Annotated in this window: 75 protein-coding genes, 4 tRNA genes and 1 pseudogene; 41 read left to right on the top strand and 39 right to left on the bottom strand. The window is 61.2% G+C overall.

Annotated elements, in window-relative coordinates; translation table 11 throughout:
* Window positions 1-269: 269 nt before the first annotated feature.
* Both M2400_RS24225 and M2400_RS24220 read left to right on the top strand, forming a co-directional pair.
* Window positions 270-1928: an MFS transporter gene (locus M2400_RS24225; protein WP_177120272.1), complete on the top strand. Its 1659-nt coding sequence runs from the start codon at window positions 270-272 to the stop codon at window positions 1926-1928.
* Window positions 1925-3070, top strand: a complete 1146-nt coding sequence (locus M2400_RS24220) for an HlyD family secretion protein (protein WP_259198513.1) — start codon at window positions 1925-1927, stop codon at window positions 3068-3070. The genes M2400_RS24225 and M2400_RS24220 overlap by 4 nt, the downstream gene beginning before the upstream one ends.
* A gap of 135 nt (window positions 3071-3205) precedes the next feature.
* Here M2400_RS24220 and M2400_RS24215 read toward each other — a convergent pair whose 3' ends face one another.
* From M2400_RS24215 to M2400_RS24170, 10 genes are all read right to left on the bottom strand, one after another.
* Window positions 3206-4066, bottom strand: a complete 861-nt coding sequence (locus M2400_RS24215; protein ID WP_259198515.1) for an aldose 1-epimerase — start codon at window positions 4064-4066, stop codon at window positions 3206-3208.
* Window positions 4067-4282: 216 nt separating this feature from the next.
* Window positions 4283-5563, bottom strand: coding sequence for a TRAP transporter large permease (locus tag M2400_RS24210; RefSeq protein WP_010166793.1), 1281 nt, complete (start codon window positions 5561-5563; stop codon window positions 4283-4285).
* The gene (locus tag M2400_RS24205) at window positions 5564-6091 is read right to left on the bottom strand and encodes a TRAP transporter small permease (RefSeq protein ID WP_177079334.1); all 528 of its coding nucleotides are present in this window, start codon (window positions 6089-6091) and stop codon (window positions 5564-5566) included.
* A gap of 67 nt (window positions 6092-6158) precedes the next feature.
* Window positions 6159-7130 (bottom strand): TRAP transporter substrate-binding protein, encoded by a 972-nt coding sequence (locus M2400_RS24200; RefSeq protein WP_177048247.1) that lies wholly within the window; start codon window positions 7128-7130, stop codon window positions 6159-6161.
* 51 nt (window positions 7131-7181) lie between these two features.
* On the bottom strand, window positions 7182-8057 hold the full coding sequence (locus M2400_RS24195; protein ID WP_177048249.1) for an SMP-30/gluconolactonase/LRE family protein: 876 nt from the start codon (window positions 8055-8057) through the stop codon (window positions 7182-7184).
* 30 nt (window positions 8058-8087) lie between these two features.
* A complete protein-coding gene (locus M2400_RS24190) occupies window positions 8088-8909 on the bottom strand; it encodes an NAD(P)-dependent oxidoreductase (RefSeq protein WP_259198521.1) in 822 nt (273 codons plus the stop codon).
* 344 nt (window positions 8910-9253) lie between these two features.
* On the bottom strand, window positions 9254-10522 hold the full coding sequence (locus M2400_RS24185; RefSeq protein WP_177079336.1) for an OprD family porin: 1269 nt from the start codon (window positions 10520-10522) through the stop codon (window positions 9254-9256).
* A gap of 250 nt (window positions 10523-10772) precedes the next feature.
* On the bottom strand, window positions 10773-11630 hold the full coding sequence (copD, locus tag M2400_RS24180) for a copper homeostasis membrane protein CopD (RefSeq protein ID WP_259198523.1): 858 nt from the start codon (window positions 11628-11630) through the stop codon (window positions 10773-10775).
* A gap of 3 nt (window positions 11631-11633) precedes the next feature.
* Complete coding sequence (gene copC / locus M2400_RS24175) at window positions 11634-11999, bottom strand: copper homeostasis periplasmic binding protein CopC (RefSeq protein WP_177048256.1); 366 nt, start codon at window positions 11997-11999, stop codon at window positions 11634-11636.
* Between the two features lie 23 nt (window positions 12000-12022).
* Window positions 12023-12466: a GNAT family N-acetyltransferase gene (locus M2400_RS24170; RefSeq protein WP_177048258.1), complete on the bottom strand. Its 444-nt coding sequence runs from the start codon at window positions 12464-12466 to the stop codon at window positions 12023-12025.
* A 143-nt stretch (window positions 12467-12609) separates the two neighbouring features.
* Between M2400_RS24170 and M2400_RS24165 the strand changes: the two genes are divergently transcribed.
* A complete protein-coding gene (locus M2400_RS24165; RefSeq protein ID WP_177048260.1) occupies window positions 12610-13230 on the top strand; it encodes a TetR/AcrR family transcriptional regulator in 621 nt (206 codons plus the stop codon).
* A 153-nt stretch (window positions 13231-13383) separates the two neighbouring features.
* On the opposite strand, the gene preA is transcribed toward M2400_RS24165, so the two are convergent.
* The 3 genes from preA to hydA form a co-directional block, all read right to left on the bottom strand.
* The gene (gene preA / locus M2400_RS24160) at window positions 13384-14658 is read right to left on the bottom strand and encodes an NAD-dependent dihydropyrimidine dehydrogenase subunit PreA (RefSeq protein WP_010166807.1); all 1275 of its coding nucleotides are present in this window, start codon (window positions 14656-14658) and stop codon (window positions 13384-13386) included.
* Window positions 14658-16025, bottom strand: a complete 1368-nt coding sequence (locus M2400_RS24155; RefSeq protein WP_259198529.1) for an NAD(P)-dependent oxidoreductase — start codon at window positions 16023-16025, stop codon at window positions 14658-14660. The genes preA and M2400_RS24155 overlap by 1 nt, the downstream gene beginning before the upstream one ends.
* A 162-nt stretch (window positions 16026-16187) precedes the next feature.
* Entirely contained in the window at window positions 16188-17627 is a 1440-nt protein-coding gene (hydA, locus tag M2400_RS24150; RefSeq protein ID WP_259198532.1) for a dihydropyrimidinase, read from the bottom strand.
* Window positions 17628-18228: 601 nt separating this feature from the next.
* On the opposite strand from hydA, the gene M2400_RS24145 reads away from it, so the two are divergent.
* The 3 genes from M2400_RS24145 to M2400_RS24135 all read left to right on the top strand — a co-directional run bounded on the left by M2400_RS24145 (window position 18229) and on the right by M2400_RS24135 (window position 22205).
* Entirely contained in the window at window positions 18229-19716 is a 1488-nt protein-coding gene (locus M2400_RS24145; protein ID WP_177048267.1) for an NCS1 family nucleobase:cation symporter-1, read from the top strand.
* Between the two features lie 143 nt (window positions 19717-19859).
* The gene (locus tag M2400_RS24140; RefSeq protein ID WP_259198536.1) at window positions 19860-21143 is read left to right on the top strand and encodes a Zn-dependent hydrolase; all 1284 of its coding nucleotides are present in this window, start codon (window positions 19860-19862) and stop codon (window positions 21141-21143) included.
* 609 nt (window positions 21144-21752) lie between these two features.
* Entirely contained in the window at window positions 21753-22205 is a 453-nt protein-coding gene (locus tag M2400_RS24135; RefSeq protein ID WP_259198538.1) for a hypothetical protein, read from the top strand.
* A 98-nt stretch (window positions 22206-22303) separates the two neighbouring features.
* Here the strand turns inward: M2400_RS24135 and M2400_RS24130 are convergent, their stop codons facing one another.
* The 3 genes from M2400_RS24130 to M2400_RS24120 are packed head-to-tail and all read right to left on the bottom strand — an operon-like array spanning window position 22304 to window position 28083.
* Window positions 22304-23722 (bottom strand): efflux transporter outer membrane subunit, encoded by a 1419-nt coding sequence (locus M2400_RS24130; RefSeq protein WP_177120279.1) that lies wholly within the window; start codon window positions 23720-23722, stop codon window positions 22304-22306.
* Window positions 23706-24872: an efflux RND transporter periplasmic adaptor subunit gene (locus M2400_RS24125; protein ID WP_177112804.1), complete on the bottom strand. Its 1167-nt coding sequence runs from the start codon at window positions 24870-24872 to the stop codon at window positions 23706-23708. The genes M2400_RS24130 and M2400_RS24125 overlap by 17 nt, the downstream gene beginning before the upstream one ends.
* Window positions 24862-28083 (bottom strand): efflux RND transporter permease subunit, encoded by a 3222-nt coding sequence (locus M2400_RS24120; RefSeq protein ID WP_177131568.1) that lies wholly within the window; start codon window positions 28081-28083, stop codon window positions 24862-24864. Before M2400_RS24120 ends, M2400_RS24125 begins: the two co-directional genes overlap by 11 nt.
* A gap of 216 nt (window positions 28084-28299) precedes the next feature.
* Here M2400_RS24120 and M2400_RS24115 point away from each other — a divergent pair, with 216 nt between their 5' ends.
* A complete protein-coding gene (locus M2400_RS24115) occupies window positions 28300-28710 on the top strand; it encodes a hypothetical protein (RefSeq protein ID WP_010166823.1) in 411 nt (136 codons plus the stop codon).
* Window positions 28711-28714: 4 nt separating this feature from the next.
* Here M2400_RS24115 and M2400_RS24110 read toward each other — a convergent pair whose 3' ends face one another.
* Window positions 28715-28876, bottom strand: a complete 162-nt coding sequence (locus tag M2400_RS24110) for a hypothetical protein (RefSeq protein ID WP_010166825.1) — start codon at window positions 28874-28876, stop codon at window positions 28715-28717.
* Window positions 28877-29139: 263 nt separating this feature from the next.
* On the opposite strand from M2400_RS24110, the gene M2400_RS24105 reads away from it, so the two are divergent.
* Window positions 29140-29769, top strand: a complete 630-nt coding sequence (locus M2400_RS24105) for a peptidase C39 family protein (RefSeq protein ID WP_177048278.1) — start codon at window positions 29140-29142, stop codon at window positions 29767-29769.
* Between the two features lie 40 nt (window positions 29770-29809).
* Here the strand turns inward: M2400_RS24105 and pbpG are convergent, their stop codons facing one another.
* Both pbpG and folD read right to left on the bottom strand, forming a co-directional pair.
* Complete coding sequence (gene pbpG / locus M2400_RS24100) at window positions 29810-30742, bottom strand: D-alanyl-D-alanine endopeptidase (RefSeq protein ID WP_177048280.1); 933 nt, start codon at window positions 30740-30742, stop codon at window positions 29810-29812.
* 208 nt (window positions 30743-30950) lie between these two features.
* Window positions 30951-31805, bottom strand: coding sequence for a bifunctional methylenetetrahydrofolate dehydrogenase/methenyltetrahydrofolate cyclohydrolase FolD (gene folD / locus M2400_RS24095; RefSeq protein WP_177048282.1), 855 nt, complete (start codon window positions 31803-31805; stop codon window positions 30951-30953).
* A gap of 230 nt (window positions 31806-32035) precedes the next feature.
* Between folD and M2400_RS24090 the strand changes: the two genes are divergently transcribed.
* The 11 genes from M2400_RS24090 (at window position 32036) to M2400_RS24040 (ending at window position 42088) form a co-directional block, all read left to right on the top strand.
* Window positions 32036-32112, top strand: a tRNA-Arg gene (locus M2400_RS24090).
* Between the two features lie 32 nt (window positions 32113-32144).
* A tRNA-His gene (locus tag M2400_RS24085) sits at window positions 32145-32220 on the top strand.
* A gap of 53 nt (window positions 32221-32273) precedes the next feature.
* A tRNA-Leu gene (locus tag M2400_RS24080) sits at window positions 32274-32358 on the top strand.
* A gap of 82 nt (window positions 32359-32440) precedes the next feature.
* Window positions 32441-32516, top strand: a tRNA-His gene (locus M2400_RS24075).
* 403 nt (window positions 32517-32919) lie between these two features.
* The gene (tig, locus tag M2400_RS24070; protein WP_177079344.1) at window positions 32920-34230 is read left to right on the top strand and encodes a trigger factor; all 1311 of its coding nucleotides are present in this window, start codon (window positions 32920-32922) and stop codon (window positions 34228-34230) included.
* A 92-nt stretch (window positions 34231-34322) separates the two neighbouring features.
* Window positions 34323-34958, top strand: a complete 636-nt coding sequence (gene clpP, locus M2400_RS24065; protein ID WP_003174822.1) for an ATP-dependent Clp endopeptidase proteolytic subunit ClpP — start codon at window positions 34323-34325, stop codon at window positions 34956-34958.
* 112 nt (window positions 34959-35070) lie between these two features.
* The gene (gene clpX, locus M2400_RS24060; RefSeq protein WP_003207856.1) at window positions 35071-36354 is read left to right on the top strand and encodes an ATP-dependent Clp protease ATP-binding subunit ClpX; all 1284 of its coding nucleotides are present in this window, start codon (window positions 35071-35073) and stop codon (window positions 36352-36354) included.
* A gap of 151 nt (window positions 36355-36505) precedes the next feature.
* Complete coding sequence (gene lon, locus M2400_RS24055; RefSeq protein ID WP_003207858.1) at window positions 36506-38902, top strand: endopeptidase La; 2397 nt, start codon at window positions 36506-36508, stop codon at window positions 38900-38902.
* A gap of 146 nt (window positions 38903-39048) precedes the next feature.
* A complete protein-coding gene (locus tag M2400_RS24050; RefSeq protein WP_003174819.1) occupies window positions 39049-39321 on the top strand; it encodes an HU family DNA-binding protein in 273 nt (90 codons plus the stop codon).
* A gap of 230 nt (window positions 39322-39551) precedes the next feature.
* A complete protein-coding gene (locus tag M2400_RS24045; protein WP_177048286.1) occupies window positions 39552-41426 on the top strand; it encodes a SurA N-terminal domain-containing protein in 1875 nt (624 codons plus the stop codon).
* A 95-nt stretch (window positions 41427-41521) separates the two neighbouring features.
* Window positions 41522-42088, top strand: a complete 567-nt coding sequence (locus M2400_RS24040; RefSeq protein ID WP_259198552.1) for an AAA family ATPase — start codon at window positions 41522-41524, stop codon at window positions 42086-42088.
* 1 nt (window position 42089) lies between these two features.
* On the opposite strand, the gene nhaA is transcribed toward M2400_RS24040, so the two are convergent.
* On the bottom strand, window positions 42090-43424 hold the full coding sequence (gene nhaA, locus M2400_RS24035) for a Na+/H+ antiporter NhaA (protein WP_259198555.1): 1335 nt from the start codon (window positions 43422-43424) through the stop codon (window positions 42090-42092).
* Window positions 43425-43540: 116 nt separating this feature from the next.
* Complete coding sequence (locus tag M2400_RS24030; protein WP_259198559.1) at window positions 43541-44719, bottom strand: MFS transporter; 1179 nt, start codon at window positions 44717-44719, stop codon at window positions 43541-43543.
* A 127-nt stretch (window positions 44720-44846) separates the two neighbouring features.
* On the opposite strand from M2400_RS24030, the gene M2400_RS24025 reads away from it, so the two are divergent.
* Both M2400_RS24025 and M2400_RS24020 read left to right on the top strand, forming a co-directional pair.
* Window positions 44847-45746: a LysR family transcriptional regulator gene (locus M2400_RS24025; protein WP_259198560.1), complete on the top strand. Its 900-nt coding sequence runs from the start codon at window positions 44847-44849 to the stop codon at window positions 45744-45746.
* 89 nt (window positions 45747-45835) lie between these two features.
* Window positions 45836-46666 (top strand): DUF2242 domain-containing protein, encoded by an 831-nt coding sequence (locus M2400_RS24020; RefSeq protein ID WP_177120283.1) that lies wholly within the window; start codon window positions 45836-45838, stop codon window positions 46664-46666.
* Here M2400_RS24020 and aceE read toward each other — a convergent pair whose 3' ends face one another.
* Window positions 46667-49336: a pyruvate dehydrogenase (acetyl-transferring), homodimeric type gene (gene aceE / locus M2400_RS24015; RefSeq protein ID WP_259198563.1), complete on the bottom strand. Its 2670-nt coding sequence runs from the start codon at window positions 49334-49336 to the stop codon at window positions 46667-46669.
* A 145-nt stretch (window positions 49337-49481) separates the two neighbouring features.
* Between aceE and M2400_RS24010 the strand changes: the two genes are divergently transcribed.
* Window positions 49482-49952, top strand: a complete 471-nt coding sequence (locus tag M2400_RS24010; protein ID WP_177048299.1) for a MarR family winged helix-turn-helix transcriptional regulator — start codon at window positions 49482-49484, stop codon at window positions 49950-49952.
* Window positions 49953-50087: 135 nt separating this feature from the next.
* On the opposite strand, the gene M2400_RS24005 is transcribed toward M2400_RS24010, so the two are convergent.
* The 3 genes from M2400_RS24005 to M2400_RS23995 all read right to left on the bottom strand — a co-directional run bounded on the left by M2400_RS24005 (window position 50088) and on the right by M2400_RS23995 (window position 53577).
* Window positions 50088-51107 (bottom strand): transketolase-like TK C-terminal-containing protein, encoded by a 1020-nt coding sequence (locus tag M2400_RS24005; RefSeq protein WP_259198565.1) that lies wholly within the window; start codon window positions 51105-51107, stop codon window positions 50088-50090.
* A 300-nt stretch (window positions 51108-51407) separates the two neighbouring features.
* Window positions 51408-52442 carry an AraC family transcriptional regulator gene (locus tag M2400_RS24000; RefSeq protein ID WP_259198567.1) on the bottom strand — a complete coding sequence of 345 codons (1035 nt, stop codon included), beginning with the start codon at window positions 52440-52442 and terminating at the stop codon, window positions 51408-51410.
* Window positions 52443-52446: 4 nt separating this feature from the next.
* Window positions 52447-53577 (bottom strand): carbon-nitrogen hydrolase family protein, encoded by a 1131-nt coding sequence (locus M2400_RS23995; RefSeq protein ID WP_177048304.1) that lies wholly within the window; start codon window positions 53575-53577, stop codon window positions 52447-52449.
* A gap of 211 nt (window positions 53578-53788) precedes the next feature.
* On the opposite strand from M2400_RS23995, the gene M2400_RS23990 reads away from it, so the two are divergent.
* Window positions 53789-55828, top strand: coding sequence for an NADPH-dependent 2,4-dienoyl-CoA reductase (locus tag M2400_RS23990; RefSeq protein WP_259198570.1), 2040 nt, complete (start codon window positions 53789-53791; stop codon window positions 55826-55828).
* Between the two features lie 57 nt (window positions 55829-55885).
* Window positions 55886-56785, top strand: a complete 900-nt coding sequence (locus tag M2400_RS23985) for a 1-aminocyclopropane-1-carboxylate deaminase/D-cysteine desulfhydrase (protein ID WP_259198571.1) — start codon at window positions 55886-55888, stop codon at window positions 56783-56785.
* Window positions 56786-56901: 116 nt separating this feature from the next.
* Here M2400_RS23985 and M2400_RS23980 read toward each other — a convergent pair whose 3' ends face one another.
* Entirely contained in the window at window positions 56902-57462 is a 561-nt protein-coding gene (locus M2400_RS23980; RefSeq protein ID WP_259198573.1) for a cytochrome b, read from the bottom strand.
* A 699-nt stretch (window positions 57463-58161) separates the two neighbouring features.
* Here M2400_RS23980 and M2400_RS23975 point away from each other — a divergent pair.
* Both M2400_RS23975 and M2400_RS23970 read left to right on the top strand, forming a co-directional pair.
* Entirely contained in the window at window positions 58162-59076 is a 915-nt protein-coding gene (locus M2400_RS23975; protein WP_259198574.1) for a hypothetical protein, read from the top strand.
* Between the two features lie 58 nt (window positions 59077-59134).
* The gene (locus M2400_RS23970; protein ID WP_259198576.1) at window positions 59135-60112 is read left to right on the top strand and encodes a hypothetical protein; all 978 of its coding nucleotides are present in this window, start codon (window positions 59135-59137) and stop codon (window positions 60110-60112) included.
* A gap of 135 nt (window positions 60113-60247) precedes the next feature.
* Here the strand turns inward: M2400_RS23970 and phnX are convergent, their stop codons facing one another.
* Window positions 60248-61075 carry a phosphonoacetaldehyde hydrolase gene (gene phnX / locus M2400_RS23965; protein ID WP_259198578.1) on the bottom strand — a complete coding sequence of 276 codons (828 nt, stop codon included), beginning with the start codon at window positions 61073-61075 and terminating at the stop codon, window positions 60248-60250.
* Window positions 61076-61098: 23 nt separating this feature from the next.
* Between phnX and M2400_RS33430 the strand changes: the two are divergent.
* A pseudogene (locus M2400_RS33430) lies at window positions 61099-61203 on the top strand (outer membrane lipoprotein carrier protein LolA); the annotation flags it as partial.
* A 14-nt stretch (window positions 61204-61217) separates the two neighbouring features.
* On the opposite strand, the gene M2400_RS23960 reads toward M2400_RS33430, so the two are convergent.
* A complete protein-coding gene (locus M2400_RS23960; RefSeq protein WP_259198580.1) occupies window positions 61218-62327 on the bottom strand; it encodes a 2-aminoethylphosphonate--pyruvate transaminase in 1110 nt (369 codons plus the stop codon).
* A gap of 112 nt (window positions 62328-62439) precedes the next feature.
* Between M2400_RS23960 and M2400_RS23955 the strand changes: the two genes are divergently transcribed.
* On the top strand, window positions 62440-63297 hold the full coding sequence (locus M2400_RS23955) for a LysR substrate-binding domain-containing protein (RefSeq protein WP_259198582.1): 858 nt from the start codon (window positions 62440-62442) through the stop codon (window positions 63295-63297).
* Between the two features lie 118 nt (window positions 63298-63415).
* Here the strand turns inward: M2400_RS23955 and M2400_RS23950 are convergent, their stop codons facing one another.
* Entirely contained in the window at window positions 63416-64288 is an 873-nt protein-coding gene (locus M2400_RS23950; RefSeq protein ID WP_003212428.1) for a LysR substrate-binding domain-containing protein, read from the bottom strand.
* A 267-nt stretch (window positions 64289-64555) separates the two neighbouring features.
* Here M2400_RS23950 and M2400_RS23945 point away from each other — a divergent pair, with 267 nt between their 5' ends.
* Together M2400_RS23945 and M2400_RS23940 are read left to right on the top strand one after the other, a co-directional pair.
* On the top strand, window positions 64556-65869 hold the full coding sequence (locus M2400_RS23945; protein ID WP_026077889.1) for an MFS transporter: 1314 nt from the start codon (window positions 64556-64558) through the stop codon (window positions 65867-65869).
* Between the two features lie 109 nt (window positions 65870-65978).
* Window positions 65979-66686, top strand: a complete 708-nt coding sequence (locus M2400_RS23940; protein ID WP_177048312.1) for a YebC/PmpR family DNA-binding transcriptional regulator — start codon at window positions 65979-65981, stop codon at window positions 66684-66686.
* A gap of 123 nt (window positions 66687-66809) precedes the next feature.
* On the opposite strand, the gene M2400_RS23935 is transcribed toward M2400_RS23940, so the two are convergent.
* A complete protein-coding gene (locus M2400_RS23935; RefSeq protein WP_259198588.1) occupies window positions 66810-68123 on the bottom strand; it encodes a leucine-rich repeat-containing protein kinase family protein in 1314 nt (437 codons plus the stop codon).
* Window positions 68124-68133: 10 nt separating this feature from the next.
* Complete coding sequence (zapE, locus tag M2400_RS23930; RefSeq protein ID WP_259198589.1) at window positions 68134-69249, bottom strand: cell division protein ZapE; 1116 nt, start codon at window positions 69247-69249, stop codon at window positions 68134-68136.
* Between the two features lie 229 nt (window positions 69250-69478).
* On the opposite strand from zapE, the gene M2400_RS23925 reads away from it, so the two are divergent.
* The 7 genes from M2400_RS23925 to M2400_RS23895 are packed head-to-tail and all read left to right on the top strand — an operon-like array spanning window position 69479 to window position 75822.
* Window positions 69479-69970 carry a spore coat U domain-containing protein gene (locus M2400_RS23925; RefSeq protein WP_177048348.1) on the top strand — a complete coding sequence of 164 codons (492 nt, stop codon included), beginning with the start codon at window positions 69479-69481 and terminating at the stop codon, window positions 69968-69970.
* Window positions 69964-70509, top strand: a complete 546-nt coding sequence (locus M2400_RS23920) for a spore coat protein U domain-containing protein (RefSeq protein WP_177048317.1) — start codon at window positions 69964-69966, stop codon at window positions 70507-70509. The genes M2400_RS23925 and M2400_RS23920 overlap by 7 nt, the downstream gene beginning before the upstream one ends.
* 18 nt (window positions 70510-70527) lie before the next feature.
* On the top strand, window positions 70528-71064 hold the full coding sequence (locus M2400_RS23915; RefSeq protein ID WP_259198591.1) for a spore coat U domain-containing protein: 537 nt from the start codon (window positions 70528-70530) through the stop codon (window positions 71062-71064).
* Between the two features lie 4 nt (window positions 71065-71068).
* Window positions 71069-71569: a spore coat U domain-containing protein gene (locus tag M2400_RS23910; RefSeq protein ID WP_177079362.1), complete on the top strand. Its 501-nt coding sequence runs from the start codon at window positions 71069-71071 to the stop codon at window positions 71567-71569.
* A 26-nt stretch (window positions 71570-71595) separates the two neighbouring features.
* Window positions 71596-72381 carry a molecular chaperone gene (locus M2400_RS23905; RefSeq protein WP_177048323.1) on the top strand — a complete coding sequence of 262 codons (786 nt, stop codon included), beginning with the start codon at window positions 71596-71598 and terminating at the stop codon, window positions 72379-72381.
* Window positions 72382-72422: 41 nt separating this feature from the next.
* Entirely contained in the window at window positions 72423-74816 is a 2394-nt protein-coding gene (locus tag M2400_RS23900; protein WP_259198594.1) for a fimbria/pilus outer membrane usher protein, read from the top strand.
* 52 nt (window positions 74817-74868) lie between these two features.
* Complete coding sequence (locus tag M2400_RS23895; RefSeq protein WP_259198610.1) at window positions 74869-75822, top strand: spore coat U domain-containing protein; 954 nt, start codon at window positions 74869-74871, stop codon at window positions 75820-75822.
* On the opposite strand, the gene M2400_RS23890 is transcribed toward M2400_RS23895, so the two are convergent.
* Window positions 75819-76571 (bottom strand): anti-sigma factor, encoded by a 753-nt coding sequence (locus M2400_RS23890; RefSeq protein ID WP_177048326.1) that lies wholly within the window; start codon window positions 76569-76571, stop codon window positions 75819-75821. The genes M2400_RS23895 and M2400_RS23890 overlap by 4 nt on opposite strands.
* Window positions 76568-77074 (bottom strand): RNA polymerase sigma factor, encoded by a 507-nt coding sequence (locus tag M2400_RS23885; RefSeq protein WP_177048328.1) that lies wholly within the window; start codon window positions 77072-77074, stop codon window positions 76568-76570. The genes M2400_RS23890 and M2400_RS23885 overlap by 4 nt, the downstream gene beginning before the upstream one ends.
* 170 nt (window positions 77075-77244) lie before the next feature.
* Here M2400_RS23885 and M2400_RS23880 point away from each other — a divergent pair, with 170 nt between their 5' ends.
* Window positions 77245-78327 carry a catalase family peroxidase gene (locus tag M2400_RS23880; RefSeq protein WP_177048330.1) on the top strand — a complete coding sequence of 361 codons (1083 nt, stop codon included), beginning with the start codon at window positions 77245-77247 and terminating at the stop codon, window positions 78325-78327.
* Window positions 78324-78863 carry a cytochrome b gene (locus M2400_RS23875; protein WP_177048331.1) on the top strand — a complete coding sequence of 180 codons (540 nt, stop codon included), beginning with the start codon at window positions 78324-78326 and terminating at the stop codon, window positions 78861-78863. Before M2400_RS23880 ends, M2400_RS23875 begins: the two co-directional genes overlap by 4 nt.
* Window positions 78864-78917: 54 nt before the next feature.
* Here the strand turns inward: M2400_RS23875 and M2400_RS23870 are convergent, their stop codons facing one another.
* Window positions 78918-80069 carry a M14-type cytosolic carboxypeptidase gene (locus M2400_RS23870; RefSeq protein WP_259198598.1) on the bottom strand — a complete coding sequence of 384 codons (1152 nt, stop codon included), beginning with the start codon at window positions 80067-80069 and terminating at the stop codon, window positions 78918-78920.
* A gap of 466 nt (window positions 80070-80535) precedes the next feature.
* Complete coding sequence (locus tag M2400_RS23865) at window positions 80536-80898, bottom strand: DUF6124 family protein (protein ID WP_259198599.1); 363 nt, start codon at window positions 80896-80898, stop codon at window positions 80536-80538.
* A gap of 129 nt (window positions 80899-81027) precedes the next feature.
* Here M2400_RS23865 and M2400_RS23860 point away from each other — a divergent pair, with 129 nt between their 5' ends.
* Window positions 81028-81675 carry a LexA family transcriptional regulator gene (locus M2400_RS23860; RefSeq protein WP_177112775.1) on the top strand — a complete coding sequence of 216 codons (648 nt, stop codon included), beginning with the start codon at window positions 81028-81030 and terminating at the stop codon, window positions 81673-81675.
* Here M2400_RS23860 and M2400_RS23855 read toward each other — a convergent pair.
* Genes M2400_RS23855 through M2400_RS23840 form a run of 4 tightly spaced genes read right to left on the bottom strand, consistent with a single transcriptional unit; the run spans window position 81672 to window position 87213 of the window.
* Window positions 81672-83609 (bottom strand): acetyl/propionyl/methylcrotonyl-CoA carboxylase subunit alpha, encoded by a 1938-nt coding sequence (locus M2400_RS23855; protein ID WP_259198602.1) that lies wholly within the window; start codon window positions 83607-83609, stop codon window positions 81672-81674. The two genes, M2400_RS23860 and M2400_RS23855, sit on opposite strands and share 4 nt — an antisense overlap.
* On the bottom strand, window positions 83606-84412 hold the full coding sequence (locus M2400_RS23850; protein ID WP_177048339.1) for a gamma-carboxygeranoyl-CoA hydratase: 807 nt from the start codon (window positions 84410-84412) through the stop codon (window positions 83606-83608). The genes M2400_RS23855 and M2400_RS23850 overlap by 4 nt, the downstream gene beginning before the upstream one ends.
* Window positions 84413-84427: 15 nt before the next feature.
* Window positions 84428-86035, bottom strand: coding sequence for a carboxyl transferase domain-containing protein (locus tag M2400_RS23845; RefSeq protein ID WP_259198604.1), 1608 nt, complete (start codon window positions 86033-86035; stop codon window positions 84428-84430).
* A gap of 14 nt (window positions 86036-86049) precedes the next feature.
* Window positions 86050-87213, bottom strand: a complete 1164-nt coding sequence (locus M2400_RS23840; protein WP_177134915.1) for an isovaleryl-CoA dehydrogenase — start codon at window positions 87211-87213, stop codon at window positions 86050-86052.
* 145 nt (window positions 87214-87358) lie between these two features.
* Between M2400_RS23840 and M2400_RS23835 the strand changes: the two genes are divergently transcribed.
* Entirely contained in the window at window positions 87359-88990 is a 1632-nt protein-coding gene (locus tag M2400_RS23835) for an AMP-binding protein (protein ID WP_259198608.1), read from the top strand.
* Window positions 88991-89100: the final 110 nt, after the last annotated feature.

Genomic DNA, 89100 nt, shown 5'->3' with positions numbered 1-89100 from the left:
GCGGACTATCGACGTGAATAAGCCAGATTACGGACCATAATGTGTCAACCATGTCCCCGCACATGTGTCCACCATGTGTCCGGTCCGTACACGCTGTTCAAAAGTGAGCCGCCGTAAGGGCGGAACCCATAGCGGCCCTGACCGCAGCAACGGATATACACACCAACCAATCCCCCATCCCAAGATGGCAAGATGAACCGGACTCAGGTTAACTACTCTATGAGTAATGGTTTCACCGACCTTGCACGTCGGTTCATCAAGGTCACCGAATGGACAAATACACCCCCCACACCTGGCAGCCCCACGAACGCCCGAGCCTGCCGGGCTCGCCGTCGACGCCGCTGCATTCCACCCGCAAGCGCTGGGCCTATGCCCTGGTCGGCGTGCTGGTGGCAATCACCGGCGGCCTCGGCAACTCGCTGGTGATCGCCAACCTGGTGTACCTGCAAGGCGCCTTGGGCGCCACCACCGCAGAAATGGCCTGGCTCCCCGCCGCCTACGTGATGACCAACGTCTCGATGAACCTGCTGCTGGTGAAGTTCCGCCAGCAATTCGGCCTGCGGGCCTTCACCGAAGTGTTCCTGGTGCTCTACGCCCTGGTCACCTTCGGCCACCTGTTCGTCAACGACCTCAGCTCCGCCATCGCCGTACGGGCCGCCCATGGCATGGTCGGCGCCGCCCTCAGTTCCCTGGGCCTGTACTATATGATCCAGGCCTTCCCCGCAAAATGGCGGATGAAAGCCCTGGTACTCGGCCTGGGCACCGCACAGCTCGCGTTACCCCTGGCCCGGTTATTCTCCGAAGACCTGCTGCAAATCGCCGAATGGCGCGGCCTGTATCTGTTCGAACTGGGCATGGCCCTGACCTGCCTGGGCTGTGTGTTCCTGCTCAAGCTGCCTCCGGGCGACCGCTTCAAGACCTTCGAAAAACTCGACTTTCTCACCTTCGCGATCCTCGCCACCGGCGTCGCCTTGCTCTGCGCCGTGCTGTCCCTGGGCCGAATCGACTGGTGGCTGGAGGCGCCGTGGATCGGTATCGCCTCGGCCTGCTCGCTGGTGCTGATCATGGCCGGCCTGGCGATCGAGCATAACCGCGCCAACCCGTTGCTGATGACCCGCTGGCTGGGCAGCGGGGCGATGATTCGCCTGGCGCTGGCGGTAATCCTGATTCGCATGGTGCTCTCGGAGCAGTCCACCGGCGCCGTGGGCTTCATGCAGATGCTGAACATGAGCAACGAGCAGATGCGCACGCTCTATTGGGTGATGCTGGCGGGGGCGATTGCCGGCCTGGCCGTCAGCGCGCTGACCATCAACCCCTCGCACTTGCTGATGCCGCTGATCATCTCCCTGGCCTTCATGGCCACAGGCTCGGTGATGGACAGTTTCTCCAGCAACCTCACGCGCCCGCAAAACATGTACATCAGCCAGTTCCTGCTAGGCTTTGGCGGCACGTTTTTCCTCGGGCCGACCATGGTGTTGGGCACGAAAAACGTGCTGACCAACCCCAGGAACCTGGTGAGCTTCTCGGTGCTGTTCGGGATCTGCCAGAACCTCGGCGGCCTGATCGGCGCGGCATTGCTGGGGACGTTCCAGATCGTGCGGGAGAAATTCCATTCCAGCATGATCGTCGAACACCTGACCTTGCTCGACCCGCGCGTGGCGGCGCGGGTGGCCAGCGGCGGCTCGGCCTATGGCGGGGTGATTGCCGACCCCGAGTTGCGTAACCTGATGGGCATTCGCAGCCTGGCCACGGCGGCCACCCGTGAGGCGAATGTGATGGCCTATAACGATGTGTTCATGCTGATCGCGATCATCGCCATCCTCACCATGATCTGGATTTTTATCCGCAGCCTCTGGCTGATGAGTACCACTAAAGCTGCCGCCAGCGCAGCGCCTTCCGTTCAACCCAGCGGCGCACTTTCTTCATGACCGAACCGACGACGACTACCACCAACGCCATCGCTTCCACGCCGGAAGGCACCGCGCCACCGAGCATGCCGGCCACCGAACCCCGCTCGTTGCGGGTGCGCATCATCTCTTCCATGGGCTTTGCCGCGATTGCGATTGTCGGCGTGCTGATCGTGCTCTACGCCTGGCAGTTGCCGCCCTTCAGCAGCGCCGTGGAAACCACCGAGAACGCCCTGGTGCGCGGCCAGGTGACGATCATCGGGCCGCAGCTCAGCGGCTACGTGTATGAAGTGCCGGTGACGGACTTCCAGTACGTCAAGGCCGGGGATTTGCTGGTGCGCCTCGATGACCGCATCTACAAGCAGCGCCTCGACCAGGCCCTGGCGCAACTGGCGGTGCAGCAGGCGTCGCTGGGCAATGTGGTGCAGCAACGCAACAGTGCCGAGGCGACCATCAAGCTGCGCCAGGCGGCCTTGATGGACAGCCAGGCCCAGGCCCGCAAGAGCACCGCAGATTTGCGCCGCAACGAAGAGTTGATCAGCGACGGTTCGGTGTCCAAGCGCGAGTTGGACGTGACCCGCGCCGCCAACGCGCAGACCATTGCCGCCGTGGCCCAGGCCCAGGCCAACCTGGAAATCGCCCGGCAGGATTTGCAGACGGTGATCGTCAATCGTGGTTCGCTGGAAGCGGCGGTGGCCAGTGCCGATGCGGCGGTGGAACTGGCGCGTATCGACCTGTCGAACACCCGGATCATCGCCCCGCGTGACGGGCAACTGGGGCAGATTGGCGTGCGCCTCGGGGCCTACGTCAACAGCGGTGCGCAGTTGATGGCGCTGGTGCCGAACCAGCTGTGGGTGATCGCCAACATGAAAGAAACCCAGATGGACAACGTGCAGGTAGGCCAGCCGGTGACCTTCACCGTTGATGCCCTGGACCACCGCAAGTTTCATGGCACGGTGCAGCGTGTTTCGCCAGCGACCGGTTCCGAGTTCAGCTTGTTGCAGGCGGATAACGCGACGGGCAACTTCGTGAAGATCGCCCAGCGGGTGCCGGTGCGGATCACCGTGGACCCGGGGCAGGAACAGAGTGAGCGGCTGCGGCCGGGGTTGTCGGTGGTGGTGAGTATCGACACGGCGGGGCGCCTGAAAAACACCCCGCCCTGACACACCGCAAGTCTCCATTGTGGAATGCAATCAATGTAGGAGCTGGCTTGCCTGCGATAGCATCACCTCGGTGTGCCTGAAAGACCGAGTTGCCTGCATCGCAGGCAAGCCAGCTCCCACATGGGTTTTGTGTGGTTAGAGAGGGTTGTATTGCAGGCTGAAACCCAGCTCTGCCGATTGACCTTTCTCCAGCAATTTCAACCCCGGCCTGCCCGGCAGGTGATGGGCATTCACCGGATGACTCACCGGCTCGAAGCAGAAAAAGTCCAACCCCGGCGGGCAGTACAGCAGGAAGTAGTCTCTGCCGGTGGCCTGGCATTCCAGGGTGTAACCCAGCTGCGGTTGCTGGATCAGGCAACGCCCGTCCCATTGGCAAAAACCATTGTCCACCAGCGCCTCGGGTAGCGATTTCAGCTGCTGAAAATCCCACTCGGCGGGCACGGCAGCCAGGCCCGTCGGCAGTTTCGTTGCATCACTCATCCACACCTGCGAAGCCTTGGCCTGCAACCGGGTGCCCGGCCTGCGTGGCAGATACGGATGCAACCCCAGCCCATGCCACGCCGCCTGCTCCGCCAGATGGGTGACCCGCAGGCTGATGCTCAACCTGCCGTCCTTCAACTGAAAACGCTGCTCGGCGCGATAGGCAAACGGTGTGGTGCTGTCCAGTTGCAGCAGCACCTCGTCTGCCGACTGGCTGATGACCTGCCACGCCTGTTGCCAGGCGCTGCCATGAATTGGCAATGGGTCGAGCGGGCTGTTGGCTTCAAGGGCCAGCCATCCGGAGGGATTATCGAAGCCACCCTCGGCAATCCGGTTCGACCAGGGCGCCAGCGGGAAACACCCCAGCTTGCCCGGCAGGCCGCTGGCCAAGGCTGGTTCATCAGTGTGGCGCAGCAAGGGTTGGCCGCTGCTGCGTACTGTCCAGTTGACGATACTCCCACCTAACGCTGGTGCCAGCGTCAGGTGGGTCAGGTTGTCTTCGAGTTCAAGCATCATGAGTGTCAGCAGACCTATTGGATGATGAATGCTTCTGTGGTGAGGGGAGCTTGTTGCGGTGAGGGGAGCTTGTTGTTGTGAGGGGGGCTTGCTGTGGCGAGGGAGCTTGCTCCCGCTGGAGTGCGAAGCGCTCCCAAGATTTTGGGGCCGCTGCGCAGCCCAGCGGGAGCAAGCTCCCTCGCCACAGCAGCTCCCTCGCCACACGCAGTGCGGGGGTTATAGCACCAACCCAGGCAACCACAACGATAACGCCGGAATGTAGGTCACGGCCATCAGCACCAAAAACAGCACGCCATAAAACGGCAGCAGCGCCTTCACGGTTTTCTCGATGCTGACCTTGCCCACCGCCGCCCCTACAAACAGCACCGCGCCCACCGGCGGGGTGATCAGGCCGATGCCGAGGTTCACCAGCATGATCATGCCGAAGTGCACCGGGTCGACGCCAATGCCCAGGACCACCGGCAGCAAGATCGGCGTGAGGATCAGAATCAGCGGCGCCATGTCCATCACCGTGCCCAGCAACAACAGCATGGCGTTGATGCACATCAGGATCACGTAGCGGTTGTCTGACAGGGTCAGGAACATCGTGGTGATCTTGGCCGGGATCTGCATCAGCGTCATGATGTAGCCGAAGCTGGCGGCGAACGCGATCAGGATCATCACGATGGAAATCGTGCGCACCGTGCGGTGCATCAGTTTGGGCAGTTCGCTCCACTTGTAGTCGCGGTAGATGAACATGGTCACGAAGAACGCCCACAGCACCGCAATCGCCGCCGACTCGGTGGCGGTGAAGATGCCCGACAGAATCCCGCCGAGGATGATCACCATCGCCATCAAGCCCCACAGGGCGTCGGCGCAGATTTTCAGTGCCTGTTTCAGGGGAATCACTTCGCCCTTGGGGTAGTTGCGCTTTTTCGCGAAGATCAGGCACAGCACCATCAGGCAGGCGCTCATCAGCAGGCCCGGAACCACGCCGGCCATGAACAGCGAGGCGATGGACACCGTGCCGCCGGCCGCCAGGGAGTAGAGCACCGAGTTGTGGCTGGGTGGCGTCAGCAAGGCTTGCACCGAGCCGCTCACGGTGACGGCGGTGGCGAATTCACGGGGATACCCCTGGCGTTCCATTTCCGGAATCAGCACCGAACCCACCGACGCGGTATCGGCCACCGACGAGCCGGAGATCGCCCCGAAAAACGTCGAGGCCATGATGTTCACCAGGGACAAGCCACCGCGCACAAACCCCACCAGCACCCCGGCAAACGCCACCAGCCGGCGGGACATGCCGCCCTCGGCCATGATCGCCCCGGCCAACACGAAGAACGGGATCGCCATCAGCGAAAACTTGTTCACCCCGCCGGCCACCTGAATCATCAGGGCCTGGAACGGAATGTCGATCCACCATGCGCCGATCAGCGCAGAAAGCCCCAGGGCGTAGGCCACTGGCATGCCAATCAGGATCAAGGCGATAAAGCTGCCCAACAGAATCAATGCGTCCATTCAGGCAGCCCCTTCACTTTCTTCAACCAGGTCGAAGCGCACGACCCGACGGTTGCTCTGGTCACCGAGCAGGAGTTTTTCCAGCACAAAAATCAGCGTCAGCAGGCCGCCAACCGGGATCGGCATATAGGTGATGCCCACCCGCAAGGTCGGCATGGCGCTCATGAACTGGTTCCAGGTGGACAGGCACAGCTTGGTGCCCCAGATCGCCATGAACAGGCAGATGGTGCCCATCAACAATTGCGAGACGATACCCACGACTTTGCGTTGGCCCGGCGGCAGGCGGTCGGTGACCATGGCCACCGACATGTGCGCCCCGGCACGGTAACTGGCGGCGGCGCCGACAAAGGTGAACACCAGCATCAGCAGGATGGCAGTGGGCTCGGGCCAGCTGGAGCCGGTGCCGAGGACATAGCGGGCGAAGATGCCCCAGGGGATGATCAGGGCGACACCGAGGACGGCGAGGCCGGCGACCCAGATGCAGCTCATGTAGATGCGGTCGTTGATGCGCAGCAGTAAATTCTTCATGGCGTTCACCGTGACCGGGCGCGTCGGTACTGACCGCGCCGGGCCTTGTCTATAAGGGGAGGGCGGATTACTCGACGGCTTCGATGCGCTTGATCAGGTCGGCGTAAGGTGCGCCGTACTTGTCGCGGATCGAGGCGGTGGCCTCATAGAACGGTTTTTTGTCGATGTCGATGAACTCCACGCCGGCGGCCTTGAGCTTGGCTTCACTGCTGGCGGACTTGGCGTCCCACAGTTCACGCTCCTGAATCTGCGCGGCCTTGGCGGTGTTTTTCACCAGCACCTGTTGCTCCGGGGTGAGCTTGTTCCAGGTGATTTTCGACATCACGATGGGCTCGGGCAGGATCAGGTGGCCGGTGAGGCTGTAGAACTTGGCGTTCTGGTAGTGGTTGTGTTCCAGCAGGGTGGGCGGGTTGTTTTCGGCGCCGTCGATCACCCCGGTCTGCAGGGCGCTGAAGATCTCGCCGGTGTCCATGGCAATGCCGTTGCCGCCCATGGCGTTGATGGTTTCGATGAAGATCGGGTTGCCCTGCACGCGGATCTTCATGCCTTTGAGGTCTTCGATCTTGCGCACCGGTTTCTTGGTGTAGATGTTGCGCGTGCCGCCGTCCATCCAGGCGAGGGCCACCAGGTTGAATTCCGAGTCGGTGATCTTGGCTAGGATTTCATCGCCGATTTCGCCGTCGATGACCTTGCGCATGTGCACCTGGTCACGGAACACGAACGGCATGTTGAACACGTTCACGTCCGGCACCACCGGCCCGACGATGCCGAGGCTGACCCGGGCCATCTGGATCGCGCCGACCTGGGCCTGCTCGACCACTTCCTTTTCCGAGCCCAGCACGCCGCCGGGGAACATCTTGAAGGTCAGGCCGCCCTTGCTTTCGGCGACCAGGGTTTTGCCCAGTTGCTCTTCGGCGACAACGGTGGGGTAGCCGGCGGGGTGGATGTCGGCGAATTTGATTTCCAGCGCGTGGGCGGCGCCGGCGAACACGAAGGTGAAGGGGAGTGCAGCAAGGAGCAAGGTGCGTTTGAAGTCCATGGGGTGTCTCTCCAGTCTTGTTATTGTTTTATTCAAGGCACAGCGATGCAGCTAGAGGATGAAGGTGGGCTCCGGCAATCCGGTAACCCCGGGGTTGAGGGCAAACACGCCACCGGCCAGCGACTGGACACTGTGATCGTCACGGATCGAGGTGACGAACAAAGTGTCCAGGCGGCTGCCACCGAAGGCGCACATGGTGGGCTTTTTCACCGGCACGGCCAGTGAGCGGTCGAGGCGGCCATCGGGGGTAAAACGGTGGACCAGCCCGGCATCGTTGGCGCAGATCCAGTAGCAGCCTTCGGCATCCACGGCGGCACCGTCGGGGCGGCCGAGGAACTGGTGCATGTCCACAAACAGCCGGCGATTGGACGGCGTGCCGCTGTCGATGTCGTAGTCGAAGGCCCAGACCTGCTGGATCAGCGGGTGTGAATCCGAAAGGTACATCGTGCGCCCGTCGGGGCTGAAGGCCAGGCCGTTGGGCGTGATGAAACCGTTGAGTGCGGTGTGCACGGGTTGCCCGGTTTCATAGCGATACAGCGCGCCCTCGGCAGCATTGGCGCCCATGTTCAGCACCATGCTGCCGGCCCAGAACCGGCCCTGGCGATCACAGCGACCGTCGTTCAGGCGCATGTCCGGGAGGGCGTGCTCGACGCTGGCCAAAAGCCTGGTGTCGAGCCTGCCGTCGTTATGGGGCGTGAGCTGGAAAAAACCGGTTTCCATGCCCGCGACCCAACTGCCGGCGCGGGTACGCGCAATGCAGGCCAGCATCTGCGGGGTTTTCCAGGCCTGCACCTGGCCGCTGGCAGCGCTCCAGCGCTGCAGCTCGGCGTTGGGAATATCCACCCAGTACAGGGCGTTTTCCTCGGGCACCCATACCGGGCATTCACCCACGGCATTGCGGGCGTCGACAATCAGTTCTGCTTGCATGGCCACTCATTCCCTTGGGTTGGTCTGTGGTCAGTCACCGAACGGGCCGGCGGCACAAAACGCGCCGCCCTGGTGCACCCGCGCCGGGTCGTCGGCAGCGGGCATCGGTTGGGCTTCCACCTGTTTGCGGAACACTTCGGAGGTGTCCCGCGGCGTGAAGCCCAGGTGCGCGGCGAAGCGGTTGTCCCACCACACATCGAGGTTATCCGACATGCCGTAGACCACGGTGTGGCCGACGTTTGGGGTGTACAGCGCGCGTTCGAGCAGTTGGGTCAGGTCATCGAAGCTCAGCCAGGTGTGCATCATCCGGCGGTTCTGCGGTTCCGGGAACGAAGAGCCAATGCGGATGCTGACGGTCTCGATGCCGTAGCGGTCGAAGTAGAAACTGGCCATGTCCTCGCCATAGGATTTGGACAGGCCGTAGTAGCTGTCCGGGCGACGCGGGGAGTGGGCGTCGAGGGCTTCGTCCTGTTTGTAGAAGCCGATGACGTGGTTGGAACTGGCGAAGATCACCCGCTTGACCCCATGACGGCGGGCAGCCTCATAGATGTGGAAGATCCCGCAGATATTCGCCCCCAGCACTTCCTCGAAGGAACGCTCCACCGACACGCCGCCGAAATGCAGGATTGCGTCGACGCCTTCCACCAGGTGGTGCACCGCTTGTTTGTCGGAAAGATCGCAGGGCAATACTTCTTCTCTGTCGTCAGCAGCCGGGGCCATGTCGGCAATGTCCGACAGGCGCAGCACCTTGGCGTAAGGGCGCAGGCGTTCGCGCAGGACTTTGCCCAGGCCACCGGCGGCGCCAGTGAGCAGCAGGCGGTTGAACGGGGTAGGAGCGTTTGTGGTGGTCATGGTGGTCCTGTTATTGTTGTAGGTTGTCGTATGACTAGTCCGAAGTATCGTTAGGGTTTCCTGTACTTGTCAACGCGCTATTGGTCGAAGTTGGTTGAGGTTCATCGCTTTCCTGTGGTGAGGGAGCTTGATGTGGTGGGGCAGCTTGCTTTGGTGGGGGGAGCTTGCTGTGGCGAGGGAGCTTGCTCCCGCTGGGCTGCGTAGCGGCCCCAAAATCTCGGGAGCGCTTCGCACTCCAGCGGGAGCAAGCTCCCTCGCCACAGCAAGCTCCCTTGCCACAACAAGCTGCCCCACCCACATCAAGCTCCCTCACCACAAAAGCCTTTCCTGTTGTTTGTAAACCGCTACAACAACGACAGCGGGTAACTGATGAATATCCGGTTCTCATCAAACTCGTTGGTGCTGAAATCCCGACGCATCGTCGCATTGCGCCACCGCACATTCAGGTCCTTCAGCGCGCCGCTCTGCACCGTGTAGGCCAGTTCCGACTCGCGGCCCCATTCCTTGCCATTGGTGATCGCCCCGGTGTGCACGTTATCGCCGCTGATGTAGCGGTTCATCATGGTCAGCCCGGGAATGCCCAGCACCACGAAGTTGAAGTCGTGCCGTACCTGCCAGGATTTTTCCTTGGCGTTGTCATAGCTGGCGTTGTAGCTGTCGTTGGCCAGGGTGCCGCCGCTGGTGCCGTTGACCCGCATCCAGGCGCTGTCGCCGGTGAGTTTCTGCAGGCCGATATAGAAGCTGTTGCCTTTGTATTTGGCCGACAGCAGGGCGAACGCGGTCTTGTTGTCGAGATCGCCGGCCAGGGCCTTGCCGTCTTCCTTGCCGGTGAAGAACCCGAGGTTGGCGCCCAGGGTCCAGTCGCCCACCGGCTGGCTGTGAGTCAGGTTGAAATACTGCTGTTGGTAGATGTCGCTGAGTTCGGCGTACCACACGCCCACCTGGGTGCGTTTGTCGTTGAAGGTGTATTCGCCGCCGCCGAAGTTGAAGCGGTCGGAGGTGAACGCGGCTCTGCCGTTGAGGAACATGTCATCCATGCTCGCGTCGTTGCGCGGGCTGTTGCCGCGGAACTGGCCGCCGTACAGGGTCAGGCCGGCAATCTCGCTGGAAGTGACCTGGCCGCCACGGAAGGTTTGCGGCAGTGAGCGGCCGTCATCCGAACGCAGGATCGGGAGCACTGGCATCCATTCGCCGACTTTCAGTTCGGTCTTCGACAATCGGGTTTTCAACGCCACGCCCAGGCGGCCGAAATTGTCCACGGGGCGGCCATCGCTGCCGGTCGGCAGCAACTGGGTACCGGCGGTGCCTTTGCCGCCGTCGAGTTTCTGTGAGTACAGGCCCAGCACGTCCAGGCCGAAACCGACAGTGCCTTGGGTGAAGCCGGACTTGGCATCGAGGATAAAACTTTGCGTCCACTCTTCGGCCTTGGCCTGGGGATGGGCGGAGTTGGTGAAGTTGCGGTTGAAGTAAGCGTTGCGCAGGTTCAGCGTGGCTTTGGTGTCGTCGATAAAGCCTTCCGCCGAGGCGGTGACGGGAAGGGTGAAGGCCAGGCCGCTCAAGCCGATGGCGGCGAAGCGGGTGGTGCAGGAGAAAGTGCGGACGAGTTGACTCACAGTGACGCTCCCTTGTCTTTTTTGTTGTTTTTATTTTTCTGTCATACGTTGTCGTACAACATTGGGGCGATATTTGCGGGGTTTAAGGGGGTTGTCAAGGAGAGGTTGTGCGATGACTTGGGTGGCGCCACCGATCAAATGTAGGAGCTGGCTTGCCTGCGATGGCATCACCTCGGTGTACCTGAGAGACCGAGTTGCCAGTATCGCAGGCAAGCCAGCTCCTACGTTGAGCGTGCCCGCGCTATTTTTTTCAGCCGTTCAGAACCATGGGCGGCAAGGTGCCAAGCAACGAAACCGCAGCTACCGCTGAAATACCTAGTAACAGTTCTAGCCTCACACTGGCCTTCAACGCCGGCAGTCGCTGCTCGCAGTTATGGATCCGCAGGCGGTTCAACAGCGCCAGTGCGAGCATGCCGAACACCAGCAGCACCTTGATCAGCAGGATCAGGGCGAACCCGCTGAACAAGGGCGTTGGCCAGAACTGCCCGGTGAGTACCCGCACGTTGATCAGGCCGGTCACCAGCAAACCCGTGACCAGGGCATAACCGACGCCGCTGAAGCGCTGCAGGATCGGTTCCAATGCAGGGCGGGGCGATTGCCGGAGGATCAACACCAGCATGAGCAAGCCGCCGAGCCAGGCGCCGACACACAGCAGGTGCACCACCTGGTTGAGGATCAGCAATTGCCCGGCCAGGCCATTGAGCATTGCGCCATGGCCCACCGGTGCCAGCGTCGCCAGCAGCAGTGCGCAAAGCGGCAGGCGCACGGCTTTCCACGGGGTCAGCAGGCCGAGCACCAGCAGCACATTCAACACCAGGTGCCAGGTCCAGACCTGGCCGAAGAAGGTTTTACCCAGCACCAACTGCACTGTCGACCACTCCAGCGCGCCCAGCCCGACCCCGGCCATGCTCGCGCTGATCAACAGCAACCACGTCACCCCCGACACCAGTGCCAGCCACGCCAACCCTTGGGTGATGCGCGACAGTTGACGGTCGAGCACCGGTTGCGGCCCAGCGCCCAGCAGCCAGGGCCTGAACACACAGGCCCCGAACATCAACAGCACCACGATGAAATGCAGGAAGCGGCACAGCACCAGCAGGGTGGCCATGGATTATTGGCCGACCTTGAAGCTGTATTCACCGTTGCTCTTGTGGGTATCAACCGAGACCGCGTTCCACACGACCTTGTAGTTGCCGGCGGCCAGTGGTGCGGCGGGTGTCACCACCAGGACTTTCTTGTCGGCGTCCGGGGTCTCGAGGCCCTTGATCGCCACTTCGGTGCCGTCCTTGCTCAGGGATACCTTGGTGAAGGTCGCTTCAACGCCTTCGCTGAACGTCAGGCGCAGGTCTTTGGGGGCGGCGACGCTGCTGTCGGCGGCGGGCTCCGAGCTTTTCAAATGGGCGTGGGCAAATGCGGCCGAGGCGCCCAGCAAGGAAGCCAGCAGGGCGACAGTGGTAACGGTCTTCTTGATCAACATTGTTCAATACCTTCAGGTGAGAGTCAGTCGTTCGGTAGAGCCATGTGCAACAAGGGGAAGGGTTTGCCTTCGCCATCGACGGGCGAGCGGCCGGTCTGGATAAAACCATAGTGCAGGTAGAAACCCACGGCCTGTGGATTCTGTTCGTTTACATCGACGCGCAGGGTGTCGTGGCGGGCGCGCACGAAGTCCAGCAACTGGCGGCCGATGCCCTGGCCGCGGCGGCTCGGGTCGATAAACAACATCTCGACATTATTGCCGCCGGTGCCGACAAAGCCGGCAATCCCTTCGGCGTCTTCGTACACCCACACTTCAAGGGCGGGCATCGGCAGGTAGCAGTCGCGCACCAGGGGCAGCAGGCGCTGGATATCGTCTTCGCTGAGGAAGTCATGGGTGGCGCGCACCGAGCGTTCCCACAGTGCACCCAGCACCGGGTCGTCGCACGCGTCTCGCTGTCGAATAGTCATTGGAATGATCCTTCGAGGGGATGGCGATGCTAACCAATCCGCTTTCCACGGGGAAGGTGCTTGTACGAAGTTTCACAGTGGCGTGTCGCCGCGGTCTAGAGCGGATGTTAGTCTTGAGGCAATGTTGTTGTCAGGGAGCCCGTATGGGCAATCACAAGATCGGTATTCGTCGGGTCAACGTCGAAAAGATTCTGCTGGCGGCTGAAAAAGTCTTCGCCGAGAAGGGCTATGGCAGCACCGCCATGGCCGACATCGCTGAAGAAGTGCAACTGCCGCGCTCCAACCTGCATTACTACTTCAGCACCAAGAGCGAGCTGTACAGCGCGGTGTTGTTCGACCTGCTGGAAGTGTGGAAGCAGGACGCCCTGTGCTTCGAGATGTTCGACGACCCGCGGGTGGTGCTCAGCAGCTACATCCGCGCCAAGATGCAACATTCGCGCAGCCGGCCGTATGGCTCCAAAGTCTGGGCCAATGAAATCATCCACGGCGCGCCTACCCTGGGTGAGGCGCTGGACGTCAGCCTGTACGACTGGGCCAAGATGAAAGAGGCGAAGATTCGCCAGTGGGTGGAAGACAAGCGGATTTTGCCGGTGGAGCCGTCGAGCCTGCTGTACATGATCTGGGCCTCGACCCAGCACTATGCCGACTTTGATCATCAGGTGAACATCCTGAATGACCATCAGCCGTTGTCGGACATGCAGTTTGAGCGGGCGGTGCAGACGGTGACGAGTGTGATTTTGCGGGGGATCGGGTTGGAGCCTTGAGCACACGAGGCAAAACCCTATCGTGCGTTAACCTCCCCCCGTAGCAGCTGTCGAGCCCAAGCGAGGCTGCGTAGGGCGCGACTCAGTCTCGGACCGTGGTGCGCCCTACGCAGCCTCGCTTAAGCTCGACAGCTGCTACGGTCATTGGGAGTGTTACACCGCTTCCCGGTAGGGATTGCGCGGATCCTGCGTCCAGTTCAAAAACGGCTTCCCGGTATCCACCGGCACCATCTCGATACAGTCCGCCACCGGGCAGGTGATCTGGCACAGGTTGCACCCCACGCACTCATCATCGATCACCTCGTACTTATGCGTCCCATCCGCCTGCTTCAAGCTGGCAATCGCCTGGTGCGACGTATCCTCGCAAGCAATATGGCAGCGCCCACAGCCAATGCACGCCTCCTGATCGATCTTGGCGATCACCTGATAGTTGATATCCAGGTACTTCCAATCCGTCGTATTGCCCACCGCGCGCCCGGAAAACTCCTGCAGGCTGCTGTAACCCTGGCTGTCCATCCACCGCGAGAGCCCGTCCTTCATCTCTTCGACAATCCGAAACCCGTGCAGCATCGCCGCCGTGCACACCTGCACCGCGCCGCAACCCAGGGCCACGAACTCCGCCGCATCGCGCCAGTTGCCAATCCCGCCAATCCCGCAGATCGGCAAGCCCTGTGTCTGCGGATCCCGGGCAATTTCCGCCACCATGTTCAACGCAATCGGTTTCACCGCCGAGCCGCAGTAGCCACCGTGAGTGCTTTGGGTGCCCACCATCGGCAGGGCGACCATGCGCTCCAGGTCGACACTGGTGATGGAGTTGATGGTGTTGATCAGCGACACCGCATCCGCACCGCCGCGATAAGCCGCCCGGGCCGCGACGCGAATGTCGGTGATGTTTGGTGTGAGCTTGACGATCACCGGCAGCGAGCAATAGGTCTTGCACCAACGCGTCACCTGTTCCACGTACTCGGGCACCTGGCCCACGGCCGCGCCCATGCCGCGTTCCGGCATACCGTGGGGGCAGCCGAAATTCAGCTCGATGCCGTCGCAACCGGTGGCTTCCACCAAGGGCAGGATGTGTTTCCAGGACTCTTCAACACACGGCACCATCAGCGACACGATCAGCGCGCGGTCCGGCCAGTCCTTCTTCACCTGGGTGATTTCCCGCAGGTTGATCTCCAGCGACCGGTCGGTAATCAGCTCGATATTGTTGATGCCGAGCACTTCACGGTTGGCGCCAAAGTGTGCCGAATAACGTGACGAGACGTTGACCGCGGCCGGGTCTTCGCCGAGGGTTTTCCAGACCACGCCACCCCAGCCGGCTTCAAAGGCGCGGACCACGTTGTAGGCCTTGTCGGTGGGCGGCGCGGAGGCCAGCCAGAACGGATTGGGGGCTTTGATACCGGCGAACACAATCGAGAGATCGGCCATTACGCAGCCTCCACATTCAGCATGAGTTGGGCGTGCATGGCTTCAGCGGCCAGCTTGCCGTGTTGCACGGCCTGGACGGTGAGGTCCTGGCCGAGGCTGACGCAATCGCCGCCGGCATACACACCGGGGATGCTGGTGCGCAGTTGTTCGTTGACGAAGATGCGATCGCCCTGGCGTTGCAGCTGGTGGGCCAGCGGGTCGTGCAGGGCCTCGTCATCGAAGCCCTGGCCGATGGCCTTGAAGATGGCGTCGGCGGCCAGTTCGAAGGTCTCACCGGTGGCTTGCAGGCGGCCATCCACCATGCGGGTGCGGGCGAAGCGCATGCCGCGCACATGGCCCTGGTCGTCGAGCAGCACTTCTTCGGGCTGGGCCCAGGTCAGCAGACGCACCTGGTTGGCTTTGGCGATGTCCTGTTCGTGGCCAGTGGCGCCCATTTCAGCCAGGCCACGGCGGTACACCAGATTCACATCGCGGGCCCCGAGGCGGGCCATTTGCACGGCCATGTCGATGGCGGTGTTGCCGGCGCCAAGGACGATGCAGCGGTCGGCCAGGGGCAGTTGGCTGAGGTCGTCGGCCTGGCGCAGTTCGCGGATGTAGTCGGTGGCGGCGAGCAGGCCGGGGGCGTCCTCGTGCGGCAGGCCGAGCTGTTTGCTGGCGGCCAGGCCGAGGCCGAGGAACACCGCGTCGAATTGCTGATGCAGCTCGCTCAAGGTCAGGTTGTCGCCCAGGCGCTGGCCGTGGCGGATTTCGATGCCGCCGATCTGCAGCAGGAAATCCAGTTCCTTTTGCGCGAAGTCATCCACCAGTTTGTACTTGGCGATCCCGTATTCATTCAGGCCGCCGGCTTTTTCCCGGGCTTCGAAAATCACCACGTCGTGGCCGTGCAGGGCGCTGCGATGGGCACAGGACAACCCCGCCGGCCCGGCGCCGACCACGGCGATGCGCTTGCCGGTGGGCGTGGCGCGCTGGAATGGGTGTTCGCTGAAGTGCGCGTTGTCCACCGCGTAACGCTGTAGCAAACCAATCAGCACCGGGGCGCATTCTTCGGCGTTGTTGCGCACGCAGGCTTGCTGGCAAAGGATTTCCGTCGGGCAGACCCGGGCGCAACTGCCGCCGAGGATGTTTGCCGAGAGAATCTTCTGCGCGGCGCCCTGGACGTTCTCCGTGTGGATATTGCGGATGAACGAGGGGATATCGATCTCGCTGGGGCACGCGTTGACGCAGGGTGCGTCGTAGCAGTACAGGCAGCGCGAGGCTTCCAGTTGGGCTTGCCGGGCATTGAGCGGCGGCGCCAGGTCGGTGAAATGCGCGGCGAGTGCGGCCGCATCTTCATGGGGGTGTGGAAGATGGTTCAGGGTCTGGATCACGGTATTGGCCTCACGGTTTTTGAGGTGCTGCCTCTGGTGGGCAGTGGTTTTTTTATTGCCTGTACCGGCCTCATCGCAGGCAAGCCAGCTCCCACATTTGGAAGTATTCACAGCTCAAAAATGTGGGAGCCGGGCTTGCCCGCGATAGGCCGAAGGCCGCTGTCAGCGTTTCACAGCAACCGGCCTGGAACGCTCCGCCCGCTTGCTCAACTGCTCAAACACCGCCGGATACACCGGCCGTTCGATGTACCGCCCCGCACCACGCTCGGCGCGCAAATCCCCATCGGCCCAGACCAGCTTGCCCTGGCTGATGGTGTGGCTCGGCACGCCGCGCACGGTCTTGCCTTCGAAGATGTTGAAGTCGACTTTCTGATGGTGCGTCTTCGCGGATATCGTCCGGGTGCCTTCCGGGTCCCACAGCACCAGGTCTGCATCGGCCCCCACGCGAATCGCCCCTTTGCGCGGGTACAGGTTGAAGATCTTCGCCGTGTTGGTGGACGTCAGCGCCACAAACTCCTGCATCGACAAACGCCCGGTGTTCACGCCTTCGTCCCACAGCAGCGCCATGCGGTCTTCGATACCGGCAGTGCCATTGGGGATCTTGCTGAAGTCATCACGCCCGGCGGCTTTCTGCTCGGCGCAGAAGCAGCAATGGTCGGTGGCGGTGGTGTGCAGGTTGCCCGATTGCAGGCCATGCCACAGCGCCTCCTGATGCCCGCGCGGGCGGAAGGGCGGGCTCATCACGTAGCCGGCAGCGGTCTGCCAGTCGGGGTGTTGATACACGCTGTCGTCCAGCAGCAGATGCCCGGCCAAGACTTCGCCGTACACCGGCTGGCCCTTGCTGCGGGCGTAGGTGATTTCATCCAGCGCTTCCTTGGTGGAAACGTGCACCAGGTACAACGGCGTGCCGATGGTCTCGGCAATCCGGATCGCCCGGCTGGCGGCTTCGCCTTCCACCTGCGAAGGCCGCGATAACGGATGTGCTTCAGGCCCGGTAATACCCTGGGCCATCAGCTTGCGTTGCAGGTGATACACCAGCTCGCCGTTTTCGGCATGCACTGTCGGCACCGCGCCCAGTTCCAGGCAGCGCTCGAAGCTCGCCACCAGGGTGTCGTCGGCGGCCATGATCGCGTTCTTGTACGCCATGAAGTGCTTGAAGCTGTTGATGCCGTGGTGGCTGACCAGCTCGGCCATTTCGTCGCGAACCTGCTCGCTCCACCAGGTAATGGCCACGTGAAAACCGTAGTCCGACGCCGACTTCTCGGCCCAGCCGCGCCACTGATGGAAAGCTTCCAGCAGGGATTGCTGCGGGTTGGGAATCACAAAGTCGATGATCGAGGTGGTGCCGCCCGCCAATCCCGCCGCCGTGCCGCTGAAAAAGTCTTCACTGGCCACCGTGCCCATGAAGGGCAGTTGCATATGGGTATGGGGATCGATGCCGCCGGGCATCAGGTATTGGCCGCTGCCATCGAGTATCTCGGTGCCGGCGGGAATATCCAGGTCGGTGCCAATGGCGCGGATTAGACCGCCTGCGCATAAAACATCGGCTCGATAACTTTCATCATGGGTAATAACGGTAGCGCCACGGATCAACAGCGACATGTCGAGTTCCTCACAGGCTTGACCGGCTTGTGCCAGTTCTAAGTGTTGTAATGCATCGCGCCGCCGGGAAGTTAATTCCTGTCAGCGGTGACAGGAATAGAAACTAGCCCGAGTTTTTCGAATGAGCAAGAATATTTTTTATAAGCTTATATCTGTATTAACTTGTTGAATTTAAACGATAAAAAATCAAAATCACCAAAATGTAGCGGCCTCTCACCATTTTGACGCACTTGACAGGTTCCCAATATGAGCAACATTTCTTATTGCAAATCAGACGCTTGAGACATGCCTCTTGACGGGGGCAGGAAATAAAAATAATTGTGTTGCACCAGATTGAGTCCTGATGGTTCGGACAACTTCTGCGTTATTTGGCCTGAGTAACGCTGAAAGTAACGAAGGGCTTTTCGGTCGAGACAATAAAGCTGATAAACATCAGCGAGTTATATAAGCGGTGCGGGCAGGGCGACGGTTTACGGCACGGTTATTGAGTGCGGTGGCGGTTGGCCGGGTCCTGGATGTCATGTTGTCAACGAGGTACTCCGGCCATCCTGTGCGTGTCACGGGATGAGCAAAAATAATTCGAAAAAACCGTGGAGCGGCCATGCAACAGAACAGATCGCAAGTCATTGAGCGCAACGGCCTGTACGAACTCGACGCCGGCCCCGACGTCCTCGACAGCCCCCGCTACAACCACGACATGGCACCGACCAAGGTGCGCGAACGCACCTGGAACAAGTGGCACATCACCGCGCTGTGGATCGGCATGTCGGTGTGCGTGCCGACCTACACCCTGGGTGGCGTGCTCACCGCGTACTTCGGGTTGTCGGTGGGCGAGGCGCTGATGGCGATCTTGCTGGCCAATATCGTGGTGCTGGTCCCGCTGACCCTCAACGCTTTCCCCGGCACCAAGTACGGCATCCCGTTCCCGGTGTTGCTGCGCTCGTCCTTCGGCGTGCTGGGTTCCAACGTGCCATGCCTGATCCGTGCCCTGGTGGCGTGCGGCTGGTTTGGTATCCAGACGATGTTTGGCGGCCTGGCAATTCACCTGTTCCTGGGTTCGATTTTCGAGGGCTGGAAATCCCTCGGTGGCACCGGTGAAGTGATCGGCTTCATGATCTTCTGGACGCTGAACCTGTGGGTGGTATTGCGCGGCGCCGAATCGATCAAATGGCTGGAAACCCTGTCGGCACCGTTGCTGGTGGCGGTGGGTATCGGGCTGCTGGTGTGGGCGTTGCCGAATGTCTCGCTGACCGAGCTGATGGCGATCCCGCCCAAACGCCCCGAAGGCGCGAGCCTTACCGGCTACTTCATGGCGGGCCTCACGGCGATGGTGGGTTTCTGGGCCACCTTGTCGTTGAACATTCCCGACTTCAGCCGCTACGCCAAGAGCCAGAAAGACCAGATCCTCGGGCAGATTTTCGGCCTGCCGCTGACCATGTTCCTGTTCGCCGCCCTCGGTGTGATCATGACCGCCGCCTCGGTAAAACTGGTGGGCGTCAGCGTCTCCGACCCGGTGACCCTGATCGGCCATATCCAGAGCCCGGTGTGGGTGGCCGTGGCCATGGCGCTGATCATCATCGCCACCTTGTCCACCAACACCGCGGCGAACATCGTCTCGCCCACCAACGACTTTCAGAACATCGCGCCCAAGCTGATCAACCGCACCACGGCGGTGGTGTTGACCGGTCTGGTAGGCCTTGCATTGATGGCCCATGAACTGCTGAAAAAGCTCGGGCTGATCATCTCCGACGTGAGCCTGGAGACCGTCTATTCCAACTGGCTGCTGGGTTACTCAAGCCTGCTGGGCCCGATAGCCGGGATCATGGTGGTGGACTATTTCATCATCAAGAAACAGCAACTGGACCTTGCCGGGTTGTACCGCGATGACGTGTACCCGGCGTGGAACTGGCATGGCTTCCTCGCGTTTGGGGTGCCGGTGGTGCTGACACTGTTGTCGCTGGGCAGCGATGCATTCAGCTGGTTCTACAGCTATGGCTGGTTCACCGGCTCGGCATTGGGCGGGTTGTTGTATTACGCCCTGTGCATGAAGCGCGGCGCCCGCGTAGTCGCCGTAAAGACACCTTTGTGAACACGGTCAATGTGGGAGCTGGCTTGCCTGCGATGGCATCGACCCGGTGCAACTGAAAGACCGCGTCGCCCGCATCGCAGGCAAGCCAGCTCCCACAGTTGACCGAGTCGACTCATATAAAAAAGTAGCCTGAGGAGATCCCCATGAACGCTGCCGTAGACGTTCTGCAATCCACCCATCAGCACATCAACCGCGACCGTTTGTGGCTGTCCCTGATGGAGCTCGCCAAGCTCGGCGCTACGCCCAAAGGCGGCGTGTGCCGCCTGGCCCTCACCGACCTCGACCGCCAGGCCCGCGACCTGTTTGTGAGGTGGTGCGAGGAGGCTGGCTGCACCGTGACCATCGATGGCGTGGGCAATATCTTCGCCCGCCGGCCGGGGCGCAATCCCAAGCTACCGCCGGTGATGACCGGCAGCCATATCGACACCCAGCCAACCGGCGGCAAGTTTGATGGCTGTTTTGGTGTGCTGGCAGGCGTTGAGGTGTTGCGAACCCTCAATGACCTGAAAGTGGAAACCGAAGCGCCGCTGGAAGTGGTGGTGTGGACCAACGAAGAAGGCTCGCGCTTTGCGCCCTGCATGATGGGCTCCGGCGTGTTTGCCGAGAAATTTACCCTGGCAGATACACTGGCCAAGACCGACGCCGACGGCGTGACGGTAGGCGATGCGCTGAACGCCATTGGCTACGCCGGCTCCCGCCCGGTGAGTGGGCACAAGGTGGGCGCGTATTTCGAGGCGCACATCGAGCAAGGTCCGATTCTTGAGGATGAAAAGAAAACCATCGGCGTGGTGCTGGGCGCCCTTGGGCAGAAATGGTTCGACCTGAAACTGCGCGGGGTTGAGGCACATGCGGGACCGACGCCAATGCACTTGCGCAAGGATGCCTTGGTGGGCGCTGCTGCCGTGGTGGCTGCGGTTAACGCCGCTGCGTTGGGCCATCAGCCACACGCCTGTGGCACCGTCGGTTGCCTGCAAGCGTATCCGGGGTCGCGCAACGTGATTCCCGGCGAAGTGCGCATGACCCTGGACTTCCGTCATCTGGAACCGGCGCGGCTGGACTCGATGATTGCGCAGGTAAGCAAAGTGATCGACGCGACCTGTGCCAAGCACGGCCTCACGTTCGAGATGACACCCACCGCTGACTTCCCGCCGTTGTACTTCGACAAAGGCTGCGTGGATGCCGTGCGTGATGCGGCCAATGGTCTGGGCCTGTCGAACATGGACATTGTCAGCGGGGCAGGGCATGACGCGATTTTCGTCGCGGAACTGGGGCCGGCGGGGATGATCTTTGTGCCGTGTGAGGGTGGCATCAGCCATAACGAAATCGAGAACGCCGCGCCGGATGATCTGGCGGCAGGGTGTGCGGTGTTGTTGCGCGCGATGGTGGCGGCATCACAGGCGATTGCCAGCGGCAAGCTCGCCGCCTGAGCCATCCGGCTTCACTCCTCCCAACTGTGGGAGCCGGGCTTGCCCGCGATAGCAGTGTTTCAGACACAGTAGCGGTGCCTGACACTCCGTCATCGCGGGCAAGCCCGGCTCCCACAGTTAAAGGGTCAGCTCACGGCTACCGTCACATCCACCACCCGATCTACAAGCAATTGCACGCCTTCCACATTGAAGGTGGCAGCTGTACGCGGAGTGAGAAAACCAAGACCCCAGGAGCTTGGCCACGCCGAAGCGTGCCCGCGCACAGCCGCCATAACAGCGAGCACAGAAAAAGCGCCTGCACTGTATACGGCGGGCGCTTTTGCGCCAATGGAGTCATTCGGATTTCTCACGTCCGGTCGCTGAATTGGCAGCGACCGACGAAGACTAGTGGGCCCCGTTCCGACCAGCAATCCGAAAGAAACGTAGGAAATATGTCGTTTCGAGGGTGCGTTGTAAGGTGTGTCCTGCTCTTTTGTAAGACATCTCTTTTGTTCCTTGATCTCTCATCATCCCGGCCTTTCAGTGTTAGGTTCCGCCACGCGAGTATCTAAGTGCGGGGAAATCGCTCGATGAGCGTCGACCAATATTGGATCAAGGAAGGAATCAGGTATGCCAGGTTCAGGAACTACTAGAAAGTCGGTTTACTCCGTTGTCACTACGATCTTGCTGGCGCTGTGCATGGTGTATATCGGCGGTGAATGGCTGCTTTCTCCGGGGCGCCCGCAATTGACAGAGGTTGTGCTGCGAGTGCCACTTGGCGGTGATGGGGCCGTTTATGGCGTCAAGGATGATCGTGGAGGTGCAACTGTTCCGTTCAGCTATCGATATTACGTTTACCGCAACCTGGAGGACGATAGTGAAATATTGGCTGCGTTGAGGGATGCCAGTCCATTTCTCGTTACGAGTGACGCAGCGGCAAAGATTGATGTTCAGGGCGCTGCGATTACTGTGTCCGTGGCGGGAGAGGTATCTGACTATCACAGCAGTACGCTGTATCGACATGCCAATGGCAGTGATTACACCGTGGTGAGTGTTTTTTTGAATAGTCGGCCGGAAGGCTGAAATGGGCGGTGGCTCAGTCTAGATATGTTTGACTGATCCACCGTCATCGCAGGCAAGCCAGCTCCCACATTTGATCCAGGGTGGGCTCGAGACTTGTATCAGGCGTCGGGCTTCCAGCCGCCGCCCAGCGCCGTCACCAAGCCCACACTCGCCTGCAACTGCCGCGTCTGCACCGCCTGCAAAGTCCTCTGTGCCTGCAACGCCGCTGTCTGCGCCGTCACCACATCCAGGTAACTCACGGCACCCGCCTGATAACTGTTCATCGCCAGCGCCTGCGTGTGCTCGGCGGCGTTCGCGGCGGCCTGTTCGTCCATCGCTTCCTGCTGCAAATCACGCAGTTGCCCAAGGTTGTCTTCCACCTCACGCACCGCCCGCAAAACCTGGCTGCGGTAATGCGCCGAAGCCTCTTCAAACTCGGCCTTGGCCTGGCGCTCATTGGCGCTCAACCGCCCGCCATCAAAGATCGGCAGGTTGACCAGCGGCCCCAGCGCCCAGTACCGATTGGCCGCCGAGAACAGGTTGCCGACGCCTTGGGTCTGCCCGCCAATCAACCCGGTCAAGCTGAAGTCGGGGTACCACGCGGCCTTCGCCACGCCGATGTTCGCGTTGGCTGCAAACACCCGCCGCTCCGCCGCCGCAATATCCGGGCGACGTTGCAGCAGGTGGCTGGGCAGCTGTTGCGGAATCCCTGGCAACGCGATCAATTGTTTGCTCGGCGGCAGTTGGAATTCGCTGGCGGACACGCCCACCAGTTCACCAATCGCGTGCTCGGTGAGGTTGCGCTGACCGCGTACATCATCCAGCTGTGCCTCGGCTTCAGCCAGTTGGTTCTGCGCGCGGGTCAGGTCGAGTTCCGAGGCGATCTGCCCTTCATACCGGCTACGGGTCAGTTGCAGCGCCTGGCCAAAATCGTCCAGCGAACTGCTGAGGATCCGGCTCTGGGCATCCAGCCCGTTGAGCTGTACGTACAGCGTCGCCAACTGATGCTGCAGGCTCAGGCGTGCCACCGCCAAATCGTCCCCGGAGGCTTGTGCCTGGGCGTCACCCGCTGCCACCTGGTTGCGGATTTTGCCCCACAGGTCCAGATCAAAACTCAGGGCAAAACCGGCCGTGTTGCTGTTGTACACCGAAGGCTGGGTATCACCCCGCAGCGGCCGGCTGTCCGATTGCCGCTGGCGCAACGGTTGTGCACTGGCGGTGATTTGCGGGAACAACCCGGCATGCAACTGGCTGGCATAGGCCTGGGACGCATCGAAATGCGCCAGCGCCGCTGCGAGGTCCGGGTTGGCCTTGAGCAGTTGTTCCTGCAGGTCATCCAGGCGCTGGTCCTGATACAGCTGCCACCATTTGGGCGCCAGTTGGTCGGACGGCTGTGCGCTGTGCCACGGGCCGTCGCTGGTCTGTTCGCGGTACTTGGCAGGCAGGTCGATGGTCGGCGCCTTGTAGGTGGGCGCCAGCGAGCAACCGTGCAGTGCCACCAATACCAAGGCCGCGAGGGGCTTAAGCCTTGGGCGCATGGGCACCTCCGGCGTCGGCCATTTGCACGGCGTCGCCTTCGCGCAGGGCGTCGGGCGGGTTGTCGACCACGCGGTCGGCGGGTTTCAGGCCCTGGTCGATCACCAGGCGTTCGCCGAGGTCGAGACCGATGTGGATGTCTTGCAGGTGCACGTGGTTCTGCGCATCCAGGACCGCGACCTGGGTGCCTTGGGCCCGGAAGATCAGGGCGCTGGCCGGGATGCTGACGCCGTGGGTGTCCGCCGGAATCGCCAGGGTGGCTTCGGCGTAGTCGCCGGGCAGCAACTTGCCGTCGGGATTGTCGGCCACGAACTGCGCGAGCAGGGTGCCGGAGCGGCGGTCGATGGCGGTGGAGTCGCCCATCAGTTTGGCGCTGAAGTGTTCGCCGGGATGCTCGGGCACCGTCAGTTGGGCGGCCAGCCCCGGATGAATCACCGCTGCATAGTTCTGCGGCACTGGCACGTAGAGGCGCAGTTGGTGGGTGTCGGCGATGTCGAACAGTTCCGGATCGCTGTCGCTGTCGGCCTTGATCAACTGGCCGATGTCGGTGTTGCGCGCGGTGATCACACCGGCGAACGGTGCGCGGATGGTCTTGTAGTCTTCCAGCGCCGAGAGCCGCGCATAGTCGGCCTCGGCGGCCTGGGCGTTGGCCTTGGCGGCCAGGGCGTTGGAGGTTTTTTCATCGGCCTCCTGGCGCGATACCGAATGGCTGTCCAGCAGGTTTTTCCAGCGGGTGGCGGTGGTTTCCGCCAGGCGTGCGTTGGCCTGTTCCTGCACCATGCGTGCGTGGGTTTGCGCCACTTGCTGGTCGAGGTCGGGGCTGTCGATCTCGGCCAGGATCTGCCCGGCCTTGACCTGGCTGCCGATGTCGACTTTCCAGTCTTTCAGATAACCGCTGACCCGCGCATGAATCGGTGCCTTGCTCCAGGCTTCCAGGTGCGCGGGCAGGCGCAGGGTGTCGCCGGCTGCGTTCTGTTTTGGCTGGAATACCAGCACTTGCGGCACAGCGGCGGTTTCGGTCCAGGCAGTGACGGATTTTTCATGCATCGTACGGGCGTGCAGGCCGTTGGCGACCAACAGGGCGGCCAGTGTCAGGCCGCCGACACCCATGAGCATCAGACGCTTGCGCGAGGGTTTGTGATCAGACGACATGTGGGGTTTCTCCAGCAGCAGCGCGAGTAGGGTGACGACCGTGGACCAGGCTGAAGACCACGGGTACAAACAGCAAAGTGGCAGTGGTGGCAAGGATCAGGCCGCCGATCACGGCACGTCCCAGCGGCGCGTTTTGTTCTTCGGACAAGGCCAGCGGCAACATGCCGATGATCATCGCCAGGGCGGTCATGCACACCGGGCGGAAGCGGGTGTAGCCGGCTTCCAGTGCGGCCTTGAGGGCATCGCCGTGTTCGGCCAGGCGCTCTCGGCAGAAGCTCACCACCAGGATCGAGTTGGCGGTGGCCACGCCCATACAGAGGATGGCCCCCGTGAGTGCCGGCACCGATAACGAGGTGCCGCTGAGGAACAGCATCCACACGATGCCCGCCAGGGCCGCCGGCAGTGCGGTGATGATCACGAACGGGTCGGTCCAGGACTGGAAGTTGACCACGATCAGCAGGTAGATCAGCACCACCGCGCCGAGCAGGCCGAAGCTCAAGCCGTTGAACGCTTCATGCAGCGCATCGATCTGCCCGTGCAGGCTGATGGTCGCGCCTTTGGGGCGCATCGGGGCCATGTCATTCAGCACCTTCTGCACGTCACTGGCGACGCCGCCGAGGTCACGGCCTTGCACGTTGGCGTACAGGTCCAGGGTCGGTTCGATGTTGTAGTGGGTCACCACCGCCGGGCTTTGCACGCGGGAGATGGTCGCCACGCCGCCGAGGATCTGCGACTGGCCATCGGCACCGGTCACCGGCAGCGCTTCCAGGGATGGCAGGCTGTCGAGACGGTATTGCGGCGTTGCAGCCACGATCGAATACGACACGCCGTTGGCCGGGTTGAGCCAGAAGGTCGGCGCGGTTTGCGAGCTGCCGGCCAGGGACGCGACCATGCTGTTGGTCACGTCACGCTCGGTGATGCCCAGGCCGTTGGCGCGCATCCGGTCCACGTTGACTTGCAGCGACGGGTAGCCGGTGGACTGCTGGATACGCAGGTCGGCGATGCCCGGTATGTGTTTCAGGCGACGTTCCAGTTCGATGGCGTAGGCGCGGTTTTCTTCGTCGCTGCGCCCGGAGATTTTCACGTCCAGCGGCGCCGGTGAACCGAAGTTGAGGATCTGGCTGCTGATGTCGGCCGGCAGGAACGCGAACTGGCTGCCGGGGAAACTTTCCGGCAGGGCTTCACGCAGTTTTTTCACGTAATCGGCGGTGGGCGCATGGTCTTTTTTCAGGGTGACCTGGATATCGCCGTCCTGTGGGCCGATGGTGCCGCTGCTGCTGTAGGCCATGTCGATGCCGCTCAGCGGGATGCCGATGTTGTCGACGATGGTGTCCAGCTCGTCTGCCGGCACAATCTCGCGAATCCGCGCTTCAATCCGGTCAAACGCCGCGGCGCTTTCTTCAATCCGCGTGCCCAATGGCAAGCGTACGTGCAGCGCCATGGCGCCTGCGTCGGTGGCCGGAAAGAAGTCCTGGCCCAGGCTTGGCAGCAGCAGGAATGAGGCCAGGATGCACGCCAGGAAGCCCACGATGAAGCGCTTGCGCGCACCCAGGGCCAGGGTCAGCAGGCCGTGGTAAACGTCCCGCACGTTGGAGAAGTGACGCTCGAAACCCTGCTGGAAATTCAGTACCGATTGCAGCACGGCATTGCGCTGGGGTTTGTGCTGGTCGCCCTCGTGGTGGTTGATGAATTCATCTTCCGGGTGATGACCTTCGCCTTGCTCCGGCACGTGCGGCTTGAGCAGGAACATCGCCAGGGTCGGCACCAGGGTTCGCGAAAGGATGAATGAGCTGGCCATGGCGAAAATCACCGCCAACGCCATCGGGCGGAACAGGTAGCCGGCGATACCTTGCAGCATGAACATCGGCACAAACACGATGCAGATGCACAGCAGGGACACGAACGCCGGGCCGACGATTTGCTTGGCGCCGTCGAGGATCGCGTCCTTCACCGCCTTGCCTTGTTCCAGGTGCCAGTTGATGTTCTCGATGGTCACTGTGGCGTCGTCCACCAGGATCCCCACCGCCAACGCCAGCCCGCCGAGGGTCATGACATTGAGGGTTTGCCCGGTGGCTGCCAGCAGCGCGATGGCCGACAGCACCGCCAGGGGAATCGAGGCGGCAATGATGATGGTCGAGCGCCAGCTGCCGAGGAACAGCAGGATCATCGCACTGGTCAGCAGGGCCGCAATGATGCCTTCCTGGGCCACGCTGCCCACCGACTGTTTGACGAACACCGAGGCGTCGCCCAGCAGCGAGGTCTTCAGCGAAGGCGGCAGGGTTTCATTGATGCGCGGCAGCATCTGGCGGATGCCATCGATGATCGACAGGGTGGAGATGCTGCCGTTTTTCAGGGCCGGCATCAGCACTGCACGGTGGCCGTCGACGCGCACGATGTTGGTCTGCGGCGGCGAGCCGTCACGCACGTGGGCCACCTGGCCGATGGTGATGATCGCGCCGTCGACCGTCTTGATCGGCAGGTCGTTGAGCTCATCAATCGCCTTGGGGCTGTTGTTGAGCAAAATCGTGTATTCGTTGGGGCCGAGTTTGGCGGTACCCACGGGGATGATCTGGTTCTGCAAGGCCAGGGCGTTGCCCACGTCTTGTGCCGACAGGCCTTTGGCAGCCAGCGCCTGCGGGTCAAGGTCGAGGGTGATCTGGCGTTGCTTGCCGCCCATTGGCGTGGGCATGGCCAGGCCGGGCAGGGCGCTCAAAGGCAGGCGGATATTGTTCTGCACCAGGTCGCGGATCTTCGCTTCCGACAGGCTGGGGCTGGAGAACGCCATCTGCAGGATCGGCACCGTGGAGGCGCTGTAGTTGAGGATCAGCGGTGGCGTGATGCCCGGTGGCATCTGCTTGAGCACGGTTTGTGACACCGCTGTTACCTGGGCGTTGGCGGTGCGGATATCCACGCCGGGCTGGAAGAAAATCTTCACGATGCCCATGCCGGGTAACGACTGCGATTCAATGTGTTCGATGTCGTTGACGGTGGTACTCAGGGAGCGTTCGTAGGTGTAGATCACGCGACCGGCCATGGCGTCCGGAGACAGGCCGTTGTACTGCCAAACCACCGCGACGACGGGGATGCCAATATCGGGAAATACGTCAGTGGGGGTACGCAAGGCCGCCATGGGCCCAATGATGCAGATGAAAATTGCCAGCACGATAAACGTGTAGGGCTTGAGCAGTGCGGTCTTTACCAGCCCGAGCATGCCGTAACCTCCAAAGGAGTTGGATTGCAAACGCTCGCAGTCTTGACGGACCCACCTAACACGCACCTTTCAGCCAGGTGAAGGAACATTTAGTTAACGGCTGAAGATCCTTTCATATGTATTCATTTGTTCAATAATGGTGACAGTACCAAGCTGGATACCGATCGAACGGCAGTCGTTTTGCCCGTTCACTCTTTATCCATTTGGAGTTCTGCCATGTCTCTTAAACCCTTGTTGTTGATCCCGGCCTTGAGTGCGGTCCTGCTGTTGTCGGCGTGCGCCGGCCCGATTCCGAAAGCGGACCCGAGCGAAGCCTGGATCGGCCTGCAAGAAGAGGCGCCCAACGACCTGATGGCCGAGCGGGTAGACGGGAAAAACATTGATGATGGTCGCTACTTCGAAGTGAAACCCGGCGCTCATCGCCTGGATGTCACCTTGTTTGAAGAAGAGGCGGGGGATGACAACCAGCAGGATTGTCGCGGGCATGTCACCTACGGCAACTTCAAGGCGGGCGAGCATTACACCCTGGTGGAATCCAGCCTTGGTACCACGGTACGCGCCGAGTTGAAGGACAGCCACGGCAAGGAACTGGCGCAGACCGAAGACTTCAGTTGCATGCCTGGCTAAGGCCTCAGGCGTGATGCCCGGCGGGTTTGTGCAGCTTGCCGGGTGCTGCGGGTTTTACCTGTGGGTGATGGTGCCGGCGGGTCACGCGCATCACGCCCCAGAGCATGGCGGCGGCCACTGCCAGCCAGCCACAGATCAAAAGCAGAATCGTTGTTGTCAGGCTCATAAGTGCCTCCTTTCGCCCGGTACAGGGCACACACTGTCTTCTCAATGGACAGTCTAGCTATCCGCAGGTTGCCTGCTATTGACCAATGGTCGTGTGCGTCCAACTTGTTTGCTCTATGGCGGGCCTTTTACTGCGCTGCAAGGCTATACCCGCGCCCCGGAGCATCCTATGATCAGGGCCCACGTTGGCCGTTGATCAAGTGAGTGACGAAGTTGCGGTTTCCCTCGAACATTAAAACCTCCTGGTGGGTCGCAGCCTGTTTCATGGGGCTGGCGGCCTGCTCCTCGCATCCCAAACCCACGAGCATCCCGGGCCTGCCGGAGAGCGTCGAGCTCAAGGGCGTGCCGGCTTTTCGCGGTGAGACCTACCTCGGTGGCCCGGCCGCTCTGGCCAGCATGCTGTCCCAACAAGGCATTGTGATTACACCGGGCCTGTTGGATAAGCCGCTGCATCTGCCGGGCGCCGAAGCGGACCTTGAGCGCAACATGCAGGTGTTGGCCCGTGAATACGGGATGCTGGTGTACCCGCTGGACGACCAGTTGCCGGCGATGCTGGCGCAGGTCGCCGCCGGCTACCCGGTGATGGCGCGCATCACCCAGGGTTCGACCTTCTGGGCCGGGGCGCGGTATGTCGTGGTGGTGGGCTACAACAAGCAGAAGAGCATGGTGCTGTTGCGTACGGGGTTGGCGCGACGCATGCCGATGGATTTCGGCGCCTTTGAGTCGGCTTGGAAAGACGGCGGCAAGTGGGCCGTGCTGATTCAGCGGCCTACCCAGTTACCGGTCAAGGTCGACGCCCAGCGCTGGCAGCAGGCGGCCAGTGCCACGGCCCAGGCGGGCCAGGAGCAGGCGGCGGCCCAGGCGGTCAAGGCCCTGGCCAGTCAGGCCAAATAAAAAAACGGCGCTCAAGGGCGCCGTTTTTTCATGTCGCTGTTCAGCGGGACTCGGTCACCTGAACATTCGCCCGTGGGCGGTTCTTCAGGTTCTTGTCAGCCTTGTAGCGCAATGCGACGTCTGGCACCGAACCGCTCTTGCCGGTCTCGACCCAGCTGCGGATGCGGCCCGCATCGGCAAAGTGGGTGAATTTGCCGAAGGCGTCGAGGATCACCAGCGACACCGGGCGATTGCCCATGCTGGTCACCAGCACCAGGCAGTGGCCGGCCTGGTTGGTAAAGCCGGTCTTGGTCAGCTTGATGTCCCAGTTGGCGCGGTTGATCAGGTGGTCCGTGTTGGAGAAGCCCAGGGTGTAGTTGGGTTTGCGGAACGATACGGTCTTTTCCTTGGTGGTACTCAACTGGCTGAGCATCGGGTATTTGCGCGCGGCGGCCAGCAGCTTGCTCAAGTCGCGGGCGGTGGACACGTTGTGGATCGACAGGCCGGTGGGTTCGACGTAATGGGTGCTGGTCATGCCCAGCGCCTTGGCCTTGGCGTTCATTGCCGCGATAAATGCCGGGTAGCCGCCCGGGTAGTGGTGGGCCAGGCTGGCGGCGGCGCGGTTTTCCGAGGACATGAGGGCAATCAGCAGCATCTCTTTGCGCGGCATTTCGCTGCCGATCTTGACCCGGGAGAACACGCCTTTCATCTCTGGCGTGTCCTTGATGTTGATGTCGATGTATTCATCCATGTTCTGCTTGGCCTCCAGCACGATCAGGCCGGTCATCAGTTTGCTCACTGAGGCGATCGGCACGATGACATCCGGGTTGCTGGCATAGATGATCTTGTTGGTCTGCAGGTCTACCACCATCGCACTGCCGGAGGCGATGTGCAGGGTGGACATGTCGCGGGGAGCGGTAGTGGTTTCGCTTGCGCTCGCGAAGGTGCCTGTAAATGCAAAAAATAGGCTGACAATGGAAAGATGAATTTTCACGCGGATGAACTCGCTAAAAAAGTAGGGATATACCGTTCTGCACGGACTTTCTGATAAATGCCGTTACATTTTAGGAGTATGGATCAGAAACTGTCGAATGTTCTTCTGAAAACAGATGAAACCCCTTAAAAACAAAGAAAAAAGTACTTTTTATCCGGCCAATAAAAAGCCCTGCGATAAGGCAGGGCTTTTTCAGAGCGGCTGGTTATTAGCTGTGCAGGGTTTCGGCTGCGTACAGGGTATTTTCCAGCAGGCAGGCGCGGGTCATTGGGCCGACGCCACCCGGTACCGGGGTGATCCAGCCAGCACGGGGCAGGGCGGTTTCGTACACCACGTCGCCTACCAGTTTGCCGTCGTCCTGGCGGTTGATGCCCACGTCGATCACGATGGCGCCTTCCTTGATCCACTCACCTTTGACCAGGCCCGGCTTGCCGGCGGCGACTACCACCAGGTCGGCGCGGCCGACGTGGCCAGCCAGGTCCTTGGTGAAGCGGTGGGTGACGGTCACGGTGCAGCCAGCCAGCAGCAGTTCCATGGCCATCGGGCGACCGACGATGTTCGATGCGCCGACGATGACTGCATCAAGGCCGTACAGGTCGACGCCGGTGCTTTCCAGCAGGGTCATGATGCCCTTCGGCGTGCACGGGCGTAGCAGCGGGATGCGCTGGGCCAGGCGGCCGACGTTATAAGGGTGGAAACCGTCGACGTCTTTGTCCGGGCGGATGCGTTCGAGCAATTTGGACGCGTCCAGGTGCTCGGGCAACGGCAGTTGCAGCAGGATGCCGTCGATGGCCGGATCGTCGTTGAGGCTGTCGATCAGGTCGGTGAGGGCTTGCTGGGTGGTGTCAGAAGGCAAGTCGTAGGCTTTGGAAATAAAGCCGACCTCTTCACAGTCTTTACGCTTGTGCGAGACATAAACCTGAGAGGCAGGATCGCTGCCGACCAGGATCACCGCGAGACCCGGCGTGCGCAGGCCTTGTTGGCTGCGCTCGGCGACTCGTTTGGCGATCTGCTGGCGCAGGCTGGCGGCGATTGATTTGCCGTCGATAAGTTGTGCAGTCATTACGCGTGATTAACCATCGAGAGGGGGAAGAAAAGTGCGCGCATTCTCGCATGTCGTGGCGTGAGGGCAAAGGCGCTTGGTCTGCAAATTCCCCTAACCCCTTAAATAAAATGAATTTTTTATAAAAAGGATTTGACGGGTTTCGGGTGCATCTATACTATTCGTCGCACTTGTCGGGCACAGCCTAGCACTGGTTAGTTTGTAATCCTCCAAGAGTACAGATTAATAAGGCGCCCGTAGCTCAGCTGGATAGAGCATCCGCCTTCTAAGCGGATGGTCGCAGGTTCGAGTCCTGCCGGGTGCGCCATTAGGCAGCTTTGGCACAAGTAGCGCAATATGGTGGGCGTAGCTCAGTTGGTAGAGCACGGGATTGTGACTCCCGTTGTCGAGGGTTCGATCCCCTTCGTCCACCCCATATTCAAAGGGCGCCAGATTAACAGTCTGGCGCCTTTGCTTTAAGAGCTTCATGCGGATGTGGTGGAATTGGTAGACACACTGGATTTAGGTTCCAGCGCCGCGAGGCGTAAGAGTTCGAGTCTCTTCATCCGCACCAAATAAAGTTTCGAGAAGGCCGGCTGGTCGTCACGAAGCTCAACAAATAGCCGTTTTGACAGGCTTTTTGGTCACGCAATATGGTGGGCGTAGCTCAGTTGGTAGAGCACGGGATTGTGACTCCCGTTGTCGAGGGTTCGATCCCCTTCGTCCACCCCATATTTCGAAAGGCGCCAGATTAATAGTCTGGCGCCTTTTTTGTTTCAGCGGTTTGAAGTTTCAACGCAGTCGCAGGTGCTGGGCTGCAAGGGCAGGGCGTTTCGTCGTATTTATGTTGCTCGATGATGCTGCGCTGCCCGCCGGCCTTGCTCGCAAGGTCGGTTGTCAGGGAGATGATTGGCAGCCTCTTCTATATATAGAAGGGTTGGCGCAGAGCCCTGGCGTGATGGGATGTATTTGCTAACGGGGCGAGGTGCATTCGTGCATTCGCACCTATAAATTGCCTGCTGCTTTTTTACCCGTTTTCAGTAGGGTGACTTCTTGAGTTTGACCCACTAGAATGCATGCCCTTGATTCTGGGGTCGGAAACGGCCGGCTAACGTCTGTGCAACGAGGAATATCCATGCAAGTTTCTGTTGAAAATACTTCTGCTCTTGAGCGCCGCATGAGCATCACCGTGCCGGCTGAGCGCATCGAGACTCAGGTCAACAAGCGTCTGCAGCAGACTGCCCAAAAGGCCAAGATTGCCGGCTTCCGTCCGGGCAAAGTGCCAATGAGCGTGATTCGTCAGCGTTATGAAGCTGATGCGCGCCAGGAAGCGGTAGGCGACGTTATCCAGTCTTCCTTCTACGAAGCTGTGGTTGAGCAGAAGCTGAACCCGGCCGGCGCTCCTTCGGTTGAGCCGAAAGTGCTGGAAAAAGGCAAGGACCTGGAATACGTCGCAACCTTCGAAGTGTTCCCTGAGTTCACCGTTGCCGGTTTCGAATCCATCGCTATCGAGCGCCTGAGCGCTGATGTAGCTGATTCGGACCTGGACAACATGCTGGAAATCCTGCGCAAGCAGAACACCCGTTTTGAAGTGGCCGACCGCGCTGCCCAGAACGAAGACCAGCTGAACATCGATTTTGTTGGCAAGGTTGACGGCGAAGCATTCGCTGGCGGCTCCGCCAAGGGTACTCAGCTGGTGCTGGGCTCCAACCGCATGATCCCGGGTTTCGAAGACGGCCTGGTTGGCGCTAAAGCCGGCGAAGAGCGCGTTCTGAACCTGACCTTCCCGGCTGACTATCAGAACCTGGACCTGGCTGGCAAAACCGCCGAGTTCACCGTGACCGTCAACACCGTTTCCGAGCCTAAGCTGCCAGAACTGAACGAAGAATTCTTCAACCAGTTCGGCATCAAGGAAACCGGCATCGAAGGTTTCCGCACCGAAGTTCGCAAGAACATGGAGCGTGAGCTGCGTCAGGCCATCAAATCCAAGGTCAAGAACCAGGTGATGGACGGTCTGCTGGCCGCCAACCCGATCGAAGTGCCGAAGGCCCTGCTGTCCAACGAAGTGGATCGTCTGCGCGTGCAGGCTGTTCAGCAGTTCGGTGGCAACATCAAGCCTGACCAACTGCCGGCCGAGCTGTTCGAAGAACAAGCCAAGCGCCGCGTTGTGCTGGGCCTGATCGTGGCTGAAGTGGTCAAGCAATTCGACCTCAAGCCTGACGAAACCCGCGTTCGCGAAATGATCCAGGAAATGGCTTCGGCCTACCAGGAGCCTGAGGCTGTTGTGTCCTGGTACTACAAGAACGACCAGCAGCTGAACGAAGTGCGTTCGGTTGTGCTGGAAGAGCAAGTTGTGGATACTGTTCTGCAGAAGGCTAAGGTGACCGATAAAGCGGTCTCTTACGAAGAAGCAGTCAAGCCGGCTGAAGCAGCACAAGCCGACTGATCGCTCAACTCGTTTGAAAATACACCCATAAGCCAGCCTCGCGCTGGCTTATGCGTATTCAAGACATGACTATTTGGGAGTAACTGCAGAGCATGTTCCGTAATTCGTATATTCAGCAGAACTCTGATATCCAGGCCGCTGGCGGCCTGGTCCCGATGGTTGTCGAGCAATCTGCTCGTGGCGAACGCGCCTATGACATCTACTCGCGCCTGCTCAAGGAGCGAGTGATCTTTCTGGTTGGTCCGGTAGAGGACTACATGGCCAACCTGATCTGTGCGCAGCTGCTGTTCCTTGAAGCGGAAAACCCGGACAAGGACATCCATCTCTACATCAACTCCCCGGGCGGTTCGGTAACGGCTGGCATGTCGATCTACGACACCATGCAGTTCATCAAGCCGAACGTATCGACCACCTGTATCGGTCAGGCGTGCAGCATGGGTGCTTTCCTGCTGACCGCTGGTGCTGAGGGCAAGCGTTACTGCCTGCCGAACTCGCGCGTGATGATTCACCAGCCACTGGGCGGTTTCCAGGGCCAGGCATCGGACATCGAAATCCATGCCAAGGAAATCCTCTTCATTCGTGAGCGTCTCAACACGCTGATGGCCAAACATAGCGGGCACACCCTGGAAGAGATCGAGCGCGACACCAACCGTGACAACTTCATGAGCGCCGAAGCCGCGCGTGAATACGGGTTGATCGACGCAGTGATCGAAAAGCGCCCCGCTTAATATAAGCAGCTCAAAATAGGGCAGGTCGGCACGTCCGACCACCAGTGGGCTTGAAAAAGCCCTCAATAGCCTTCATCTTGTGTTGCAAGCCTATCGGATTTGGATCGAACGAATGACTGACACCCGCAACGGCGAGGACAACGGCAAGCTGCTCTATTGCTCCTTCTGTGGCAAAAGCCAGCATGAAGTGCGCAAGTTGATTGCCGGCCCCTCGGTGTTTATCTGCGACGAGTGCGTCGACCTGTGCAATGACATCATCCGAGAGGAGGTGCAGGAAGCCCAGGCCGAAAGCAGCGCGCATAAATTGCCTTCGCCTAAAGAAATCAGCGGCATCCTTGATCAGTATGTGATTGGTCAAGAGCGTGCAAAGAAGGTTCTGGCCGTAGCGGTGTACAACCACTACAAGCGTCTGAACCAGCGTGACAAGAAAAGTGACGACGTCGAGCTCGGCAAAAGCAACATCTTGCTGATCGGTCCTACAGGCTCGGGTAAAACCCTGCTTGCAGAAACCCTGGCTCGCCTGCTGAACGTTCCCTTCACCATCGCCGACGCAACCACTCTTACCGAGGCCGGTTACGTAGGTGAAGACGTCGAGAACATCATTCAGAAGCTGCTGCAGAAATGCGATTACGATGTGGAAAAGGCCCAGATGGGCATTGTCTACATCGATGAAATCGACAAGATTTCGCGCAAATCCGACAACCCGTCGATCACCCGGGACGTTTCCGGTGAAGGCGTGCAGCAGGCGCTGTTGAAACTGATCGAAGGTACTGTTGCTTCCGTACCGCCACAAGGCGGCCGCAAGCATCCACAGCAGGAATTCCTTCAGGTTGATACGCGCAACATCCTGTTCATCTGTGGCGGTGCGTTCTCCGGTCTGGAAAAGGTTATTCAAAACCGTTCCACCCGTGGCGGCATTGGTTTCAGTGCAGAAGTACGCAGCAAGGAAGAAGGCAAGAAAGTCGGTGAATCCCTGCGTGAAGTCGAGCCTGACGATTTGGTCAAGTTCGGTCTGATCCCGGAATTCGTTGGCCGTCTGCCAGTGCTGGCGACGTTGGACGAGTTGGATGAGGCTGCGTTGATGCAGATCCTCACCGAGCCGAAAAACGCCCTGACCAAGCAATATGCCAAGCTGTTCGAGATGGAAGGTGTGGACCTCGAGTTCCGTGCTGACGCGCTCAAATCGGTGGCCAAGCGGGCACTGGAGCGCAAGACCGGCGCCCGTGGTTTGCGCTCGATCCTCGAAGGCGTACTGCTCGACACCATGTACGAAATCCCCTCGCAGTCCGAGGTGAGTAAAGTGGTGATCGACGAAAGCGTTATAGAAGGCAAGTCCAAGCCACTGTATATCTACGAAAACAGTGAGCCGGCTGCCAAGGCTGCGCCAGACGCGTAAGCGTTGCGTCGCCGAGTTGTACAAAATAAAGGGGCCTTAAGGGGCCCCTTTGTTTTTACTGCGTTTAACTGATGCCATTACGCTTGTTTTTTTTGCAGGCAGCCCCCATCTTGGTTTCAAGCTTACTTTCATCTGTCATAGAGGCGAAATCATGAAGACAACCATCGAATTGCCTCTCCTGCCGTTGCGTGATGTCGTCGTCTATCCGCACATGGTTATCCCGCTGTTCGTGGGGCGCGAGAAGTCTATCGAAGCCCTCGAGGCCGCGATGACGGGCGACAAGCAGATCCTGCTGCTGGCCCAGAGAAATCCTGCTGACGATGATCCGGGCGAAGATGCCCTGTATCGCGTTGGTACCGTTGCAACTGTCCTGCAACTGCTCAAGCTGCCTGATGGCACCGTCAAGGTGCTGGTGGAAGGTGAGCAGCGCGGTGCGGTCGAGCGCTTCATGGAAGTGGACGGCCACCTGCGCGCCGAAGTGGCGCTGATCGACGAAGTCGACGCCCCTGAGCGCGAATCCGAAGTGTTCGTGCGCAGCCTGCTGTCCCAGTTCGAGCAATACGTGCAACTGGGCAAGAAAGTCCCCGCAGAAGTCCTCTCTTCCCTCAACAGCATTGATGAGCCAAGCCGCCTGGTCGACACCATGGCCGCGCACATGGCGCTGAAGATCGAACAGAAGCAGGACATTCTCGAAATCATCGATTTGTCTGCCCGGGTCGAACACGTCCTGGCGCTGCTGGATGCCGAAATCGACCTGCTGCAGGTTGAGAAGCGCATTCGTGGCCGTGTCAAAAAGCAAATGGAGCGCAGCCAGCGCGAGTACTACCTGAATGAGCAGATGAAGGCCATTCAGAAAGAGCTGGGTGACAGCGAGGAAGGCCATAACGAAATCGAAGAGCTGAAAAAGCGCATCGATGCCGCCGGCCTGCCGAAAGACGCCTTGACCAAGGCCACTGCCGAGCTGAACAAGCTCAAGCAGATGTCGCCGATGTCGGCCGAAGCCACCGTGGTTCGTTCCTATATCGACTGGCTGGTGCAGGTGCCGTGGAAGGCCCAGACCAAAGTGCGTCTGGACCTGGCCCGCGCCGAAGACATTCTGGATGCCGATCACTACGGCCTCGAAGAAGTTAAAGAACGCATCCTCGAATACCTCGCCGTGCAAAAGCGCGTGAAGAAGATTCGCGGTCCGGTGTTGTGCCTGGTCGGTCCTCCTGGTGTGGGTAAAACCTCCCTGGCGGAGTCGATTGCCCACGCAACAAACCGTAAATTCGTACGCATGGCCTTGGGCGGTGTGCGTGATGAAGCGGAAATTCGTGGCCATCGCCGGACTTACATCGGTTCGATGCCAGGAAGATTGATTCAAAAGATGACAAAGGTGGGTGTGCGCAACCCGCTGTTCCTGCTCGATGAAATCGACAAAATGGGCAGCGACATGCGTGGCGATCCGGCCTCCGCTTTGCTGGAAGTGCTCGACCCCGAGCAGAACCACAATTTCAACGACCATTACCTGGAAGTCGACTACGACCTGTCCGACGTAATGTTCCTGTGCACCTCCAACTCGATGAATATTCCGCCAGCCTTGCTGGACCGGATGGAGGTGATTCGTCTGCCGGGTTACACCGAAGACGAGAAGATCAACATCGCCGTCAAATACCTCTCGCCCAAGCAGATTGCGGCCAACGGCCTGAAAAAAGGCGAGATCGAATTTGATGCCGACGCGATCCGCGACATCATTCGTTTCTACACCCGCGAGGCCGGTGTACGGGGCCTTGAGCGTCAACTGGCGAAGATCTGCCGCAAGGCCGTGAAGGAACATGCGCTGGAAAAACGCTTCTCGGTGAAGGTCACCGCCGACCTGCTGGAACACTTCCTGGGCGTGCGTAAATTCCGCTACGGCCTGGCTGAGCAGCAGGACCAGGTGGGCCAGGTCACAGGCCTGGCGTGGACCCAGGTGGGCGGCGAATTGCTGACCATCGAAGCCGCCGTTATCCCGGGCAAGGGGCAATTGATCAAGACCGGTTCGTTGGGTGACGTGATGGTCGAATCCATCACTGCCGCGCAGACCGTGGTGCGCAGCCGCGCCAAGAGCCTGGGGATCCCCCTGGACTTCCACGAGAAGCACGACACCCACATCCACATGCCGGAAGGGGCGACGCCGAAAGACGGCCCTAGCGCAGGCGTAGGCATGTGCACGGCACTGGTATCAGCACTGACAGGGATCCCGGTGCGTGCCGATGTGGCCATGACCGGTGAAATCACCCTGCGTGGCCAGGTACTGGCCATTGGTGGCCTCAAAGAGAAATTGCTGGCTGCACACCGCGGTGGTATCAAGACCGTGATCATTCCTGAAGAGAATGTTCGCGACTTGAAGGAGATTCCTGACAACATCAAGCAGGATCTGCAGATTAAACCGGTTAAATGGATTGACGAGGTCCTGCAAATTGCGCTGCAATACGCGCCGGAGCCCTTGCCGGATGTGGCTCCGGAGATAGTCGCGAAGGACGAAAAACGCGAGACTGACTCTAAGGAAAGAATTAGCACGCATTAATACGTTTAAGCCTGGGGGCTTCCTTGACAGCTTTTTAGAGCCCTTGTTATAAAGCGGCTCTTAAGTGTCTGTAGGCCATTCAGCACTGGTTTTTGCTTTCACCAAAAAACTTAGAATCATACTCAATAGATATAAGGGGACTTAGAGTGAACAAGTCGGAACTGATTGATGCTATCGCTGCATCTGCTGATATCCCGAAAGCCGCTGCTGGCCGTGCGCTGGACGCAGTAATCGAATCCGTCACTGGCGCTCTCAAGGCCGGCGACTCTGTGGTACTGGTTGGTTTCGGTACTTTCTCTGTGACCGATCGTCCAGCTCGCACTGGCCGTAACCCACAGACTGGCAAGGCTCTGCAAATCGCCGCTGCCAAAAAACCAGGTTTCAAAGCCGGTAAAGCCCTGAAAGAAGCCGTTAACTAAGCTTCGTTCAAGCCTTACCCATCCGGGTCGGACGCAGGTCTGACCTGGCAGCGGAGCGGCAGCTGACCCAAGTATCCATCGGGTCGCCACGCCGGGGGTGTGGGTTCAAACCCCCGTCCGCTCCGCCAGTTACGAGAAGGCGCATCCTCGGATGCGCCTTTCTTCTATCCGGACTCTACCCACGCTCCACGGTTGCCTAATTTTGAAGTTCAACCGTTTCTGGGGGACGCATGCTGCAGAATATCAGGGACAATTCACAAGGCTGGATTGCCAAGACCATTATCGGGATCATCGTCGCATTGATGGCGTTCACCGGTATCGAGGCTATTTTTCAGGCTTCGACCAACAACAAGCAGGACGTGGCCAAGGTCAACGGTGAAGAAATCACCCAAAGCGAACTGGGCCAGGCCGTCGACATGCAACGTCGTCAGCTGATGCAACAGCTGGGCAAGGACTTCGATGCTTCCTTGCTGGACGAAAAGCTGCTGCGCGACGCCGCCCTCAAAGGCCTGATCGATCGCAAGCTGTTGCTGCAAGGCGCCGCCGATTCGAAATTCGCTTTCTCCGAAGCAGCGCTGGATCAAGTGATCCTGCAGACACCGGAATTCCAGGTGGATGGCCAGTTCAACGCCGAGCGTTTTGACCAGGTGATCCGTCAGCTGGGCTACAGCCGTATGCAATTTCGTCAGATGCTGAGCCAGGAAATGCTGATCGGCCAGGTGCGTGCAGGCATTGCCGGCAGCGGTTTTGTCACCGATGCCGAAGTGCTGGCTTTTGCCCGTCTGGAAAAACAGACCCGCGATTTCGCCACCGTCAGCGTCAAGGCCAACCCTGCGGCGGTGAAACTCACCGACGACGAGGTCAAGGCTTACTACGACCAGCACGCCAAAGAGTTCATGACCCCGGACCAGGTGGTCATCGACTATCTGGAGCTGAAGAAGGCTTCCTTCTTCGACCAGGTCGCGGTCAAGGACGATGAGCTGCAAGCCCTCTATCAGAAAGAAACCGCCAACCTCGCTGAACAGCGTCGCGCGGCGCACATCCTGATCGAAGTCAACGACAAGACCACTGACGAGCAGGCCAAGGCCAAGATCGAAGAGATCCAGGCACGCCTGGCCAAGGGCGAGAAGTTCGAAGCCCTGGCCAAAGAGTTCTCCCAGGATCCGGGTTCGGCGAACAACGGCGGTGACCTCGGTTTCGCTGGCCCTGGCGTCTACGACCCAGCCTTCGAAACAGCGCTGTACGCGCTGAACAAGGATCAGGTCTCGGCACCGGTGCGTTCGAGCTTCGGCTGGCACCTGATCAAGCTGTTGGGCGTTGAAGCACCTGAAGTGCCAACGTTTGCCAGCCTGAAAGACAAGCTGACCCGCGAGCTCAAGACCCAACAGGTTGAACAGCGCTTCGTCGATGCCACCAAGCAACTGGAAGACGCTGCGTTCGAAGCTTCCGACCTGGCCCAGCCGGCGTCGGACCTGAAGCTGACCGTGCACACCTCCGCGCCGTTTGGCCGTGAGGGTGGCGAAGGCATCGCTGCCAACCGTGCCGTGGTGACCGCTGCATTCAGCCCTGAAGTCCTGGATGAAGGTGCCAACAGCACCGCCATCGAGCTGGATCCGGAAACCATCGTGGTGCTGCGTGCCAAAGAGCACCTGAAGCCTACCCAGCTGCCGCTGGAAAGCGTTGCCACTGCCATCCGTGCCCAGTTGACCAAGGAGCGCGCAAGCGCTGCGGCGAAGACTCACGCGGACGAGCTGATTGCCAGCCTGCGTGATGGCAAGACACCGCTGAACCAGCCGGTCGATGGCCAGGCCTGGAAAGTCACCGAAGGGGCTACCCGTGGCCAGGAAGGCGTCGAGCCTGCCGTGCTGCAAGCCTTGTTCCGCATGCCTAAGCCTGCGGCCAAGGACAAGCCGACCTTCACCAGCGTGACCCTGCCAGACGGTAGCCTGATGATCGTGCGCTTGAACGCGGTCAATGAAGCCGCTGCACCGACCGATGACGAGAAGGCTCAGTATCGCCGCTTCCTCGCGTCCCGTGTCGGCCAGCAAGACTTCGCCGCCTATCGCAAGCAGTTGGAAACCAAGGCTGAGATCAAGAAGTTCTGATCTCGTTACCAGCCTGAATAAAAAGACCCCGGCCTGAAGAGGCCGGGGTCTTTTTTTTACGTAATATTCAGGTAGGACGTTAAGGAGGCCAAACCATGAGTAAATGGATTTATATCAGCGGAGCTTCGGGTGCTGGCGTGAGCACGTTGGGCGCCGCCTTGGCTGACAGGCTTAACCTGCCTCATGTGGATGTCGATGATTACTATTGGTACCCCACGGACCCTCCCTTCGAGCAATCACGCCCGCCTGAAGAGCGGGTCGCGTTGTTGACCCAGGCGCTGGCTGACTCCCCTTGGGTGCTGTCCGGATCAATGGATGGCTGGGGCGCCGAGGTGATTCAAAACGCTGACCTGGTGGTGTTCATCGATACGCCAACGGCACTGCGAATCGAGCGCTTGAAATCACGGGAATCCCAACGGTTCGGTGCGCGGATCTTGCCGGGCGGGGATATGCACGAGAACCACCGGAAATTTCTCTTATGGGCAGAAAGCTATGAGGCAGGCAACCGGGCCGGACGCAGCCGGCCCAGGCATGAGCGGTGGCTCAGGCAACTGACTACACCGGCCATTCGGTTAAACGGGGAAATCGCGGTCGCCGAGATGCTGATGAAGGTCGTCGCCACAATTTCCGAGTTGTCTCAACAGCCATCACCCAACGGTTGAGTCAGCGCGCAAACTTGAGCTTGCCCCAGCTCAGGCCAATCACTGCTGCCAGGGACGAAGCGGTCAGCACACTCAGCTTGGCGGCTGACAGCAGCGTCGGATCGGAGAAGGCCAGTGACGAGATGAAAATCGACATGGTAAAACCAATCCCCGCCAGCAGGCCCACCAGGGCGACGCCGTTCCAGGTCACGCCCTCCGGCAGTTGGCAGATGTTCAGTTTGACCAGCGCAACACTCGCCAGCATCACCCCCAGCGGCTTGCCCAGCACCAACGCCAGGATCACGCCCATGAACACGCCGTGGGGCAGCGGGTCGTCCAGGTTGAACCCTTGCAGGCTCACCCCGGCGTTAGCCAGGGCAAACAGCGGCATCACGCCGAACGCTACCCACGGGTGCAAGCCCGCCTGAATACGCTGCACCGGCGGCAGCATTTCCCGCTGGGCCTCTCGCAACTGCTTCAATGGTTTGGCGACCTGATGGGCGCTTTCAGCCGGTTGCGAAAGCCGATCCATCAGCTCGTTAAAGGTGCGTCCGATGGTGTCCAGCGGACGTTCCCGAGTGGGCCTGGACGTAACCGGCGTCAGCAGCCCAAGCATCACGCCCGCGAGGGTCGGATGCACACCGGTCTTCAGCAGGCCAAACCAGACAATCGCCCCCGGCAGCACGTACACCGCGGCCTTGCCGATCCCCATCCGCTGAAAGATCAGCACCAGTGCCAGCCCGCAGGCCGCGATCACCAGGCCCATGTAATCCAGGCTGGCGGTGTAGAAAATCGCAATGATCAGGATGGCGACGATGTCATCGATGATCGCCAGCGCCAGCAGCAGGATGCGCACGCCGGCCGGAATCGATTTGCCCAACAGCGCCAGCACACCCACGGCGAACGCAATGTCCGTGGCCGTGGGCACTGCCCAGCCGCTGGCCGCTACCGTGCCATGGTTGAGCAGGGTGTAAATCAGCGCCGGCATCAGCACGCCACCCAATGCGGCGCCCAAGGGCAGGGTGGCCAGTTTCAGGTTGGCGAGTGCGCCGTCCCTGATTTCCTGGCGAATCTCGGCGCCCACCACCAGGAAGAAGACGGTCATCAGCCCGTCGTTCACCAGGAAGTGCAGCGAGCGCGAGACCGTGAAGTCTCCCAGCCCGATAGTGAGTGGGGTGTTCCAGAAGTGTTCGTAGGAATCGGCGACCGGGCTGTTGGCCCAGATCAAGGCGACGATCGCCGCCAGCAGCAGCACGATGCCGCTGACCGCTTCGATACGTGAAAATCGCTCAAGCGCCGACAGCGCGCCTTCGACCAGAACCTGGGGGCGAGGAATTGCAGGGTGTTTATCAGGCACGACAAGTCTCCATTGGCGGCCCGACCAATGCTTATCCTTTAACCTGCGCTGTGCCGTATGCAGCAGCGCACCCGGTGCGATCATAAGAGTTAAGAAACATCACGTCACGTTTCTGTTTAAACATCGGTTATACGAAACGTGGCCATCAGCGCCAGCAAGACCAAGGCGACGACGGCCCAGGGAAACGACGTCACGCCCCATCCCTGCAGCAACATGCCGCCCAGCAGCCCGCCGCCGGCAATACCCAGGTTCCACACGGTCACCAGCATCGACTGCGCGGCATCGGCTGAATCCCCGGCCGACTTGGCCAGCGCCGTTTGCAGCAAGGCCGGCAGTCCACCAAACGCCAGGCCCCACAACGCAACCGTGGTGTAGATCACGGGGGCCGAGGTGATCCAGAACGCCAGCGCCAGGGCTGACAGGGCGAACATCCCGCAGCTGATCACCAGCAAGGCGCGCAGCCGCTGATCAATCAGCACCCCGACTATCCAGATGCCCAGCAGTGCCGCCAGGCCAAACACCAGCAACACCTGATCAATGTCCGCGGCAATCCCGGCAGGTACCAGCAATGGCGCGATATAGGTGTAGAGAATGTTATGGGCCAGCACGTAGGTGAAGGTCACAAACAGCACCGGACGAATCCCCGGCAATGCCAATACCTGACGCAGCCCCAAGCGTTTTCCCGCCTGTTGTCCGGCAAAGTCCGGGACTTGCCAGCGCACCCACGCCAGCAGCAGTACCGTGAGGCCGCTCATGATCGCAAAGCTCAGGCGCCAGCCCACCGTGGTGCCCAGGAATGTCCCGGCGGGCACCCCCAACGACAGCGCCAGCGGCGCGCCAAGCATGGCCACGGCAATCGCCCTTCCTTGCAGGTGCGGCGCAACCATACGGCTGGCGTAACCGGCCAGCAGCGCCCACAGCAACCCCGCGAACACCCCGGCGAAAAACCTCGCCACCAGAGTCAGCAGGTAGTCGCTGGATAACGCCGTGACGCTGTTGACCAAGGCAAACCCGCCGATGGCAAGCATCAGCAACGGCCGCCTGCGCCAGCCACGGGTGGCGATGGTCAGGGGAATGGCGGCCAGCAGCGAGCCGAGGGCGTACAGGGTCACCAACTGGCCCACCAGGGCGTCGGACACGCCGAGGCCGGCCCCCATTTGCGGGAGCAGGCCCGCCGGCATGGCTTCGGTGAGGATGGTGATGAAGCCGGCGGTCGCCAGTGCCAGCAGGCCGCTCAAGGGCAGTCGTTCACGGCTTGCCGCAAGCGTGGTGGAAGGTAAGGCGCTGTCACTCATGTTTGTTGGCTCCGGTTTCGGACGAAAGGGCAGGGAGCCAGAGTAGGGTGCTGCGCGGTGTAGAAAAACAGGCTAAGGTTCCGAACTTATCGGACGTCAGCGTCCGCAATCCTCGGGGAGCGAGACGATGGACAGCCTGGGCAGTATTTCAGTGTTTGTGCAGGTGGCGGAAACCCGCAGCTTTACCGAGGCCGGGCGCGTGCTGGGGGTGTCGTCCTCGGCCATTGGCAAAAGCATCGCGCGCATCGAGGAGCGCCTCGGTGTGCGGCTGTTCCATCGCAGTACCCGCAGCATCACGTTGACCAGCGAGGGCGCGCTGTTCCTCGAACGCTCCCGGCGCATCCTGGCTGAAGTCGAAGCTGCGGAACAGGAACTGAGCCAGGCCTGCGCCACTCCACGGGGCAAGTTGCGCGTCAGCCTGCCGCAAGTGCGCGGCCTGCTGATGCCGGTACTGACGGATTTCATGCGGGCCTATCCCGAGATCGAGCTGGACGTGGACTTTTCCGACCGTATGGTGGACGTGATCGAGGAAGGCTTCGACGCCGTGATCCGTACCGGCAAGCCCGAGGATTCGCGCTTGATGGCTCGCCACCTCGGCTACTACCGTCTGGTACTGGTGGCATCCCCCGAATACCTGCGCCTGCATGGCACGCCACGCCAGCCCCGGGACCTGAACAGCCACGCCTGCCTGCGCCACAAGTTCTGCGCCACCGGCAAGCTGGAAGCCTGGCCACTGCGCCCGGAACCGGGCATGCCCGAGCCGATCCTGCGGGCGCCGCTGGTGTCCACCACCATCGAATCACTGATGCACGTGGCCCATGAAGGCTTGGGTATTGCCTGCCTGCCGGACTTTATGGTCCGCGAGTCGGTGGAGCAGGGCCGGCTGCAACGGGTGCTGGATTATTACCTGGAACACAGCGGCAGCTTCTGGATGCTCTGGCCATCAAGTCGCCACGCCTCGGCGAAATTGCGCGTGTTTATCGACCATATGGGCGAGCGGCTTTTTCCTGCAGACACCGTCCCGTAAGACTGTGACGTTTTACCGACAGGAATTCGCGCGCCAAGGCCACGTTCTGTTGCACAATACCGCCCTGACTGTTTTCCTCAGGATTTTCGATGTCGACATCATTTCACTTGCGTAGCCTCGGGTTGGCGCTGGTGCTGGCGGGCGCTGCGGGCTGCTCGTCACCCAAGACCGCTATTTATGAACATGAAAACTTCGACGACTCCGGTACGTTTTCCCGTGATTACCCGGTCAGCGACACTGCAGCCTGCGAAGCGGCGCGGCGTGCGCTGTTGAGCCAGGGTTACATCATCACCAGCAGCGATCCGAAGCTGGTGGTCGGTAACAAGAGTTTCCAGCAGACCGGCGAGACTCACCTGCAAATCAGTTTCAACGTGGTGTGTGCCGACGACGGCAGCGGTGATCATCACTCGACGATGTTCGCCAACGCCTTGCAGGACCGCTACGCGCTGAAGAAGGTCAACAACTCCGCCAGCCTTGGTGTGGGTGTGTTGGGCTCGGTGTCGATGCCGATTGGCTCCACCGACGACTCCATGGTCAAGGTGGCCAGCGAGACCGTGTCTGCGCCGAAGTTTTATGAGCGTTATTTCGCGCTGGTGGACGTTTTCCTGCCCCAGGAAGTGAAAAAGGCTGCGCATATTCCAGAGAAGCCCAAGGCTGACCTGGGCATCCCGGAACCCAAGGCAGCTCCGGCGGCTGACAAGGCCGAGGCGCCTAAAGAAGCGCCGAAAGAAGTGCCCGCCACACCGGCAGCCCCGGTGACGCCTGCGGTCGAGCCTGCTGCATCGGAGCCGGTTGTACCGCCTGCCGAGCCTGCGCCGATTGCGCCAAAGGAAACCCCGGCAGCTGCGCCGGAGGCTACTAACCCGGCGCTGCCGGCGCCGACCGAAGCGATTCCGCCCCTGCCGACGCCTGCGCAGTAACTACACCGCTACGGGGTTGGCCTTGTCGACGTTGATCCCGTAGCGGCTGATCGCCTCCGCCACCCTGGCACGGCTGATCAAGCCGTCATCCGCCAGGGCCTTCAGGGCCGCCAGTGCAATGAAGTGGCGGTCCACCTCAAAGAACTCACGCAAGGTTTCCCGGGTATCCGATTGCCCGAAGCCATCGGTGCCGAGTGCCACAAAGCGCCGGCCCGGCACGAACGGGCGAATCTGGTCAGCAAAGATCTTCATGTAGTCGGTGGCGACCACCACCGGGCCAGCCTGCCCCTCAAGGCACTGCTCGACATAGCTGGTGCGCGGTTCGCTCTCCGGGTGCAGCAGGTTCCAGCGCTCCACGGCATGGCCTTCACGGCGCAACTCGGTCAGGCTGGTGACGCTCCACACATCGCTGGCCACGCTGAAGTCGTCCCGTAGCAAATCAGCGGCGGCGATCACTTCCCGCAGGATCGAACCGCTGCCCATCAGTTGCACCAGTGGTTGCGCACTGTCTTCAGCGGCTTTCAACCGGTACAGGCCCTTCAGGATCCCTTCTTCCACGCCTTCGGGCATCGCCGGGTGCGGGTAGTTTTCGTTGAGCAGGGTGATGTAGTAGTAAATGTCCTCCTGCTCGACGTACATCCGGCGCATGCCCTCGCGAATGATCACCGCCAGCTCGAAGGCAAAGGTCGGGTCATAGGAAATACAGCACGGGATCACCGACGACAGCACATGGCTATGGCCATCGTCATGTTGCAAGCCTTCGCCCATCAGCGTGGTGCGCCCGGCGGTGGCACCCAGCAGAAAGCCCCGTGCCCGCGCATCGCCTGCGGCCCAGGCCAGGTCGCCGACGCGCTGAAAGCCGAACATCGAATAGAAAATGTAGAACGGCACCGTCATCAACCCGTGGTTGGCGTAGGAGGTGCTCGCCGCGATCCACGAGGAAATGGCGCCGGATTCATTCAGGCCTTCCTGCATGATCTGCCCGTCCTTGCTCTCCTTGTAGTAGGAAAGCTGGCCGGCATCCTGTGGTGTGTAGAGCTGGCCGACAGCCGAGTGGATGCCGATCTGACGGAACAGGCTTTCCATACCGAAGGTGCGGGACTCGTCCGGCACGATGGGCACGATCAGTTTGCCCAGGTTCGGGTCCTTGAGCAGCGTGCCGAGGATGCGCACAAAGGCCATGGTGGTGGAGATCGAGCGTTCGCCGGTGTCCTTGAGCTGGGTGGCGAAGGCCTCCAGTTCGGGGATCTTCAACGACTCGACCGCGCTATGACGAGCCGGTACGTAACCGCCCAATGATTGACGGCGCGCGGCGAAATAGCGGGCTTCTTCGCTGTCGGCAGCAGGCTTGAGGTAAGGAATTTCGGCGAGTTGATCGTCAGCCACTTCCAGCCCGAAACGGTCACGGAAGGCTTTGACCGCCTCTGCGCCCATCTTTTTCAACTGGTGGTTGATGTTCTGGCCTTCGCCGGCCTCGCCCATGCCGAAGCCCTTCACGGTTTTCGCCAGGATCACCGTCGGCTGGCCGCTGTGACGCACGGCGGCAGCATAGGCGTTGTAGACCTTGTCCGGGTCATGGCCGCCCCGTGAGAGTTTCCAGATATCGTCGTCGGACATATCGGCAACCAGTGCCAGCAACTCGGGGTATTTGCCGAAGAAGTGTTCCCGCACGTAGGCGCCGTTTTGCGATTTGTAGTTCTGATAGTCGCCGTCCACGCATTCCATCATGCGCTGGCGCAGCAAGCCGCTCTTGTCCTTCTCCAGCAGCGCATCCCAGCCGCTGCCCCAAATCACCTTGATCACGTTCCAGCCGGCAGCGCGGTACAGGCTTTCGAATTCCTGGATCACCTTGGCATTGCCGCGCACCGGGCCGTCCAGGCGTTGCAGGTTGCAGTTGACCACGAAGATCAGGTTGTCGAGTTTCTCGCGCCCGGCCAGGGAAATGGCCGCCAGGGATTCCGGCTGGTCCATCTCGCCATCACCGAGGAACGCCCACACCTTGCGGCCCTGATGCTGCTTGAGGTCGCGGAATTCCAGGTAGCGCATGAAACGCGCCTGATACGCGGCGGTGATCGGTCCGAGCCCCATGGACACCGTAGGAAATTGCCAGAAGTCCGGCATCAGCCGTGGGTGCGGATAGGACGATAAACCGTCGCCACCGGCTTCCCGGCGGAAGTTGTCCAGCTGCGCCTCGCTGATCCGGCCTTCGAGGTAGGCGCGCCCGTAAATGCCCGGCGCGGAATGGCCCTGGATGTACACCAGGTCGCCATCGAAACTGTCGGTGCGGCCACGGAAGAAGTGGTCGAAGCCTACGTCATACAGCACGGCGGCCGACGCGTAGGTCGCGATATGTCCACCTACGCCTGAGTGCTTGCCGGCACGCAATACCATGGCCATGGCGTTCCAGCGGATAAACGCATTCAGCCTGCGCTCGGTGGCCAGGTTGCCGGGGTAGGGCAACTGACGGTCCACCGGGAGGGTGTTGACGTAAGGCGTGGTCACCCGCCCGTAGAAGTCGCCATGCCGCGCCACGTCGAAATCCAGCAACTGATCAATCAGGTAATGCGCACGCGGGCGGCCTTCGGTGGACAGCACCGATTCGATGGACTCCAGCCATTCGCGGGTTTCCTGTGGATCGTCGTCGCGGCGTACTGCAGTGTTCGGGGTCATGTCAGGCTCCAGGGTGGACGGATTTCAACGTGTGGGCTCCTTGTGGGAGCTTTGCGAATGTAGTTGCAATTGCAACTACATGGCTGAATCTAGCGCGGGATGAGCTACTATTGCAACCTTCTTGAAATTCCCCGGATGGTGTTGCATGTCGTCGAAAGAGCCTGATGTCTGGTTCCGTTTTGTTCGGGCCCACCGGACGGTCATCCGTGAAATCGAACGGCGCCTGGCCGAGGCCGGGTTGCCGCCATACGCCTGGTACGACGCCTTGTGGGGCCTGGAAAGCGGCCCCGACGGCACCCGGCGCATGCATGAATTGGCCGATGTACTGGCCATCGAACGCTACAACCTCACGCGCCTGGTAGACCGCCTGGAAAAGGACGGCCTGGTGCTGCGTTCGCGCTGCGACGGTGATGGGCGGGCCGCCTTTGTCTCGATCACCGAAGCCGGCCGGGTGTTGCGCAAAAAGATGTGGAAAATCTACGAAAGCAGCGTGGATGAGTTGTTTTTGTCGCAGCTCGACAGCGAACAGCGCCGGGGTTTTGCCGAGGCGTTGGAGCGTACTGCCGGGCTGGCGATGGAGGCGGGCGTGCAGCCCCGAGGGCGGCGTAAGGCCTGAAGCCAGTTTTCCAGGCGACGCAGATCCAGTGTGGGAGCTGGCTTGCCTGCGATGAAGGACTGTCTGCCAGCGTATCTGCCCCTGACACACCGCTATCGCAGGCAAGCCAGCTCCCACACTTGAACGTATTCCACTTCATCTCAGGTGATATCGAAGCAGGGCGGCTTCCACCTGTGTTGTGTCGATACGGCCGTCATCCGCCAGCGCCTTCAACGCCAGCACGGCTATCCAGTAACGACTGGGTGCTGACGCCTCCACCGAACCCGCACCCAACGCTACAAACCTTGCATCCACATGCCCCGCCAACTGATCAACGATGGGCTGCGGGTAGCCGGTGACCGCGATCACCGGTGCGTCATTCCCGGGCAGGCACTCGCGCAGATGGCAGCTGCGCTTCGCTTCCAGGGGGTGCAGCCGATTCCAGCGTTGCGCCGCCTCGGCCTCACGGGCCAGGCGTGTGTAGCTGGGGCAACTCCACAATTGCGCCTCGACGTTCCAGTCGTCTTCAAGCAACTGCGCCGCGTGCACCACCTCGTCAAACGCCCGACCCGCACCCAGCAGGCTTACGCTCAACCCACTCGTATACGCCCGCGGGACCCGGTACATGCCCTTGAGCGCATCCTCGCAATCCTGCGGGCTCAGTCCCGGCCCATCGCCCTGATCATGCAGTGCCAGGTAATAAAACCCCGGCTGGCCGTCTACATACAGCGCCTGCAAACCCGCCAGCACAATGGCCTGGGTTTCCTCGCCGGAGGCCGGGTCATACGGTGTGCAATGCGGGTTGCTGGCCAGCCACAGAGGCAGTGACGGCAAGGGGCGGGTTTCGCTGTCGTTGCACAGGATGCCCCGCTGGCGGGTCTCGCTGGACAGCGCCCGCAGCTGCGCCGATGAAGCGGCGGTGTGCAGGTACAACAGGGGCTTTTCCCCGGTATTGCGCGCAAACCAGGTGGGCCAGTTCATTGCGCGGCGCGAGCGCGACTGGCCGCGAATCACCCACGCCTGTCGGCTGGACTCCAGGGTGTTGGCCATGGTCATCACGCTGTACAGCGGCGAGCAGCGAGGCTGCTGCGCGGCGTTCAAGGCGTCGATACAGAGCAGGGCGGAGCGTTCGGTGCTGGCAGTCATGGGCAGGGTCGCATGGCAACGGGTGCCCATACCCTAATGGAGTCCTGCATGTGATTGCAATTGCAATGATTGCGGTTGCATCTAAAATTCCTCCGGCTAAATCCAGCCGAGACTGCTACGTTTAATCTTGAAGTGCAGGAACGTCACGGCCCGGACATTTTTTCGTCATGACGGCACTTTAGGCTGGTTGTGCAGGTCATTAGGCAACCCCTTTTCATAAAACAAGGAGTCAACCATGGACGATTACCAGGAAGAACTGCTCGAGTACCACGCCTTTGAACTGGATCCGCTGGATCCGGCCGATGATGCCACCGAGCTGTAAGACAGACGTCAGGCGGAATGCCGCTGACTGCGGCGAAATTCCCCTGGGGTCTGGCTGTTCCAGCGCTTGAAGGCCCGTTGAAAGGCTTCGGCTGAAGCAAAACCCAGCAAATAGGCAATTTCACCGAACGCCAGTTCGGTATCGCGAATGTAGGTCATGGCCAGGTCGCGGCGAGTGTCATTGAGAATCGCCCGAAACTGTGTCCCTTCTTCCGCCAGCTTGCGCCGCAAGGTCCAGGTCGGCAGTTTCAAACGTGCCGCCACTTCTTCCAGGTCGGGTTCCCGGCCACCATTGAGCATCGGCCCGAGCAACCGGGTAATGCGCTCGCGCAGGCTGCGGGTGCGCGTCAACTGCTCCAGTTCCCGTTCACACAACTGCACCAAGAGCTGCCAGGTACTCGGGCAATGTTCCGGGTTGCGCAGGGCCAGGGTCTGCTGGCTCAGGCGCAGTTGATTGTGCTCGGCGCCAAACTGGATCGGGCAGTCCCCCAGCACGCTGTAGCGCTCGCTGTAGTCGGGGGCCTGGAACTCGATTTCGATGCGCTGCGCCTGCACCGCTTGCACGCTCAGGCTCGACAATTGATGCAGCCAGCCGGCGATGATCGAGTCCACCACAAAGCGGTTATAGGCGTTGTACGGGCTGATGGAATAGAAGCGCAGCCAGGCGCCGTCGGCATCTTCGTGAAAACTCGACTGGCCACGATAGTTGGAACCGTACAAGGCTTCGAAACGCGTCAGGGTGCGGGCCGCTTCGCGCACGGTGGGCGCCTGGGCGGCGGCAACCCCGGCCAGGCCCGCCTGGCTCAAGCGGCTGAGCTGGCCCATGCGCAGGCCCAGGCCGGGGTCGCCGGTCAGTTGGATGGCCGCAAAGCCCAGGCGCATATAGCGCGGGATCGACAAGCGTGCGCCAGCTTCGGCCAGGCGTGCCGGGTCGAGGCCGTATTGCAGCAGCAACGGTTGCGGGTCCAGGCCATGGCTCTGGATGGCATCGGCCAGGGTGTGGACAAAGCCCACCGACAAATCCCCCAGCCGCACCGGCTTCATCGTGTTACAGCCACACGTTCAGCAGGCGGGCGCCACGGGCATTGCCGTCGGCGAACACCTGGCCGTTGCTGCTGAGGAAGCTTTGCCCGGCGCTGCCCATGTCAAAGAACTGCCCGCGCAGGAACACGCTCATGCCGGCAGTCGCCTGGCTGATGGGTTGCTGGCTGATCAGGGTCAGGCGGTGCCAGGCTTCGCCTTCGCTCAGCTCTTCGGGCTTGAGGCTGATCTCCGGCGGCGTCGACACGCTTTTGAAGCCGCGCCATGGCTTGTCCCAGGTTTCGCGGCCAATCACGAACGCCGGCACGGCCACCAGCGTCGCACCTTGCTCGTTGAGCTTGCGGTAGTTGTCGGGGTACCAGCTGTCGCTGCCGATCAGGATACCCAGGCGCCCGGCTGGAGTATCGACGACGCTGACGGTGTTTTCGTCGCCGGGTTCGATAAAGCCGCGCTCGTCGAAAATCGGATACAGCTGGCGTTGCGGCTGGCCCACCGCCAAGCCATCGCGGTCGAATACCACGCTGGTGTTGTACAGCGCGCCATGGCCGATCTGCAGTTGGCCCTGGCTCACGCTCGGGTTGGGCAGGGCGATGGAGCCGGCCACCAGGGTCACGCCGAACTCCTTGGCCAGGCCGCCGAACAGCACCTGATAGTCACGGGCCATGGCCGGGGCCTTCATGCGCAGGTAAGCGTCGTCGATGCGGTCATCGCCCTTGGCGCTGATCAACGCCCGCAGGAACAGCAGCGGGTTGCTCGCCGACAGCCAGTTCATCGCGTCCTTGAGGTTGGTGGCCTGATACAGCTCGTTCTTTTCGCCGCTGACCATCAGCCAGGTGCCGATATGTTCCGGCAGCACCACGATGGTCTTGTCGTTGACCAGGCCCTGGTCCCGGGCTTTTTGCAGGTAGGCCGCGAGTTTCAGGTGCAGGCGTTCCAGGCTCTGATAGTCGGCGGGGAACAGTTCCGGCTGGATGCCCAGCAGGTTGCCGCGGTCGGCGGGCACGCCTTCGTCGACGGCGAGGTTGATCCGCAGGTCGGACAGGTAATGGCCCACAGGACGCTCCTGGGTCCAGACCAGATAGGCGGAAACGGCGGCGACCAGGGCCATGATGAGGGTGAAGGCAAGAAGTTTACGCATGGGAAAAAGACAACGGACCGGGTGCAGGGTTCGGTACCTAGGGTAGGGCCCATGTACGCAGTTGCCAAGGGGCGCTGCGCATTTGGATCAATAAGTTGTCAGTTACGGTCATTGAGCGGCAACCGGCAGCCTCTTAGTCTGTGGGACATAAACCGATGGAAGGCCATTCGAGCTTTCCACGTCCCGTGATGATCCGTTGTGGAGCTGTACCATGACCGCTGCTGCCTACCCGCACCTGCTGGCCCCGTTGGACCTGGGTTTTACCACCCTGCGTAACCGCACCCTGATGGGCTCGATGCACACCGGCCTTGAAGAGAAACCCGGCGGCTTCGAGCGCATGGCGGCGTATTTTGCCGAGCGCGCCCGTGGCGGCGTGGGCCTGATGGTGACCGGCGGCATTGGCCCGAACGATGAAGGCGGGGTGTATGGCGGTGCAGCCAAGCTGACCACCGACGAAGAAGCGCAAAAGCACAAGATCGTGACCCAGGCGGTGCACGAGGCGGGCGGCAAGATCTGCATGCAGATCCTCCACGCCGGGCGTTATGCCTACAGCCCGAAACAGGTGGCACCGAGCGCGATCCAGGCGCCGATCAACCCGTTCAAGCCTAAAGAGCTGGACGAAGAGGGCATCGAAAAGCAGATCAACGATTTCGTCACCTGCTCGTTGCTGGCCCAGGTTGCCGAGTACGACGGCGTGGAAATCATGGGGTCCGAAGGCTACTTCATTAACCAGTTCCTCGCGGCCCACACCAACCACCGCACCGACCGTTGGGGCGGCAGCTACGAAAACCGCATGCGCCTGCCGGTGGAAATCGTGCGCCGGGTGCGCGACGCGGTAGGCCCGAACTTCATCATCATTTTCCGCCTGTCGATGCTCGACCTGGTGGAAGGCGGCAGCACCTGGGAAGAGATCGTGCAGTTGGCCAAGGCCATCGAGCAGGCCGGTGCGACCCTCATCAACACCGGCATCGGCTGGCACGAAGCGCGCATCCCGACCATCGCCACCAAGGTGCCGCGTGGTGCGTTCAGCAAGGTCACCGCGAAGTTGCGTGGCGCGGTGCAGATCCCGCTGATCACCACCAACCGCATCAACACCCCGGAAATCGCCGAGCAGATCCTGGCCGAAGGCGATGCCGACATGGTCTCGATGGCTCGCCCGTTCCTGGCCGACCCGGACTTCGTCAACAAGGCCGCCGAAGGCCGCGCCGATGAAATCAACACCTGCATCGGCTGCAACCAGGCGTGCCTGGACCACACCTTCGGCGGCAAGTTGACCACTTGCCTGGTCAACCCGCGTGCGTGCTACGAGACCGAGCTCAACTACTTGCCGGTCAAGCAGATCAAGAAAATCGCCGTGGTGGGTGCCGGCCCTGCGGGTCTGGCGGCGGCCACCGTTGCCGCCGAGCGCGGGCACCAGGTGACCCTGTTCGATTCGGCCAGCGAGATCGGCGGCCAGTTCAACATCGCCAAGCGCGTGCCGGGCAAGGAAGAGTTTTTCGAAACCCTGCGCTACTTCAAACGCAAGTTGCAGACCACCCATGTCGAGCTGTGCCTGAACACCCGGGTCGACGTCGGGCAACTGGTGGCGGGCGGTTACGACGAGATCATCCTGGCTACCGGCATCGCGCCGCGTACGCCGGCGATCCCGGGCGTGGAAAACGCCAAGGTGCTGAGCTACCTGGACGTGATCCTGGAGCGCAAGCCGGTGGGCCATCGCGTGGCGGTGATCGGTGCCGGCGGTATCGGGTTTGACGTGTCGGAATTCCTCGTGCACCAGGGCGTGTCCACCAGCCTGGACCGCGAGGCGTTCTGGAAAGAGTGGGGCATCGACACCCACCTGGAAGCCCGTGGCGGTGTGGCCGGGATCAAGCCCGAGCGCCATGCGCCGGCACGTGAAGTGTTCCTGTTGCAGCGCAAGGCTTCCAAGGTCGGCGACGGCCTGGGCAAGACCACCGGCTGGATCCACCGCACGGGCTTGAAGAACAAGCAGGTGCAAATGCTCAACAGCGTCGAGTACCTGAAGATCGACGATGAAGGCCTGCACATCCGCATCGGCGCCGAGGGTGAGCCGAAGCTGCTGGCGGTGGACAACATCGTTATCTGCGCCGGCCAGGACCCGCTGCGTGAACTGCAGGACGGCCTGTTGGCTGCCGGGCAGAATGTGCACCTGATCGGCGGTGCCGATGTGGCGGCCGAACTGGATGCCAAGCGCGCCATCAACCAGGGTTCGCGCCTGGCTGCCGAGCTGTAAAATCCCCCAAGGGGCGGTGGTAGACTACCGCCCCTTTTCTTGTGCAGAACTGCCCTCATGGGTCCTTTCGACTGGCTTCCTCACGCGCCCCTTGAACCCCTGAAGCTGGACTGGATGGGGTCGGTGGAGGTGGCTGTGTTGCGCCTGGATCGTATCGACCCGCTGATCAGCGGCAACAAGTGGTTCAAGCTTACCGAGCACCTGGCTCAAGGCCGGGAAGCCGGTGCCCGCGGGATCATCAGCCTGGGCGGCGCTTACTCCAATCACCTGCATGCACTGGCGGCGGCCGGGAAACGCTTTGGTTTCCCGACCGTGGGCCTGCTGCGTGGCCACCCGCAAGACACCCCCACAGTGCTCGACCTCAAAGCCTTTGGCATGCAGTTGCATTGGCTGGGGTATGGCGGCTATCGCGCACGCAATGAGCCGGATTTCTGGCTGCCGTGGCGTGAGGAGTATCCACACCTGCATCCGGTGCCCGAAGGTGGCGGTGGCCTGGCGGGGGCGTTGGGCTGCGGGGTGTTGGTGAGTCAGGCACAGGCGCAATTAAGCGGCCTGGGCTGGGCGGACTATCACGGTTGGTGGCTGGCGGCGGGCACCGGCACCACGCTGGCGGGATTGGTGCTGGCGGAGGCGGGCGCGCATCCGGTGTATGGCGCGCTGGCGGTGCCTGACGACCACGGGGTGGCGCAGCAGGTACAGGCGCTGGTGCAGGATGGTTATGAATTGCTGGACGCCAGCCGGGGCGGCTTTGCCAAGGTTGATCCGCAGTTGCTGGAATTTATCGACGCCACCGAGCAAGCCTGTGGCCTGCCGCTGGAGCCGCTGTACACCGGCAAGGCGTTACTGGCGTTGAAGCAGCGGATTGAGGCGGGGCACTTCGCTCCCGGCACCCGCCTGATCTTCGTCCACACCGGCGGCTTGCAAGGCCGCCGGGGTTTCCCTGTTGCACCCGGTTAATGTAGGAGCTGGCTTGCCTGCGATGCAGACACCGCGGTGTATCAGTGGCACCGAGGTGATGCTATCGCAGGCAAGCCAGCTCCCACACAAGCCAGCTGCCACATTCAATCCGGGGGTTACTGAATGCTCCCTCTCTTGCCCGGCATCATCCGCAGCGCGGTGTTATCGCGCAGGATGTAATGGTGAACGATCGCGGCCAACGCATGCAGCCCGATCAGCCAGTAACCGATCTTGCCGAACAGCACGTGCCAGCTTTCAATCTCCTTGGCCAGGGCTTTGTTTTCGGCAATCAGCGGCGGCAACTCGATGCCGTAGAACATCACCGAATGCCCCTCGGCGCTGACGATCAGCCAGCCGGCGATGGGCATGCCGATCATCAAGGCGTACAGCGCCAGGTGCATCAGGGTGGCGAGGAGGGTTTGCCATTGCGGCGGCGCCGGCACGATCTTCGGTGCCACACCCAGGCTGCGGGCGAACAACCGTAGCCACACCAGCACAAACACGGTCAGGCCGAACATGAAGTGCATTTCCACGATCAACGTACGGCCGCCGCTGCCTTTGGGAAACTGCCCGCGCAACTCAATGCAGGCGTAGACCACCGCCAGCAGCACCACCATCAGCCAGTGCAATGCGATCGACATGGTGCTGTAACGCGTATCGGAATTTTTCCAGGGCATCGCTTTCTTCCTCACTCATCAGGGCAAACCTCCGTTCTTTCGCGACGGAGTCCTTTCAATGTAAGCCTGTTTTAGCTTGTTTGCTCGGGGTCGGTCAGTTTTTTGTGAATAGGCTTTGTCATGTTGGGCAATGCCGGCGTCGGAAAAGAGCCTTGAGAAATGGGCAGGTACTCATACGAACCTGTAGGATTTTTTCTATTAAACGTGAATTAAATAAACCACCTATTGGAGGAGTTAATACCTTGCCTTATTACTGTGTGGTCGTACGGGGTTTCCAGATGTTGAAAGTTGGCGAGTTTTAGTGTGATAAGTTTTTTTTGAAAGGAAATATAGTAAATGAAAGTGTCTGTATGTTCTCTTGATTTGTGCTGGGGCGGCAGATGCTGAGCATTCAGACGTTTTTTTTACGGAAATGAGGGGGCGGCGTGTACTTCTGGCAAACTGTCCATGGTTAGTTGTTGACTAAGTATTTTAATTGAAATCTCTCTGGGTGTGACGATGCTTCCCGTTTAGGCGTAGGACGGCGACATATTCTGTTGAGTAGATGAATTGGATGATAGAGCGAGTTCGTGGGATCGTGGGTGTGTCCTACTTTGGACGGTGTAAGAGCGGCAGTTGTTGCCTGCTGTGAGGTGAGTTTCATCTGGCGTTGTCGCAAGGTGATGCATAACTTAATATTGCTTATTTTCTGGAGTTTAAATGATTAATTCTTTGTCGGTGCATGCCGCTGAAAACTACAAAGTCGAATCAGCGTTGCAGGGTTGGTCTGCTTCAGCAGCAAAAAGTGCTGATCCTGTCGGGTCGCGCTTGATTAATGCCCCATTGACTGGGGAACTTGGGAGTATTAAGGCTCAGGAGCAAATCGCCTCTTTGTTGCCCCTGTTAAGTGCACTGATTGCGTCCCTTAATCAGACGTTTAACAGTAAGCCGAAGGCGGTAGATGTGCCCGTCAATAATCGCTTGCTGAAGGATAAGTTGATGGCGGAAACAATTGACAAGACAGCGCCAGTGACGCCTAAGTTTGAAAATTATCCAGGGTTTTCCAATAAAAAGGTAGGGGAGGTGCCAGACAATATTTGGAACGGTGTTATGTTTGGTTTGTTGAGCAATGAATCCACGCTTGCGGTAATCAAGGCTGCAATGATGAAGTATGGCCAAAGCCCGCTGGGGATATATAAAAGCGTGGAAATTACCAGTAAGGGTTATGACATTGTAATGAGAGACGGGTTTAAGCTCAGCCTCACATTTCAGGAGCTTGGGCATGCGCGACTGGCATCGAAGTACTCTTATTCTGATATGGGAATGGGCAGGGACGTGGCCTTCCTGTACGCGGTGAGCACCAAGCGAGCGCAAATTGAAAATAAGTACGGTGATACTGAAAAAGGCCATGATCAAGCAATCCAGTTTATGAATGCCCGGCTGGACCCGATGCTCGGTTTCAAACTTTTGGGGTTGGAAGGGGACTTGCGTCCTACTACTTATGAAAAGCTCATGAAGGGCGGTGTGGGAATCGTTGTAGATGGTAATACAAATTTTGCGTTCGAGGGAAAGAGGGATGGGTGTACAAGGCCGTCTAATTTTCTTAATAATCATAAATATTTTGAACTTGTTTGATCGGTTCTACGTCGTTTTGCAAAAAAAATAGAAGTATTATAATTAATGCGAGGTTAAAATGAGTGGTATTTCAACGTCCTGCACTGCCAGTCAGGCAGTTAATAATGAATGTTTAAGTCTTTCACGTCCTCATGGATTTTCTGTTCCTGGCAAGCCGTCGGTGAACCCTATGAGTTCTAATGTGGAGGTGTTGCGTGGACCATTGGTCAATCAGCCATCTGCGGCAACGCCGGGTATAGCAGAAACTTTGGTTAGCCTCGTCACTCTGTTGATGTCCCTTATTGAACGTTTGCAGAATTCACCCCCAGGCGACGAGAAGAGGACTGATCAGAAAACCTCGGTGAACTCAAATAATAACAGTGTGGGTATAAATCCGGTGAGCAAAGAGGTACCGGTAGTTAATGTGAAGAGCGAGCGAATCTCGGGTATTTCCGGCAAGCCGGTGGGTGAGAAACCCACTGATGTGTGGCATGGGGTGACTGAAGGGGTCAAGCGTACCAGTCATTACCTTGCAGGCATAAAGGCGGCGATGGAGAAGTATGGCCAGAGCCCACTTGGCATATATAAAAGCATAGCTGAATCTGCTGATGCTTACGTGATTGAAATGAGAGATGGTTATAAAGTTACTTTGACTAAAAAGGAGCTTGAACACGCTCGATTGACCTTGGACTTCCGAGGGACGGACCCGGGGATGATTCAGGACACGGTGTTTATGTTTGCGGTGAGCGCCAAACGAGTCCAGGACATAGAAAGCTCCAAGTACACGCGCAAAAGTTTTGAAGGGGCGTTGGATAGCATGGGAGACTCGATAGTTACACATGGGTTGGAACGTTTAGGCTTGGGTGGACAGATGCGTGAAGTGACGTGGCAAGAGCTTGAAGCCAAAGGTGGTATTGGAGTGGTAGATATAGGGCAAGATGGGGGGCTGATGAAGGGAGGCTATGTGGATATGTTCGGACCCAGCAAATTAAAGGATTTGAGCATTTACGGCTATGGCGGTCTGTCATTCACTCACCGTGCATTCGAATTGATTTAGTTGTACTGCTTACAACTCGCTGGAGACTTCTTTTATTGAGAGTCCGATGGCAAGAATGAATGATTCATTTCTCACCTTGCAGGGGCAAGGTGAGATTTTTTGCTTTGCAAGCGCTTTTCACCTGCTGGCTGGGTATCAACTGCTCTGGGGCATATCACCTTCGCTCAAGCGTTTGTTGATATCGGCGATGATTCCAGGCAGGTCGGTGATGGTGTCGATCATGTAGTGCGGGCGCGAGCCTTCGAACATCGCCTGGATGCGCGTGCGTTCGCTGGCCAGCGTACCGGCGTCCAGGGCGCGAAACTGTTCGTAGGTCAGGCCCAGGGCGTTGCCGGAACAGGTCAGCGCCACGGTCCACATCCCGGCGCGACGGCCTTCGAGGATGCCCGGCACGGTGTCGTCGATCTTCACGCAGGCCGCTACATCATCAATCCCGAGGGCAATCACGTTGGCCAAAGCCTGGGCCGGCCATGGTCGGCCGTTGGGCACTTCGTCGGTAGCCACCACGTGGTCGGCGATGTAGCCGTTGGTGGCGGCCAGTTCGACCACCTTGTCCATCACCTGCTTGGGGTAGCCGGAGCACGAGCCGATCTTGATCCGTTGCTGGCGCAGGTTGGCGATGGTCTCCAGGGCGCCAGGGATCAGTGCCGAGTGCTCGGCGATTTTCTCGATCTGCAGCGGCATGAAACGCTGATAGATGGCGGTGACGTCATCGTCGGTGGGCGTGCGGCCAAAGGCCTTGCGGTAACGCTCGGCCACCTGCGGCTGGTCGCACAGGGTGCGGATGTGGTCCCACTTGCCCATGCCCATCGGGCCTCGGGCTTCTTCGATGGAGACCTGCACATCGAACTCGGCGAAGGCTTCGACAAAAATCTGCGTTGGTGCGAACGAGCCGAAATCGACCACGGTGCCGGCCCAGTCGAGGATCGCGGCTTGAAGCTGGGTTGGGTTTGCGTAGTTCATGGTTCAGATCCTGTTTAAAGGGGATTCATGTAGGAGCGAGCTTGCTCGCGAAGGTCGTTAACGATGACGCTGGCATGCTGGATGAACGCGGCGCCCTCAGGTTTTTCGCGAGCAAGCTCGCTCCTACAGGGGGGATTCAGTCTCAGATGTCGAGCACGTTCATTTCTTGCAGCACCTCGGCGACTGCCGCCACAGCTGCTTGCATTTCGGCCTGGTTCACATGGCCGATGCAGCCCACGCGGAAGGTCTCCACCTGGGTCAATTTGCCGGGATAAAGGATGAAACCCTTGGCCTTGACCCGCTCGTAGAATTCCTTGAACTGGTAGCGCGGGTCTTTCGGCGCGTGGAAGGTGACGATGATCGGTGCCTGGATCGCGGTGGGCAGGAAGCTGCGCAGGCCCAGTTCGGCCATGCCGTCCAGCAATGCCTGGCAGTTGTCGGCGTAGCGCCGGTGCCGGGCGGGCAGGCCGCCTTCTTCGTTGTATTGCAGCAGGGCTTCGTGCAATGCGGCGACGACGTGGGTCGGCGGGGTGAAGCGCCACTGGCCGGTCTTGGCCATGTAGGTGTGCTGGTCGAACAGGTCCATCGCCAGGGAATGGCTGTTGCCTTGGGCAGCGGCCAATGCCTGCTTTTGAGCGAACACAAAACCCATGCCCGGTACGCCTTCCAGGCACTTGCCGGAGGCGGCGATCAGTGCGTCGAACGGCACTTCACGGGCGTCGATCGGCAGCGCGCCGAAGGAACTCATGGCGTCGATGATCAGGCGCTTGCCGTGACGGGCGATGACCTGGGCGATCTCGGGCAGCGGGTTCAGGATCCCGGTGCTGGTTTCGCAATGGATCAGCGCGACGTGGGTGATGCCCTTGTCGGCCTGCAACAGGCGGTCGACGTCGGCGGCGGTGGTGGGTTCGTCTTCGGCGGTTTCAAAGGTGCTGAACGGGCGGCCGAGCACTTCGCAAATCTTCGCCAGGCGCTTGCCGTAGGCGCCGTTGATCAGCACCAGCACCTTGCCGTCACGCGGGACGAGGGTGCCGATGGCCGCTTCCACGGCGAAGGTGCCGCTGCCTTGCAAGGGCACGCAATGGTGGCTGTCGGTGCCGTTGACGATCACCAGCAGTTGCTCGCACAGGCTGGCGGTCAGTTGATTGAAGCGGTCATCCCATGAACCCCAGTCGACCATCATGGCCTGGCGGGTGCGGGCCGAGGTGGTCAAGGGCCCGGGGGTCAGCAGGATCGGCGCGGCAGTGCTCATTCTTGTGTCCTCGCAAAACAATGGGATGAAGTTACGGCGCCTAAATTGCAGTTTGGCTTGTCATCAATCAAATTGTTTGTTGTTATGCGAGCTATCAGTGAGGCCGATAGCTATGAACCTGTTTCAACTGCGTGCGTTTGATGCCGTGGCCCGGGAGAGCAGTTTTACCCGGGCGGCCGAGCGGCTGTTCATCAGCCAGCCGGCGGTGACCGGGCATATCAAGGCGCTGGAGGAGCACTACCAGATTGCGCTGCTGCGGCGTACCGCGCGGCGGGTGGAGTTGACCGAGGAGGGCACCAAGCTTGCGGCCATCACCCGGGCGATCTTCGGCCTGGTGGAAGAGGCGCAGACCTTGCTGGAGGCCAACCGGCAACTGCTCACCGGGCGCCTGGAGGTGGCGGCGGACGGGCCGCACATGGTCATGCCGATGCTGGCCAGCCTGCGGGAGCGCTACCCCGGGATTACCGTGAATTTGCGCTTGGGCAACGCCCAGGAAACCCTCGCGGCGCTGTTGTCGGAACGGGCCGATGTGGCGGTGTTGACGGAGGTGGAACCGCGCAAGGGCCTGCACCTGCAGCCGTTGATCGAGTCACGGATTTGCGCGCTGGTGCCTGCCGGGCATCCTTGGCTGGCAGAGCCTGAGGGGATTCGGCTGGAGCAGCTGGATCAGGTGATCATGGTGCTGCGTGAGCCGAGCTCGATCACCCGCCGCACGTTTGACGATGCTTGCGCCATGGCCGGCGTGCAGCCCAAGGTGTTGCTGGAGCTGGACAGCCGCGAGGCGGTGACGGAAGCGGTGGCGGCTGAATTGGGTGTGGGCGTGGTGTCGTCGATGGAGGTCAGCCGGGACCCACGGGTGCATGCGATTCCGATCCAGGGCGACGGGCTGGTGAACCGGCATGTGATCGGGTGCATGGAAAGGCGTCGGGAGTTGCGGTTGATTCAGGCGTTTTTCGAGTTGGCGCCCTGAGTGGGTGTTGGCTGAAGATCGAGTAGGCACCATCGCGGGCAAGCCCGCTCGCACAGTTGAATGATGTTCACAAATCAACATGCGGGAGCCGGGCTTGCCCGCGATGAGGCCCCTGAGTTCACCGCAAACTTTCCCGCACAATCTCCAGAAAAGTCGCCACCACCCGCCGTGAACTCTGCTCCTTCAGGCACACCAACGTTTCCTTCATCCGCTGGGTACAGTCGCGGATCGGCATCGCATACACCCGCGAATCCGCACCAAATTCCGCGGCAGACACCACGCCTACGCCAATCCCCACTACCACGGCCTCCCGCGCCGCTTCCCGGCCTTCCACCTGGATCGCCGGGCGAATCCGCAACCCGGCCTGGTGCATTTCCTGCTCCAGGGTCTGGCGGGTCACCGAGCCGATTTCCCGCAACACCAGCGGCGTGTCGTCCAGGTCTGCCAGGCAGATCGACTCGCGCCCCGCCCACGGGTGGTTGCGGGCGACGAACGCGAGCAATTGGTCATCCGGCAACGGCAGTGACAGCAGCCGCTCGTCGTCCACATCGCGGCCCAGCAGCGCCAGGTCGGCCTGGTAGTTGTACAGGCGAAACAGTGATTCATCGGTGTTGCCGGTTTCGATCTTCACGCTGATGCCCGGGTATAACTGGCAGAAGCGCGCAATCTGCGGCAGCACGTGCACAGGCGCATCCACCGCCAGGGTCAGGGTGCCGGTCTGCAAGGCCCGGGAATCCTGCAGCAGCTCCTCGGCTTCGGCTGCGACCGCAAACAGGCGCTGGGTGATACTCAGCAGCCGCTCCCCGAGGTCGGTCAACCGCACCGAGCGTTTGTTGCGGTGAAACAGCAGCACGCCGAAGCGTTCTTCGAGTTTGCGCACCTGGTCGGAAATGGCCGGCTGGCTGAGGAACAAGCGTTCGGCGGCGTGGGTAAAACTGCCGTGTACGGCCACCGCATGGAAGGCTTTGAGTTGGGCGTGGGACACCGACATCGCGAATCCTCTTACAAGCTCAGCTTATATTTGAAATACGATAAATCGATTTTACCTATTAGTCAGCCATTGCTTTGATAGCCCTCAGTCGCCGTAGGTTGAGTCCTACAACTTCGGCGGCCATGGGTCTTTTGCGTGCTTACCAGCGGGACTCATCTGACCAGTACCGCGCCCTCCGAGGCGCCGGTACTGCAGTGCTCAACAATAAAAATACAGGCGTTTGCTTTCCATTCTGCCGGCACACTCACACCTGAGGTCAGAACCACCATGAATACTCCCTTGAGTAACATCAAGCGTTGGCGCGTGCAGATTTTCGCCATCACCTGGCTGGCGTACGCGGCCTTCTATTTCACCCGCAAAGCTTTTTCGGTGGCCAAACTGGGGATCGTCGACGACCCGAGTTTCCCGCTGGACAAGATGATGATGGCCAACCTGGATGGCATTTACCTGGCGGCCTACGCCGTTGGCCAGTTCACCTGGGGCATGCTTGCCGACCGCTTCGGGCCGCGCGTGGTGGTGCTCGGCGGGTTGCTGATTTCGGCCGCCGCCGCCCTGGTGATGGGCACATTTGCCACCTTGCCGATCTTTGTCACCTGCATGTTGATCCAGGGCCTGGCCCAGTCCACCGGGTGGTCGGGGCTGTGCAAGAACCTTGGCAGTTTCTTCCCGGCGCAGCAGCGTGGGCGGGTGCTGGGCTTGTGGAGTTCGTGCTACGCCTTTGGCGGCCTGGTGGCGTCGCCGTTTGCCGGATGGTGGGCGTATACGCTGATCGGCACCTGGCACGCGGCGTTTATTTCCAGTGCCGCCGTGGTCGCGGTGGTGGCAGTGCTGTTTTTCATCTTCCAGCGCAACACGCCACAAGATGTGGGGTTGCCGGCGGTGGAGCCCGAGCCGGAGCAGACCGTCGCCGAAAAGAACGCCAGTGTGCTGGAGCCGTTGCGGGCCATCTTGCGCAACCGCACGGTGTTGACCCTGGGGCTGGCGTACTTTCTGTTGAAACCGGCGCGCTACGCCATCCTGTTGTGGGGGCCGGTGATTGTGTATGAGCAGATGCCGTCGGTGGGCAAGGTCGGCGCGGCGATTGTGCCCACGGCGTTCGAGTTGGCGGGGTTGCTGGGGCCGATCATGATCGGCATGGCCTCCGACAAACTCTTCGGCGCCCGGCGCATGCCGGCCTGTGTCCTCAGCCTGCTGGCGCTGACCGTGGCCCTTGCGTTGTTCATGGGCGCCTTGCACACCGGCAGCGTGGTGCTGGTGATGGCGCTGCTGTTTGTGATGGGCCTGACCCTGTACGGGCCGGATTCGATGATCAGCAGCACTGCGGCCATCGACTTCGGCACCGCCAAGGCCGGTGCGACGGCGGCGGGGTTCGTCAATGGCTGCGGCTCGGTAGGCGCGGTGCTCGGCGGCTTGTTGCCGGGCTACTTCGACACGGTCACGGTGTTTATCGTGTTTGCCGGCGCCGCGCTGTTTTCCTCGCTGGTGTTGATGCCCTACTGGAACGCGAGGCCGGCGGTGCTGGCGCAGGTGGGCGACTTCGTGCCGGACCGCGAGCGCGCAATCAATCCCTTGCGTACCTGAGGGGCATGGCCGGTTTTTTGGTGGATTAGAGTGTTTCAGCGCTATAAACTCTGCCCCCAAAGCGCCGGCCAGTAGACGTCTCGGCGCGATGGACATAAGAGAGTGAGTCATGGGCGCACAGTGGAAAGTCAAACATAAAGAAGCGGCATCCAATGCCAAGGGCAAGATCTTTGGCAAGCTGGTGAAAGAGATCACCATTGCCGCCCGCAACGGTGCCGACACCTCCACCAACGCACATTTGCGCCTGGTGGTGGAGCAGGCCAAAAAGGCCTCGATGCCCAAGGAAACCCTGGAACGCGCGATCAAGAAGGGCGCCGGTCTGCTCGGTGAGACCGTGCAATACCACCGTGTGACCTACGAAGGTTTTGCCCCGCACCAGGTGCCGCTGATCGTTGAATGCGTGACCGATAACATCAACCGCACCGTGGCGGAAATCCGCGTGGCGTTCCGCAAGGGCCAGCTCGGCGCTTCCGGCTCCGTGGCCTGGGACTTCAACCATGTGGGCCTGATCGAAGCTTCGCCGGACAGCCCGGACGCCGATCCGGAAATGGCCGCGATTGAAGCCGGTGCACAGGATTTCGAGGAAGGCGAAGAAGAGGGCACGACCCTGTTCATCACCGAGACCACCGACCTGGACGCCGTGCAGAAAGCCTTGCCGGAGCAGGGTTTTACTGTGTTGTCGGCCAAGCTGGGTTACATCTCGAAGAACCCGGTGAGCGGTTTGAGCGATGAGCAGATGGCTGAAGTCGAAGCTTTCCTGGAAGGCCTGGACAACCATGATGATGTGCAGGACATGTTTGTCGGGTTGGCGGGCTAACGCTTCGGCTTGTGTGGGAGCCGGGCTTGCCCGCGATGGCATCACCGCGGTTGTTCAGAGAAACCGAGGTGACCGCATCGCAGGCAAGCCAGCTCCCACATGAGCCGAGTTTCAAAGCAAGGTTTACCGTGCAGCTAAAATAGCCTCTATCTTGGCAAATCCAGGCCGGGCAAGCACATCCGGCTGGCAGCAGTTATCCCGCAAGGCTTCCAGCGCCGAGCGTTTCTCCTCGCTTAACCCCGTATCAATCCGTTCCAGCAACTCCCCCAGCAACACCCCGAACGCCCGCACTTCGATGCGCTGCAACGCCCTGGTTTCCAGGCTGTCGGCAGTGGCATGAAACGAAGCGGCACCAAAGTCCCCAAGCAAACACTCACCGGCTTCATTCCATAGAATGTTATGGCCGTACAAATCGCCATGGGTGATGCCTTGCTCGTGCAGGTGCGCCGCCACCGAGGCGATGCCCCGGGCCATGCGCTGCGCCACTTCGGCGCTGAAGCGGGTCGTGGGTTCGTAGATATCCCGGGTACACGACGCCAGGCTCGGCAGCGCCGCGAGGTTGCGGTAGCTCGGGTCGATCAGTTGCATCACCAGCGCCGCCTGGCCATCGGGATGTTCGACGACCCGGCCTTCCACTCTGATCAAATTGGCATGCAACCCGGCAGCGATGCAGGCGTGCATTTCGTGCAGCGGCGAGCCGTCACTGGTAATGCTGCCTTTATACAGTTTGACCGCCACCGCTTTGGCGGGCCCGGTGGGCGGTGTCCAGGACGCCTTGCGGATGATCCCGGAAGCGCCTTCCCCCAGCACTTCGCCCAGCACCAGCTCGGACCAGGGAATGTTCGGCGTCGCGTCAACGCGAGCCTCTTCCACGGCCATCTCCACCGGGTTGCCGGCGTAGGCCAGCCAGGTCAGGCTCGGCAGTGTCAGCAGCCAGTCGGGCAGGCGGGTCAGGCGGTTGGAGGCGATGCGGAGCAGTTCGAGGTTTTTGCACTGGGCCAGGCTTTGCGGCAGGTGCTCCAGGTGGTTACCGGCCAGCATCAGTTTTTGCAGCAACGGCCGTTCGCCCAGCTCGTTTGGTAACTCGGTGATGCAGTTGTCGGTGAGGATCAGCCAGCGCAGCAAGGGCGGCAGGGCGGCCGCCGGAACGTGGCTGATCCGGTTCGACTTGAAGCCGATCATGCTCAACTGCGCGCACTGGCCCAGGCATTCGGGCAGTTCGGTGAAGGCGTTTTCCGAACAGAACAGTACGCGCAAATGGGGCAGGCGGTGCAGGTCATCCGGCAGGCTGCTGAGGGCGTTGCCGGTGAGGTTGAGGATTTCCAGGGAGTCGGCCAGGTCGAAGATTTCCCGGGGGAACTCGGTCAGCCCGCAGCGCAGGTCCAGGCGTTTGATACCGGCCAATTGGCCGGCCTTGAGTTGGGCAAGGGTATCCATGAACAGCGCGTCACTCGGCAATAGGGGCGTGAATGGCGCTCATGATAGCGGGTTGTGGCCCGATCTTCTGCAACTGCCCCAGGCGGCTGGCGGTGCGCGCCAGATCGATGGCCTGGCCACTCAGGGATGGCTCCAGCGCCTGCTCGGCGATCAGCACCAGATGTTTGTCCTGGTCGTAGAGCACGTCCACCAGGTTGATGAACCGTTGCTGCGCGGCAATCGGGCAGTCCGCCAGGTACGGCAGGCCGTCGATGATCCAGCGGTCGTAATCGCGGCACAGCTGCAAGTAGTCCATGACGGCGGTCGGTTGGTCGCACAGGTCGCTGAAGGTGAAGGCGATGCTGCGGCCCTGCTGCCAGCGGGCAATCAGTTGCCGGGCACCGACGGTCAGGCTGATGGGCGCGTGATCGGCTGAGGGCAGTTCCAGGGCTTCACGTTGTGCGGGAGTACCCGGCCACACGAACTGGCCCGCCGTGAAGCGTTGATCGCCATGGGCCTGGGCGAGGCCTCGATAGTCCTGCGGGGCGCTGACTTCCATGACGTCCATGCGTGCACTGATCAGCTCGATCACCGGTTTGAAGCGCTGGTGGTACAACGGGTTCGGCAGCAGCCCTTCCGGCGGGTAATTGGACGTCACGAGCACCCAGACCCCGCGCCGGAACAGGGCCTTGAACAGGCGACTGATCAGCATCGCATCGCCGATGTCATGCACATGAAACTCGTCGAAGCACAGCACGCGGCAGCCTTCGAGCAGCTCATCCAGGGTTGTGGCCAGGGCATCGCGCTGCTGGCGATGGGCAAACATGCCGCGGTGCAGGCGGGCGAAAAAGTCGTGGAAGTGCACGCGCTGCTTCTCGGCAATCGGCAGCGCCTGGAAAAAACCGTCCAGCAGCCAGCTTTTGCCCCGGCCCACGGCGCCGTGCAGGTACAGGCTGCGGGCAGGGCGCCCGGCCAGCAGATGGGCGGTTTGCCGGGCCATGGTCTCGATGACCTGCACCTGGCTGGGGCTGAGGGTGTAGCCCTGTTGGCGGGCCTTGTCCTGGAAAAATGCCGCGATGCCGGGGTCGGCGTCGCTCGCCGCAGGTTTACCCAGCAACCGTTTGAGCAGGGGCGGTAAAGCAGCCAATGTTTGTCACTCTGTGTTTCGGTGGTCGCTCACTTTAGAGCGCCGGTTGCGGTTTGACCAATAGAGATGCGCGCCGCGAGCTATCTGGAAACGGCATGGCTGAATGGATCCAAACGAATGATCCGACTGGCGTAATCCCCTTGAGTGACTACCCTCATACACAGCAGTCACCCCTGTATAAGGATTTGGGGCAGTGAAGGGACAAGCAGTCTTGGCATTCATGAGCGCGATGCTCTGCAACACGGTTTATGGCGCTCAGCTCCAGGTTGAAGTGCGCATCGACGTGCAGCGGGGCTGCCAGTTGGTGGGCACCGCCCGCGAGGCCGGCATCGAGCAGCTTGGGGTGCTGGATTTTGGCAGCAGTTCCCGGCTGGATGACCCGGCAGGCCCGTTGAGTGCCGCCTTGATCAGCCAGCGCCAGCCGCGCCTGGAGTGCAACCCGGACACGCCGTATCAGATGCGCGTCGACGGCGGCCTGCATGGCGGCGTGGGTGAAGTGCGCTACCTGGGCGCCGCTACCCCTTCGATCAAACCCATTCCATACCGAATTTATGCCGACGCCGCGCGCCGCATCCCCTTGGCCGTGGACGTGCCGGTGAGTGGCCGCGTACCCGACTCCGGCAGCGTGGACTTGCCCCTCTATGGGCGCATCGAGCCGCTCAAGGACATCCCGGCGGTGGGGCGTTATTCCGACCTGCTCAAAGTGACGGTGACATGGTAAGCCGCGTCGTGGCCTGCATCGCGCTGGGCGGCCTGTTGCTCCTGGCGGATGACGCCCAGGCGGCCGCCGTGAACGGGCAGATTCATGCGCGGCTGGTAATCACCGCCAGTTGCCAGGTGAGCAAAGGCGCCGACAGCGCGCCGGTCAGCCCTGATGGCGGCTCGGCCGTGCTGGACTTTGGCAGCCATGGGCCCACCTGGGACAACCGCCTGGGGGCCAGCGTCAGTGACGGCGACAAGGCGGCACTGGCGGTGTCTTGCAACCCTTCGCTGGTCAGCAGTTTCACCGTGACCATCGACGGCGGCGCCCATGGCGACGGCACTACCCGGCGCCTGAGCAATGGCCGCCAAACCATACCGTATCGGCTCTCGGCCGACCCCGCGGGCCGCAACACCTACAGCATCGGCCAGCAACGCAATTTCGTCGTGACCAAGGGCGCACAAGTACCGATCCCGGTATTCGGCTCGGTGGTGGCGAATACCAGGGCCCTACCGGCCGGCATCTACACAGACACCCTGACGGTGACTCTGGATTGGTAAACCATGAGGATGGACATCATGCATGCACTTGTCTCGAAAGCAGTTTTTCCATTAATCGCGCTGGTGTGGGTGTCGGGGTCCCAGGCGGCCACCACGGTCACCGGGCAGATCAGCTCGACCCTGATCCTGACCAACAGTTGCCTGGTCAACGGCGCGGGCGGCACCACCGGTTTGAACTTCGGTACGATCAATTTCGGTACCACCAACAGCCAGTTCACCACGCAGTCCGGCCAGGTGCTGGGCGGCGGCGGGGGGGCGTTGTCGGTGCAGTGTTCCTCGGGCACCTCGCCGGTGATCACCGTGGGCGCGGGTTCCCATGACGGCCAATCCACCGGCGGCACTCGGGCGTTGTACGACGGCGTCGCCAATTACGTGCCGTACGACTTCTACACCGACACCGGGCACTCATCGATCCTGGCGATCAACGGCACCATCAACCTGGCCCCGAGCACCGGCGTTGCGCAAACCGTGAATATCTACGGCCAGGCCGTGGGCAAGGCGGGGCTGCCGGCCGGTACCTACACCGACACGGTGTCCGTGCAACTGACGTTCTAATGCGATGAAGCGGGCTTGCTGGGCGACGCTGGCGGTCATCACGGGTTGCGGGATGCCGTTGTCGTTGTTGGCGGTGACCAGCCAGACGATCCAGGTCAGCGCGACGATTGCCGCGGGCTGCCTGGTGGTGGGCGGCGGCACGAATTACGGCAGCCTGGCGTTCGGCACTTATTCGGCGCTGGCCACCAGCACGGTGTCGGTGGCGCTGAGCAGCGGGGTCACGCTGCAATGCACGCCGGGGGTCACCCTGAACATGAGCGTCGACGGGGGGAAGTACAACGTCAGCGGCCGGCACATGCAGCTCAATAGCGGCAGTGCCCAGGTGGCGTATCAACTGTTTCGGGACGCGGCGCTGAGCCAGAGCCTGGGGATCAGCCAAAGCGTGAGCGTGGCCTACAGCAATGCAAACGCGATAACCCTGCCGATTTACGGCCGGGTGGTGTTACCGGGTAATCAGCCTGGGGGGACGTACAGCGACGTGCTGCAGGTGCAGCTGTCCTGGTAAGGCGATTGGCAGAAGGAGTGGGATTTATGTGTGCAGCTTCCCGGCGGTTGTGGGTTGCGGGTTTGGTTGGCTGGGTAGTGTTGGGCGCAGGACAGGTACAGGCCGCCAGCTCCGTGCTGATCTGGCCTATTGACCCGGTGCTGGAGGCCGATCAACAGGCCAGCGCCTTGTGGTTGGAGAACCGTGGTAACGAGACCGCCAACCTGCAGATTCGGGTGTTTGCCTGGAGCCAGGGCGGGTTTGACGAGCAGTACCAGAACCAGCGCGATGTGATTGGCAGCCCGCCGGTGGCGAAGATCGAGCCGGGACAAAAGCAGTTGGTGCGCCTGACCCGTACCCGGGAAGTGCCGCCGGGCCAGGAGTTGGCCTACCGGATCATCATCGATGAAATTCCTGCCGCGGCCCCGGAAACCCCCGCTGCCGATGGCAAGACCGCCGCCGCGATCCGCTTTCAGATGCGCTATTCCGTGCCCTTGTTCGCCTACGGTACAGGCCTGTGGAGCAAGGAAGATGCGACCCGTCAGCGCGACCCCAAGGGGGCGGGCAAGCCTGACCTGAGCTGGAAGAAAGTTACCGTTGGCGGGCGCAACTATGTGGAGATGCGCAACCAAGGCGCGGTGCATGCGCGGCTGACCGACGTCGCCTTCAAGCAGGGCGGGCAAACCCGGCCGCTGGTGGACGGCCTGCTGGGCTATGTGCTGCCGGGGGCGACCATGCGCTGGCCGGTGCCAGAGGGTGTGGCGGGCGACCAGCCGTTGCAGGTACGGGTCAATGGCGCGACGCAACTGGAGAGCCTTGCACCCGCACGGTAACGCAACGAAATAGGGCAGGGAGCAGCCCTTGGTCTTAACGGATGGAGATGTCCATTGATGGACACAATGCCTTGGTGAGCCTTGATTGGGCTCGTAGTCGATGGCGATCGGTGTGGGTGGTGGGCGGCCTGTCTGGCCTGGCGCTTGCGCCGCTTGGCGTGGCCGCTCCGTTGCCACCGCCCCCCAGCAGTATGGAGGCTGTTGCCGATGCACAGTTGTTCCTCGAACTGGTGGTCAACCAGATGGACACCGGCCGGGTGGTCGCGGTGGATCAAAGGGCCGGCGGCTTGTTTGTGCCGGCGGCGACCTTGCGGGACGTCGGCATGAAACTGCCGGCCGAGATCACCAGCGAAGTTGCGCTGGACCACGTACCCGGCCTGCACACCGATTACGACAGCCAGGCCCAGCGCCTGATGCTGACGGTGCCGCCGGCGTGGTTGCCGGAGCAGTTCATCGGCAACCGCGATAACTACCCGCGTACCCAGGCGCTCACCAGTTTCGGTGCGTTGCTCAACTACGACGCCTACCTGAATGACACCGATGATGCCGGCACTTACCTGGGCATCTTCAACGAAGTACGGCTGTTCGATACCTGGGGCACGATTTCCAATACCGGCCAGTACCGCACCACCTTCGGCGGCCAAACCAGCGGCAGCACCCTGGATAATGGCTACCGGCGTTATGACACCACCTGGCGCTTTTCCGACGATGAGCGCCTGCTGACCTACGAAGCGGGCGACGTGATCAGCGGCGCGTTGCCGTGGAGCAGTTCGGTGCGCCTGGGCGGGGTGCAAGTGTCGCGGGACTTTGGCGTTCGCCCGGACCTGGTGACGTATCCCTTGCCACAGTTTGCCGGGGAGGCGGCGGTGCCGTCGTCGGTGGACCTGTTTATCAACGGCTACAAATCCAGCAGCGCCGACCTGCAACCGGGTCCCTACACCCTGACCAACGTACCGTTTATCAACGGTGCCGGCGAAGCCGTGGTGGTCACCACCGATGCCTTGGGCCGACAGGTTTCAACCACGGTACCGTTCTACGTCACCAGCACCTTGTTGCAAAAAGGCCTGACGGATTTTTCGGTGGCGGCCGGTAATTTGCGCCGGGACTACACCATCCGGGATTTTGGCTACGGGCCTGGCGTGGCCAGCGGCACGTTTCGCTACGGCGTGTCGGACTACTTCACCCTGGAAAGCCATGCCGAAGCCGCGGGCGACCTGACCCTGGGCGGGCTGGGCGGCAACGTACGGCTGGGTAACTTCGGGGTGCTCAACACGGCCCTCAGCCAAAGCCAGTTCGATGGCGAGACCGGCCAGCAATTGAGCTTCGGTTATCAATACAGCAACCAGCGCTACAGCCTGTCTTACCAGCGGGTAGAGCGACGCGACCAGTACGCTGACCTGACCCTGGTCGACACCCCTTACGCCAGCCTGAGCAAACGCAGCGAACAGGTGACCCTGAGCCTCAATCTCAACGATTTTGGCAGTATCGGTGCCGGCTATTTCGATGTGCAGGCCGCCGATGACTCACGTACCCGGCTGTTGAACCTCACGTGGAGCAAGCAGCTGTGGCGCAACACCAGTTTCTACCTGTCGGCCAACCGCGAGGTCGGCGACAGCAACTGGGCCGTGCAGGCGCAGTTGGTGATCCCGTTCGACATCTACGGCAGCCTGGCCCTGAGCAGCGAACGCAGCCAGGCCGGCGAGAGCCGCCAGCGGGTCAACTACAGCCGGGCGGTGCCCTCCGAGGGCGGCGTGGGCTACAACCTGGGGTACGCCAGTGGCGACGGGCCGGCGTATCGCCAGGCCGACCTGACCTGGCGCATGCAGTCGGTGCAATTGCAGGCGGGCGTGTACGGCAGCAGCGACGCCGAGACCCGTTGGGCGGACGCCAGCGGCTCACTGGTGCTGATGGACAAGCAAGTGTTCACGGCCAACCGGGTCAATGACGCATTCGTGGTGGTGAGCACCGACGGTTATGCCGGGGTGCCGGTGCTCTACGAAAACCAGTTGGTGGGGGAGACCGATCGCAACGGGCATCTGCTGGTGCCGTGGAGCAGCGCCTACTACCGCGGCAAGTATGAAATCGACCCGCTGAACCTGCCGGTCAACGTGCAGACCCCCAACGTCGAGCAGCGCGTGGCGGTGCGTCGTGGCAGTGGCTACCTGCTGGAGTTCCCGTTGCGCCGGGTAGTCGCGGCCAGTATCACCCTGGTGGATGCCCGGCATCAGGACCTGCCCCTGGGCAGCCAGGTGCGCCATGAGCAAACGGGCGCGCGGGCGGTGGTGGGTTGGGATGGCCTGGTGTACCTGGAGAACCTGGCGGCTCACAACACCTTGCAAGTCACCGTGGGGGAGGGCCGCACCTGCCAGGCAACGTTCGACCTGGACATCAACGAGGAGCAGGTACCGCTGATCGGGCCGCTGGTTTGCCAATGAGATAAGGAGTGTGGGTGTGCGGGGCAAGGAATGGGTAGTGGGCGTGCTGGTGATGGCGGGCCTGGGCTTTACGCAGCAGGCACGCGCATTGTGTTCGGTGGGGACGACTTCACCCGCCAGTTTTGGCACGGCGGTAAGCTCGATTAACGTGCGCACGACCCCCCAGACCAGTTCCACCACCACGGCCGGGTTGAACTGCACTTCGGCGCTGATTTCGTTGTTGACGACGAATGACCACTTCTACGGCACCATCACCGGTTCTTCCCAAGGTGGCATGGTAGGGCCGACCGGCGATGTGATCGCCTACACGGTGTACGCCAACAACACTGCCAGCTTTCCGATGACCCGGGGCACCGCGTTCGACTTCGGCGGACCCGGCGGCGTTGCGCAAACCGCCGGGCTGATTGCCGGGCCGGGCACAAAAACCTTGCCGCTCTACATGAGCACCACCATCGGCAGTAACGTGGCAGCGGGCACCTATAGCGAGACCTTGAGTATTTTCTGGAACTGGAACTACTGCTCGGGCATTGGTATCGGCGGTATTTGCCTGGGGCGGGATATCAACAGCGGCACCACGACCCTGACCGTCAGCATGACCGTGGCCAATGACTGCACGATCAGCGCCCCCAACATCAGTTTTGGCAGTGCCCCGGTGGTCAGTGGTTTTTCCAGTGTGAGCGGGCAGGCCACCATCGCCTGCACCAAGGGCAGCGCCTACACCGTGGGCATCAGCGACGGCCAGAATGCGGTGAGCGTGGGTGGGCAACGGCGGATGGTTTCCGGCGGCAACTTCCTGGCCTATGACATTTTCAAAAGCGCCACCACTACCCGCTGGGGCAGCGTGACCACTGCCCGGCGCGCCAGCTCCACGGCCGAGGTGAATCCCGGGAATGGCCTGGGCACCGGTAGCCAGGTGTTCAACTACAACGCCGCGATCTATACCAACCAGACCACACCGCCGGCGGGCACCTACGTCGACAACGTGGTGCTGGATGTGGCCTTCTAGAACCGCATCGTCTGCTTGAGCATCTGTGTGGTTGACGGGTCTTGCGGGCTGACCATCGCATAGTTGTAGCCCGCGCCCGACCAGTACTCGGCCTGCAGACCGTCGGCACTGCGGCTGCCACGGGGCAGGAATTTGTTCTCCGGGCCTGGCGGGCGGATATAGAAACTGATGCGCCGCCCTTGGGGGTCTTCATACAGCACCATGGCTGCCGCGCCCTGTTCGGTGCTGAGCAGGCGCCCGCTGACGGCCTTGAACCCGGCCTGGCTCAAGTCCGGCAGGCGGTAGGCCTGGTTGAAGTAACGGTCGAGCCAGCCTTGCATGTCGCCGCCGCTTTGCACGTGGTAGTCGGCGGGCAGGATGCCGTCCTGGGCGAACAGGCGGTAGGCCTGCATCGCGTCGGTCATGGGCAGCATCGTGTCGGCCAGGGTTGCCTGGCGAGCCTGCCAGCCGCCCAGGCCGCCTACGCTCACGGCGATCAACAGCACGGCAGCGGTCGCGAGGTGACGGCGTGACTGGCGCTTGACCCGCTGGCGAATCAGGGCCGGGTCCAGCTCTGGATTGGCCGGCTGTTGCAACGCGCCGCTCAAGGACGCCCGCAGGTGCTGCGCGTCCTGTTGCCAGGCGTGCACCTGGGCGGCGACATCCGGGTGGGCCGCCAGCCAGGTTTCAAGCTGGCGGCGATCGGCGTCCAGCAACTGGTGATCGACGTAGGCATGCAAATCGCGTTCGCTGGGGGGCAGGCTGATCATTTGAGTATCCGCAGGGCAGGGCTGGTGATTTCGCCGTCGCTGAGCTGGCGCAGGGCCTGGCGCGCACGGGATAGCCGAGACATCACGGTGCCCACGGGCACCTCGAGGATGTCGGCGACTTCTTTGTAGCTCAAGCCTTCCACCGAGACCCACAGCAGCAGGGCACGCTGTTCGGTGTTCAATTTGTCGAAGGCTTGCAGGGTCGATTGCGCGATGACCGTGCGCTCGACCGACGGCTGCGAATCATCGCGGCCGGTAAAAAATTCCAGCATGCGCGTGTACCGCCGGGAGCGGCGATGGGCGTCGAGAAACTGCCGGTAGAGGATCGAGAACAGCCAGGCGCGCAAGTCGCCTTCGAGGCGTTTGTCGGCCCAACTGATGATCGCGCGCTCAAGGCTCGCCTGCACCAGGTCGTCGGCGCTGCTGGCGTTACGGGTCAGGGACACGGCAAAACGCCGCAGCCTGGGGATGAGTTCACGTAACTGTTCGTCGAGTTCGTGCATGGGGTTCTGGCTAGTCACTACGCTGGGACTAGGAAGACGTCCGGCGTCGAAGGTTATTCCAGGCCAATAAAAATAAACAGCCGGCCAGGGAATAGAGTGCGCTGGCGTTCGTCCCAAGTGTTCCGACCTTATGTTTCACCCCTCAAGGCCTCCGGCCCTGGAGTTATTTCATGGTAGATCACTCATCACCGCCCCGTCCGCCGCTGAGCACCGCAAGCCTGATAATCCGGTTGGCCAGTATCGGCGTGGTGGTTGCGGTTGTGGCCGGCGCTTTTGCCTACGTCAACGGCAGCCTCGACCCACAGCGGTTGCGCCCAAAAACCTTGGTCAATGCCCTGGAAACCAACAACGGCCTGCACCCTGGCTACCGTCGCAACCATGCCAAGGGTGTGTGCGTGGCCGGTTATTTCGAGAGCAGTCCCGAGGCGCGCCAGTACTCCAGTGCCCAGGTATTCAGCGAGGCACGCACGCCAGTCATCGGGCGGTTTGCGCTGCCCAGCGGTAACCCGTATGCGCCGGACAGCAGCGTGCCGATCCGCAGTTTTGCCCTGCAATTCAGCTTGGCCAACGGCCAGCAGTGGCGCACCGGGATGAACAGCATGCCGGTGTTCCCGGTGGGCACGCCTGAGGCCTTCTTCGCGATGCTCAAGGCCGGAGCCCCGGACCCGGCCACCGGCAAGCCGAACCCGGCAGGCATGCCGGCGTTCTTCGCGGCGCATCCCGAGACTGCGCCGTTCCTGGCCTGGGTCAAGACCGCCAAGCCCTCCGCCAGTTACGCTACCGAAACCTATAACGGCATCAATGCGTTCTACCTGGTGAACGCCAGCGGCCAGCGCCAGGCAGTGCGCTGGGGCGTGGTGCCACAAAGCCAGGATGCAGCGGGTGCCACGGCGCCGGCCGGCAGCGACTTCCTCGAAAAAGACCTGGTGCAGCGCCTGACGGCCGGCCCGTTGCGCTGGCAGTTGAACGTCACCCTCGCCAACCCGGGCGACCCGGTGGACGACGCCAGCAAGACCTGGACCGGCGAGCACAAGGTGTTGAACGCCGGGACCCTGGTGCTGGAAAGCAGCCAGCCGCAAATGGACGGCGATTGCCGCGACATCAACTTTGATCCACTGGTTTTGCCAAGCGGTATCGAAGCCTCGAACGACCCGCTGCTGGCCGCCCGTTCGGCGGCGTACGCCAGTTCTTACCTGCGTCGTACCAGCGAAGTCAGCCAGTTGCACAGCGCCCCTCAGGAGTCGAAGCCATGAATGCCCAACCCCGGTTTTTTGCCCCACTGGCGCGGCTGCTGCACTGGCTGATGGCGCTGATGATCATCGCCATGCTGTTTATCGGCGCGGGCATGGTGGCCTCGGTGTCGGAGCGCCATGAGTGGCTGATCCACCTGCACAAGCCGTTGGGCATTGCGATCCTGGCGTTGGTGATCGTGCGGTTGGTGGTGCGTTTTTCCACGCGCCAGCCACCGCTGCCCGCGGACTTGCCGCTGTGGCAGGTGCTGGCGGCCAAGGCGTCCCACGTGGTGCTGTATGCGTTGATGCTGGTGTTGCCGCTGCTGGGCTGGGCGATGATTTCGGCGGCCGGCGACCCGGTGATGCTCAGCAGTTCAGTGCAATTGCCGGCGCTGGTGGGCGCCAACGCGCCGTTGTTTGCCGTGTTGCGCAAGGCCCACGGTTATCTGGCGTATCTGCTGTTTCTGACGGTGCTGTTGCACCTGGCGGCGGCGCTGTTCCACGGTTTGATCCGCCGTGACGGGGTGCTGCAAAGCATGACCGGCACCAAGGACTGATGCCGTGCCCGGTGACGGCTGCTGTGATGCAGCCGTCACCGACACTGCGCAGGGTCAGCGCAGTACGTCGACGATATCCGCCACGCTGCTCAACACGTCCTTGCCCAACTGCATCGAGCGTTTGCCCGACCAGCCGGTATGCGGGTTGGGTGCGTCGTCGTTGTCCTTGAAGGGCATTTCCAGGGTCAGGGACAGGCAATCGAACTTCTCGCCCACGCTGTTGCACGCCAGCGTCATGTTGGCTTCGCCCGGCAGGTCGCGGGTGTAGCCGTGGACGGTCTGGAAGTCGCGGGTGAGGCCGCTCAGGTGGCTGCGAAAGTGTTTCTCCAACTGCTCAATGCGCGGCGTATAGCCGGGGTTGCCTTCGCAACCGGCGGTGAACACGTAGGGGATTTCCTCATCGCCGTGGATATCCAGGAACAGGTCAACGCCGTATTTTTCCATTTGCTGCTGGACGAACAGCACTTCCGGGCTGATCTCCTGGCTCGCACTTTGCCAGGCGCGGTTGAGGTCCTGGCCCATGGCGTTGGTGCGCAGATGGCCATGGAAGGCGCCATCGGGGTTCATGTTCGGCACCAGGTACAGGTCGGCGGCGGCCAGCAGTTTTTTCAGCTCGGCGTCACCGTCCTGTTGCATGCGCTCGATGATGCCTTCCATAAACCATTCGGCCATGTGCTCGCCGGGATGCTGCTGGGCGATGATCCACACTTTGCGCTTGTTGGCCTCGCCTTTGCCACGGCGCAGCAGTTGGATATCACGGCCTTCGACACTTTTGCCGGTGGCCAGCAACTGCGTGCCGGCGCGGTTCAGTGCCTGATCGATCAGCCAGTCGTGGCGTTCGCGGCTATAGGGTTCGAAATAGGCGAACCAGGCCTGCTTTTCGCGGGTTTCGAGGGTGATGTGCAGGGTCTCGCCATCGAATCGGGTGGGCACCCGGAACCAGTTGATATGGTCGTAGGACGCTACGGCGTTGTAGCCGCTCCAGGCGTGCTTGTAGGAAGAATGGCTGGCGTTGCTCAGGCGGAAGGTGTGGCTGTGGCCCACGTGCATGCCTTCGGCCTTGAAGTGGAACCACTGGAAGTGCTGGCTGCGGGTGTCGGGCTCGATGGCCAGCAGCAACTGGTGGGCATCACTGGCGTCGAGTACCTGGATATTGCCGCTGTCGAAGTTGGTGCTGATCTTGATGGAGGTCAAGGCCACGGTCATAGTCTGGTTGCCTGAATATGAGTGTTGTGGCGGGCATTTTACACCGGAGCGGGGTAAAGCCTGGATGCAATTTTTGCGGGGGAGGAGGGGGGCGTCGTCCTTGACGCCGCAGCAGCTTAGAATCTATGAGATTGATTCTCAAGTGCTATTTTTCAAAGAACCGGCCTAGAGCCCTCGATCGACTTTCTTTTGGCGATGGTCTTTTGCTACCATGCGCGCCATCAAGCAACACACAGTCTTCATTAGCCTGAAGCCACGCCAGGAAAAACTGGCAAAAAAAAGACCCGGCCAAAGAGCCGGGTCAAAAACCGTGATTAGCCTGATGAGGAGATATTCCAAGAGTCCGACCTAAGGTCTCTTGGTCTATCGACTGATCTCGCGATCAGCTAGGTCCAATAATAATCATTATCATTTGCAAGTCAAATGTTTTTATCCGTCAGATAGAAATATTTTTCCTTCGCGTCTGTTACATCCTGGCCGAGTGTTCGGCCTCCCGGGTCGAAAGCCGTAGCGACCGCTCCACCATCACCTTCGCCATATCTATCAAATAGACCACTGAAAACGCCAGGTCCCGGCTATTGCCGTGGGCGCTGTTTGCCGATTCGTAGGCGGTGGCCGCGGCACTGCGCAGCAGGTCGGAAGCGTGGACCAGGGCTTCCTCGTCGCTGATGCCGGGCTTGGCCTCGAACAGGCCGTCGTCAACGGAGGGCGGTGCAAGATCGTCTTTCAGGTAATAGTCCAGTGCGCGTTGGGCAGCGCCACTGCTGCGCATGAACAGCAGCTCGTCTTCGTCGCAGGTTTCGGGCAGGGAATACGGGGTGGTCGTCATAAGGTCGGTGCTCTGGGTGGATGTCGAAAGCCTGCAACCGATATTAGTACTAATCGTATTTATGGCGTTTTATTGATTACTACAAACTGTTTATTGTCGTTGGGAGTACACAACGTATTGTCGGGGCCCATGGATAAGTGGATAGCGTTGGTCAAGGCCAACATGAAAGACCGCAAGGTCACGCAGGATCAATTGGCCTCACGCCTGGGCATGTCCCAGGGCGGGGTTGGCCATTGGTTGAACAAGCGCCGGGTGCCGAGCCTTGCCGATATGAACCGGGTGATGCAGGAGTTGGGCCTGGGCGACCTCGAGGTTGCGCTGGTGGTGCGCGAAAAAGCGCTCGCACCGGTGGAGGAAGCGTTGGAGCCGGCGCCCCACTACAGTCCGAATTACCGTTACCCGGTGAGCGAAGGAAAAGGAGGGTACCCATTGCAGGAAGAATCTCGGCCTTATGCCGCTGCCCGTTTCCAGATGAGTGACTACCAGGCCCGTGGCAAGGCGTTCTGGCTGCGGGTGATCGGCGATGCCATGACCGCTCCGGGCGGCTTGAGTATCCGCGAGGGCATGATGATTCTGGTGGACCCGGCCATCCCGCCCGAGCCGGGCAAGCTGGTGGTGGCGCAATGGGCTTTCAATCCCCAGGCGATGTTGCGCAAGTTGGTGAAGGAAAGCGGCCAGCTTTACCTGGTACCGCTCAACCCGACTTACCCGAAAATGCTGTTCAGCGAGGAATGCCGGATCATCGGCGTGGTGGTGCAGGCGGTCACGAGGTTTTAGCTCGCGGCTTCCAGCTCTACCAGCGCGCTGCCTTCACCGACCATTTCACCTTCCTGGCAGTACAGCGCCTTGACCACCCCTGCATGGGGCGCGCGGATGCTGTGTTCCATCTTCATGGCTTCCAGCACCACCAACTGCGTACCGGCTTCCACCGTTTGCCCGACGTCCACCAGCACCCGCACGATGCTGCCGTTCATCGGTGCGGTCAGGCCGCCCTGATGAGACTGGCTAGCGTCGACGGCGGCGATTGGGTCGAACAGGCTGACGCTGTGCACTTCGCCGTCCCAACGCAGAAACAGGCTATCGCCTTCGCGTACCGCCAGATGGGCGCGGCGCACGCCTTGCAGGTCGATCAGCAACTGTTCGCCGCGCAACTGGGGCGGGTTGGTGCCGGCTTGCAGCGTCACCAGGCGATCCTGGCCGTTGCAGTTCAAATGCAGGGAAACCTCGGCCGGCAAGCCGGCGCGAAAGCCGCGGGTGTCCGCCCAGGGCGAACGGGGGGCATTGTTCGCCCGGGTTTGCATGAACGCCTGGCCCGCCGCCTGCCAGAACCCATCGCTCAATTCCCCCGGCGCGGGCAGCAGTTCATCCTGATAACGCGGGATAAACCCGGTATCCAGTTCAGCCGCGGCAAATGCCGGATGGCCGATGATGCGCCGCAAAAAGCCCAGGTTGGTCTTCAGCCCACCTACCGCAAATTCATCCAGCATACCCAGCAGCCGCAAACGCGCCTGCTCGCGGTCTTCGCCCCAGGCAATCAGCTTGCCGAGCATCGGGTCGTAGAACGGTGACACGTTGTCGCCTTGTTCGACGCCACTGTCCACCCGACGCCCCGGCCCTGGAGTGGATTCGCGGTACAGCGCCAGGTGCCCGGTGGCCGGCAGGAAATCATTGGCCGGGTCTTCGGCGTACAAGCGCACTTCAATCGCATGCCCCAGCAGCGGGACTTGTTCCTGGGTCATCGGCAACGGCTCGCCCTGGGCCACACGGATCTGCCAGGCCACCAGGTCCAGGCCGGTGATGGCTTCGGTCACCGGGTGTTCCACCTGCAGCCGGGTGTTCATCTCCATGAAGAAGAATTCGCCCCGGGCGTCCAGCAGAAACTCCACGGTGCCAGCACCCACGTAACCGATGGCCTGCGCTGCACGTACCGCCGCTTCGCCCATGGCCTTGCGTTGTTCTGCACTCAGGCCGGGTGCCGGGGCTTCCTCGACGACTTTTTGATGGCGGCGCTGGATCGAGCAATCGCGCTCGTTGAGGTACAGGCAGTGACCGTGCTGGTCGGCAAACACCTGGATTTCCACATGGCGCGGCTTGAGCAGGTATTTCTCCACCAGCATTTGCGCATTGCCAAACGAGGACAGTGCTTCACGCTGGGCCGAGGCCAACGCTTCGGCCAGTTGGCTGACGTCCTCGACCACCTTCATGCCCTTGCCGCCACCACCCGCTGTGGCCTTGAGCAGCACCGGGTAACCGATGCGCTCGGCCGCCTGGCGAAAGGTCTCCAGGTCCTGGGCGTCACCGTGGTAACCCGGCACCAGGGGCACGCCGGCGGTTTCCATCAAGGCCTTGGCCGCAGACTTGCTGCCCATGGCATCAATGGCCGAGGCGGGCGGGCCGAGGAAGATCAACCCGGCGGCTTCAATGGCGCGTGCGAACCCGGCGTTCTCTGAAAGGAACCCATAACCCGGGTGAATGGCCTGGGCGCCGCTGGCCTGGGCCGCAGCGATCAGTTTGTCGATTTGCAGGTAGCTGTCGGCGGCCTTGCTGCCGCCCAGGTCCACGCAGACATCAGCCTCGCGGGCATGCCGCGCATCGCGGTCGGTGGCGCTGTGCACGGCCACGGTGGTCAAGCCCATGGCCTTGGCGGTTCGCATCACCCGGCAGGCGATTTCGCCGCGATTGGCCACCAATACAGTGGTAAGCGTCTTCATGAACGCGGCTCCTGAGGCTGCCAGTTGGGAGCGCGTTTTTGCAAAAAGGCGCGCAAGCCTTCCTGGCCTTCGGCGCTGACGCGGATCCGCGCGATGGAGTTTTCGCAGTAGCGGCGCAGTGCCGGGGTGAGTGCGCCATGGCCGACCTCACGCAGCAAATCCTTGCTGGCGCGCATGGCGGCCGGGCTGTTGAGCAGCAGATTGGTGATCCACAGTTCGACCTGCAGATCCAGCTCGGCCGTCGGATAACTTTCCGCCAGCAGTCCGATTTCCCGTGCGCGCTGGCCACCAAAACGGTCTGCCGTGAGGGCATATCGACGGGCTGCCCGCTCGCCGATCGCCTGCACCACGAACGGGCTGATCACCGCCGGCGCCAGGCCAATGCGCACTTCCGACAGGCAGAACTGCGCCTCATCAGTGCCAATCGCCATGTCACAGCAACTGATCAACCCCAGGGCACCGCCGTAGGCCGCGCCCTGAACCACCGCCAGCGTCGGGATCTTCAGCTTGGCCAGGTTGTACATCAGCTCCGCCAGCTCACGGGCATCGTCCAGGTTGGTGTGGTAATCCAGCTCGGCCGACTGCTGCATCCAGGCCAGGTCGGCACCGGCGCTGAAATGCTTGCCACGCCCGCGCAGTACCAGGAAACGCAGGGCCGGATCGCCTTGCACCTGGTCCAGGGCAATGATCAGTTCGCGGATCATTTCGGCGTTGAACGCGTTGTTCTTGGCTTCACGACTGAGCCACAGGGTGGCAAAGCCACGCGGGTCGGTGATCAGTTCGAGGGTGTTGAAATCGCTCATGGGGTGCAGCTCCATTTACATGCGGAACACGCCGAAGCGGCTCGGCTCGATGGGGGCGTTCAGCGAAGCGGACAAGGCCAGGGCCAGCACGTCGCGGGTCTGCAACGGGTCGATGACGCCGTCGTCCCACAGCCGTGCGCTGGAGTAGTAGGGGTGGCCCTGGGTTTCGTACTGGTCGAGGATCGGCTGCTTGATCGCGGCCTCCTCATCGCTGCTGAAACTCTGGCCTGCGCGCTCGGCCTGTTCACGTTTGACCTGTACCAGCACGCCGGCCGCCTGTTCAGCGCCCATCACGCCGATGCGAGCGTTGGGCCACATCCACAGAAAGCGCGGGTCGTAGGCGCGGCCACACATGCCGTAGTTACCGGCGCCGAAGCTGCCACCGATGATCACGGTGAATTTCGGCACCTTGGCACAGGCCACCGCCGTCACCAGCTTGGCGCCGTGCTTGGCGATACCGCCCGCCTCGTATTTCTGGCCGACCATAAAGCCAGTGATGTTTTGCAGGAACAGCAGCGGAATCCCGCGCTGGCAAGCCAGCTCGATAAAGTGCGCGCCTTTTTGCGCCGCTTCGGCGAAGAGGATGCCGTTGTTGGCCAGGACCGCAATCGGGTAGCCGTGCAGGTGGGCAAAGCCGCACACCAGGGTAGTGCCGAACAGGGCCTTGAACTCATCGAACACCGAACCGTCCACCAGCCGCGCGATCACTTCGCGCACATCGAACGGTTGCTTGGCGTCGGCCGGGATCACGCCGTACAGCTCCTCGCTGGAATACAGCGGCGCAACCGGCGTGCGCTGTTGCAACTGGCCGAGCTTGCGCCAGTTGAGGTTGGCCACGCTGCGCCGGGCCAGGGCCAGGGCGTGTTCGTCACTGTCGGCGTAGTGGTCGGCTACCCCGGAAATCTTGCAGTGCACATCGGCACCGCCCAGGTCTTCGGCGCTCACCACTTCACCGGTCGCGGCCTTCACCAGCGGCGGGCCGGCGAGGAAGATGGTGGCTTGCTGGCGGACCATGATGGCTTCATCCGCCATGGCCGGCACATACGCACCACCGGCGGTGCAGGAACCCATCACCACGGCAATCTGTGGAATGCCCTGGGCGCTCATGTTGGCCTGGTTGAAGAAGATCCGCCCGAAGTGCTCACGGTCCGGGAACACTTCATCCTGGCGCGGCAGGTTGGCGCCGCCGGAATCCACCAGGTAGATGCAGGGCAGGCGGTTCTGCTCGGCGATGGTCTGGGCACGCAGGTGTTTTTTGACGGTCAGCGGGTAGTAGGAGCCGCCTTTTACCGTGGCGTCGTTGGCGACGATCATGCATTCGACGCCTTCCACCCGGCCAATCCCGGCAATCACGCCGGCAGCGGGTACGTCTTCGCCATATACCTGATACGCCGCCAGTTGGCTGAGCTCAAGGAACGGCGAGCCCGGGTCGAGCAAGCGATTGATCCGTTCGCGCGGCAACAGCTTGCCCCGGGACGTATGACGTTCCTGAGCCTTGGCGCCGCCGCCTTGCTGCACCTGGGCGAGCAGGCTGTGCAGGGCGTCGACCTGTTGGAGCATCGCCGCGCTGTTGGCGGCAAACTCCGCCGAGCGCGGGTTGAGCTGGGTGTGCAGGGTGGCCATGGGGCGCGCTCCGTTCAGCGGGTTTCGTTAAACAGTTCGCGACCGATCAGCATGCGTCGGATCTCACTGGTGCCAGCACCGATTTCATACAGCTTGGCGTCACGCAACAGACGGCCAGCCGGGAATTCATTGATATAGCCATTGCCGCCGAGAATCTGGATCGCGTCGAGAGCCATTTGGGTCGCACGTTCGGCGCTGTAGAGGATCACCCCGGCGGCGTCCTTGCGCGTGGTCTCGCCGCGCTCGCAAGCCTGGGCCACTGCATACAGGTAAGCGCGGCTGGCGTTGAGCTGGGTGTACATGTCGGCGACTTTGCCCTGGATCAGCTGGAACTCGCCGATGCTCTGGCCGAACTGCTTGCGGTCGTGGATGTACGGCACGATCAGGTCCATGCAGGCCTGCATGATCCCGGTGGGGCCGCCGGACAGCACCACGCGCTCGTAGTCGAGGCCGCTCATCAGCACTTTCACGCCGCCATTCAGCGCGCCGAGGATGTTTTCTTCCGGCACTTCGACGTCATCGAAAAACAGCTCGCAGGTGTTGGAGCCGCGCATGCCGAGCTTGTCGAACTTGTTGCTGCGGCTGAAGCCCTTCGAGTCGCGTTCGACGATAAACGCGGTGATGCCGTGGGCACCCTTTTCCAGGTCGGTCTTGGCGTAGATCACGTAGGTGTTGGCGTCGGGGCCGTTGGTGATCCAGGTCTTGCTGCCGTTGAGCACATACACATTGCCGCGTTTATCGGCGCGCAGCTTCATGGAGACCACGTCGGAGCCGGCGTTCGGCTCGCTCATGGCCAGGGCGCCGATGTGTTCGCCGCTGATCAGCCTGGGCAGGTACTTGAGTTTTTGTTCGTGGGTGCCGTTGCGGTTGATCTGGTTGACGCAGAGGTTGGAGTGCGCACCGTAGGACAACGCCACCGAAGCCGAGCCCCGGCTGATCTCTTCCATGGCCACCACGTGCGCCAGGTAGCCCAGGCCGGCGCCGCCATATTCTTCCGGCACGGTGATGCCCAGCAGGCCCATGTCGCCGAACTTGCGCCACATATCAGCGGGGAACAGGTTGTCGATGTCGATCTGCGCAGCGCGGGGCGCCAGTTCCTTGGCCACGAAGGACTGCACCTGGTCGCGCAGCATGTCGATGGTTTCACCGAGGGCGAAGTTCAGGGAGGGGTAACTCATGGACGGGCACCTTTAGCGTTGTTTTTGTGTGGCCGATGCGCCGGGAGAGGGCGATCACCTTTACGTTAACGTAAACTTGCGTTGCAGGGCTGTCAATCGTAGTTTACGTTTACGTCAACCTACAAAAAAGACAACAGGGGTCGTTATGGATCAACCGAATCAGAGCTACAGCCGTGGCTGTCAGGACAAGACCTTGCTCGCCATGACCATTGGCCAAGCCTTCGATGACACGGTTTCGCGCTATCCCGACGGCGAAGCGTTGGTGGTGCGCCATCAGCAGCGTCGCTACACCTGGCGGCAACTGGCCGAGACGGTTGATTTGCACGCCCGTGCGTTCCTGGCCATGGGCATGCAAACCGGCGACCGCCTGGGCATCTGGGCTCCCAACTGCGCCGAGTGGTGCATCAGCCAAATCGCCAGCGCCAAGCTCGGGGTGATCCTGGTCAATATCAACCCGGCGTATCGCAGCAGTGAGCTGGAGTACGTACTCAAGCAATCCGGTTGCCAGTGGCTGGTGTGCGCCGGGTCGTTCAAGACCTCCGATTACCATGGCATGTTGCAGGAGCTGAAACCTGACTTGCGCGGCATCATCAGCCTTGATGCCACTCCACCCCCGGGGTTCACGCCCTGGTCACAATTGGCGGCCCTCGGCGCAGGCGTCCCGCCCGAGCAACTGCACACCCGCCAGGCCAGCCTGCACTTTGATCAACCCGTCAACATCCAGTACACCTCCGGCACTACCGGCTTCCCCAAGGGCGCCACCCTCAGTCACCACAACATCCTCAATAACGGCTACATGGTCGGCGAAAGCCTGGGCCTGGGCGCGCAAGACCGCCTGGTGATCCCGGTGCCGCTGTATCACTGTTTCGGCATGGTGATGGGCAACCTGGGCTGTATCACCCACGGCACCACCATGATCTACCCGAATGACAGCTTCGACCCGCTGCTGACCTTGACCGCCGTCGCCGAAGAACAGGCCACCGGGCTCTACGGCGTGCCCACCATGTTTATCGCAATGCTCGATCACCCACGCCGCGCCGAGTTCGACCTGTCGCGCCTGCGCACCGGGATCATGGCGGGCGCCACCTGCCCGATCGAGGTGATGCGCCGGGTCATCAGCGAGATGCACATGAGCGAGGTGCAGATTGCCTACGGCATGACCGAAACCAGCCCGGTGTCATTGCAGACCGGGCCGGATGACGACCTTGAGCGGCGCGTGACCACCGTCGGCCGCACCCAGCCACAGTTGGAAAGCAAGATCATCGACGAGGCGGGCAACACGGTTGCACGGGGCCAGGTGGGCGAACTGTGTACCCGTGGCTACAGCGTGATGCTCGGCTACTGGAACAACCCCGAGGGCACCCGCGAGGCCATTGATGAGGCGGGCTGGATGCACACCGGCGACCTGGCGACCATGGACGAGCACGGCTACGTGTGCATCGCCGGCCGCAACAAGGACATGATCATTCGCGGCGGCGAGAACGTGTACCCGCGGGAATTGGAGGAGTTCTTCTTCACGCACCCGGCGGTGGCGGATGTGCAGGTGATCGGGATTCCCGATGAGCGTTATGGCGAGGCGATCGTTGCCTGGGTCAAGTTCCATCCCGGGCATGTGGCCAATGAGCTTGAGCTGCAGACGTGGTGCAAGGGGCGGATTGCGCACTTCAAGACGCCGAAGCACTTCAAGTTCGTTGACGAGTTTCCGATGACGGTGACGGGGAAGATTCAGAAGTTTCGGATGCGGGAAATTATGATTGAAGAGTTGAAGGGGGGGTGAGGGGGCTCTGGGTGTATATCCGTTATTTAGGTAACGGCGGCTTATGGTTTCGCTCTTACAGCGACTCACTTTGGAAAAGCCGGAATGCCGGCCCAGCCCAAAGTAAGCAA

Source organism: Pseudomonas sp. BIGb0558, assembly GCF_024807515.1.
Lineage (GTDB): Bacteria > Pseudomonadota > Gammaproteobacteria > Pseudomonadales > Pseudomonadaceae > Aquipseudomonas > Aquipseudomonas yamanorum_A.
The sequence above is the reverse complement of the archived record's forward strand: the minus strand, read 5'-3'. Positions and strand labels throughout refer to the sequence as shown.

Bases quoted from the DNA above. Each gene is read 5' to 3' on its own strand.
- M2400_RS24225 (WP_177120272.1), top strand. From the start codon at position 270: ATGGACAAATACACCCCCCACACCTGGCAGCCCCACGAACGCCCGAGC.
- M2400_RS24220 (WP_259198513.1), top strand. From the start codon at position 1,925: ATGACCGAACCGACGACGACTACCACCAACGCCATCGCTTCCACGCCG.
- M2400_RS24215 (WP_259198515.1), bottom strand. From the start codon at position 4,066: ATGATGCTTGAACTCGAAGACAACCTGACCCACCTGACGCTGGCACCA.
- M2400_RS24210 (WP_010166793.1), bottom strand. From the start codon at position 5,563: ATGGACGCATTGATTCTGTTGGGCAGCTTTATCGCCTTGATCCTGATT.
- M2400_RS24205 (WP_177079334.1), bottom strand. From the start codon at position 6,091: ATGAAGAATTTACTGCTGCGCATCAACGACCGCATCTACATGAGCTGC.
- M2400_RS24200 (WP_177048247.1), bottom strand. From the start codon at position 7,130: ATGGACTTCAAACGCACCTTGCTCCTTGCTGCACTCCCCTTCACCTTC.
- M2400_RS24195 (WP_177048249.1), bottom strand. From the start codon at position 8,057: ATGCAAGCAGAACTGATTGTCGACGCCCGCAATGCCGTGGGTGAATGC.
- M2400_RS24190 (WP_259198521.1), bottom strand. From the start codon at position 8,909: ATGACCACCACAAACGCTCCTACCCCGTTCAACCGCCTGCTGCTCACT.
- copD (WP_259198523.1), bottom strand. From the start codon at position 11,630: ATGGCCACCCTGCTGGTGCTGTGCCGCTTCCTGCATTTCATCGTGGTG.
- copC (WP_177048256.1), bottom strand. From the start codon at position 11,999: ATGTTGATCAAGAAGACCGTTACCACTGTCGCCCTGCTGGCTTCCTTG.
- M2400_RS24170 (WP_177048258.1), bottom strand. From the start codon at position 12,466: ATGACTATTCGACAGCGAGACGCGTGCGACGACCCGGTGCTGGGTGCA.
- M2400_RS24165 (WP_177048260.1), top strand. From the start codon at position 12,610: ATGGGCAATCACAAGATCGGTATTCGTCGGGTCAACGTCGAAAAGATT.
- preA (WP_010166807.1), bottom strand. From the start codon at position 14,658: ATGGCCGATCTCTCGATTGTGTTCGCCGGTATCAAAGCCCCCAATCCG.
- hydA (WP_259198532.1), bottom strand. From the start codon at position 17,627: ATGTCGCTGTTGATCCGTGGCGCTACCGTTATTACCCATGATGAAAGT.
- M2400_RS24145 (WP_177048267.1), top strand. From the start codon at position 18,229: ATGCAACAGAACAGATCGCAAGTCATTGAGCGCAACGGCCTGTACGAA.
- M2400_RS24140 (WP_259198536.1), top strand. From the start codon at position 19,860: ATGAACGCTGCCGTAGACGTTCTGCAATCCACCCATCAGCACATCAAC.
- M2400_RS24135 (WP_259198538.1), top strand. From the start codon at position 21,753: ATGCCAGGTTCAGGAACTACTAGAAAGTCGGTTTACTCCGTTGTCACT.
- M2400_RS24130 (WP_177120279.1), bottom strand. From the start codon at position 23,722: ATGCGCCCAAGGCTTAAGCCCCTCGCGGCCTTGGTATTGGTGGCACTG.
- M2400_RS24125 (WP_177112804.1), bottom strand. From the start codon at position 24,872: ATGTCGTCTGATCACAAACCCTCGCGCAAGCGTCTGATGCTCATGGGT.
- M2400_RS24120 (WP_177131568.1), bottom strand. From the start codon at position 28,083: ATGCTCGGGCTGGTAAAGACCGCACTGCTCAAGCCCTACACGTTTATC.
- M2400_RS24115 (WP_010166823.1), top strand. From the start codon at position 28,300: ATGTCTCTTAAACCCTTGTTGTTGATCCCGGCCTTGAGTGCGGTCCTG.
- M2400_RS24110 (WP_010166825.1), bottom strand. From the start codon at position 28,876: ATGAGCCTGACAACAACGATTCTGCTTTTGATCTGTGGCTGGCTGGCA.
- M2400_RS24105 (WP_177048278.1), top strand. From the start codon at position 29,140: ATGGGGCTGGCGGCCTGCTCCTCGCATCCCAAACCCACGAGCATCCCG.
- folD (WP_177048282.1), bottom strand. From the start codon at position 31,805: ATGACTGCACAACTTATCGACGGCAAATCAATCGCCGCCAGCCTGCGC.
- tig (WP_177079344.1), top strand. From the start codon at position 32,920: ATGCAAGTTTCTGTTGAAAATACTTCTGCTCTTGAGCGCCGCATGAGC.
- clpP (WP_003174822.1), top strand. From the start codon at position 34,323: ATGTTCCGTAATTCGTATATTCAGCAGAACTCTGATATCCAGGCCGCT.
- clpX (WP_003207856.1), top strand. From the start codon at position 35,071: ATGACTGACACCCGCAACGGCGAGGACAACGGCAAGCTGCTCTATTGC.
- lon (WP_003207858.1), top strand. From the start codon at position 36,506: ATGAAGACAACCATCGAATTGCCTCTCCTGCCGTTGCGTGATGTCGTC.
- M2400_RS24045 (WP_177048286.1), top strand. From the start codon at position 39,552: ATGCTGCAGAATATCAGGGACAATTCACAAGGCTGGATTGCCAAGACC.
- M2400_RS24040 (WP_259198552.1), top strand. From the start codon at position 41,522: ATGAGTAAATGGATTTATATCAGCGGAGCTTCGGGTGCTGGCGTGAGC.
- M2400_RS24030 (WP_259198559.1), bottom strand. From the start codon at position 44,719: ATGAGTGACAGCGCCTTACCTTCCACCACGCTTGCGGCAAGCCGTGAA.
- M2400_RS24025 (WP_259198560.1), top strand. From the start codon at position 44,847: ATGGACAGCCTGGGCAGTATTTCAGTGTTTGTGCAGGTGGCGGAAACC.
- M2400_RS24020 (WP_177120283.1), top strand. From the start codon at position 45,836: ATGTCGACATCATTTCACTTGCGTAGCCTCGGGTTGGCGCTGGTGCTG.
- aceE (WP_259198563.1), bottom strand. From the start codon at position 49,336: ATGACCCCGAACACTGCAGTACGCCGCGACGACGATCCACAGGAAACC.
- M2400_RS24010 (WP_177048299.1), top strand. From the start codon at position 49,482: ATGTCGTCGAAAGAGCCTGATGTCTGGTTCCGTTTTGTTCGGGCCCAC.
- M2400_RS24005 (WP_259198565.1), bottom strand. From the start codon at position 51,107: ATGGGCACCCGTTGCCATGCGACCCTGCCCATGACTGCCAGCACCGAA.
- M2400_RS24000 (WP_259198567.1), bottom strand. From the start codon at position 52,442: ATGAAGCCGGTGCGGCTGGGGGATTTGTCGGTGGGCTTTGTCCACACC.
- M2400_RS23995 (WP_177048304.1), bottom strand. From the start codon at position 53,577: ATGCGTAAACTTCTTGCCTTCACCCTCATCATGGCCCTGGTCGCCGCC.
- M2400_RS23990 (WP_259198570.1), top strand. From the start codon at position 53,789: ATGACCGCTGCTGCCTACCCGCACCTGCTGGCCCCGTTGGACCTGGGT.
- M2400_RS23985 (WP_259198571.1), top strand. From the start codon at position 55,886: ATGGGTCCTTTCGACTGGCTTCCTCACGCGCCCCTTGAACCCCTGAAG.
- M2400_RS23980 (WP_259198573.1), bottom strand. From the start codon at position 57,462: ATGCCCTGGAAAAATTCCGATACGCGTTACAGCACCATGTCGATCGCA.
- M2400_RS23975 (WP_259198574.1), top strand. From the start codon at position 58,162: ATGATTAATTCTTTGTCGGTGCATGCCGCTGAAAACTACAAAGTCGAA.
- M2400_RS23970 (WP_259198576.1), top strand. From the start codon at position 59,135: ATGAGTGGTATTTCAACGTCCTGCACTGCCAGTCAGGCAGTTAATAAT.
- phnX (WP_259198578.1), bottom strand. From the start codon at position 61,075: ATGAACTACGCAAACCCAACCCAGCTTCAAGCCGCGATCCTCGACTGG.
- M2400_RS23960 (WP_259198580.1), bottom strand. From the start codon at position 62,327: ATGAGCACTGCCGCGCCGATCCTGCTGACCCCCGGGCCCTTGACCACC.
- M2400_RS23955 (WP_259198582.1), top strand. From the start codon at position 62,440: ATGAACCTGTTTCAACTGCGTGCGTTTGATGCCGTGGCCCGGGAGAGC.
- M2400_RS23950 (WP_003212428.1), bottom strand. From the start codon at position 64,288: ATGTCGGTGTCCCACGCCCAACTCAAAGCCTTCCATGCGGTGGCCGTA.
- M2400_RS23945 (WP_026077889.1), top strand. From the start codon at position 64,556: ATGAATACTCCCTTGAGTAACATCAAGCGTTGGCGCGTGCAGATTTTC.
- M2400_RS23940 (WP_177048312.1), top strand. From the start codon at position 65,979: ATGGGCGCACAGTGGAAAGTCAAACATAAAGAAGCGGCATCCAATGCC.
- M2400_RS23935 (WP_259198588.1), bottom strand. From the start codon at position 68,123: ATGGATACCCTTGCCCAACTCAAGGCCGGCCAATTGGCCGGTATCAAA.
- M2400_RS23925 (WP_177048348.1), top strand. From the start codon at position 69,479: ATGCTCTGCAACACGGTTTATGGCGCTCAGCTCCAGGTTGAAGTGCGC.
- M2400_RS23920 (WP_177048317.1), top strand. From the start codon at position 69,964: ATGGTAAGCCGCGTCGTGGCCTGCATCGCGCTGGGCGGCCTGTTGCTC.
- M2400_RS23915 (WP_259198591.1), top strand. From the start codon at position 70,528: ATGCATGCACTTGTCTCGAAAGCAGTTTTTCCATTAATCGCGCTGGTG.
- M2400_RS23910 (WP_177079362.1), top strand. From the start codon at position 71,069: ATGAAGCGGGCTTGCTGGGCGACGCTGGCGGTCATCACGGGTTGCGGG.
- M2400_RS23905 (WP_177048323.1), top strand. From the start codon at position 71,596: ATGTGTGCAGCTTCCCGGCGGTTGTGGGTTGCGGGTTTGGTTGGCTGG.
- M2400_RS23900 (WP_259198594.1), top strand. From the start codon at position 72,423: ATGGAGATGTCCATTGATGGACACAATGCCTTGGTGAGCCTTGATTGG.
- M2400_RS23895 (WP_259198610.1), top strand. From the start codon at position 74,869: ATGGCGGGCCTGGGCTTTACGCAGCAGGCACGCGCATTGTGTTCGGTG.
- M2400_RS23890 (WP_177048326.1), bottom strand. From the start codon at position 76,571: ATGATCAGCCTGCCCCCCAGCGAACGCGATTTGCATGCCTACGTCGAT.
- M2400_RS23885 (WP_177048328.1), bottom strand. From the start codon at position 77,074: ATGCACGAACTCGACGAACAGTTACGTGAACTCATCCCCAGGCTGCGG.
- M2400_RS23880 (WP_177048330.1), top strand. From the start codon at position 77,245: ATGGTAGATCACTCATCACCGCCCCGTCCGCCGCTGAGCACCGCAAGC.
- M2400_RS23875 (WP_177048331.1), top strand. From the start codon at position 78,324: ATGAATGCCCAACCCCGGTTTTTTGCCCCACTGGCGCGGCTGCTGCAC.
- M2400_RS23870 (WP_259198598.1), bottom strand. From the start codon at position 80,069: ATGACCGTGGCCTTGACCTCCATCAAGATCAGCACCAACTTCGACAGC.
- M2400_RS23865 (WP_259198599.1), bottom strand. From the start codon at position 80,898: ATGACGACCACCCCGTATTCCCTGCCCGAAACCTGCGACGAAGACGAG.
- M2400_RS23860 (WP_177112775.1), top strand. From the start codon at position 81,028: ATGGATAAGTGGATAGCGTTGGTCAAGGCCAACATGAAAGACCGCAAG.
- M2400_RS23855 (WP_259198602.1), bottom strand. From the start codon at position 83,609: ATGAAGACGCTTACCACTGTATTGGTGGCCAATCGCGGCGAAATCGCC.
- M2400_RS23850 (WP_177048339.1), bottom strand. From the start codon at position 84,412: ATGAGCGATTTCAACACCCTCGAACTGATCACCGACCCGCGTGGCTTT.
- M2400_RS23845 (WP_259198604.1), bottom strand. From the start codon at position 86,035: ATGGCCACCCTGCACACCCAGCTCAACCCGCGCTCGGCGGAGTTTGCC.
- M2400_RS23840 (WP_177134915.1), bottom strand. From the start codon at position 87,213: ATGAGTTACCCCTCCCTGAACTTCGCCCTCGGTGAAACCATCGACATG.
- M2400_RS23835 (WP_259198608.1), top strand. From the start codon at position 87,359: ATGGATCAACCGAATCAGAGCTACAGCCGTGGCTGTCAGGACAAGACC.